Origin of the sequence: Mycolicibacterium setense (assembly GCF_000805385.1) — a bacterium.
GTDB lineage: Bacteria > Actinomycetota > Actinomycetes > Mycobacteriales > Mycobacteriaceae > Mycobacterium > Mycobacterium setense.
The window spans coordinates 394,573-508,520 of sequence record NZ_JTJW01000006.1; the positions used below are offsets into that span (position 1 = coordinate 394,573).

At 65.9% G+C, this 113,948-nt stretch carries 108 protein-coding genes and 2 pseudogenes (2 of these 110 only partly in view); 80 read left to right on the forward strand and 30 right to left on the reverse strand.

Annotated elements, in window-relative coordinates; translation table 11 throughout:
- A protein-coding gene (gene smc / locus QQ25_RS12565) for a chromosome segregation protein SMC (RefSeq protein ID WP_039378967.1) crosses the window boundary here: on the forward strand, positions 1-1,412 show its 3' portion. It extends 2,176 nt beyond the left edge of the window; 1,412 of the gene's 3,588 nt are visible here — the last part of the coding sequence; its start codon lies beyond the left edge, outside the window; its stop codon occupies positions 1,410-1,412.
- 10 nt (positions 1,413-1,422) lie between these two features.
- On the opposite strand, the gene QQ25_RS12570 is transcribed toward smc, so the two are convergent.
- Together QQ25_RS12570 and QQ25_RS12575 are read right to left on the reverse strand one after the other, a co-directional pair.
- Positions 1,423-2,058 (reverse strand): hypothetical protein, encoded by a 636-nt coding sequence (locus tag QQ25_RS12570; RefSeq protein WP_039378968.1) that lies wholly within the window; start codon positions 2,056-2,058, stop codon positions 1,423-1,425.
- Between the two features lie 355 nt (positions 2,059-2,413).
- Complete coding sequence (locus QQ25_RS12575; RefSeq protein ID WP_052235792.1) at positions 2,414-3,178, reverse strand: hypothetical protein; 765 nt, start codon at positions 3,176-3,178, stop codon at positions 2,414-2,416.
- Positions 3,179-3,581: 403 nt separating this feature from the next.
- Between QQ25_RS12575 and QQ25_RS12580 the strand changes: the two genes are divergently transcribed.
- On the forward strand, positions 3,582-3,932 hold the full coding sequence (locus tag QQ25_RS12580; protein ID WP_082017513.1) for an LppA family lipoprotein: 351 nt from the start codon (positions 3,582-3,584) through the stop codon (positions 3,930-3,932).
- Positions 3,933-4,023: 91 nt separating this feature from the next.
- Here the strand turns inward: QQ25_RS12580 and QQ25_RS31345 are convergent, their stop codons facing one another.
- Positions 4,024-4,623: a peptidoglycan recognition protein family protein gene (locus QQ25_RS31345; RefSeq protein WP_324607895.1), complete on the reverse strand. Its 600-nt coding sequence runs from the start codon at positions 4,621-4,623 to the stop codon at positions 4,024-4,026.
- 373 nt (positions 4,624-4,996) lie between these two features.
- On the opposite strand from QQ25_RS31345, the gene QQ25_RS12590 reads away from it, so the two are divergent.
- Positions 4,997-6,538 carry a serine/threonine-protein kinase gene (locus QQ25_RS12590; RefSeq protein ID WP_039378970.1) on the forward strand — a complete coding sequence of 514 codons (1,542 nt, stop codon included), beginning with the start codon at positions 4,997-4,999 and terminating at the stop codon, positions 6,536-6,538.
- 12 nt (positions 6,539-6,550) lie between these two features.
- On the opposite strand, the gene QQ25_RS12595 is transcribed toward QQ25_RS12590, so the two are convergent.
- The 4 genes and pseudogenes from QQ25_RS12595 to QQ25_RS29745 all read right to left on the reverse strand — a co-directional run bounded on the left by QQ25_RS12595 (position 6,551) and on the right by QQ25_RS29745 (position 10,814).
- On the reverse strand, positions 6,551-7,237 hold the full coding sequence (locus QQ25_RS12595; protein WP_052235793.1) for a M14 family zinc carboxypeptidase: 687 nt from the start codon (positions 7,235-7,237) through the stop codon (positions 6,551-6,553).
- A gap of 178 nt (positions 7,238-7,415) precedes the next feature.
- Complete coding sequence (locus QQ25_RS31350) at positions 7,416-8,084, reverse strand: DUF2510 domain-containing protein (RefSeq protein ID WP_234711925.1); 669 nt, start codon at positions 8,082-8,084, stop codon at positions 7,416-7,418.
- A 36-nt stretch (positions 8,085-8,120) separates the two neighbouring features.
- Positions 8,121-9,032, reverse strand: a pseudogene (locus tag QQ25_RS31355) (serine/threonine-protein kinase); the annotation flags it as partial.
- A gap of 240 nt (positions 9,033-9,272) precedes the next feature.
- Entirely contained in the window at positions 9,273-10,814 is a 1,542-nt protein-coding gene (locus QQ25_RS29745) for a PE-PPE domain-containing protein (RefSeq protein WP_052235794.1), read from the reverse strand.
- 400 nt (positions 10,815-11,214) lie between these two features.
- Here QQ25_RS29745 and ftsY point away from each other — a divergent pair, with 400 nt between their 5' ends.
- From ftsY to QQ25_RS12640, 7 genes are all read left to right on the forward strand, one after another.
- Complete coding sequence (gene ftsY, locus QQ25_RS12610) at positions 11,215-12,573, forward strand: signal recognition particle-docking protein FtsY (RefSeq protein WP_039378972.1); 1,359 nt, start codon at positions 11,215-11,217, stop codon at positions 12,571-12,573.
- Between the two features lie 226 nt (positions 12,574-12,799).
- Entirely contained in the window at positions 12,800-14,104 is a 1,305-nt protein-coding gene (locus QQ25_RS12615; protein WP_039379877.1) for an ammonium transporter, read from the forward strand.
- Between the two features lie 6 nt (positions 14,105-14,110).
- The gene (locus tag QQ25_RS12620) at positions 14,111-14,449 is read left to right on the forward strand and encodes a P-II family nitrogen regulator (RefSeq protein WP_003881099.1); all 339 of its coding nucleotides are present in this window, start codon (positions 14,111-14,113) and stop codon (positions 14,447-14,449) included.
- Between the two features lie 80 nt (positions 14,450-14,529).
- Complete coding sequence (locus QQ25_RS12625; RefSeq protein WP_039378973.1) at positions 14,530-17,019, forward strand: [protein-PII] uridylyltransferase; 2,490 nt, start codon at positions 14,530-14,532, stop codon at positions 17,017-17,019.
- Positions 17,020-17,041: 22 nt separating this feature from the next.
- Positions 17,042-17,842, forward strand: coding sequence for a sulfur globule family protein (locus QQ25_RS12630; protein ID WP_039378975.1), 801 nt, complete (start codon positions 17,042-17,044; stop codon positions 17,840-17,842).
- On the forward strand, positions 17,835-19,403 hold the full coding sequence (ffh, locus tag QQ25_RS12635; RefSeq protein ID WP_039318832.1) for a signal recognition particle protein: 1,569 nt from the start codon (positions 17,835-17,837) through the stop codon (positions 19,401-19,403). Before QQ25_RS12630 ends, ffh begins: the two co-directional genes overlap by 8 nt.
- 4 nt (positions 19,404-19,407) lie before the next feature.
- Positions 19,408-20,472, forward strand: a complete 1,065-nt coding sequence (locus QQ25_RS12640; RefSeq protein ID WP_039318833.1) for an amidohydrolase family protein — start codon at positions 19,408-19,410, stop codon at positions 20,470-20,472.
- A 62-nt stretch (positions 20,473-20,534) separates the two neighbouring features.
- Here QQ25_RS12640 and QQ25_RS12645 read toward each other — a convergent pair whose 3' ends face one another.
- Complete coding sequence (locus QQ25_RS12645; protein ID WP_101906198.1) at positions 20,535-20,990, reverse strand: MarR family winged helix-turn-helix transcriptional regulator; 456 nt, start codon at positions 20,988-20,990, stop codon at positions 20,535-20,537.
- A 315-nt stretch (positions 20,991-21,305) separates the two neighbouring features.
- Here QQ25_RS12645 and QQ25_RS12650 point away from each other — a divergent pair, with 315 nt between their 5' ends.
- A complete protein-coding gene (locus QQ25_RS12650) occupies positions 21,306-22,043 on the forward strand; it encodes an SDR family oxidoreductase (RefSeq protein ID WP_039378976.1) in 738 nt (245 codons plus the stop codon).
- 52 nt (positions 22,044-22,095) lie between these two features.
- Here QQ25_RS12650 and QQ25_RS12655 read toward each other — a convergent pair whose 3' ends face one another.
- The 3 genes from QQ25_RS12655 to QQ25_RS12665 all read right to left on the reverse strand — a co-directional run bounded on the left by QQ25_RS12655 (position 22,096) and on the right by QQ25_RS12665 (position 25,532).
- Positions 22,096-23,658: a diflavin oxidoreductase gene (locus QQ25_RS12655; RefSeq protein WP_039378978.1), complete on the reverse strand. Its 1,563-nt coding sequence runs from the start codon at positions 23,656-23,658 to the stop codon at positions 22,096-22,098.
- Positions 23,659-23,735: 77 nt separating this feature from the next.
- A complete protein-coding gene (locus QQ25_RS12660) occupies positions 23,736-24,551 on the reverse strand; it encodes a D-alanyl-D-alanine carboxypeptidase (RefSeq protein WP_039378980.1) in 816 nt (271 codons plus the stop codon).
- A gap of 84 nt (positions 24,552-24,635) precedes the next feature.
- Positions 24,636-25,532 (reverse strand): D-alanyl-D-alanine carboxypeptidase family protein, encoded by an 897-nt coding sequence (locus QQ25_RS12665; RefSeq protein ID WP_039378981.1) that lies wholly within the window; start codon positions 25,530-25,532, stop codon positions 24,636-24,638.
- Between the two features lie 96 nt (positions 25,533-25,628).
- Here QQ25_RS12665 and QQ25_RS12670 point away from each other — a divergent pair, with 96 nt between their 5' ends.
- The 6 genes from QQ25_RS12670 to trmD all read left to right on the forward strand — a co-directional run bounded on the left by QQ25_RS12670 (position 25,629) and on the right by trmD (position 29,559).
- Positions 25,629-26,846: an osmoprotectant NAGGN system M42 family peptidase gene (locus QQ25_RS12670; protein WP_276015892.1), complete on the forward strand. Its 1,218-nt coding sequence runs from the start codon at positions 25,629-25,631 to the stop codon at positions 26,844-26,846.
- 71 nt (positions 26,847-26,917) lie between these two features.
- Positions 26,918-27,349, forward strand: a complete 432-nt coding sequence (locus QQ25_RS12675; RefSeq protein WP_039379879.1) for a nuclear transport factor 2 family protein — start codon at positions 26,918-26,920, stop codon at positions 27,347-27,349.
- Positions 27,350-27,592: 243 nt separating this feature from the next.
- Positions 27,593-28,075 (forward strand): 30S ribosomal protein S16, encoded by a 483-nt coding sequence (rpsP, locus tag QQ25_RS12680; RefSeq protein ID WP_039318843.1) that lies wholly within the window; start codon positions 27,593-27,595, stop codon positions 28,073-28,075.
- An 8-nt stretch (positions 28,076-28,083) separates the two neighbouring features.
- Positions 28,084-28,326 carry an RNA-binding protein gene (locus QQ25_RS12685; RefSeq protein ID WP_003928628.1) on the forward strand — a complete coding sequence of 81 codons (243 nt, stop codon included), beginning with the start codon at positions 28,084-28,086 and terminating at the stop codon, positions 28,324-28,326.
- A gap of 10 nt (positions 28,327-28,336) precedes the next feature.
- A complete protein-coding gene (gene rimM / locus QQ25_RS12690; RefSeq protein WP_039318857.1) occupies positions 28,337-28,864 on the forward strand; it encodes a ribosome maturation factor RimM in 528 nt (175 codons plus the stop codon).
- 11 nt (positions 28,865-28,875) lie between these two features.
- A complete protein-coding gene (trmD, locus tag QQ25_RS12695) occupies positions 28,876-29,559 on the forward strand; it encodes a tRNA (guanosine(37)-N1)-methyltransferase TrmD (protein WP_039378984.1) in 684 nt (227 codons plus the stop codon).
- Here the strand turns inward: trmD and QQ25_RS12700 are convergent.
- Entirely contained in the window at positions 29,556-30,512 is a 957-nt protein-coding gene (locus tag QQ25_RS12700) for a serine hydrolase (protein ID WP_039318861.1), read from the reverse strand. The two genes, trmD and QQ25_RS12700, sit on opposite strands and share 4 nt — an antisense overlap.
- 324 nt (positions 30,513-30,836) lie before the next feature.
- Between QQ25_RS12700 and rplS the strand changes: the two genes are divergently transcribed.
- The 5 genes from rplS (at position 30,837) to QQ25_RS12725 (ending at position 34,506) form a co-directional block, all read left to right on the forward strand.
- Positions 30,837-31,178 (forward strand): 50S ribosomal protein L19, encoded by a 342-nt coding sequence (gene rplS, locus QQ25_RS12705; RefSeq protein WP_029111328.1) that lies wholly within the window; start codon positions 30,837-30,839, stop codon positions 31,176-31,178.
- Entirely contained in the window at positions 31,144-32,115 is a 972-nt protein-coding gene (gene lepB, locus QQ25_RS12710) for a signal peptidase I (RefSeq protein WP_407661795.1), read from the forward strand. Before rplS ends, lepB begins: the two co-directional genes overlap by 35 nt.
- A gap of 22 nt (positions 32,116-32,137) precedes the next feature.
- Positions 32,138-32,929, forward strand: a complete 792-nt coding sequence (locus QQ25_RS12715; RefSeq protein ID WP_052235869.1) for a ribonuclease HII — start codon at positions 32,138-32,140, stop codon at positions 32,927-32,929.
- Positions 32,926-33,231 carry a DUF2469 domain-containing protein gene (locus QQ25_RS12720; RefSeq protein ID WP_003881082.1) on the forward strand — a complete coding sequence of 102 codons (306 nt, stop codon included), beginning with the start codon at positions 32,926-32,928 and terminating at the stop codon, positions 33,229-33,231. The genes QQ25_RS12715 and QQ25_RS12720 overlap by 4 nt, the downstream gene beginning before the upstream one ends.
- A gap of 72 nt (positions 33,232-33,303) precedes the next feature.
- Complete coding sequence (locus QQ25_RS12725; RefSeq protein WP_039379883.1) at positions 33,304-34,506, forward strand: amidohydrolase; 1,203 nt, start codon at positions 33,304-33,306, stop codon at positions 34,504-34,506.
- Here QQ25_RS12725 and QQ25_RS12730 read toward each other — a convergent pair.
- The 4 genes from QQ25_RS12730 to QQ25_RS12745 are packed head-to-tail and all read right to left on the reverse strand — an operon-like array spanning position 34,493 to position 37,861.
- Positions 34,493-35,197 carry a dienelactone hydrolase family protein gene (locus QQ25_RS12730; protein WP_039318867.1) on the reverse strand — a complete coding sequence of 235 codons (705 nt, stop codon included), beginning with the start codon at positions 35,195-35,197 and terminating at the stop codon, positions 34,493-34,495. The two genes, QQ25_RS12725 and QQ25_RS12730, sit on opposite strands and share 14 nt — an antisense overlap.
- A gap of 24 nt (positions 35,198-35,221) precedes the next feature.
- Positions 35,222-36,676, reverse strand: a complete 1,455-nt coding sequence (locus QQ25_RS12735; RefSeq protein WP_039318869.1) for a protein adenylyltransferase SelO — start codon at positions 36,674-36,676, stop codon at positions 35,222-35,224.
- Between the two features lie 19 nt (positions 36,677-36,695).
- Positions 36,696-37,082, reverse strand: a complete 387-nt coding sequence (locus QQ25_RS12740; protein WP_039318871.1) for a DUF2237 family protein — start codon at positions 37,080-37,082, stop codon at positions 36,696-36,698.
- 38 nt (positions 37,083-37,120) lie between these two features.
- Positions 37,121-37,861, reverse strand: coding sequence for an IclR family transcriptional regulator (locus QQ25_RS12745; RefSeq protein WP_039378985.1), 741 nt, complete (start codon positions 37,859-37,861; stop codon positions 37,121-37,123).
- A gap of 159 nt (positions 37,862-38,020) precedes the next feature.
- Here QQ25_RS12745 and QQ25_RS12750 point away from each other — a divergent pair, with 159 nt between their 5' ends.
- Positions 38,021-39,385, forward strand: a complete 1,365-nt coding sequence (locus QQ25_RS12750; RefSeq protein WP_039378987.1) for an SLC13 family permease — start codon at positions 38,021-38,023, stop codon at positions 39,383-39,385.
- Between the two features lie 35 nt (positions 39,386-39,420).
- Positions 39,421-40,833, forward strand: a complete 1,413-nt coding sequence (locus QQ25_RS12755) for an acyl-CoA synthetase (RefSeq protein ID WP_039378988.1) — start codon at positions 39,421-39,423, stop codon at positions 40,831-40,833.
- Between the two features lie 9 nt (positions 40,834-40,842).
- On the opposite strand, the gene QQ25_RS12760 is transcribed toward QQ25_RS12755, so the two are convergent.
- Positions 40,843-42,444: a PucR family transcriptional regulator gene (locus QQ25_RS12760; protein ID WP_039378990.1), complete on the reverse strand. Its 1,602-nt coding sequence runs from the start codon at positions 42,442-42,444 to the stop codon at positions 40,843-40,845.
- 112 nt (positions 42,445-42,556) lie between these two features.
- Here QQ25_RS12760 and QQ25_RS12765 point away from each other — a divergent pair, with 112 nt between their 5' ends.
- Both QQ25_RS12765 and QQ25_RS12770 read left to right on the forward strand, forming a co-directional pair.
- Positions 42,557-44,065, forward strand: coding sequence for a CoA-acylating methylmalonate-semialdehyde dehydrogenase (locus QQ25_RS12765; protein ID WP_039378991.1), 1,509 nt, complete (start codon positions 42,557-42,559; stop codon positions 44,063-44,065).
- Positions 44,066-44,078: 13 nt separating this feature from the next.
- The gene (locus QQ25_RS12770) at positions 44,079-45,464 is read left to right on the forward strand and encodes an aspartate aminotransferase family protein (protein WP_039378992.1); all 1,386 of its coding nucleotides are present in this window, start codon (positions 44,079-44,081) and stop codon (positions 45,462-45,464) included.
- A gap of 87 nt (positions 45,465-45,551) precedes the next feature.
- Here QQ25_RS12770 and QQ25_RS12775 read toward each other — a convergent pair.
- Positions 45,552-46,326 (reverse strand): annotated as a pseudogene (locus QQ25_RS12775) (SDR family NAD(P)-dependent oxidoreductase).
- 112 nt (positions 46,327-46,438) lie between these two features.
- Positions 46,439-47,053, reverse strand: a complete 615-nt coding sequence (locus QQ25_RS12780) for a TetR/AcrR family transcriptional regulator (protein WP_039378993.1) — start codon at positions 47,051-47,053, stop codon at positions 46,439-46,441.
- Between the two features lie 163 nt (positions 47,054-47,216).
- Here QQ25_RS12780 and QQ25_RS12785 point away from each other — a divergent pair, with 163 nt between their 5' ends.
- From QQ25_RS12785 to QQ25_RS12810, 6 genes are read left to right on the forward strand one after another with little or no spacing between them, the layout of a single operon-like run.
- Positions 47,217-48,503, forward strand: coding sequence for a cytochrome P450 (locus QQ25_RS12785; RefSeq protein WP_039378994.1), 1,287 nt, complete (start codon positions 47,217-47,219; stop codon positions 48,501-48,503).
- Positions 48,504-48,505: 2 nt separating this feature from the next.
- Positions 48,506-49,336 (forward strand): TauD/TfdA dioxygenase family protein, encoded by an 831-nt coding sequence (locus tag QQ25_RS12790; RefSeq protein WP_039378995.1) that lies wholly within the window; start codon positions 48,506-48,508, stop codon positions 49,334-49,336.
- Positions 49,333-50,100, forward strand: coding sequence for an SDR family NAD(P)-dependent oxidoreductase (locus tag QQ25_RS12795; protein WP_039378996.1), 768 nt, complete (start codon positions 49,333-49,335; stop codon positions 50,098-50,100). Before QQ25_RS12790 ends, QQ25_RS12795 begins: the two co-directional genes overlap by 4 nt.
- A gap of 1 nt (position 50,101) precedes the next feature.
- Positions 50,102-50,701, forward strand: a complete 600-nt coding sequence (locus tag QQ25_RS12800) for a carboxymuconolactone decarboxylase family protein (RefSeq protein WP_039378997.1) — start codon at positions 50,102-50,104, stop codon at positions 50,699-50,701.
- A gap of 14 nt (positions 50,702-50,715) precedes the next feature.
- Positions 50,716-51,648 (forward strand): TIGR03564 family F420-dependent LLM class oxidoreductase, encoded by a 933-nt coding sequence (locus QQ25_RS12805; protein WP_039378998.1) that lies wholly within the window; start codon positions 50,716-50,718, stop codon positions 51,646-51,648.
- A gap of 29 nt (positions 51,649-51,677) precedes the next feature.
- Complete coding sequence (locus tag QQ25_RS12810) at positions 51,678-52,721, forward strand: NAD(P)H-dependent amine dehydrogenase family protein (RefSeq protein ID WP_039378999.1); 1,044 nt, start codon at positions 51,678-51,680, stop codon at positions 52,719-52,721.
- 29 nt (positions 52,722-52,750) lie between these two features.
- Here QQ25_RS12810 and QQ25_RS12815 read toward each other — a convergent pair whose 3' ends face one another.
- Positions 52,751-53,038, reverse strand: a complete 288-nt coding sequence (locus tag QQ25_RS12815) for a hypothetical protein (protein WP_039379000.1) — start codon at positions 53,036-53,038, stop codon at positions 52,751-52,753.
- A 105-nt stretch (positions 53,039-53,143) separates the two neighbouring features.
- Between QQ25_RS12815 and QQ25_RS12820 the strand changes: the two genes are divergently transcribed.
- The 5 genes from QQ25_RS12820 to QQ25_RS12840 are packed head-to-tail and all read left to right on the forward strand — an operon-like array spanning position 53,144 to position 59,016.
- Positions 53,144-53,917: an HAD-IIA family hydrolase gene (locus QQ25_RS12820; RefSeq protein ID WP_039318883.1), complete on the forward strand. Its 774-nt coding sequence runs from the start codon at positions 53,144-53,146 to the stop codon at positions 53,915-53,917.
- Positions 53,917-54,849 carry an arginase family protein gene (locus QQ25_RS12825; RefSeq protein WP_039379001.1) on the forward strand — a complete coding sequence of 311 codons (933 nt, stop codon included), beginning with the start codon at positions 53,917-53,919 and terminating at the stop codon, positions 54,847-54,849. Before QQ25_RS12820 ends, QQ25_RS12825 begins: the two co-directional genes overlap by 1 nt.
- Positions 54,830-56,974 (forward strand): thiamine pyrophosphate-dependent enzyme, encoded by a 2,145-nt coding sequence (locus QQ25_RS12830; RefSeq protein WP_039379002.1) that lies wholly within the window; start codon positions 54,830-54,832, stop codon positions 56,972-56,974. Before QQ25_RS12825 ends, QQ25_RS12830 begins: the two co-directional genes overlap by 20 nt.
- Positions 56,975-56,986: 12 nt before the next feature.
- Positions 56,987-58,213: a CoA transferase gene (locus QQ25_RS12835; RefSeq protein WP_039379004.1), complete on the forward strand. Its 1,227-nt coding sequence runs from the start codon at positions 56,987-56,989 to the stop codon at positions 58,211-58,213.
- Positions 58,210-59,016, forward strand: a complete 807-nt coding sequence (locus QQ25_RS12840) for an acyl-CoA thioesterase (RefSeq protein ID WP_039379005.1) — start codon at positions 58,210-58,212, stop codon at positions 59,014-59,016. Before QQ25_RS12835 ends, QQ25_RS12840 begins: the two co-directional genes overlap by 4 nt.
- A 6-nt stretch (positions 59,017-59,022) precedes the next feature.
- Here QQ25_RS12840 and QQ25_RS12845 read toward each other — a convergent pair whose 3' ends face one another.
- Entirely contained in the window at positions 59,023-60,039 is a 1,017-nt protein-coding gene (locus tag QQ25_RS12845; protein ID WP_039379006.1) for a hypothetical protein, read from the reverse strand.
- 257 nt (positions 60,040-60,296) lie between these two features.
- On the opposite strand from QQ25_RS12845, the gene QQ25_RS12855 reads away from it, so the two are divergent.
- The 10 genes from QQ25_RS12855 to QQ25_RS12900 all read left to right on the forward strand — a co-directional run bounded on the left by QQ25_RS12855 (position 60,297) and on the right by QQ25_RS12900 (position 72,501).
- Positions 60,297-61,073: a FadR/GntR family transcriptional regulator gene (locus QQ25_RS12855; protein WP_234711902.1), complete on the forward strand. Its 777-nt coding sequence runs from the start codon at positions 60,297-60,299 to the stop codon at positions 61,071-61,073.
- A gap of 143 nt (positions 61,074-61,216) precedes the next feature.
- Positions 61,217-62,332 carry an ABC transporter substrate-binding protein gene (locus tag QQ25_RS12860; RefSeq protein ID WP_039379886.1) on the forward strand — a complete coding sequence of 372 codons (1,116 nt, stop codon included), beginning with the start codon at positions 61,217-61,219 and terminating at the stop codon, positions 62,330-62,332.
- A gap of 281 nt (positions 62,333-62,613) precedes the next feature.
- Positions 62,614-63,819, forward strand: coding sequence for an MCE family protein (locus tag QQ25_RS12865; protein ID WP_409371011.1), 1,206 nt, complete (start codon positions 62,614-62,616; stop codon positions 63,817-63,819).
- The gene (locus QQ25_RS12870) at positions 63,816-64,841 is read left to right on the forward strand and encodes an MCE family protein (RefSeq protein ID WP_039379008.1); all 1,026 of its coding nucleotides are present in this window, start codon (positions 63,816-63,818) and stop codon (positions 64,839-64,841) included. The genes QQ25_RS12865 and QQ25_RS12870 overlap by 4 nt, the downstream gene beginning before the upstream one ends.
- Positions 64,841-65,938, forward strand: a complete 1,098-nt coding sequence (locus QQ25_RS12875; RefSeq protein ID WP_039379890.1) for an MCE family protein — start codon at positions 64,841-64,843, stop codon at positions 65,936-65,938. Before QQ25_RS12870 ends, QQ25_RS12875 begins: the two co-directional genes overlap by 1 nt.
- Positions 65,935-67,374: an MCE family protein gene (locus QQ25_RS12880; protein ID WP_039379009.1), complete on the forward strand. Its 1,440-nt coding sequence runs from the start codon at positions 65,935-65,937 to the stop codon at positions 67,372-67,374. Before QQ25_RS12875 ends, QQ25_RS12880 begins: the two co-directional genes overlap by 4 nt.
- The gene (locus tag QQ25_RS12885) at positions 67,374-68,612 is read left to right on the forward strand and encodes an MCE family protein (RefSeq protein WP_052235796.1); all 1,239 of its coding nucleotides are present in this window, start codon (positions 67,374-67,376) and stop codon (positions 68,610-68,612) included. Before QQ25_RS12880 ends, QQ25_RS12885 begins: the two co-directional genes overlap by 1 nt.
- The gene (locus tag QQ25_RS12890; RefSeq protein WP_039318900.1) at positions 68,613-70,187 is read left to right on the forward strand and encodes an MCE family protein; all 1,575 of its coding nucleotides are present in this window, start codon (positions 68,613-68,615) and stop codon (positions 70,185-70,187) included. It abuts the gene before it with no gap.
- On the forward strand, positions 70,184-70,696 hold the full coding sequence (locus QQ25_RS12895) for an Rv2253/PknI dimerization domain-containing protein (RefSeq protein ID WP_039379010.1): 513 nt from the start codon (positions 70,184-70,186) through the stop codon (positions 70,694-70,696). The genes QQ25_RS12890 and QQ25_RS12895 overlap by 4 nt, the downstream gene beginning before the upstream one ends.
- 158 nt (positions 70,697-70,854) lie before the next feature.
- A complete protein-coding gene (locus QQ25_RS12900) occupies positions 70,855-72,501 on the forward strand; it encodes a GMC family oxidoreductase (RefSeq protein WP_039318906.1) in 1,647 nt (548 codons plus the stop codon).
- Between the two features lie 73 nt (positions 72,502-72,574).
- Here the strand turns inward: QQ25_RS12900 and QQ25_RS12905 are convergent, their stop codons facing one another.
- Positions 72,575-73,696 (reverse strand): spirocyclase AveC family protein, encoded by a 1,122-nt coding sequence (locus tag QQ25_RS12905; RefSeq protein ID WP_039318908.1) that lies wholly within the window; start codon positions 73,694-73,696, stop codon positions 72,575-72,577.
- A gap of 149 nt (positions 73,697-73,845) precedes the next feature.
- Between QQ25_RS12905 and QQ25_RS12910 the strand changes: the two genes are divergently transcribed.
- The 14 genes from QQ25_RS12910 (at position 73,846) to QQ25_RS12975 (ending at position 87,382) form a co-directional block, all read left to right on the forward strand.
- Positions 73,846-74,331, forward strand: a complete 486-nt coding sequence (locus QQ25_RS12910; protein ID WP_039318911.1) for a MarR family winged helix-turn-helix transcriptional regulator — start codon at positions 73,846-73,848, stop codon at positions 74,329-74,331.
- Between the two features lie 145 nt (positions 74,332-74,476).
- Entirely contained in the window at positions 74,477-74,845 is a 369-nt protein-coding gene (locus tag QQ25_RS12915; protein WP_039318913.1) for a YraN family protein, read from the forward strand.
- A 1-nt stretch (position 74,846) separates the two neighbouring features.
- Complete coding sequence (locus QQ25_RS12920) at positions 74,847-76,358, forward strand: YifB family Mg chelatase-like AAA ATPase (protein WP_039379011.1); 1,512 nt, start codon at positions 74,847-74,849, stop codon at positions 76,356-76,358.
- Positions 76,355-77,497, forward strand: coding sequence for a DNA-processing protein DprA (gene dprA / locus QQ25_RS12925; RefSeq protein ID WP_039379012.1), 1,143 nt, complete (start codon positions 76,355-76,357; stop codon positions 77,495-77,497). The genes QQ25_RS12920 and dprA overlap by 4 nt, the downstream gene beginning before the upstream one ends.
- A gap of 147 nt (positions 77,498-77,644) precedes the next feature.
- On the forward strand, positions 77,645-78,484 hold the full coding sequence (locus QQ25_RS12930) for an SH3-like domain-containing protein (protein WP_039379013.1): 840 nt from the start codon (positions 77,645-77,647) through the stop codon (positions 78,482-78,484).
- 38 nt (positions 78,485-78,522) lie between these two features.
- A complete protein-coding gene (scnC, locus tag QQ25_RS12935; RefSeq protein WP_039379014.1) occupies positions 78,523-79,239 on the forward strand; it encodes a thiocyanate hydrolase subunit gamma in 717 nt (238 codons plus the stop codon).
- A gap of 100 nt (positions 79,240-79,339) precedes the next feature.
- Complete coding sequence (locus QQ25_RS12940; protein ID WP_234711928.1) at positions 79,340-79,621, forward strand: thiocyanate hydrolase; 282 nt, start codon at positions 79,340-79,342, stop codon at positions 79,619-79,621.
- A gap of 87 nt (positions 79,622-79,708) precedes the next feature.
- Positions 79,709-80,575, forward strand: coding sequence for a siderophore-interacting protein (locus QQ25_RS12945; protein ID WP_039379015.1), 867 nt, complete (start codon positions 79,709-79,711; stop codon positions 80,573-80,575).
- 46 nt (positions 80,576-80,621) lie between these two features.
- Positions 80,622-81,782, forward strand: a complete 1,161-nt coding sequence (locus QQ25_RS12950) for an alpha-hydroxy-acid oxidizing protein (protein WP_039318926.1) — start codon at positions 80,622-80,624, stop codon at positions 81,780-81,782.
- Positions 81,783-81,879: 97 nt separating this feature from the next.
- The gene (locus QQ25_RS12955; protein WP_039318928.1) at positions 81,880-82,503 is read left to right on the forward strand and encodes a TetR/AcrR family transcriptional regulator; all 624 of its coding nucleotides are present in this window, start codon (positions 81,880-81,882) and stop codon (positions 82,501-82,503) included.
- Between the two features lie 22 nt (positions 82,504-82,525).
- A complete protein-coding gene (locus tag QQ25_RS12960; protein ID WP_039379016.1) occupies positions 82,526-83,572 on the forward strand; it encodes an oxygenase MpaB family protein in 1,047 nt (348 codons plus the stop codon).
- Entirely contained in the window at positions 83,569-85,503 is a 1,935-nt protein-coding gene (locus QQ25_RS12965; protein WP_039379018.1) for an acyl-CoA dehydrogenase family protein, read from the forward strand. Before QQ25_RS12960 ends, QQ25_RS12965 begins: the two co-directional genes overlap by 4 nt.
- Before the next feature lie 68 nt (positions 85,504-85,571).
- On the forward strand, positions 85,572-86,468 hold the full coding sequence (locus QQ25_RS12970) for a tyrosine recombinase XerC (protein WP_039379019.1): 897 nt from the start codon (positions 85,572-85,574) through the stop codon (positions 86,466-86,468).
- 53 nt (positions 86,469-86,521) lie between these two features.
- Complete coding sequence (locus QQ25_RS12975; RefSeq protein ID WP_234711903.1) at positions 86,522-87,382, forward strand: alpha/beta fold hydrolase; 861 nt, start codon at positions 86,522-86,524, stop codon at positions 87,380-87,382.
- Here the strand turns inward: QQ25_RS12975 and QQ25_RS12980 are convergent.
- Both QQ25_RS12980 and QQ25_RS12985 read right to left on the reverse strand, forming a co-directional pair.
- Positions 87,366-88,331 (reverse strand): TIGR03621 family F420-dependent LLM class oxidoreductase, encoded by a 966-nt coding sequence (locus QQ25_RS12980; protein WP_052235798.1) that lies wholly within the window; start codon positions 88,329-88,331, stop codon positions 87,366-87,368. The genes QQ25_RS12975 and QQ25_RS12980 overlap by 17 nt on opposite strands.
- 32 nt (positions 88,332-88,363) lie before the next feature.
- On the reverse strand, positions 88,364-88,846 hold the full coding sequence (locus QQ25_RS12985) for a M23 family metallopeptidase (RefSeq protein ID WP_039379899.1): 483 nt from the start codon (positions 88,844-88,846) through the stop codon (positions 88,364-88,366).
- 325 nt (positions 88,847-89,171) lie between these two features.
- Here QQ25_RS12985 and rpsB point away from each other — a divergent pair, with 325 nt between their 5' ends.
- The 10 genes from rpsB (at position 89,172) to QQ25_RS13035 (ending at position 101,456) form a co-directional block, all read left to right on the forward strand.
- The gene (gene rpsB, locus QQ25_RS12990) at positions 89,172-90,008 is read left to right on the forward strand and encodes a 30S ribosomal protein S2 (protein ID WP_039379901.1); all 837 of its coding nucleotides are present in this window, start codon (positions 89,172-89,174) and stop codon (positions 90,006-90,008) included.
- A gap of 17 nt (positions 90,009-90,025) precedes the next feature.
- Positions 90,026-90,853, forward strand: coding sequence for a translation elongation factor Ts (gene tsf, locus QQ25_RS12995; protein ID WP_039318937.1), 828 nt, complete (start codon positions 90,026-90,028; stop codon positions 90,851-90,853).
- Positions 90,854-91,092: 239 nt separating this feature from the next.
- Positions 91,093-92,685 (forward strand): hypothetical protein, encoded by a 1,593-nt coding sequence (locus QQ25_RS13000; RefSeq protein WP_131546157.1) that lies wholly within the window; start codon positions 91,093-91,095, stop codon positions 92,683-92,685.
- A 196-nt stretch (positions 92,686-92,881) separates the two neighbouring features.
- Positions 92,882-93,736, forward strand: coding sequence for an LLM class F420-dependent oxidoreductase (locus QQ25_RS13005; protein WP_039318939.1), 855 nt, complete (start codon positions 92,882-92,884; stop codon positions 93,734-93,736).
- 23 nt (positions 93,737-93,759) lie between these two features.
- Positions 93,760-95,241, forward strand: a complete 1,482-nt coding sequence (locus tag QQ25_RS13010; RefSeq protein ID WP_052235800.1) for an amidase — start codon at positions 93,760-93,762, stop codon at positions 95,239-95,241.
- A gap of 163 nt (positions 95,242-95,404) precedes the next feature.
- Positions 95,405-96,580, forward strand: a complete 1,176-nt coding sequence (locus QQ25_RS13015) for an ABC transporter permease (RefSeq protein WP_409371010.1) — start codon at positions 95,405-95,407, stop codon at positions 96,578-96,580.
- 86 nt (positions 96,581-96,666) lie between these two features.
- On the forward strand, positions 96,667-97,176 hold the full coding sequence (locus QQ25_RS13020) for an ABC transporter permease (RefSeq protein ID WP_052235801.1): 510 nt from the start codon (positions 96,667-96,669) through the stop codon (positions 97,174-97,176).
- A 7-nt stretch (positions 97,177-97,183) separates the two neighbouring features.
- On the forward strand, positions 97,184-97,912 hold the full coding sequence (locus QQ25_RS13025; RefSeq protein ID WP_039379021.1) for an ABC transporter ATP-binding protein: 729 nt from the start codon (positions 97,184-97,186) through the stop codon (positions 97,910-97,912).
- 26 nt (positions 97,913-97,938) lie between these two features.
- A complete protein-coding gene (locus QQ25_RS13030; RefSeq protein ID WP_029111264.1) occupies positions 97,939-99,483 on the forward strand; it encodes an APC family permease in 1,545 nt (514 codons plus the stop codon).
- Positions 99,480-101,456 (forward strand): primary-amine oxidase, encoded by a 1,977-nt coding sequence (locus QQ25_RS13035; protein WP_029111263.1) that lies wholly within the window; start codon positions 99,480-99,482, stop codon positions 101,454-101,456. Before QQ25_RS13030 ends, QQ25_RS13035 begins: the two co-directional genes overlap by 4 nt.
- A 37-nt stretch (positions 101,457-101,493) precedes the next feature.
- Here QQ25_RS13035 and QQ25_RS13040 read toward each other — a convergent pair whose 3' ends face one another.
- The 3 genes from QQ25_RS13040 to QQ25_RS13050 form a co-directional block, all read right to left on the reverse strand.
- The gene (locus QQ25_RS13040; RefSeq protein WP_039320404.1) at positions 101,494-102,216 is read right to left on the reverse strand and encodes an SDR family NAD(P)-dependent oxidoreductase; all 723 of its coding nucleotides are present in this window, start codon (positions 102,214-102,216) and stop codon (positions 101,494-101,496) included.
- Positions 102,217-102,227: 11 nt separating this feature from the next.
- Positions 102,228-102,833, reverse strand: a complete 606-nt coding sequence (locus QQ25_RS13045; RefSeq protein ID WP_039379022.1) for a sigma-70 family RNA polymerase sigma factor — start codon at positions 102,831-102,833, stop codon at positions 102,228-102,230.
- Between the two features lie 287 nt (positions 102,834-103,120).
- Positions 103,121-104,035, reverse strand: coding sequence for an MBL fold metallo-hydrolase (locus QQ25_RS13050; RefSeq protein ID WP_039379023.1), 915 nt, complete (start codon positions 104,033-104,035; stop codon positions 103,121-103,123).
- A gap of 334 nt (positions 104,036-104,369) precedes the next feature.
- Here QQ25_RS13050 and QQ25_RS13055 point away from each other — a divergent pair, with 334 nt between their 5' ends.
- The 3 genes from QQ25_RS13055 to QQ25_RS13065 are packed head-to-tail and all read left to right on the forward strand — an operon-like array spanning position 104,370 to position 106,550.
- The gene (locus QQ25_RS13055) at positions 104,370-104,912 is read left to right on the forward strand and encodes a hypothetical protein (RefSeq protein ID WP_052235871.1); all 543 of its coding nucleotides are present in this window, start codon (positions 104,370-104,372) and stop codon (positions 104,910-104,912) included.
- Positions 104,913-106,076 carry a glutathionylspermidine synthase family protein gene (locus QQ25_RS13060; protein ID WP_039318947.1) on the forward strand — a complete coding sequence of 388 codons (1,164 nt, stop codon included), beginning with the start codon at positions 104,913-104,915 and terminating at the stop codon, positions 106,074-106,076.
- Positions 106,077-106,094: 18 nt separating this feature from the next.
- Positions 106,095-106,550 (forward strand): DUF350 domain-containing protein, encoded by a 456-nt coding sequence (locus QQ25_RS13065; RefSeq protein WP_039318950.1) that lies wholly within the window; start codon positions 106,095-106,097, stop codon positions 106,548-106,550.
- A 6-nt stretch (positions 106,551-106,556) separates the two neighbouring features.
- Here QQ25_RS13065 and QQ25_RS13070 read toward each other — a convergent pair whose 3' ends face one another.
- Complete coding sequence (locus QQ25_RS13070) at positions 106,557-107,678, reverse strand: glycerate kinase (RefSeq protein WP_039379024.1); 1,122 nt, start codon at positions 107,676-107,678, stop codon at positions 106,557-106,559.
- Positions 107,679-107,730: 52 nt separating this feature from the next.
- Positions 107,731-108,162: a MarR family winged helix-turn-helix transcriptional regulator gene (locus QQ25_RS13075; protein WP_039379026.1), complete on the reverse strand. Its 432-nt coding sequence runs from the start codon at positions 108,160-108,162 to the stop codon at positions 107,731-107,733.
- A 45-nt stretch (positions 108,163-108,207) separates the two neighbouring features.
- On the opposite strand from QQ25_RS13075, the gene QQ25_RS13080 reads away from it, so the two are divergent.
- The 4 genes from QQ25_RS13080 (at position 108,208) to QQ25_RS13095 (ending at position 111,254) form a co-directional block, all read left to right on the forward strand.
- A complete protein-coding gene (locus tag QQ25_RS13080; RefSeq protein WP_039379027.1) occupies positions 108,208-108,900 on the forward strand; it encodes a class I SAM-dependent methyltransferase in 693 nt (230 codons plus the stop codon).
- Between the two features lie 146 nt (positions 108,901-109,046).
- Positions 109,047-109,796 (forward strand): UMP kinase, encoded by a 750-nt coding sequence (gene pyrH / locus QQ25_RS13085; protein ID WP_039379029.1) that lies wholly within the window; start codon positions 109,047-109,049, stop codon positions 109,794-109,796.
- Positions 109,797-109,818: 22 nt separating this feature from the next.
- Positions 109,819-110,376, forward strand: a complete 558-nt coding sequence (gene frr / locus QQ25_RS13090; RefSeq protein WP_039318962.1) for a ribosome recycling factor — start codon at positions 109,819-109,821, stop codon at positions 110,374-110,376.
- A gap of 23 nt (positions 110,377-110,399) precedes the next feature.
- Positions 110,400-111,254, forward strand: a complete 855-nt coding sequence (locus tag QQ25_RS13095) for a phosphatidate cytidylyltransferase (RefSeq protein ID WP_234706087.1) — start codon at positions 110,400-110,402, stop codon at positions 111,252-111,254.
- Here the strand turns inward: QQ25_RS13095 and QQ25_RS13100 are convergent.
- The gene (locus tag QQ25_RS13100; protein WP_082017566.1) at positions 111,165-112,115 is read right to left on the reverse strand and encodes a DMT family transporter; all 951 of its coding nucleotides are present in this window, start codon (positions 112,113-112,115) and stop codon (positions 111,165-111,167) included. The genes QQ25_RS13095 and QQ25_RS13100 overlap by 90 nt on opposite strands.
- Before the next feature lie 197 nt (positions 112,116-112,312).
- On the opposite strand from QQ25_RS13100, the gene QQ25_RS13105 reads away from it, so the two are divergent.
- Both QQ25_RS13105 and rlmN read left to right on the forward strand, forming a co-directional pair.
- Positions 112,313-113,164: a LysR family transcriptional regulator gene (locus QQ25_RS13105; protein ID WP_039318967.1), complete on the forward strand. Its 852-nt coding sequence runs from the start codon at positions 112,313-112,315 to the stop codon at positions 113,162-113,164.
- 13 nt (positions 113,165-113,177) lie between these two features.
- Positions 113,178-113,948: the 5' portion of a dual-specificity RNA methyltransferase RlmN gene (gene rlmN, locus QQ25_RS13110; protein ID WP_039318969.1), read on the forward strand. 321 nt of this gene lie beyond the right edge of the window; 771 of the gene's 1,092 nt are visible here — the first part of the coding sequence; its start codon is at positions 113,178-113,180; its stop codon lies off the right edge, out of view.

Consider the following 113,948-nt stretch of genomic DNA (forward strand, 5'->3'; position numbering starts at 1 on the left):
GGGCCGGTGACGAATGGCAGCGCCTGATCCGCCAACGCGACGAGCTGGAAGCCGGACGTACCAAGACGGTTGAGGAACTCACCGAACTCGAGTCCCGGCTGCACAACGCCGAACAGCTTCCGACATTCGAGGCCGAGCCCGTCGACCGTCAGGCGTCAGTGGCTGCCGCCGAGGCGGCGCGTTCGGTCGAGGTCGAGGCCCGACTGGCGGTGCGCACTGCTGAGGAACGCGCGAATGCGGTTCGCGGACGGGCTGATTCACTGCGACGGGCCGCCGCGGCCGAGCGCGAGGCCCGGGTGCGGGCACAACGCGCCCGTGAGGCTCGTGAGCACGCGGCGCGGGTGGCGGCCGCGGTGTCCGAGTCCGGGCGCATCGTCGCCCAGCGATTGAGCGCCGTGGTGTCGGTGGCCTCGCGGATGCGTGATGAGCTGGCCACCGAGCGTCAGTTGCGCGGCACCGCGCTGTCGCAGGCGCGCGAGGCGGTCACCGAACTCAACGCGAGAATCACCGCGCTCACCGATGCCCTGCACCGCGACGAGATGGCCAAAGCGCAAGCGTCACTTCGTATCGAGCAGCTTGAGGCCCAGGTGCTCGATCAGTTCGGGATGCCTGCCGCCGATCTGGTCGCCGAGTACGGTCCACACGTTGAACTGCCACCCACGGAACTGGAGATGGCCGAATACGAGCAGGCACGAGAGCGTGGCGAGCAGGTCATGGCACCGGCGCCGATGCCGTTCGACCGGCCGACACAGGAGCGTCGGGCCAAGAAGGCCGAACGCGAACTCTCGGAGCTGGGACGGGTCAATCCGCTTGCGCTGGAAGAGTTTGCGGCGCTGGAGGAGCGCTACAACTTCCTGTCCACCCAACTCGAGGACGTCAAGGCCGCGCGGACCGATCTGCTCGATGTCATCGCCGATGTCGACAACCGGATCCTGCAGGTGTTCACCGAGGCCTACGTCGACGTGGAGCGCGAATTCGAGAAGGTGTTCGCCACCTTGTTCCCCGGCGGCGAGGGCCGGCTGCTGCTGACCAACCCTGCGGACATGCTGACCACCGGCATCGAGGTCGAGGCGAGGCCGCCCGGCAAGAAGATCAAACGACTGTCGCTGCTGTCCGGCGGTGAGAAGTCATTGACGGCAGTCGCCATGCTGGTGGCGATCTTCCGGGCGCGGCCGTCGCCGTTCTATGTGATGGACGAGGTTGAGGCAGCGCTCGACGATGTGAACCTGCGCCGACTGATCAGCCTGTTCGAGCAGCTGCGTGAGCGTTCTCAGCTGATCGTGATCACTCACCAGAAACCCACCATGGAGGTCGCCGACGCGCTCTACGGCGTGAGCATGCAAGGTGACGGCATCACCACGGTGATCTCGCAGCGGATGCGGGGGCAGGAACTGGCGGCAAGCTCGGGCTGAAAAAGGTTGGCTATGAACCTGTTCGATAGATCGACGGCGGTCCCCAGCCGGGCCCGGTAAAGCAACCTTCGGCCGTCTGAGCCGGGCAGTCGGTCACCTGTGCGGGGGCCGGCGGGGGTGCCGTCGATGTGGTCGAGGCTGACTGGAACGTCACGTACGACTTCATGACGGGCATGGCTGAGGCGGTGCGCTCCTTGTAATACGCCTTGATCTCGACATCCGATGGCATCTTCTGGTCGGCACTGACAACCACACTCCATTTGCCGTCGGAGACCTTCGTGCCCGCGGACCAGGTCGGGTCACCGGCGTCCGGCGGGCTGATCATCACGCCGACGGCCTCGACGCGAGGTACGGCCGAGCCCGACACGGTGACCTTGGTACCGGAATCGCTGAACTTCACCTTGTCGACCCAAACGTGGCCAGAGCCCTGGATCTCCGTGACGGGCGTGGACGGGACGTTGCCATCCCCGGGGCCGATTCTGTCGAGGATTGACGGCATGGCCGCGATCAGCGCCCCGCCGAGGGTGCCGATCAGCCCGATGATCGCCGCGTTCGCCGCTGTCGGTCTCTTGCTGGTGGTGTTGGTGCGTCGCCGCCTGGGGCGCGGCTGCGTCGTGGTGCTGACGGCTGGAGTGTTCGTAGTCATGGCAGTGTGCCTTGTGTCCGGTTGTCCCCGCCGACGGGTTGCCGGCCGTGATACCGAAATGATCACGCCATGATCATTCGCGGCGCATGCGTAGTGGACTACTCGAATGTGCAGGCGCACCGCGTTCTGAAATCACTTCGGCAACATTGTGGCGAGCGTGGGGGTTGTAGGTTCTCAGCACGCGTGTCATATTCTCAGCGCGCTTGTCACCCGCTTGTCACCCGCTTGTCACGCGCTTGTCGTGCGCGTCTCAAGCTTTCTAATGTGTCCCGTTAATCGGTAAAACCGGAGGGCTGCCTTTCGGGGCAGCCCTCCGGTCTGGGTCAATCGATAAGCACGCACTCGTCGTCGCGCGCTAGTTGGATCTCATGATTTCCCGGAACGCATTGGCTCGCATCATCACCGCATCGATGGCCGAATCCGTGGCCGTGGTGTTTGGCGCGGCCTCAATCGCATAGAGCATGCCGCTCAACTTGGCGTGCAGTTCCGCGCGTTGCTCCGCAGTCTTCGCGTCCTGGCGTTTGTCGCTTAGCGTTTTGTCGATGAGGCGTACCGCCCTAGCACACTTCACGATTGAATCTACTCGCTCGCTCGCAGTACGTTCCAGGTTGGCGATAGCGTTCTTCGCTTCCGCGAGAATTCGGCGGTCATCGTCGCTCGGCTTATCCAGAGCCGACAACGTGTTGACAACTTTTCGTAGGGCATGTGCTTTCTCGAAGTTGTCAGTGATTCCTCGGATGTCTGGCGCGAAATCGACGTCACCGAGCCACCCTGTTCGAGCGGCTTCCGACGCACTTAGTTGTTCTAAAGCTGAGAGTGCGGAGTCGATAAGTTGCGCGTTTCCTACGCCGAGGGTCTCAATGCGCTGTTTCCATGCCATTCGGACTCTCTCTTCGACGGCAGCAGCTTCGGCGGCTCGCCCGATGAACATCTGCTCTACCTGTACTGCGCGCATTTCCCTGCGATGCTCTACTGCCCGTATAGAGAGTGCAATCACACCCACAATGCCTGCGATCACGCCGAGCGTGATCCACACCGTTATCGGAAGCTGCACGAGGAAGGCGAATACCCCCACCAGAAATACGAGGTGACTGCCGCGAAGTGAGCCATTGCTACTCATCACACCCCCTTGGCATCGTCTCTACAGAGAGGACTCTGTCCCGTAGGAGCGGCGCAACCACCCACCACCGTACTCGGCGAGCAACTCGCCACCTACAACCGCGCAGCATAGTTTGCCTGAGGGATCGAAGCGTCGACACCGCAAGACCTACAGATGCAACCAGGCCACGTTTACGCGATGGAAGCCCCTGACGACACCGATCCCGGACAAATGAGCACAGCGCCTATGACCTTGAACCGCACCGTCCGCCACCAACTCAGCGCGATTACCTGCCCCGCCTCGGTTGCGCTACTAGGGACAGGATGTCACGTGAGCAATCCATACAAGCCCGCCGATGCCAGCCAAGCTAGCCAAGCAGCAGACGCGCTGAAAACCCTGCCGTCACTTGAAGACACACACACAAATGGAGTACGCGATCATCAAGCTCGGCGAGCAGATCACCGCCATCGCTCCGTCTGTGACCTGGGAATGGCGACGTACAGACAGCAGAGGCGGCTGCAATCCGCCGTATGAGCAATCAGACAGACAACTGATACTGCTACGAAACTACGTATCCGACAACCCAATTCCCGAACAGTACTGGAAGAAGGCTGTCGACCTGGCGCAACAAGCTGTCTCTTCGTTGGGCGCAACCGAGCCCACCGTATTCAAAGACCATCCCAACAATCACGACCTACAATTCACCAGCGACACCGGGACAACGCTGCGCTTTGGATCCCAAGCCGCAGCGCTGATCACTGGCAGCACCGGTTGAAGACTGCCAAGCAAGAACAGGTAGCGGCCTCAATATCGTCTGCAGTGCGCATGACGCTCACCAAATTGGTGCTGGCGCTCATCCCACTCTGTTACTGGCCTGCCTCGATAGCAGCGACCTTGGTAGCGGCCTCTTCTCCGCACAGGCGCAGTAGATCGACAGGCCCGGCGGCGAGGAGGGCATCGATACGTGTATGCAGGTCCCCTGAGGTGAGGTGGGAGTAAAGGTTGGCGCCGGGGCAGGCGGTGTCAGCGAAGTCTCGATGCCCGCCCAGGGTGCCGCTGGCCAAGCGGAACTGTTGGGCAGCCCAGGCGAACGCTGTTGCAGCACCATTGAGTTGGGCTTCGGAGACGGTTTCCTGGTCGAAGTCGCCCTCGCAGAGGACTAGGAAGTGTCCAGCTGGGTCGTAGTTGGTTGCGGTATCGCCAGCGAGCTCCGGGCTGCGCAATTCGTAGATGTTGCCGTTACGGTCAACGCCGACGTGGTAGGCGATGTCGATCCAACCCCGGTCGTTCTGGTGGTACTGCTGATGCTGGCGTAATCGGCTGGGGGCATTGCGGTTGTCTCCGAGGACAACGGCGGTGTGGTGCAGCGTCATTCGGGTAATGGTGTGCGGGCGTCCACCGGCCCTGGCCGGTGCCGCGCCCCAGGCTCGACGGCAGATCTCCACCATCGGCTGGCCGCCGGCCATCTTGGCGGTGGGTAGCCCAGGTTCCAGTGGCTGCGGACTGACCGCGATCGGTTCTGGCGGCAACGCTGGTGCGGTGCTGGCGGGTTGCGCGGTGGGCGTCGAAGTCGATTCGGTACCGCCAGCGCAAGCACCGAGTGTTGCGGCCAATCCGAGGCTGCCACTGAGCTGGAGCAGCCGCCGACGACTCAGAGCGTCAAGCCGCGCCCGGTATCCGCGACTGGGCTGCATCTCCATCGTCGTCACGATACGCAGCAACTCAGGTCGCCAGGCGCTCGTTGGAAAAACTGACCGGCATCCGGTGCGGACGGAATCACGCACGATGATGCGCCGTAAAAGGCCTGATCAACTCGGTACAGATGGGTAATATGCGCCCATGTCGATTGCCGAAGGGCAGGTGTTCGGTGGCTACCGGATCCTGCGCTTGCTGGGAACCGGGGGAATGGGCGAGGTCTATCTCGTGCAACACCCACGGCTGCCCCGTCAGGAGGCGCTGAAGATTTTGCCATCGGCAGTCAGCGCGGACCCGCAGTTTCGTGCTCGGTTCGCTCGCGAGGCTGACATCGCCGCGACGTTATGGCACCCGCACATCGTGGCCGTCCACGACCGCGGCGAGGACGACGGCCAACTGTGGATCACGATGGACTACGTCGACGGTAAAGACGCCGTCCAGCTTCTGCGGAACCGCTACCCACACGGCATGCCACCCATCGAGGTGTTCGAAATCGTTTCGGCAATCGCCGAGGCACTCGACTACGCCCACGAACGTTACCTGCTGCATCGCGACGTCAAACCCGCCAATATTCTGCTCACCGACAAGCGTCAAGAAGATCGTCGAATCCTGTTGGCCGACTTTGGCATTGCCCGTGACACCTTCGACAGCGGCGGATTGACGGCCACCAATGTGACGGTGGGCTCGGTCGCCTACGCTGCCCCCGAACAACTTACCGGTCAGCCGCTGGACGGCCATGCAGACCAATACGCCTTGGCTGCGACAGCGTTTCACCTGCTCACTGGCACCCCGCCGTTCTCCAACTCTAACCCCGCGGTGGTGATCGGCAATCATCTGTCCTCACCACCTCCGCGGTTGGCCTCCATTCGTGCCGACCTCGGCGATATCGACGACGTGCTCGGCAAAGCGATGGCTAAAGAACCACACCAACGGTTCGATACCTGCCGGGCTTTCGCCACTGCACTCACCCAGCGAGGGGCCCGTGTCGCCGGCTCGGGCGATGCCACCCAGCTCGGTGTTCCCGCATCTGCCGCTCCCACTATGTATGCGTTCCCGGCGTCTGCGGCTCCCGAACCAGTTGTGCGTCAGGAGCGTTCATCGCCGCGATGGCCGCTGATAGCGGCAGCCGTTGCTGCCGGATTGCTGGCCGTCGGCTTGGTAGCGTTCCTCGGTGCTCGACTCGGCCAGTCATCCCCGCCAGACCCACAACCTCAACCGACGGCCTCACCGTGGCCGGAATCCATGGACAGTCCAGACAGGCCGCCGACGATCACCTCGACCACTTCTACCAGTCCGCCAGATCACTCCCCTGAACCCAACCCCGTGCCGCCACCGGCCGACCCGCCTGCACGCTCCGGCGATTTGGGGCTGAGCCAGCCCATAAGCCGTCCAGCTTGCAACGGCCAATACATCGTCATCTTGGGCTCCGTCACCACCCCAGGCCTGTATGAGGCAGGGGTACAACGTCTTTTGGATGCACACCCGGGCGCTTTCTACCTGCGCACCGACCAAACCTGTCCTTCATTGCGTGCCGAGACGGAAGACGGAAACCCGATATACGCGGTGTTCGTGCCAGGCGGAACTACTCAAGGCCAGATGTGCGCCAAGGTGCGATCCTACGGTGGTGACGCTTATGGAAAAGTCCTGGATTACGTCACCGACCCCAGAGTTCCTTTCCGCTGCTGAATCCCAATCGGCTCAGGACGATTGGGCGCCGCGGATTGCTTCCAGCAGCGCTGGGCGTAGCTTGTCCCACACTTGAACAGGGTCAGAGCCCCGCAGTACTTCGATGGTCACGACGGCGATACCGCGGTCGCGACCCACATACGAGCCCAGCGACCCAGGTGTCGGGGCGAACGCACTGGACTCTTCGACCGGCATCCCGGCGGTCCTCGCGAACCGCTCGGCGATGGCGCGGGCAGGACCGTCGAAGTTCACGAACTCGCGGCCCAGCCAGGAATGGGCTACTAGTACAAGTTCTGGGGTTGTGCGGTCGATTGTCTCGACGAGGGCTCGGGATTCGGGCTGGCTCAGTGGTGTTCCTCCATTGGAAGGGGCAGCCGCATCGAAATTGGCGGCAGGAAAGTTGCGGTTGATGTCGACGCTGTGAGCGTTGCCGCGGGTGTTTGCCGCGCGGCCATCCGGGTTGGCGTCCTCGAGAATCGTCAAGGTGGCGATGTCAGCGAGCCCGGCCGCGGTGAAGGCACTTGGAAGTTCTCCGGTGGTGTAAGCGCCCTCTGGTTCGTCGCCGTGGATCCCGCCGACGAACAACACGCGGTGTGGGCCGTGGCCGACCGTGCGCGCCCGGATCGGCCGCGACTGCACCGATAGTCCGATCGCCTGCCAGCCGGTGTCGTCTACGGTTTGGCCCGTTTCAGTGGTCACTGGGTGGGGCTTAACTTGCATCGACGTGGACGGTGATCCGCTGAGTGTCCTGCCCGAGGTTTGCGATGGCGCTGCCGAGCTGGATTCATCAGCTTGACGGATGCACGAGGTTGCCACCATCGTGACCAAGACACTGGCGATACCTGCTGCCAGCAGGACGTTCCTCACCGAAGGGTCATCAACATGCTGGGGTTACTCCTTCTTGCAGGCTCAGGTACACCGCGTTGATGTAGGCGCCGTTGTACAGCCGGTACCAAACGTGGCTAGACCCTCGGCCCGCGTTGGAACGCGGGTCTCCGGTGGTCTGGCACACCACCGTCACAGCGGTACCGTCCTTGAGGTCGTTGGGGTAAAGCCGCACCGAATCCGTATACGGGGCAATCCGCTGCTTAACTCCGCACGAACCACCTTCGTCGCACGTTCCGACCACGAGCCCGTTGCGGAACATTGGTGCGGGCAGCGCCGACTGTGTGGCGGTGGGGGTCGGTGTAACGATGATCGTTGTTGTGGAATTCGTGGGCGACGGGGCGGGCGCTGTGGTTGTCCTAGGCTCTCCGACCGGCTCCGTCGGCACCCGGCTGGTGACCGTGACTGGGGCCGGCGCCGTCTGCGCTGTCCCGCCTCGCTGATTTGTGATTGTGCTGACCAACGCGAACGCGCCACCTGCCACCACGATGGCAAGCAATCCCAGAACCGCCACCACCGGGATGCTCCACCGAGCTGACTGCGCCGAAGTGGTTGCCGCCGGAACACTTTCAGGAATCGAGGCGGTCCGCCACTGTTGTCCGTCCCAATACAGCGTGCCTTGTCTTCCGCTGGGGTCGGGATACCAACCGGGCGCCAACATCGTCGCCGGCGTCGTCTCCACCTTTGTGTCCACACGTTTGGCAGGCTTCTTTGGTGTGGGCGCCAACTTCGTCGGCGCCAGACGCGTCTTCTCAGATCCGACGGCGGGTATTGCCGCTGCCAACGCTCGGGCGAAAGCACTACAGTTCGCGTACCGGTTATCCGGGGCCTTGGCTAATCCCGTGGCAAGGACGTCATCGAGTGCCGCGAGATCGGGGTGCATCCCCGATAACGCGGGTGCAGGGTTGTTGAGGTGGCGACTGATCACGACCGTGGGATTCGGATCGCGAAAAGGTGGTGCCCCGGTAAGTAGGTGGAAAGCGGTTGCCGCCAACGCGTATTGGTCGGTGCGACCGTCGAGATCATTGCCCATCAACTGTTCGGGCGCGGTGTAGTCGACCGTGCCGACGGTCATGTTCGTTTCGGTCAACCCACCGGGGTCATCGATAGTGCGCGCGATCCCGAAGTCGGTGAGCAGGATTCGCTGCTGTCCGTCATCGTCGACATCGTCGGTCAGCAGGATGTTGGCCGGCTTCACATCGCGGTGCAGCAGACCGCGCTTGTGGGCATGATCGAGGGCCGAAGCGACAGCAGTGACGATCGCGCTCACCAAATCAGCCGGCATACCTGCGGGGTAGCGCCGCGCCAGCAGGCTGGCGGCGTCCTCGCCGTCGACAAAGTCCATTGCGATCCAGAGCTTGCCGTCATGCTCACCGCGATCAAGTACTCCGACCACATGGGGATGCCACAGTGTCGAAGCGAGGTTCGCCTCGCGAAGAAAGCGCTCCCTGAATGTCGGATCCGCTGATATGTCCGCATTCAACAGCTTCAATGCATCGCGGCGTGGCAAACGGGGATGCTGGGCGAGGTACACCTCGCCCATCCCTCCGGCTCCTAGCCGTCTGACCACGGTATAACCAGCGAACTTCTGTCCAACGCCAAGCGGCATTGCAGGATCGTATACGCAGATAGCCGGCGGCCCTGGCGAATCTCGGCGACTGTGGGAGGAGCTGTGAATCTGGCAGCGGGCCGACGCCTATCGCGCAGACCGGTACCGGATTGAGATAACCAGCATCACCGCAGTTCAGAGTCGCGGCCGATGTTACGGAAACTGGGAACCTACTGGGGGTGAGGTCCGGATTCCCCCGCGAGTCCGGGTCTCACCCCCACGCTCGACGGAGCCGCGGGTCTATGCCGCGTCGGAGTGCGCGGCGCGACGGCTACCGCGCGGCTTGGCTTGCGGACCATCTTCTTTCGCTCCGGTGGTCGCGGATTTCGTTTGGGCCGACTCACTTTCGTTCCGGTGATGGGTTCTGTGGCTCGGACGCGGGCCGTCTGCCTCCTGCGGCTCGACACTGTCCACTTTGGGTGAGAGGGCCTGCCGTACTGACTGCCGGATTCGCTCGGCCGTCGATCTCGGTGGCCTAGTGGTCGCGGTCTTGGTGCGGGTCCCGGCTTTGACCGCGGTGTCGACGTCGGTATCGGGCTCAGGATCGTTCGCCTCGAGATCGGCCTCCGGGGTGTCGGCCTCAGCTCCGGGGAGGGCGTCGTCATCCGTCGTGGGGTCCGTGCCGGTGGCGTGCTGCCGGGTGGGTTCGGGCTGAGACTTCCGTGCCGTCGAAAGATCGGATGTCACCGTGTCGGGTGTCGACCTATTCAGTGTGGCAATGCTTTCCGTGTGGCGATCGGCGTCATCACCCGTGTCGATGCCCAAACCGGCGAGCGCATCGCGCACGCCCTGCTTGGCTGCGGCACTGAGGTCCGACGCCAACTTGTCGAGATCGATGCGGGGCATGAGCCCAGCTCGGGTCGGGACCCCCATGTTCTCCGGAGTGCGGTCATAGGCGAGGTCGATCAGGACCTTCAGGGTCGGCTCGACCAGATCGATCAGTGGAGCCGGAATTCCGATGTCGCGCAACGGCTGCAGCAGCGGGAGGTGTTCGGAGTGCACCAGATAGTAGGTGGTGTTGCCGGATGTGTGGGACTGGTACGTGCTCGGATCGTTCAGGTTGATCACCGAAGACCCGTAGTTCGGATGTAGATAGAAGTACCCGAACAATGCGTTGAGGTCCGCCAGCAGATTGAGTGGGTATTTGGGGAAGTCGGCGATCAGGTCGTACTCGCGGGCGATGTCGATCGTCTGGTACTCATCGTCGGGGGTGGCGCCGTCGAAGCTGACGCCGAGGATCGGGATGTAAAGACCCCCGAACCGGGCCAGGATGCCGCCATTGGGCCGGTTGGGGTTGGCCACGAGCACAAACGACAGCTCCTCGGCAGAGGGGACGGTGGCGCCCTGTGCTCGTAGATCAGCGAGATTGCGCTTCTCCCGGGTGGCGATGTTGGCGCTCTGCGAGTAGCCGACGACGATCTTCTCTCCCGGTGTGGCGAATACGGCGTTGTTCAAGTTGAGTACACCGCGGGCAACCGAGGTGTCGAAGCTGATGTCGGTGAGGCCCGTGGCGGGCCAGAAGTGTTCGGGTGTCGGCACCCAGTGCAGGTCGTCATCGTCGAGGTGCCGGTCGGACAGGTAGGTGTTGTTCACCTGGTCCACGTACGTCCCGGTACCCCATTGGTGTGGGTCGCCCAGCGCTTTCATCCCGGTCCCGCCCATGATGAGTGCCGTTGCCGCCAGTTGAACCAACGTGCTCATGCCTGCCGTCAGCACCAGCCCGACGGTGCCGATCAGGGCGACCAGCGTCAGTGCCGGCAGCCGAAGCACACGAATGCGCATCCTTGACCTCCCTTTCGCAAAACTCCCAAGGGAAGGCCCACACGCCGATCAAATGCCGAAGCCATTCCCGACCCAAATGGATGGTGGAGCATGTCAACGTCGAGTGAAGGCAAATTGAGAAAATTGCGTTGATAAAGGGAAAAATCGTGGTGAAAGACAGCATTTGCCATGGAATAGGGCACACGCAGTTAAGCCGTAGATGAAATCTACGGCGTGTGTCAGAGCGTGGGAGCGCTCGCGATATGGGTCGAACATACATCCGTGGTACGTGCATGTACCGCAGATTTCGGCAACTTGGTATGACGATGTACCGGCTGGGATCGGCGCGCGGTGGTCGTCGGCGTGACGGCGAGAAACGGGGCCGGTCGTTGGCGGGCGGCTGCCCTGAGACAATGGCGGCGTGTCAGAAAGTGCGTTGTTGGCCCTGTGGATCGCTGTCGCGGTCGTCGCCGTTCTCGTCGTCGTTGCACTCACCGTGGGGCTGGTGCGTTACCGGCGGCGGCGGATCAGCCTTTCCGAGCGGGACACGACGAAACCGCTCGACCGCTCCGGGGGCTACACGGCCTCTTCGGGGATCACGTTCAGCCAAGCGGGTTCTGCCACGGCAGAGCGCGTCGACACCGGTGGGCTGCCTGCGGTCGGCGACGACGCCACCATTCCGCGTGACGCACCGAGACGCACCATCTCCGATGTTCAGCTGCCGGAACCGCCGGCCGAGCCGGCTGCACCGGAGGAGCTGGCTGCACCGGAGAAGCCGGCCGAGCCTGAAGTGGCCGCCGAGCCGGAACCTGCCGCGACCGAGGCGCCCGATCCTGTCGCGGCCGCTGTGGAGGACATCGCCCCGGCCGAAGGGCGGATGGACCGGCTGCGGGGCCGCCTGTCCAAGTCCCAGAACGCGTTGGGCCGCAGCATGCTCGGATTGCTCGGCGGAGGCGATCTCGACGAGGACTCGTGGGAGGCCGTCGAGGACACCCTGCTGATCGCAGACCTCGGTCCGGTGGTCACGGAATCCGTTGTCGCGGCATTGCGTGAACGGATGGCCAGCAAGAGCGTGCGCAGTGAAGCGGATGCGCGGGCGGTGCTGCGCGAGGTACTGATGTCGGAGCTGCGGCCGGAACTGGACCGGTCGATCAAGGCGCTGCCGCACGCCGACAAGCCTTCTGTGTTGTTGGTGGTCGGGGTGAACGGCACCGGCAAGACGACCACCGTGGGCAAGCTGGCTCGTGTACTGGTCGCCGATGGCCGCCGCGTGGTGCTCGGCGCCGCCGACACGTTCCGCGCCGCGGCTGCCGATCAATTGCAGACCTGGGCCGCGCGCGTCGGCGCAGAGGTGGTGCGAGGGGCCGAGGGCGCGGACCCAGCATCGGTGGCGTTCGACGCCGTCGACGAAGGTGTCAGGGCCGGGGCTGATGTTGTCGTCATCGACACCGCAGGCCGCCTTCACACCAAGACCGGGCTGATGGATGAACTCGGCAAGGTCAAGCGGGTGGTGGAGAAGCGCGCTGCCGTCGACGAGGTGCTGTTGGTACTCGATGCCACCATCGGCCAGAACAGTCTCCCGCAGGCCAAGGTGTTCGCCGAGGTCGTCGACATCACCGGAGTGGTGTTGACCAAGCTCGACGGCACCGCCAAGGGCGGCATCGTGTTCCGTGTCCAGCAGGAACTCGGGGTTCCGGTCAAGCTTGTCGGACTCGGTGAAGGCCCCGACGACCTCGCTCCGTTCGAGCCGGCGGCGTTCGTCGACGCCTTGCTGGGATGACCAAAAACCCAGGCAAACGCACGGCGTAACACCGGCGAAACGCAGCCTGCCTATCCGTTCACACGAGCGAAACGCAACGGCGCCGTGGCTGAAACATCCACTCAGCATTGTCTTGGACCAGGTCAATGGTCGTAAATCCCTGCGACCGTGGCGTGGTTGAAGGAGGAAACTGCGAGTGGAGCAATTCCCGATATTGGGTGCGCCGGATACCGGTGACACAGCATGGATGCTGGCCAGTGCCGCACTTGTGCTGTTGATGACGCCGGGCCTGGCCTTCTTCTACGGCGGCATGGTCCGTGCCAAGGGCGTGCTCAACATGATCATGATGAGCGTCAGCGCCATGGGTGTGGTGACAGTGCTGTGGGCGCTGTACGGCTATTCGGTTGCGTTCGGTGACAACACCGCCGGCGTGATCGGTGATCCCGCACAGTTCTTCGGTCTCAAGGGCTTGATCGGGGGGAACGGGTCGGCCGATGCGCCCATCGCGCTGGTCGGGACGATCCCGGCGACCGTGTTCGTCGGCTTCCAGCTGATGTTCGCGATCATCACGGTCGCACTGATTTCCGGCGCGGTCGCCGACCGCATGAAGTTCGGTGGCTGGCTGCTGTTCGCCGGGCTGTGGGCGACTTTCATCTACTTCCCGGTCGCGCACTGGGTATTCGACTTCGACGTCAAGGGCTCCGACGGCGAGACCGTGATTCATCAGGGTGGCTGGATTGCCAACCAGCTCAAGGCAATCGACTTCGCCGGTGGCACTGCGGTGCACATCAACGCGGGCGCTGCCGGCCTGGTCCTGGCCATCATCCTGGGCAAGCGGCTCGGCTGGCCCGGTACACCGATGCGCCCGCACAACCTTCCGTTCGTGATGCTCGGTGCGGGCCTGCTCTGGTTCGGCTGGTACGGCTTCAACGCGGGTTCTGCCGTGTCGGCCAACGGAATTGCCGGTTCCACCTTTGTCACGACCACGGTGGCGACCGCGACGGCGATGCTGGCCTGGCTGCTCACCGAGCGAATTCGTGACGGACACGCCACTTCTCTGGGTGCGGCATCGGGCATCGTTGCCGGGCTGGTGGCCATCACGCCGTCCTGCTCGTCGGTGAACGTGCTGGGGGCGTTGGCGATCGGCGCCGTCGCAGGTGTGCTGTGCGCGCTGGCGGTGGGCCTGAAGTTCAAGTTCGGCTTCGACGATTCACTCGACGTCGTGGGTGTCCACCTGGTCGGCGGCATCGTCGGCACGTTGATGGTGGGTCTGGTGGCCACCACAGAGGCACCGGCCGCGGTCGCCGGCCTGTTCTACGGCGGCGGGTTCGACCAGCTGTGGCGACAGGCGGTCGGGGCCGGGGCGGTTCTGCTCTATTCAGCGGTGGGTACCGCTATCTTGGCGTTGATTGTGAAATACACCGTGGGCCTGCGCCTGGACAAAGAGGAGGAGGCATCCGGTATCGACGAGTCCGAGCACGCTGAGGGCGGCTACGACTTCGTCGCTGTCGGAACCGGTTCTGTTCTTGGTCGTCACGGCGGGGAGGAATAAGGAAATATGAAGCTGATCACTGCGATCGTCAAACCGTTCACGCTGGAGGATGTCAAGACCGGCCTGGAACAGACGGGCATTCTGGGAATGACCGTCAGCGAGGTACAGGGTTACGGTCGCCAGAAGGGGCACACCGAGGTCTACCGCGGCGCTGAGTACTCGGTCGATTTCGTGCCGAAGGTCCGGGTGGAGGTCGTTGTCGACGACTCCGCGGTCGACAAGGTCGTGGACGTCATCGTGCAGGCCGCGCGGACCGGCAAGATCGGCGACGGGAAGGTTTGGGTCAGCCCCGTCGACACCGTGGTCCGGGTGCGCACCGGTGAGCGGGGGGCTGACGCCCTGTAGTCGGAGCGTCCATCGAGGCGTCCTCTCCCGGCCGGCAATCGCGTGAGCACTACCCGGTGATCAGCCGGGGAGGAGTCGAAATGACAGAGAACAACCGAGAATTCACCGGAGCCTCCTCACAGGGGGCTCCGGTGGCTTCATCGCGTCCCGCCAACGATCTGGCGGCGGCCACCCAGCAGTTGCTCGGTGGGGGGTCGCGTCAACTGGATGCGGCGGCTCTGCGGGACGCACTGCTCGATCTGCACGAATTCTGGCTCGCGACAAAGGCCGCCGAGATCGGGATCACGGCCACCAGCGGATTCGCGATCGTGGCAACCGGCGGGCTTGGCCGCGGCGAGATGTTGCCGTACTCCGATCTGGACCTCACGTTGTTGCATGACAACATGCCGGTCGAGCTGGTCTCCGAGGTCGCCGAGAAGCTCTGGTATCCCTTGTGGGACGCCAATATTCGTATCGATCACAGTGTGCGCACCGTGCCCGAAGCGCTGAAGGTGGCCGGTGAGGACATCTCAGTGGGCCTGGCCATGCTCGACGCGCGTCACATCGCCGGTGACGCCGATCTGTCGGCACTGCTGGTCAGCGGGTCGCGCCGGCAGTGGCGGATCGGAATCGCCTCGCGGTTCGACGAGCTCGTCGAGCATGCGCGGGCGCGGTGGGAGCGCAGCGGCCAGATCGCGCACCGCGCCGAACCGGATCTCAAGTCGGGCCGGGGCGGCCTGCGTGATGTTCAGCTGCTCAATGCGCTCGCGATAGCGCAACTGGCCGACGTGTATCCGAGCCGGGCCCTGGCCTCGCCGACCGGAACCCTGGGCGATGCCCACCTGGCGCTGCTCAATGTGCGTACCGAGCTGCACCGGGCCTCCGGCCGTGGTCGGGAACTCCTGCTGGCCCAGCACGCCGACGAGATCGGCGCGGCCCTGCGAATCGGAGACCGGTTCGATCTGGCCCGCATGCTCTCCGATGCGGCCCGCACCGTGAGCTACTACGTCGACTCGGGTATTCGCACCGCGGCCAATGCGTTGCCGCGCCGTGGGTTTGCGGCACTGCGCCGCCCGGTGCGCCGGCCACTCGACGAGGGGGTGATCGAGTTCGCGGGTGAGGTGATCCTGGCCCGTGACGCACGCCCGGAACGCGATCCGGGTTTGATCCTGCGGGTCGCTGCGGCCTCGGCGGGCACCGGACTGCCGATGGCGGTGTCCACGTTGAGCAGGCTGGCCGAAACCGCTCCGGAACTGCGCACACCGTGGCCCCGCCAGGCGCTCAAGGACCTGCTGGTGCTGCTGGCGGCCGGTCCCGCCGCGGTGGCCACCATCGAGGCCCTGGACCGGACGGGGCTGTGGGGCCGGCTGTTCCCGGAGTGGGGCGCGGTGCGGGACCTACCGCCGCGCGACGTGGTGCACATCTGGACCGTCGACCGCCATCTGGTCGAAACCGTCTCGCGGGCAGGCGCTTTCACCACAAGGGTGTCACGGCCGGATCTGCTGTTGCTCGGTGCGCTGTGCCACGACATCGGCAAGGGTCGCGGTGGCGACCACAGCGTGATCGGCGCGGAGCTGGCCACCCAGATCGGGACCCGGCTGGGTCTGTGGCCGTCCGACATCGAGGTGCTGTCCAAGATCGTCCGGTACCACCTGCTGCTGCCCGATACCGCGACACGACGAGATCTGCAGGACCCCAAGACCATTGACGCGGTAACCGACGCGCTCGGTGGGGACATGGTGCTACTCGAGCTGCTGCACGTCTTGGCCGAGGCCGATTCGCTGGCGACGGGGCCCGGAGTGTGGGGCGACTGGAAGGCATCGCTGATCGGGGATCTGGTCCGACGGTGCCGACTGGTGATGGCCGGCGAGCCGCTGCCGCAGCCCGATCCCGTCGAACCTCGATTCATGGAGCTGGCCGCGGACGCCGGCATCCACGTCGAACTCACGCCGGGCGAGGGCCCGCACATCTATGACGTGACGATGATCGCCGCGGACCGGCGCGGCCTGCTGTCCAAGGCGGCCGGCGTGCTGGCACTGAATTCACTGCGCGTCCACTCGGCATCGGTCAACAGTCACGAGGGCTCGGCGATCAACACCTTCGTGGTGTCCCCGCACTTCGGCGCACCGCCGGCCGCCGAACTGCTTCGCCAGCAGTTCATCCTGGCGCTCGAGGGTGAACTGGACGTGATCGGTGCGCTGGAACGGCGCGATCAGGAGGCCGCTCAGCACCCGACCACCCGTGCCGGTGAGATCCTCGCGTCGGTGCCGGCCAACCACGTGCCCGCTCCGCCGCGCATCCTGTGGTCGCCCGGCGCCACGCCTTCAGACCTCATCGTCCAGATCCGCACCATCGATCGGGCAGGTCTGCTGGCGCGGCTGACCGCGGTGTTCGAGCGGGACGGTGTCGACGTCGCCTGGGCCAAGGTGACCACGTTGGGTTCCTCGGTGGTCGACGTGTTCTGCATCACCGCACCGGCATTGGCCGCCGACGAGTCAGGTCGGGCTGCGTTCCGGGCGGAACTGGAGCGCGACATGTTCGCGATCCTGCCCGCGCCGCCACCGGCGAAACCGGTGCAGCAGGCAGGGTGACGGGTACGCGAAGATTGGCCGCATGACGAATTTCGCGGGCCAGAACTTCGGGTACGGTCCGCCGCCCCAGTACGGCTATGGCTCGCCACCCCAATATGGCTATGGTGCGCCGACCCCGTACGGCTACGGACCCCCGGTTCATGGCCAGGAGCCCGAGCGGTTCTCACCCGCCGCGCAAACCATCGTCAGCGCCGTGCTGCTGTTGCCCACCATCCTGATCTTCTTCCTGGAATCCTGGCTGAGGCATGCGGAATGGCTCAAGAGCTCGTCGGAGCTGATGAGAAATGTCTGGGCCTTGGGTTCCAACGCCGTGCTTTGGCTGTACTTCCTGGTGGTCATCGCCTTCTGGGCGCGGCGTAACCGACGGGTTGCCGCGGTGACCGTCGTGATCGCGATGACGATGCTCGACACCGCGGTGTTGGCGGCGTACCTGTGGTACCCCTCCCTGTATCGGATGACGGGTGGTTCACCTGCGCTGATGTGGGTGCTCGATGCGTGTCCCGTGCTGATCGCGGTGGGTCAGGTAAGCGCCTGGGGCATAGCGCGTCGACGCAACAAGATCTGGGCCGTCGGCCTGATCGCGACTGTGGTGTTCGCAACCGTCGATCAGCTGGTGCGTCAATCGCTGATCCGGGACGCGGTTCACAATCACGAATCCTTCGACGGTGCGTGGTGGAGCCAGTGGTGGGGCGCGGCGGCCACGAGCATGGGCATCTTCGTGCTTTCCTGCCTGATCTGCTGGGCGGCGGACGCCATGAGTTCCGCCTCGCGGCGCACGACCACGCCACAATTCGGCGGCCCGCTAGGCTTACCACGTGTTTGAGAGCCTGTCTGACCGGTTGACCGGAGCCCTGCAGGGCCTACGCGGCAAAGGGCGGTTGACCGACGCCGATATCGACGCCACGGCGCGCGAGATCCGGTTGGCCCTGCTGGAGGCCGACGTCTCGCTGCCGGTGGTGCGTGCCTTCGTGTCGCGCATCAAGGATCGCGCCAAGGGTGCCGAGGTCTCGGCCGCGCTGAATCCGGCGCAGCAGGTGGTCAAGATCGTCAACGAGGAGCTGATCGGCATCCTCGGCGGCGAGACCCGTCAACTGGCCTTCGCCAAGAACCCGCCGACCGTGATCATGCTGGCCGGCCTGCAAGGCGCCGGCAAGACCACGCTGGCCGGCAAGCTGGCGAAATGGCTCAAGGGGCTGGGCCACACCCCGCTGCTGGTGGCGTGTGACCTGCAGCGGCCCGGCGCGGTCAACCAGCTGCAGATCGTCGGCGAACGCGCGGGCGTGGCAGTCTTCGCCCCGCACCCGGGCACCGCCCCCGGCGCGCACGAATCCGACGGCGCGGGGGACCCGGTGGCAGTGGCCGCGGCCGGCCTGGCCGAAGCCCGGGCCAAGCACTTCGACGTCGTCCTCGTCGATACCGCGGGCCGCCTCGGCATCGACGACGAACTGATGAGCCAGGCTGCCGCGATCCGTGACGCCGTGCGTCCGGACGAGACCCTGTTCGTCCTCGACGCCATGATCGGTCAGGATGCCGTCGCCACCGCCGAGGCGTTCCGTGAGGGTGTCGGATTCACCGGTGTGGTGCTGACCAAGCTCGACGGCGATGCGCGCGGTGGTGCCGCGCTGTCCGTGCGTGAGATCACCGGCATGCCGATCCTGTTCGCGTCCGCGGGGGAGAAGCTCGAAGACTTCGATGTCTTCCACCCCGACCGGATGGCCAGCCGCATCCTGGGGATGGGCGACGTGCTCACCCTCATCGAGCAGGCCGAGCAGGTATTCGACCAACAGAAGGCCGAGGAGGCCGCCGCCAAGATCGGCTCGGGCGAGCTGACGCTGGAGGACTTCCTCGAGCAGATGCTGGCGATCCGCAAGATGGGCCCGATCGGCAATCTGCTCGGCATGCTGCCCGGTGCCGGCCAGATGAAAGATGCGCTGGCCGCCGTGGACGACAAGCAGCTGGACCGCGTACAGGCGATCATCCGCGGCATGACCCCGGCCGAGCGGGCCGACCCCAAGATCATCAACGCGTCCCGGCGGCTACGTATCGCCAACGGCTCCGGGGTGACCGTGTCCGAGGTCAATTCGCTGGTCGACCGGTTCTTCGACGCGCGCAAGATGATGTCGTCGATGGCCGGCCAGATGGGCATGCCGTTCGGACGCAAGAACACGCCGCGCAAGGCCGCCAAGGGCAAGAACAAGCAGGCCGGCAAAAAGGGCCGCAAGGGTGCGGGCCCGACGCCACCGAAGGTGCGTAACCCGCTGGGTGCCGGCGGGCTTCCCGCCGGCTTCCCCGACCTGTCCAACATGCCCAAGGGGCTGGACGAGCTGCCGCCCGGCCTCGCCGATTTCGACCTGTCCAAGCTGAAGTTCCCGGGCCAGAAGTAGTTCGGTGCGCGCGCTCCACCTCCGGGGACGCGGCCTGCCCGACGGCGAAGCCGTCGAGTGGTGGGTGGCCGATGGAGTGCTGTCAGTGGAGCCGATTGCCAACGCGGACACCGTGTTTGACGGTGGCTGGATCATCCCCGGCCTGGTCGACGCCCACTGCCACGTAGGCCTGGGCCCGGGCGGTGCCGTCGACATCGACGAGGCGGTCACCCAGGCCGAAACCGAGCGTGACGCCGGTGCGCTGTTGCTGCGCGACGCCGGTTCGCCCGTGGACACCCGTAGCTTCGACGACCGTGAGGACCTGCCGCGCATCATCCGGGCCGGTCGGCATCTGGCCCGGCCCAAGCGCTATTCACCCGGTTTGCCGATCGACATCGAGGACGAGTCGCAACTGCCCGCGGCCGTGGCCGAGCAGGCCCGCTGGGGCGACGGCTGGGTGAAACTGGTCGGCGACTGGATCGACCGCGGTATCGGAGACCTGGCACCGCTGTGGTCCGACGGGATCCTCAAGGCCGCGATTGACGCGGCCCACGCCGAAGGGGCACGGGTCACCGCGCACGTGTTCGGCGAAGAGGCCCTACCCGGGCTGATCAACGCCGGCATCGACTGCATCGAGCACGGCACCGGGATCACCGACGACACCATCGAATTGATGCTCGCGCACGGGACGGCGTTGGTGCCCACCCTGATCAACATCGACAACTTCCCCGGGATCGCCGACGCGGCCGGCAAGTACCCGGCCTACGCGAAGCACATGCGCGATCTCTATGCCTCCTGCCGCCGCCGGGTCGGCGCGGCCCACGAGGCGGGGATTCCGATTTTCGCGGGTACCGATGCGGGCGGGATGATCGCCCACGGCCGTATCGCCGACGAGGTCGAGGCGCTCAAGGGCATCGGGATGAGCCCGACAGCCGCGCTCGGAGCGGCCAGTTGGGATGCTCGGGCCTGGCTGGGCCGGCCCGCGCTGGAGCACGGAGCGTCCGCAGACCTGGTGTGCTACGGCGACGATCCCCGCCACGGCGGCGTCAGCCACCCGGAACTGGTGATCCTGCGCGGTCGCGTCTACTGACAGTTGCGCCCGGTGATCTTGTGCACCTCCGGTAACGTCCGCCGTTACCCGAGGCGCACGAATCACGCGTTCTGCGCGGCTTCGGCGATCTTGTCCAGCAATGTGCGTAGGCGTTTGGTGTTTGCGGATCCCAGTTGAGTGCTGAGCTGTTCCTCGACTTCCGCGACCACGGCATCGGCGCGGCGCAGGGCGTCGCGGCCCACGTCGGTGAGGTGCAACTCCTGGACATGGCGATGGCGTGGGTGCGGTTTGCGCTCCAGTTGGCCGCGCTTTTCCAGGCGGTCCGCCAGCGACGCGACTGCCTGTGGGGTGACGTTGAGGCGCCTGGCCACCTCCGCGCCGGTCAAGCCCGGGTCGGCGTGCACCGACATCAGCAACGAGTAGTGCGCCACCGGGATGTCCAGCGAGCGCAGTCGCTGCTCCTTGAGTGTCTGCACGGCACCCTCGGCCTTGCGTAGCGCCCAGGTCACGCGGTCCAGTGCATCGGCACCGACCGGCCCCTGGTCAGTCTCCTTCACTGGTCGAGGGTACGACACGCGACGTCTGTTAGACGTTTGCTGTGCACCAAAGGTTTGAGACCAGCCGACCGGGGAGTCATCACAAGCGTCAAGGAGGCTGGTCACAGCCTGATTCGCTGTAGTCGACCTGACAGAACCAGCCACGGGATCAATGATAACAAGCCCTTGTGAACTATCAAGTGTTTGATAGTATGAAGGCGGTTTAGTCCGTTGCTCGGTGTGGGTTGACGTTTGCCGCTTGCCGCTTGCCGCTTGCCGCTTGCGATCGATGCAAGCGTCCGCGCACTGACGACACGGCTCACGAGAGGATTTGAGATGGAATTGACGGATCGGACGTGGCTTGTCACAGGTGGCGCGACGGGTATCGGGCTCGCGCTGGCGAAGGCGGTCGGTGCGCGTGGTAATCGCGTCATCATCTGTGGACGCAATCAGGCGAATCTGGACAGGGCGTGTAGCGAGGATCCCAATTTGATTGCCCGCCAATGCGATATTGCGGACGGTGCGAGCCGGGGAGCGCTGGTGAGTTGGCTCGCTGCCGAGTATCCCGACCTGAGCGTGCTGGTGAACAACGCGGGGATTCAGATTCCGCGGGATTTCCGCGCCGGTGATGCGGCCCGGGAGCTGGACGCCGAGATCGCGACCAACCTTGCCGCGCCGGTGCATTTGATCGACGAATTGTTGCCACAACTGCGGCGACAGCCCGCTGCGACGATCATCAATGTGACGTCAGGTCTCGCGTTCGCGCCGCTGGCCGTCTTCCCGGTCTATTGCGCGACGAAAGCCGCGTTGCACTCGTTCACCCTGAGCCTTCGCCATCAGCTTCGCGGCAGTCCCGTAGAGGTCATCGAGATGGCGCCGCCGATCGTTGCCTCGGGCCTCCGGTCGCAAGCCAGCGCCGAACGTAATCCGGCCGCGAGTGTGGCGGTGACGGCCGAGGAGTTCGTCGCGGATGCGTTGCCCCTGCTGGAGCGTGGCGACGCGGAAGTATTGGTCGGCCAGTCGGCAGGGACTCGCCGTGAGGGCGAAGCGTTGTTTGACCGGATGAACCCGTGAGGAGCGTGTGGTGAAGGTATTGACGGTGGGCGCGACCGGGCTGCACCGCGGCTCAGTACACGTCTCGCACGTAACGGTGGGTCTTGATCAGGTCGTTGACGTAGGCGTGTGCGGCCTCGGCGTCCATGCCACCGCTTTCGGCGACGATCTGGTGCAGGGCGGCGTCGACGTCCTTGGCCATGCGGTCGGCGTCACCACACACGTAGATGTGTGCGCCGTCCTGTAGCCAGTCGAACAGTTCCTTCGAGCTTTCCCGCATTCGTTGCTGCACATACAATTTCGCGGCCTGGTCGCGGGAGAACGCCAGGTCGAGCCGGCTCAGCGTGCCGGATTCGACGAACCCCGTCAACTCGTCGCCGTACAGAAAGTCGGTGGTCCGGCGCCGGTCCCCGAAGAACAGCCAGGACCGGCCGGACGCCCCGGCGGCCTGCCGCTCTTGCAGAAAGGCCCGGAACGGCGCGATGCCCGTGCCCGGGCCGATCATGATGATCGGCACGTCGCCGGCCGGAAGGCGGAAATGATGGTTGGGTCGCAGGTGGACCCGAACCGTCTGCGCGCGCTCGGCAAGATAGGTCGAGGCCACGCCGCCGTGCCGGCGGTCGGTTCCGTCGTAGCGCACGGTGGCCACGGTCAGGTGCACGTGATCGGCATGCACCAGCGGGCTTGACGCGATCGAGTAATCGCGGAACTGCAACGGGCGCAATGTATCGACGACCTCGTCGACGGTGAGGTCGGCCCGCCTGATCAGGTCGAGGACGTCTTCTCCGTAGGCGGCGGGACCCGTCAACTCCTGAAGTGCGCGTGAGGGCGTCCGGATCTCCAGCTTCTCGGTGAGCAGAACACCCAACGCCTCTTCGGCGTCTGCGACCCGGTGCTCGGGGCCCACCTTGAGTTCGGCCAGCATCGCCGCGACCAGATCGGGATCGTTGGTTGCGTGGACTGCCAGCGAATCGCCTGCTTCGTAGGTGATCCCGGATCCGCTGAGGTCCAGCTCGTAGTGGCGGACGTCTTTGTCGGATGCCGCTGTGGTGAGCAGCCGGTTGACCGTCACGGGTACCGCGATGGGGCGGTTGCGGTCCTGGTTACGAGGGGAGGGATCAGCCGCAGGGTTCTCGACGACGACGGCGGGCGCGGCGGTACCGGCCAGCGTCGCGGTCAGCTGCTTGACGAGGTCGGTGGTCCAGGCAGCAGCGGGTTCCTCGTAGCGGCCGTCGACGTCGACCCGGTCGGCCAGGCGGGTCGCGCCGAGCTCTTCGAGCCGCGCGTCCAGCAGTTTCCCTGCGTTGCAGAACAATTCGTAGGACGTGTCGCCGAGGGCGAGCACTGCGAAACTCATGTGTTCCAGCCGCTCGGTCGAGGCGCTGATCGCTTCCCAGAACAACGTGGCGGTGTCAGGGAATTCGCCGTCACCGAAGGTTGACGTCACCACGATGAAATGTGTTGTGCTACTGAGGAGGCCGAGTTCCACCTGGTTGAGTTCCACGGCCTCGGCGGGGATTCCGGCGGCCGTAGCGGCTTCGGCGAACGACATGGCGGCATCTTCGGCGTTGCCCATGTCGGTGCCATAGGCGACCACCAACGAGAACTCACGGTCGGACACATCGGCTCCCCTCATCGCGCGCGGGCACACCACACGAATTTAGGGTGACCTTACTTTCTCGCGAGTGCCGTTGGGGCCCTACCCCTCTAGGGTCACTGTGAGAAGCCGTAGTCGAACAAGTCGATCGCCTGACCGTACAGATCGCCGGTGCCGTACATCTGGACCACGACCAGGCGTCGGTTTCCGCGTTGGGCGGCACCCACATACGTCTTGCGGGCCAGATCGGTATATCCGGTCTTGCCTGCGATGTCACCGGGGTAGCGCGCGAGCAGTTCGTTCTGGTTGGTCAGGGTCTTACCAGGGAACTGCGCCGACGGTTGCCGCATGATCTGTGCGATCAGCGGGTACCTCAGCGCCGCTCGCAGGATCACCGCCAGGTCGTGTGGAGTGGTGACGGTTTCCCAACCGGGCCCGTCGAGGCCCGACGGCGAGGAGACCCGGGTGTTGCGGGCGCCGACGCTGGCCGCCTTGCGGGTCATCGCCGCCACCGTGGCGGGCTGACCACCGAGCATGTCGGCGAGCATGTTCGCCGCATCGTTGCCCGACACCATGAGCAGCGCTTCGAGCAGCTGCCGGGTGGTGTATGGCTGCCCAGGGACAAGCCTCACACACGAGCATTCGACCTTGGTGTGCGACTGGTTGGCTCGCGCGAAATTGTCGGGCCTCAGGTGATCGAGCACGACCATCGCCAACAGCGGCTTGATGGTGCTGGCCGGCGCGTACGAGCCGTTGGGGTCCTTGGACGCCAGCACCTGACCGGTGTCCAGATCGGCGACCAACCAGGCCTTGGCAGGTCCGTCGGGAATCTGGGCGCCGACGGGCTGCGCACTTGGCTGCGCGTTCGCGGCGGGCGTGACCGACAGCACCGCGCCGAGGGCGAGCGCGGTCGCCGCGAACAGTATTCGCACAGGGGGCGACGTTACGGAGCGCAGGACTCGCGCAGCGCGCGATCCGGTTTCCGATTGGTTGCGATGGTCGGGGCGCCGAAACCGCTACAGCGCGGCGATACCTGCCGAGCGGTCTTGCGCGAAACCCCAGTCCAACAGGCTGGCGGCCTGGTCCCAGTAGGTCGGCCCGCCTTCCTTGACCAGCCCGTACATCATCGCGATCACCAACCGGCGGCCGTCGCGTTGCGCTGCGCCGACAAACGTCTTGCGCGCCACATCTGTGAAACCGGTCTTACCGCCGAGCATCCCCGGATAGCGGCCCAGCATCTCGTCCTGGTTGGCCAACGTGACCGGGCCGCTGGGACCGGGGAACGACGCCGACGGCGACGACGTGATCGCGGCGAACACCGGATTGGCCAGTGCGGCGCGGAAGATCACGGCCAGGTCCCGTGGCGTGGTGGCCCCGTCGATGCCGGGCCCGTTCAGACCCGACGGTGATCCGGCATGGGTGGCGTTGGCGCCGAGCGCCGCGGCCTTGGCGTTCATCTTGGCCACAGCGGCGCCCTTGCCGCCGAGCATGTGCGCCAAGGTGTCGGCGGCGTCGTTGCCGGAGACCAGCAGCGCGGCGTCGAGCAGTTGTTGCATGGTGTAGGTGCGACCGGCTTTGATCCCGACGCAGGTGCACTCGACTTTCGCGTCGGCTCCGTCGGCGACGACGGTAGCGTCCAGGGGAAGTTCGTCGAGGGCCACCAGCGCCAGCAGTGTCTTGATGGTGCTGGCGGGTGCGTGCGGGACGTACTGGTCTCGACCGGCCAGGATCTGGCCGGTATCGATGTCGGCGACGATCCAGGCCGGCGCGGGACCGTCCGGGATGGGCGCCGAGCCCACCTGCTGCACAGCGGCGTCGGCCGAGGCGGTGGGGGAGCCGACCACAGCTCCGACTACAACTGTGGGGAGGAGTGCCGCGAGACAGAGCGAGATTGAGCCGACGAGCCTGACCATGTGCACTGACCCTAAAGCGTGCACGTTCCTCGCGCATAGGAGCCCGAGGAAGATTCGACGAATTCGAGGGGAGACACCGTGGCAGAACCCGCCACCATGCCCGAGGCGGAACGCAAGTGGATGGTCGACACGCTGCTGGCGTTGCTGCAGACCCCGAGCCCGTCGGGACGCACCGACGCCGTGATGCAGTTGATCGGCGACATTCTCAACGACCTCGGCGTGCCGTTCACTTTGACCCGGCGCGGCGCGTTGACTGCCGAACTGCCGGGTGAGTCGCCCACCATCGACCGGGCGCTGGTGGTGCACTCCGACACCATCGGATGCATGGTCCGGGATCTGAAGGACAACGGCCGCCTCGAATTGGTCCCGGTCGGCACGTTCTCCGCGCGGTTCGCTGCGGGCGCCCGGGTCCGGATCTTCTCCGACGACCCCGACGAGTTCTTCACGGGCACGATCATGCCGCTCAAGGCCAGCGGGCACGCCTACGGCGACGAGATCGACACCCAGCCCACCGACTGGGATCACGTGGAGGTCCGGGTGGACCGGAACGTGTCGACGCGTGCCGATCTGGAACGTCTGGGTCTGAACGTCGGCGACTTCGTCGCGCTGATCGCCAGCCCCGAACTCACCGAGGACGGATTCGTGGTGTCCCGGCACCTCGACGGGAAAGCGGGGGTGGCGGTCGCGTTGGCCCTGGCCAAGACGATCGCAGAGCAGAAGATCGTGCTGCCGCACCGCGCGACGCTCATGGTGACCATCACCGAGGAAGTGGGGCACGGCGCCAGTCACGGGCTGCCACCCGATGTGGCCGAGCTGGTCTCGGTGGACAACGCGGTCTGCGCCCCGGGCCAGCATTCGATCGAGCACGGTGTGACGATCCCGATGGCCGACCTGCACGGCCCGTTCGACTATCACCTGACCCGCAAGCTCTGCCGCCTGGCCGAGGGGCAGGGCATCCCGTTCGCGCGGGACGTGTTCCGTTACTACCGGTCCGACGCGGCGGCGGCCATCGAGGCGGGCGCAGGTACCCGGGCGGCGCTGGTGGGGTTCGGTCTGGACGGCAGCCACGGGTGGGAACGGACTCACCTGGACTCGTTGGAGGCGACCTATCTACTGCTGAACGCCTGGCTGCAGACACCGTTGACATTCGAGGCGTGGGATTCCAACCCGACCGGCGCGCTCCGCGACTTCCCGTCCTCGAAGCAGCCGGCGCCCAGTGAGCAGTGGGTGCCGTTGTCCCGCGGTGACTTCACCGAGCCGGGCGACGCCTCGCCGGGGGAGCATTGGCCGCCTTCGGAGGGCCCGCAATCCTGACGCGCACGTGAGGAGCAATCTGGGTCGGCGGACGTGAAGAGCAACAAGGATCGGTGGTGTTGAATCGAATGGTGCTGAGCCTGGAAGAGATTTCGGACCGCCTGGAGATCCAGCAGTTGCTGATCGACTACTCCACGGCGATCGACCGTCGACTGTTCGATGACCTGGATGCGGTGTTCACCGCCGACGCCTATATCGACTACCGGGCGATGGGTGGCATCGACGGTAAATACCCGGACGTCAAGGCCTGGTTGGCCGAAGTGCTGCCGAACTTTCCGGCCTATGCCCACATGCTCGGGAACTTCGATCTTCGCATCACGTACGACCCGGCCGGCGACACCGCATCCTCGCGCACCATCTGCTTCAACCCGATGGTGCTGCCGGGGCTGGAGCAACAGGTGTTGTTCTGCGGGCTGTGGTACGAGGACGAGTTCGTCCGCACGGCCGATGGTTGGCGGATGAGCCGCCGCGTCGAGACCAAGTGCTTCGACAAGATCGTCTGACGACGCCGGTCCCCGCGACGAGTGGCCAGTTGCGACACGCAACCATCGAAAACTTGTGCGATAACTGGCCATTCGGACCAGATTTGGGCTGGTCGGCATCGTTCTGGCACAATTGGCGGCTGTCTGCCGTGCGACTCGTTCAATGCGCTGCGCGGCGGTCACACACGTAAGGCAAAACCGGATCGGGCAATTCCGCCCGCATCGCCGAATTGCAGCGTGACACGCAAGGAGAAGTGCTTAACCATGGCTGTCAAGATCAAGCTCACCCGGCTTGGCAAGATCCGCAACCCCCAGTACCGCATCGCCGTCGCCGACGCGCGCACCCGCCGCGAAGGCCGCGCCATCGAGGTCATCGGCCGCTACCACCCCAAGGAAGAGCCGAGCCTGATCGAGATCGATTCGGAGCGCGCGCAGTACTGGCTGGGTGTCGGTGCTCAGCCCACCGAGCCGGTTCTGGCCCTGCTGAAGATCACCGGTGACTGGCAGAAGTTCAAGGGCCTGCCGGGTGCCGAGGGCACGCTGAAGGTCAAGGAGCCCAAGCCGTCCAAGCTGGACCTGTTCAATGCTGCGCTGGCCGAGGCCGAGAGCGGCGCCGGTGCCGCGGCGGTGACGCCGAAGAAGAAGAAGGCTCCGAAGAAGGATCAGCAGGACGAGGCCGCCGCCGAGGCGACCGGCACCGAAGCTGAGGCACCTGCGGCCGCCGACGAAGCCGCAAGCGAGAGCTGAGCATCGCAGTGAGTTCTGTCGTGGTCGACGCCGTCGAGCACCTGGTCCGCGGCATCGTGGACAATCCCGACGACGTACGTGTCGACATGGTCACCAACCGCCGTGGGCGGACCGTCGAGGTGCACGTGCACCCCGATGACCTGGGCAAGGTCATCGGACGCGGCGGCCGTACGGCCACTGCGCTGCGGACCTTGGTCGCGGGCATCGGTGGGCGCGGTATTCGCGTCGACGTGGTGGACACCGACCAGTAGCGTCGGATCCATGGACCTGGTTGTCGGGCGGGTTGTCAAAGCTCACGGCATTACCGGCGAGGTTGTCGTCGAGGTCCGCACCGACGACCCCGACGCCCGGTTCACCCCTGGCGTGGCCCTTCGGGGCCGCGCCAAAGGGGGTGGGGAGCGCACTTTCTCGGTGGAGTCCGTGCGTGAACACTCGGGTCGGCTGCTGGTTCGCCTGGCCGGTGTCAGCGACCGCAATGCCGCCGACGCGTTGCGTGGCACGGTGTTCGTCGTCGACACCGCCGAGCTGCCCGCGATCGATGATCCCGACGAGTTCTATGACCACGAACTCGAAGGGCTGCGGGTCGTCACGGTCGACGGCACCGCGGTCGGTGTGGTCCGCGAGGTACTGCACACCGCGGCCGGAGAATTGTTGTCGGTCAAGGCCGACGCCGACGGCCGCGAGATACTCGTCCCGTTCGTCAGCGCCATCGTCACATCGGTGTCCCGGGACACCGGAACCGTCGTCATCGATCCTCCGGACGGTCTGCTGAACCTGGACCTGGTCTGACGGGCCGCGCAGTGCGAATAGACGTCCTCACGATCTTCCCGGCCTATCTCGATCCGATCCGGCAGTCGTTGCCCGGCAAGGCGATCGACGCCGGGATCCTCTCCCTGGCCGTGCACGACCTCCGGAACTGGACCCATGACGTGCACCGATCGGTGGATGACTCGCCGTATGGTGGCGGTCCGGGAATGGTCATGAAGGCGCCGGTATGGGGCGAGGCGCTCGATGAAATCTGTTCTGAAGAAACACTTCTGGTCGTACCGACTCCTGCCGGACGCCCGTTCACCCAAGCCGTGGCCGAGCGTTGGAGCACAGAGTCGCATCTGGTGTTCGCCTGCGGCCGGTACGAGGGGATCGACCAGCGGGTGGCCGACGACGCCGCTCGCCGAATGCGGGTCGAAGAGGTTTCCATCGGCGACTACGTACTCAACGGTGGCGAGTCGGCGGCCTTGGTGATGATCGAGGCCGTGGTTCGGTTGATGCCCGATGTGTTGGGCAACCCCGCATCACACCAACAGGATTCGCACTCCGACGGCCTGCTCGAAGGGCCGAGCTACACCCGTCCGCAGAGCTGGCGTGGGCTCGAAGTGCCCGACGTGCTGCTGTCCGGGGATCACGCCAAGATCGCGGCATGGCGCCATGAGCAATCGCTGCAACGCACCCGCGAGCGCCGGCCGGATCTGCTCGACGAGTCCTAGATCCGGCCGCCGGGGAACATCGTCTTGACGGCGTCGGTGATGGTGTCGCGTGCCGTGGCGGCGTTCGTGGGCTGCAGCGCGCCGATCACCATGATGAAGCGACGGTCGGGCCCGATCACGCCGGTCGACAGGTGCATCCAATCCGAGCCGATGCAGCACATCCAACCCTGTTTGACCGCGACCGGTTCTGAGTAGAGGCCCTCGGGAATGCCGAATCGCTGGGGGTAGATGCCGCCCGGTTGGGTGCCGTCGATGGCGTTCGGGGTGGACTGGGCCAGGTTGGACAGGATGACGTTGGCCTGTTCGGCGGGCAGGCCGCCGCTGCCGTTCATCAACATGTCGTAGTAGCGCACCAGATCGGCGGCGGTGCTGATGGTGTTCCACCACCGGCCGTCGTTAGGTGGCCGCGTCGAGCCCAAGCCGTAGCGGGCGGCCACCCGGTTGATGATCGCGCTGCCGCCACTGCGGTTCCAGAAGACCTCGGCGGCACTGTCGTCGGAGGACCGCAGCATCACGTCGAGGTTGTTGCGGTCCTCGGGACTGAGGACGGTCTGCCGCTTGGCTTCCTGCAGCAGCAGATCGTCGGCGATGAACAACTTGACCACCGACGCGATGGCGATGGACGTGCCGTTCCCGTTGGACACCAGCTGGCCGGTGTTGCGGTCGAGCACCAGCACCGTGATCTCGGCGCCGTCACCGGCGGCGTCCTCGGTGGCCCGCTGGGTGCGGTCCTCGAGCCCGGTGAAGCTGGCCGCGGGTTCGCCCGGAGACGCCTCGGGTAATGGAGCCATGCTGCCCTGGGGGACGACGACCGTCAGCTGAGGTGCGTCGGGTGCGTCCGGGGGAGTTCCGTAGACCCGGGCTTCACAGCCGACCGAGATGACGGCCATCGCGACTATTGCCGTCATGCTGGCCGCGCTCGCCACCATCCGCTTCGACGGCCGCCGTGGCATGGTCCTCCTTGAACCGTCAACAAATCCGATGGGCTCTGCGGGACCGGCCCATCGGGTGGGTGAAGCCTAACTGTTGGCCGTGCGGCGCGCGCCCTTAGTCGTGCTCGAAGTATGCTGCCGGAGTCGATACGGATGGGTGCTGTGACTCGCCGGATTTCACGGTATGGGTACCCGTCTGGCACAATTGAGCAGTTGTCTGCGCAGGGCTGGGCCGGCTTGTCCGCGTTCCGCTGCGAGATACACCCCGATACACCCGAAAATAGCTTCGGCTGCGCACGATGTGCGCGCACGTCCGGAGCCGCGAACAACAAGGAAGTGTCACCGATGAACACGCTGGACTTCGTCGATCAGGCGTCGCTGCGCGACGACATCCCGACCTTCAGCCCCGGCGACACCGTCAATGTGCATGTGAAGGTGATCGAGGGCTCGAAGGAACGCATCCAGGTCTTCAAGGGTGTCGTGATCCGTCGCCAGGGTGGCGGCATCCGCGAGACCTTCACCGTGCGGAAGGAAAGCTACGGCGTCGGCGTCGAGCGGACCTTCCCGGTGCATTCGCCCAACATCGATCACCTCGATGTCGTGACCCGCGGTGACGTGCGTCGCGCCAAGCTCTACTACCTGCGCGAACTGCGTGGCAAGAAGGCGAAGATCAAGGAAAAGCGCTGAGCGCGCTGCTCCGCCTGACGAAGCTCTCGTCGCGGGACCGGTCACGACGCTCGCTACTGTGGTGCCTGTGACCGGACCCACCGACTCTGCCGACGCGCGCTCGGAGGGCAACCTCGAAGCCGACCCAGAATCAGATCCCGCGTCCGCGGTGACGGAGTCTGACACCGGCGATGCGCCGGACGAACCGGAGCGCAAGCATTCCACGGCGCGTGAGATCGCCATTCTGGCCACCATCGCCCTGGTGCTGTACTACGTCACGTTGACGTTCATCGCGCGGCCCTATCTGATTCCCTCGGAATCCATGGAGCCGACGCTGCACGGCTGTGCCGGCTGCGTCGGTGACCGCATCATGGTCGACAAGGTGACCTACCGTTTCTCGAAGCCGGAACCCGGCGATGTGGTGGTCTTCAAGGGCCCGCCGTCGTGGAACGTCGGCTACAAGTCGATCCGTTCGGACAACACCGCCATCCGCTGGGTGCAGAATGCGCTCTCTTTTGTCGGTTTTGTGCCGCCGGATGAGAATGACCTGGTCAAGCGTGTGATCGCGGTGGGCGGCCAGACGGTGCAATGCCGTGCTGACACCGGGCTGACGGTCGACGGCAAACAGCTCAACGAGCCGTATCTGGATCCGGCGACCATGATGGCCGACCCCGGTATCTATCCGTGCCTGGGCCCTGAGTTCGGGCCCGTCACCGTCCCGCAGGACCGGTTGTGGGTGTTGGGTGACAACCGGACCCATTCGGCCGACTCGCGGTTCCACTGCACGAATCTGACCGAAGACACCCGGCCCGATGCGCGGCAACGTGTGCTGTGCACAGGCGATCCGATGGCCGGCACTGTTCCGGTGGAGAATGTGATCGGAAAGGCACGGTTCATCGCCTGGCCACCGTCCCGATGGGGCGGTATCAATGGCGTGAACCCGCAGACCAACTCTTAGGAGCTGCCCTGTGCCGCCAGTGGTGAAGGCGTCGTGGCCGCCGCGAACGGTGATCCGGAGGTCCTCTGGGCTGCGCACCCTGGAATCCGCGCTCTATCGCAACGGTCTGGGCCCGGTCGCCGGGGTGGACGAGGTGGGCCGCGGGGCCTGCGCGGGTCCGCTGGTGGTGGCAGCCTGCGTGCTGGGCCCGAATCGCATGGACAGCCTGGCCGCGCTCGACGATTCGAAGAAGCTCGGGGAGCGTGAACGCGAGCGGTTGTTTCCCCTGATCCGCCGGTATGCCCTGGCGTATCACGTGGTATTCATTCCGTCCGATGAGGTGGACCGCCGCGGCGTCCACGTCGCCAATATCGAAGGCATGCGGCGGGCGGTGGCGGGGTTGTCGCTGCGGCCCGGTTACGTGCTGTGCGACGGCTTCCGGGTGCCCGGTCTGGCGGTGCCGTCCCTGCCGGTGATCGGCGGAGATGGCGCGGCCGCCTGCATCGCCGCGGCCAGCGTGCTGGCGAAGGTCAGCCGGGACCGGCTGATGGTCGATATGGAACGGGACCATCCGGGATATGGGTTCGCCGAGCACAAGGGCTACAGCACTCCTGCGCACTCCGCGGCGTTGGCGGAGTTGGGGCCGTGTGCGGAGCATCGCTACTCGTATGTGAACGTGCGGCGGGCCGCAGAGATGACGGACGTGCGGCGGGCCGCAGAGATGACGGACGTGCGGCGGGAAATGGCACCAATGCGGCATGCTGAAACGGCGTACGCAAAGATGGGCGACAAGGCATCAGCACAACGAGAACGAGAAGGACAGCACACCAGATGAGCGCCGAGGATCTCGAGAAGTATGAAACCGAGATGGAGCTCTCGCTGTACCGCGAATACAAGGACATCGTCGGGCAGTTCAGCTACGTCGTCGAGACCGAGCGCCGGTTCTACCTGGCCAACAGCGTGGAGCTGATTCCGCGAAACTCGGAGGGCGAGGTGTACTTCGAGTTGAGGCTCGCCGATGCGTGGGTGTGGGACATGTACCGCCCGGCCCGGTTCGTCAAGCAGGTGCGGGTCATCACGTTCAAGGACGTGAACATCGAAGAGGTCGAGAAGCCCGAGCTGCGGTTGCCGGAGTAACAGCGAACGGAGAGCGACGCGATGGCGAATGTCAGTAAGGGATCCGACGATGTTCGCCGCCGCGCCGATGCGGTGCTGGCGCACTTGCCCGAGGTGCGCACGTGGCAGGAGCCGCTCTACCGAGACCTGCACCAGCATCCCGAACTGTCGCATCAGGAGCGGCGCACCGCGGGTGTGGTGGCGGCACGGCTGCGGGATTCGGGATTGACCGTCCATGAAGGTGTCGGGGGCACCGGCGTGATCGGTGTGCTCGATAACGGTGACGGCCCCCGGGTGCTGATGCGTGCGGATATGGATGCGCTGCCGGTGACGGAGGCGACGGGTTTGCCGTATGCGAGTTCCGAGGCCGGAGTGATGCATGCGTGTGGGCATGACGCGCATGTGACCTGCCTGCTGGGTGCGGCCGAGCTGTTCGCTCGTGGGCCAGAGAGCTGGGCCGGTACGTTGATCACGCTGTTCCAGCCCGCCGAAGAGGTGGGCGACGGGGCTCGTGGAATGGTCGATGACGGCCTGGCCGAGCTGGTCGGCCCGCTGGATGTGGCGTTGGCGCAGCACGTTTTTCCCGTACCGGCCGGGCAGGTGCGTACCCGCAGCGGTCCGGTGTTGACCGCGGCCGACAGCATGCGCATCACGGTCTACGGCCGTGGCGGGCACGGCTCGATGCCGCAGGCCACAGTGGACCCGGTGGTGTTGGCGTCGATGATCGTCATCCGGCTGCAGACGATCGTGTCGCGTGAGGTCGATCCGAGCCAGATGGTGGTGCTGACCGTCGGCAGTATCCGGTCGGGGACCAAGAGCAATGTCATCGGCGATCACGCGGTACTCGAACTCAACCTGCGCACCTTCGACGAATCGGTGCGCGCCGCGGTGCTGGCCGCGATCCGGCGCGTGGTCGTTGCGGAGTGTCAGGCATCCGACTCGCCGCGAGAGCCGGAGTTCGAGTTGTACGCCAGCTTTCCGCTGACCGTCAACGATGCCGAGGTGACGGCCCGGGTCGAGGCCGCCTTCGGCGAGTACTTCGGTGACCGCGCGCAGACCATGCCGGCCGCCTCCGCCAGTGAGGATTTCAGTGAGATCCCCGTGGCTTTGGGGGTGCCGTACACCTTTTGGGGGTTCGGCGGCGCCGACGAGCAGGCCTTCCGCGACGCGGTGGCCGCCGATCGGGTGAGCGCGGACATCCCGGTGAACCACTCACCGCGGTTCGCCCCGGTGCTCCAGCCGACGCTGGACACCGGGACCGAGGCGCTGGTGGTGGCGGGGCTCAGTTGGCTTTAGCCGTGAGGTGCTGGTCGAAGAAGGCGAACACCCGCGTCCAGGCGTCGGCGGTGGCGGCCTCGTTGTAGCCGAAGCCGGCGATCCGCAGAAACGACTGTCCGGGTAGCTGGTTGGCGAAGCTGTGGCCGGCCTCGGGGTAGACCTTGATGTCGGCGGGGATGTTCTTGGCGTCGGTGATGCGCCGTAACCGGTCCGGTGCACCGATACCCATCGGGTCGCGACGTCCGAAGCTGGCGACGATGGGGCAGGACGCGTCGAGGGTATCGTCCAGGTGGCGCGGCAGTGGGGTGCCGTAGAAGGGCGCCGAGGCGCCAAAACCTTTGGGGCCCAGGACAAGTGCGAACTGCCCGCCCATGCAGAAACCCGCGATACCGATGGCCCCGGTGCACTGTGGATGCGTGCGGAGGTGGTCGCGGGCGGCCAGAATGTCGTCGAGTGCCCGTCCCCGCTGAGTCAGCAGGTCACGCATCACCCGGGTGATGCACCGGGCCCGGCCCCCGCGGGAGTAGAGATTCGGCGTGAGTGCGAGATAGCCTGCCGCCGCGACGCGTTCGGAGATCGCCTCGTTGTCCGGGCCATAGCCGATCGCGTCGTGGATGATCACCACCCCGGGCCACGGCCCTTCGCCATTGGGGACGGCGAGCAGAGCATCGATCGGACCGGCCGGGGTTTCCACGGTGAGAGTCGTCACCTCACCGAGGGTAGCGGGCGACCGTCAGGTTCCGCAGAACGTGCGGTAGGCGCCGAAGCTCGCAGGCGCGGGCTCGGCATACCGCTCGAGCCCGGGACGCTCGTCGTAGGGCGCCGTGAGGGCATGCATGAGGTGTCGAACGGGTTCCAGGTCACCGTCGGTGGCGGCGGTCAGCGCCTCCTCGACCAGATGATTGCGGGGGATGTAAACGGGATTCACCCGGTCCATGGCCTCGGCGTCGGGTCCCAGGGCGCGCCACCGTGCGAGCCACTCGTCGAATCCGTCGGCGATGGCGGACTCTCCGCGCGCGGCACGGCCGAGGGTCCGGAAGAAGGTCGTGTAGTCAGTTCGGTGCTGTTGCAGCAGCGCAAGCAGGTCGTTCACCAGAGTGCGGGCCGCCCCGTCGTCGACACCGATGCGCAACCCGAGCTTGGCGTGCATCCCGGCCGACCACGCCGCGTCGAACTGCCCCCCGAAGCCGTGCAGCGCTTGGGTGGCGAGTTCGACGGCTTCGTCACCGTCGTCGGCGAGCAGGGGGAGCAGGGTTTCGGCGAATCGGGCGAGGTTCCACGCGGCCACCGTGGGCTGGTTGCCGTAGGCGTAGCGGCCGCCATGATCGATCGAGCTGAATACTGTTGCGGGGTCGAAGGTTTCCATGAAGGCGCACGGACCGTAGTCGATCGTCTCACCGGAGATGGTCATGTTGTCGGTGTTCATCACGCCGTGCACGAATCCGACCAGCATCCACTGCGCGAGCAGCTTGGCCTGTGCGGAGATCACCGCCTCGTAGAGCGCCAGGTAAGGGTTGGCGGCGCCGGCCGCGTCGGGGTGGTGGCGGGCGATGGCGTGGTCGGCGAGACGGCGCAGCAGCCCGAGGTCTCCGGCCGACTGGGTGTACGCGACGGCGTACTGGAAACTGCCGACCCGCAGGTGGCTCGCGGCGATCCGGGCGAGCACTGCCCCGGGCAGCAGGGTCTCGCGCCGCACTTGCCGTCCGGTGGCCACCACGGCCAGCGATCGGGTGGTGGGAATGCCCATGGCGTGCATCGCCTCGCTGACGATGTACTCGCGCAGCATGGGCCCGACGACGGCCAGACCGTCGCCGCCCCGGGCGAACGGGGTGCGTCCCGATCCCTTGAGGTGCAGGTCGCGGGGACGGTCGCCGGCATCGACGAATTCACCGATCAGCAGGGCGCGCCCGTCACCGAGGCGCGGGACGTACCCGCCGAACTGGTGCCCGGCGTAGGCCTGTGCGACGGGGGTGGCGCCCTCGGGGACGACGGTGCCCGACAGCAGGCCGAGCCCGTCGGGCGTGCGTAGCCAGGACGCGTCGAGCCCGAGCTCGGCGGCCAGCGGCTCGTTGAGCACGAGCAACCGTGGCGCCGGGGTGGCCTCGGCCTGCCACGCGACCGCCATCTCGGGCAGTGCGCGGGCGAAGCGGTTGTCGAGCACAACGGTCGGTTCGGGTGCGATGCTCACGTCTTGAGCCTACGGAGGGTCAGAGGCTGCCCAGGTCGTCCGGCACGTCGACGGCGTACTGCTGTAGAACGTCGAGGGGCACCAGCTCGAGGGTCCGTTCATGGGTGGCGGCCAGCACCACCGGGGCAGCCTTGCCGTCATCGTGCGCACGCAGCCAGTTGACCGCGGTGACGCACCAGCGGTCTCCCGGTGTCAGGCCGGGAAATCGGTACTGCGGTGCCGGTGTCGACAGGTCGTTGCCGATGGACCGTTGGTGTTCGAGGAACTCGGTTGTCACCACCGCGCAGATGGTGTGCCGGCCCGCGTCGGCGTCGCCGGTCGAGCAGCACCCGTCGCGGTAGAACCCGGTGAGCGGGTCCGTGCCGCACTCGTCGAGCGGGCCACCGAGCACGTTGCGATCGGCCATCGCGTCACCGCCTTTTCCTGAAGCTCTGTCCCGTGCCTTCACAATGCCGCATGGATGCGCTGTGCGGTGTCGCGCACCGCACAGCCGAACGTGTCGAACTTGTCGGGCGTGATCCTGCTGCTGGGGCCCGATATCGAAACCGACCCGATGGGTTCGCGTTGCGCGTTGAGGATGCTGGCGCCGATGGCGGTGATCCCGGTGTTGAGCCCCTGTTCGTTCACCGAGTACCCCCGCGCCCGTACCAATTCGATCGTCGCGCTCAGCCGGTCCGGATCGGTGATCGTGTGTTCGGTCTGCGGCAACAGGCGCTGTGACAGGTAATCGGCGACATAGTCGTCGGTACTGGCGGCGAGAAAGGCGATTCCGGTCGCGGAGGCGTGCAACGGAATTCGTGACCCCAACGGCATGAAGGCGCGGAGTGGATGCGGTGTGTCCAAGCGCTCGATGAGGACCAACTCCGGGCCGTCGGGCGCGGCGAGGTGGATGGTCTCGGTGGTGTCGAGCTGCAACTGGTTGAGATAGGGGAGCGCGGTCTCGCGCATCAGCTGGTGGTCACCGGCCCGGCTGCCGACGGAGAACGCGCGGTAGGTCAGGTTCCACCGGGTGGGTTGTGACGAGGTTGACCGCAACCAGCCGATTTCGTGCAGGGTGAGCAGGCAGCGCTGCACGGTGCTCTTGGGTAACCCGACGGCGCGGGTGAGCTCGGACAGGCCCACGGGTTGCAGCCGGGCAACCGTCTCGAGCACTTGAAACGCGGACACCACGCTGTTCGTCGACATGCGCCCTCCCTCGGCTACACATATTGACCCGCTACGCGACATATTGACCCGCTACGCGGATGTGAGCTAGCTTACCCGCACTGGTTCATTCTGTAGACCAGTGTGCCACACAGTGGACCAGTCGGGGAAGCGTAGTACAACGTTTCGAAAGGCGATGGAATGACAGTTCAGCTGCTGGCGCTGGCGATATTCGTCGGCGTCTTCGCGGTTTCGGCATGGCGCAACGCGCATCTCGGCGTGTTGATGTTCGCCGCGGCGTGCGGGGTCGGGCTCGGATTGGCCGGGATGCCGATCGACGACATCATCGACGGCTTCCCGGTCAGCATCCTGGTCCTGCTGGTCGGGGTGACGTACTTCTTCGGCATCGCCCACGCCAACGGCACCATCGACCGGATCATCGAAGTCACCCTGGCCAAGGTCGGCCACCGGACGGTGCTGCTGCCCTTGGTGTTCTTCCTGCTGACCGCCGGCATCTCGGCAATGGGCTCGCCACTGGGCGGCCTGGTGATGGCGCCGATCGGCATGATGGTGGCCGACAAACGCGCGATCGATCCCATGCTGATGGCGCTCTCGATCGGCACCGGTCTCAGCGCCGGGGCATTCGCGCCCACCAGCCTGTTCGGCATCGTCACCTACGGCACCGCACACGAGGCCGGCATCGATCTCAGCCCGTTCCTGTTGTTCGGCGTGGCACTCGTGGTCAACCTCGTATTGCTGGCAGCCGCATACGTCCTGTTCGGCGGAATGAAACTGCGGCACGTGAACCCCGTTGACGCGCAGGCGATTTCCTTGCCCGCCGACGATCGGCTGGTGACGGTCGGTGGCGGTACGCGCGGCGCGGCACGCGGCGGATCCACCGGCGGTACGTCGGACACGGACCTGGCACCGGGTAGCGATCGAACGCCGTTCACTGCCCATCAGATTGCCACCGTGGTGGCCATGGTCGGATTGATCGGTGCCGTGATCGGCCTGTCGCTGGCGGGCACCGACCCCGACATCGGTGTGCTGGCCTTCGCGCTCGGCGCGGTACTGACCCTCATCGACCCGGCGTCCGGCAACAAGGCGATTCCCCGAATCGACTGGTCGACGGTTCTGCTGGTCGGCGGCATCATCACGTTCGTCGGCGTGCTCGACAAGCTGGGCGCGGTCGATCTGCTCGGTGAGTTCGCCGGTCACATCGGCGTGCCGCTGCTGGCCGCACTGTTCATTTGCCTTGTGGCAGGGCTTGTCTCGGCCTTCGCCTCAACCACCGGAATGCTGGCCGCACTGGTTCCGCTCGCGCTTCCACTGGTCGCCGCGGGCGGCATCCCCGGATGGGCGCTGATGTGCGCGCTCGGCGTGTGCGCGTCGATCGTCGACGTATCGCCGTTCTCCACCGTCGGCGCGACATTGGTGGCCACCACTGTCGACGAGGCGCAGCGGCCCCGCATGACCCGCATGTTGATGCGCTGGGGGCTGTCGATGGTGGTCATCGGCCCGGTCCTGCTGGTGGGCGCCCTGGTTGTTCCGGGCACGGTGTTCTGAGTGCCGTTACCAGTGATGAAAGGATTTGCCCTGAAATGCTTTTGACGTCCCTTGATCCTTCCGGTGCCGACTCCGTCGATCGCGCCGCCGCGATCACGGTGGGTGAGCAGCGAATGTCGCGGGACGAGCTGTTCGGCGCGGCGTGCACGCTTGCCGGCGCATTGCCGGACAGCGGACCGGTTGCGGTGTACGCCCAGCCGACGATCGACACCGTCGTCGCCGTGGTCGGCGGCCTGCTCGCCGGAGTCCCGGTGGTGCCCGTCCCGCCCGACTCCGGGCCCGCCGAACTGCGGCACATGCTCACCGACGCCGGCGTCACCTCCTGGGCCGGGCCGCCGCACCCCGAGTCGGAGCTGCCGGCGATACCGGTGGCCGCCCGGGGTCTCGGGTCCGCCGATTTGCGCGTAGCGCCGTCACCCGATGCGGTGGCGATGATCCTGTACACCTCGGGAACCACCGGAGCACCCAAGGGCGTCAACCTGACTCACCGGGCGCTGGCGGCCGGTATCGACGCGGTCGCCGATGCGTGGCAATGGACACCCGACGACACGGTGGCCCATGGTCTGCCGCTGTTCCACCTGCACGGGTTGATGCTCGGTGTGCTCGCCTCGCTGCGGATCGGTTCCCGCGTAGTCCACACCGTCAAACCGCGACCGGAGCGCTATGCCGCCGCGGCGGGCACGATGTACTTCGGCGTCCCGACGGTCTGGTCGCGCATCGCCGCCGACGAGGCATCGGCCCGTGCGTTGCGCGGTGCCCGCCTGCTGGTCTCGGGCAGCGCGCCGTTGGTCACTCCGGTGTTCCACCGCATCGCCGAGCTCACCGGCTGCACCCCGATCGAGCGCTACGGCATGAGCGAAACCATGATCACCCTCTCCACCCGCGCCGACGGGGAGCGCCGGCCGGGCTCGGTGGGGCAGCCGGTACTCGGGGTCGCAACCCGGTTGCGCACCGAGGACGGCCAGGACGTGCCCGATGACGGCACCAGCATCGGGCGGCTCCAGGTTCGCGGCCCGATGCTGTTCGACGGGTATCTCAATCGGCCCGAGGCCACCGCGGCCGCGTGGACCGAGGACGGCTGGTTCATGACCGGCGACGTCGCCACCCGCGACGCGTCGGGATTTCACCGGATAGTCGGCCGGGAATCGGTGGATTTGATCAAGTCGGGCGGCTACCGAATCGGAGCCGGCGAGGTCGAAACCGCTCTGCTCGGCCATCCTGCGGTGCGCGAGGCCGCCGTCGTCGGACAACCCGACGCCGATCTGGGGCAGCGACTCGTCGCGTACGTGGTCACCGACGAACAGGACCGGGCCCAATTGGCCGACACCCTCATCGATTTCGTCGCGCAGACGCTGTCACAGCACAAGCGGCCTCGTGAGGTCGTCTTTCTCGGCGAGTTGCCGAGAAACGCCATGGGCAAGGTGCAGAAGAAACTCCTCACCGGCTGAACAGATTCGCTACCGTGCGGCCGGATCGGTGCTGCGTTGCGCGTCGTGTACCAGTAGGGCGACGTGCAGCGAGGTCATGGATTCGCCATCGTCGAGGTTGACGCCGAGCCGCCGTTCGATCGAGGCCAGCCGGCTGTACAGCGCGGGGCGGCTCATGTGCAGGCGTTTGGCGAGCGCGGACTTGTTGCCTGCGAGTTCCAGGTAACCCCGCAGCACCTCCACATCGTCGGTGCCCTGCTCTGCGTCGTGGATCAGCAGGTTCTTGAGTTCGGTCTCGGCGAACATCTGGACTCGCGGATCATCGAGCAGGAGCGTGATCAGGCCCCGTAGCCGGACATCGGAAGCCCGTACGAACGGACGGGTCAGATCCGGCATCGACGCGGCGACCTCGGCGACGTGTGCGGATTCCCGCAAGCCGTGGACGGCGTCGGCGAAGGCGCCGGCGCCAGTGCCGGCAGCGACGACGACCTTGTCGGTGTCGCCGCCGCGGGCGATGGCCTCGCGCCAGCCTTCTGCGAGACGGCTGAGCGCGGCGTCGGCGCTGAGCCCGCGGCGGGTGCTCAGCGCGAGTACCAGGCCGATCTCGCCGTCCCGCCGGATCGAGCAGATCGCGCTGTGCCCTTGAGCTTTCACGCTGTGCACCACCGCATCGAGGATCCGGATGTTGCGGCGTTGGGTACCCACCGGGTCGAGCCGGTCCGGCGGCGCGCCGACCCGGATGGTGGTCGGCAGGTAGGGCCCGGCGGCACGCAGGCCGAGCGCCAGGGCGCGGGCGTCGGCCTCACGGTCGTCGGCGATCCGTCCACCCAGGACATCGTCGATCAACCCGCTCTGAGCTTGATGTTCGAGACCGGACCGGCCGCGCTCGGCCATCCGGTGCAGGGCCAGGGCCTGCGCGGCGCGTTCCAGCACCATCGTCGTCTTGGCCGGTGCGGACGGAGTGTGCGGCACGATCAGCCGGCCCCACTCCTCGGTGCGCGGGCCGACGGCCGTGGTCACCCACGGTTCGGCCATCGTGCGGGACCGGCGCTGCCAGTCGGCGAGCACGGTGGTGGCAGGCTCATTGCGGGGTGAGATGGCCAGCACCTGGCGGGAGAGGTCCTCCAGTACCACCGACTCGTCGATCATCTCGGCGGCTGCGCTCACGATGTCGGCCATCGTCGGGCGCTTCATGCTCAGCTCGGTGAAGGTTTTGTGGGTCCGGTGGGCGAACTCGAGTTCTTCGTATTGGTCGGCGACGATGAGCCGGTGCACCGCTTCGGTGACTTCGACGAACTTGGTCTCCCGGTGCAGCACCACGAGTGCCAGACCGAGAGTTTGGGCCATGCCGCCGACGCTGTCGGGCAGCGATTCGATGCGGGTGCCCAATTCGACCACCACGCCGACGACGCCGGCGCGCTGCATGCGTCGTAGGTAGTCCCGGGGCGCGTCACGCAACGCGGCTCCGGTGGTGAGCACCAGCTCGCCGCCCTGCAGCAGGCCGGCAAGGTCGGGCATGTCGCTGACGTGGACCCAGCGCACCGGTCGATCGAGCTGTTGGGCACTGAGTACCTCGGGCTCCCCGGCCTGCACCACCGGGAGGGTGATGATGTCGCGCACTGTCGGGATCATTTACAAAGTGTAAAGAACATGTCTATCGGGCTTACAGGATGACGGTTCTGGTGCATCCGATGTTGGCTCAGAGTAATACCCGTACCCCAAGCCACAGAGAGGTTCGGACCCCATGAGCAATGTCATCCAGCACTGGCGTGACGGCAAGATCTTCGCCGGCACCTCGACCGCCACCGCCCCCGTCACCAATCCGGCCACGGGCGCGGTCAGCGGTGAGGTCGCCTTGGCCAGTGTGGATGACGCCCGCGCAGTGATCGACGCCGCCGTGGCCGCGTTCCCGGCCTGGCGTGACACGTCGCTCACCAAGCGCACCTCGGTGCTGTTCGCGTTCCGCGAATTGCTCAACGCCCGCAAGGAGGAGCTGGCGGCGCTCATCACCGCCGAGCACGGCAAGGTGCTCTCCGACGCCCTCGGTGAGGTCAGCCGCGGCCTCGAGGTCGTCGAGTTCGCCTGCGGCATCCCGAATCTGCTCAAGGGTGGATTCACCGAGAACGCCTCGACCAACGTGGATGTGCACTCGGTGCTGCAGCCGCTGGGGCCCGTCGGCATCATCTCGCCGTTCAACTTCCCGGCCATGGTGCCCATGTGGTTCTTCCCGATCGCGATCGCCGCGGGCAACACCGTGGTGCTCAAGCCGTCGGAGAAGGATCCGTCATCGGCGCTGTGGATGGCCCGGTTGTGGGCCGAGGCCGGCCTGCCCGACGGCGTGTTCAACGTGCTGCAGGGCGACAAGACTGCTGTCGACGAGTTGCTGACCAACCCGAAGGTCAAGGCCATCTCGTTCGTCGGCTCGACCCCCATCGCCCAGTACGTGTACGCCACCGCCACCGCCACCGCGGCAGGCAAGCGTGTGCAGGCCCTCGGCGGCGCCAAGAACCACGCGGTGATCCTGCCCGACGCCGATCTGGACCTCGCTGCCGATGCGATGGTCAACGCCGGTTTCGGTTCCGCCGGTGAGCGCTGCATGGCCATCTCGGCCGCGGTGGCCGTCGGCCCGATCGCCGACGAGCTGGTCGCCAAGATCGCCGAGCGCGCCGCGACCATCAAAACCGGTGACGGAACCAAGGATTCGGACATGGGTCCGCTGGTTACCAAGGCCCACCGCGACAAGGTCGCCTCGTACATCGATGCCGGTGAGGCAGACGGCGCCAAGGTCGTGCTCGACGGCCGCACCGTGCTGGACGGGGCGGGCCAACGGGATCCGGCCGGCTTCTGGCTGGGCCCGACGCTGCTCGACAACGTCACTCCCGAGATGAGCGTCTACACCGACGAGATCTTCGGCCCGGTGTTGTCGGTACTGCGCGTCGAGACCTACGACGAGGCCATGGAACTGATCAACAACAACCCCTACGGCAACGGCACCGCGATCTTCACCAACGACGGTGGCGCGGCCCGGCGCTTCCAGAACGAGGTCGAGGTCGGCATGGTCGGCATCAACGTACCGATCCCGGTCCCCATGTCCTACTACAGCTTTGGCGGCTGGAAGGCGTCGCTGTTCGGTGACAGCCACGCGCACGGCGCCGAAGGTGTGCACTTCTTCACCCGGACCAAGGCCATCACCACCCGCTGGCTGGACCCCAGCCACGGTGGCATCAACCTCGGCTTCCCCGAGAACAAGTGAGAGAATTCCACCCATGACTGTGACTCAAGAGTCCTCCGTGCTGCCCAACGGGCTGACCGTCGAGGCGGCAAAGGCCGAGGCCGCGCGGGCCTACGAACTCGACCGCGCACACGTGTTCCACTCCTGGTCGGCGCAGGAGGAGCTCTCGCCGATGACGATCACCGCCGCGCAGGGCTCGTACGTGTGGGACGGCGACGGCAACCGGTTGCTGGACTTCTCCTGCCAGCTGGTCAACACCAACATCGGCCACCAGCACCCGAAAGTTGTTGCCGCCATTGCCGAACAGGCCGCCAAGCTGTGCACGGTGGCTCCGCAGTACGCCAACGCGGCGCGCTCGGAGGCGGCCCGGCTGATCGCCGAGCGCACTCCCGGTGAGCTCAACAAGGTGTTCTTCACCAACGGCGGTGCCGACGCGGTCGAGCATGCGGTCCGCATGGCCCGCCTACACACCGGCCGCTACAAGGTGCTGTCCCGCTACCGCGCGTACCACGGCGGTACCGACACGGCGATCAACCTGACCGGTGACCCGCGGCGCTGGCCCAACGACCGCGGCAACGCCGGCATCGTGCATTTCAACGGACCGTTTCTGTATCGCTCGTCGTTCTACGCCGAGACCGAGGAACAAGAATCCCAGCGCGCGCTGGAGTACCTCGACAAGCTGATCCAGATGGAGGGCCCGTCGACCATCGCCGCGATCATCCTGGAGTCGATTCCGGGCACCGCCGGCATCATGGTGCCCCCGCCCGGATACATGGCCGGGGTGCGGGAGATCTGCGACCGTTACGGCATCGTGTTCATCGCCGACGAGGTGATGGCGGGATTCGGGCGCAGCGGAAAGTGGTTCTCCATCGACCATTTCGACGTGGTGCCCGATCTGCTCACCTTCGCCAAGGGCGTCAACTCCGGTTACGTGCCGCTCGGTGGTGTGGCGATCAGCCCGGCCATCTACGAGACGTTCGCACACCGCGCCTACCCGGGCGGGCTGACGTACTCCGGCCATCCGCTGGCCACCGCGGCCGCCGTCGCCACCATCAATGCGATGGCCGACGAGGGCATGGTCGACAACGCGGCCAAGATCGGTGCCGAGGTCATCGGGCCCGGCCTGGCCGAGTTGGCCGCCAAGCACCGCAGCATCGGTGAGGTCCGTGGTGCCGGCGTGTTCTGGGCCGTCGAACTCGTCGCCGACCAGCAGACCCGGGAGCCGCTGGCACCTTACGGCGGCTCGAGCCCGGCGATGAACGCCGTGGTCGGCGCCTGCAAGGCCAACGGTCTGCTGCCGTTCGCCAACTTCAACCGCATCCACGTCGTGCCGCCGTGCAACGTGACCGCGGAAGAGGCGCGCGAAGGTCTGGCGATCTTGGACAAGGCACTCGACGTCGCCGATCAGCACGCCGTTTAGCGTTCGTCTTCACCGAGATCGCGCTCAGGGACAGATTTCTCGCGATTTTGTCCCTGAGCGCAGTTTCGGTTTCGGTCTTGACCGGTCTCAGATGTACATACCGCCGTTGACCCCGATGACCTGCCCGGTTATGTAGCTCGCGGCGTCGGTGCACAAGAAGGCGGTGGCGGCGGCAATGTCATCAGGGGTGCCGCTGCGGCGCACCGGAACCATGGTGGCCAGGATGTCGAGCGGGGGAAACGGTTCCGGCTTCCACGCCGGCCTGCGCCATGGGAGTGTCCACTATCGACGGCGGAATGGTGTTGACCGTGATGCCGTGGGGCGCCAGTTCGTATGCCAGGGCTTTGGTCAACGCGATGACGCCCCCTTTCGATGCGACGTAGTGGGCGCGTTCGGGCGCACCGGATTGGGCACTGGACGACGAGATCGTCACGACGCGGCCCCAACCGCCGGCTTGCATGTCCGCCACGACGGCCTGGATGCAGTTGAACGTTCCCGTGAGGTTGATCGCGATGAGGCGGTCCCACTGTTCGGGGGTGATCTCGGTGACCGGAACCGGTACGCCGACGTCGACACCGGCGCTGGTCACCATGATCCCGATGGGTCCGAATGCGTCGCGCACCCCTTCAAGCGCCGAGCGCACGGCATCGCGATCGGTGACATCCGCTTCTGCGGCGAATGTCCGAATGCCCTCTGCCGCAAGCTGTTCAACTACACGGCGCAGGAGCTCGCCTTGCCGGTCCAGCAGCGCCACGGAGTGCCCGGCCTGTGCCAGATGCCGCGCCACGGCGGGTCCGATGCCGGAGGCGCCGCCGGTGATGACGGCGGTTCGCGGCTGCGAGGTGGGCGGGGCCTGGGTCATGGCGCTCCTAGGGCGGTCACACGCTGGCTACGGCACAGCGCATTGATGTCGATCCGCATCAAGGTAACGCACCTGCGTCGAAAAAACTAGGCGACTGCCTAGTCAGTCATCGCTACGTGCTTTGTGCGACTGATTCGTCACCATTCGAAACCGGAACCTCGATGCGCGCGAGGTAGTCGCTGACGAGTTGCAGGGTCCGCTCATGTCCGGTGGTGATCCCCAGGCCGGCTTCGATGGTGATGAGGCGTCCGATGCTGGCGATGAGAACCGAGACGACCTCGGGGTCAGGTGCAGCCCCGGACGAGTGATTGCGGAGAATCACCGTCAAGGCCGCGACCTGCGCCTCCCGGAAGCGCTCGGCCCCCGCGGCCAACTCGGCACGAATCTCTTTGCGGTGGTTTCCCAATGCCATGAATTCCATGGTCAGGCGCGACCCTTTCGGGTCGATTGTCATGTCCCACAACGCATGCAGCGGTGTGCCCGAGTTCAGCGCCTCCCGCTGGGTCTCCAGGCTGCGCTGGGCTCCCCTCCGGAGAACTGCCAGGTACAGGTCGTCCATGGTGGGGAAGTAGTAGTAGACCACTGCGCGCTGCACGCCGACCTTCTCGGCCACACGGCGCGATGTTGCCGCGGCATAGCCCTCCTCGAGCATTATCTCGGCTGTCGCATCAAGCAGTTTGTCTCGGGTGCCGGTATCTCGTTTGCCGGTTCCGCGTGATGTGGCCATCGCAGTCGTCCTGTTCCCGTCGCCCAGCTGGCGGCGAACTTCCATGATCCCTTGACCCATGACCCGCCCAGGTGTTAGGCATGTGCCTGAACAGGTTACTAGGCGATCGCCTAATCGCATAGGTCCGCCCGGCGGTAAGCAACCGATGACAGGGGAATGTGTAATGACCGACCACGTGACCGGGGTGGATATCTTCACCGACCAAGACGTGATCATGAACCCCTACCCGTACTTCGATGAACTGAGGCAGCGATGCCCGGTCCACCCGATCGCGCAACCTGGGGTGCTGGCGGTCACCGGCTACGACGAAGCGGTCGCGGTCTATCGGGATGACTCAGCCTTTTCCTCGTGCAACGCGATGGGCGGCCCGTTCCCGCCGTTTCCCGTAGAGCCGGGTGTCGACGACATCACCGACGCAGTTCAGAACAACCGTGAACACTGGGTGTTCAACGAGTTCATGGTCACCAAGGACGGCGCCGCCCACGACGACGAGCGCAGTCTGCTTCGGAGGTTGATGACGCCGAAGCGACTGAAGGACAACGAGTCCCAGATGGCGGGCATGGCTGACCAGTGCATCGACACGTTCATCGAGAACGGACGCTTCGAGCTGGTTGCCGAATACGGCAAGCCGTTCACCACCATGGTGATCGCCGACCTGCTCGGAGTCCCGCAGCAGGATCGTGAGCATTTCCGCAAGATCTTCACGGGTCAGCACGTCGCGGCCGTGGGAGGAAATTCTCCACTGCCCGAGAATCCGTTGGAGTACATGTACGACACCTTCAGCGGATACATCGAGGAGCGTCGCGAGCAACCTCGCGATGACGTACTCACCGCACTTGCCACCTCGACCTATCCCGACGGATCGCTACCCGAGGTGCAGGCACTCGTCCGCTTGGCGACGTTCCTGTTCGGCGCGGGCCAGGACACATCCTCACGACTGCTGGCATCCGCGCTGCGGTTCCTGGCCGAAGATCAGGACCTACAAGCCGATCTGCGCGCACATCGCGACAAGATCGGTGACTTCATAGAGGAAGTACTTCGTCTGGAGAGCCCGACGATGAGCGACTTCCGCATGACGCAGAAGACCACCCGACTCGGTGGTGTCGTCGTTCCCGCAGGAACGACGATCATGCTGCACCCCGGGGCATCCAACCGGGATCCGCGCAAGTTCGCCCAGCCGGAAAAACTTCAGCTCGATCGGCCGAATGTGCGCGAGCACATCGCATTCGGGCGCGGTGCGCACTCCTGCCCCGGCGGGCCTCTGGCCCGCGCGGAAGGGCGAGTGACGCTGGGGCGCTTTCTGGACCGCACGGCGACCCTGACGATCTCGGAAGACCATCACGGGGCCGCCGGGCAGCGCCGCTACAACTACGACCCGACCTACATCATCCGCGGCCTGACTGACCTCCACCTCGAGTTCACCCCTGCCGCCGGCACGACCAAGGACTGACAATGACCACCTTCACTCTGATCTCCGAGGCAATTGGTGTCACGGTATCCGGCCTGTCCACCGAGGACTTCCGTACTCCCGGGGTCGCCGAACAATGCCGAGAACTCCTGAATCGCCACGGTGTCGTCGTCTATCGCGAAGCGCACATCTCCGACGCTGATCTGGTGACGTTCAGCCGAGCGCTCGGTGAGGTGGTGGTTGCCAAAGCGGGTGCGCACCCGGACTACCCGGAGATCTCGCCGGTGAGCCTGGATCCGACCAAGAGCCATTTGGCCGGACTGCGGCGCAGCACCATCTTCTGGCACGCCGACGGTTTGATGGACGTTCTTCCGCAGAAGGCGACGCTGCTCACCGCACGCGACGTCGCTGACGACGGCGGTGACACCGAATTCGCCAACACCTATGCCGCCTACGACGCACTGACCGAGGCGAGAAAGGCCGAATTGGCCGCCTACCGGGTGGTCCACAGCGTGGCCGCCTCACAACTACTGCTCAATCCCAACCCCTCACCCGAGGAGCTGACGGCCTGGAATCGCGCGCCGTCGCGCGAGCATCCGCTGGTATGGCGCCACCGCGACGGGCGCCACTCCCTGCTGATCGGTGCGACGGCCGGCGAGATCGTCGGCATGACACCCGACGACAGCCGCGCACTCCTCGACGAGCTGCTGGCCTGGACGACCCAACCGCAGTTCGTGTTGCGGCACCAATGGACCGTGGGTGATCTGGTCGTGTGGGACAACACCGGAATGCTGCACCGCGCAATCCCTTACGAGCCGACTTCGCCGCGGCTGATGCACCGCACCACGCTTGTCGGTGAAGAGGAGATTGCATGAGTGCGCTGGCCGCCTGGACTCAGGCGCCCACCGCGATCGTCACCGGTGGTGCCTCGGGGATCGGACGTGCGATAGCCGAACGTCTGGCGGTCGACGGTGCCACGGTGGCGGTGTTCGACCTGAATGAGCCTGCGGCCACCGCCCGCGAGATCCTCGCCAAGGGTGGACGCGCGGCAGCGTTCGAGGTCGACGTCACCGACCGGCCCTGCATCGATTCCGCTGTCCAACAGGTCGTCGGCGAACTCGGACGGCCGACCATCCTGATCAACAGCGCAGGCGTCGACGGTTTCGAACCCTTCCTGAAGATCACGGCCGAGAGTTGGCGAAAGATCCTGGCGGTCAACCTCACCGGCACCTTCGATTGCTGCCAGGCGGTGGTGCCCCACATGGTCGCCGCAGGCTGGGGGCGAATCGTCAACATTTCCTCGTCGAGCGCGCAGACCGGCAACCCTCTCATGGTGCACTACTCGGCGGCCAAGGCCGGCGTCGTCGGCCTCACGAAGGCCTTGGCGCAGGAGCTCGGGCCCCGCGGGATCACCGTCAACACCGTCCCGCCCGGGTTCGTCGACACCCCGATGCTGCGACGCACCGAGGAACGTGGCTTCCTCGGACCGGGAGTTGAAGCCGCTGAAGCAACCACCCCGGTGCGCCGCGTCGGCCGCCCGGACGACATCGCGGCCGCATGTGCTTACCTCGTCCGAGAAGAGGCCGGATACATCACCGGCCAGGTTATCGGCGTCAACGGCGGAAGGACCATCAGCTGACATGGCACCACGTATCGAACCCCTCCGGCCACACGACTTTCCGCCCGAAATGCGCACGGCCCTGGCCGCATTGCGGCCGCCCAACCCGCGGCACGAACCCCTCCCGACCACCGACCGGCCCAAGGCGCTGAAGGTGCTCGGAACCCTGGCCCACCACCCTGCACTGGCACAGGCGTACTTCACCTTCAATGGCCACCTGCTGCTGGCCACCACACTGAGCGAGCGCCATCGGGAACTGCTCATCATGCGCATTGCCGCGGTACGCAAATGCGGTTACGAATGGGCACAACATCTGTTCGTCGCGCGCGACGCCGGACTGACCGACGAAGAGATCGGCCGTATCGCCTACGGGCCGGACGCGCCGTTCTGGAGCGAGGTGGAATCCGCAATGCTGCGGGCCGTCGACGAACTCGTCATCGACGGCACCATCGGTGAAGCCACCTGGGGTGTGTTGGCTGCCGAGTTCGACAAGCAACAGCTGCTCGACCTGATCTTCACCGTCGGCGGATACGACACGCTCGCAAGGATGTTCAGCGCCCTCGATCTCGGGATCGACGACGACATCTACGAGCTGATGCAGAAGTACGACGAACTCTTCTAAGGCGGCAGCACACCATGCGTATCGGACTCACCGGCGGAGGCTCGACACTGGACAAACTTGTTCAGCAGGCCCGCGACGCAGAGGAACGTGGCTTCACGGCGCTGTGGTACGCCAGCAGCGTCTTGCGTGACCCGCTCACCGCCATGGCCATCGCGGGCCGCGAAACCACTCGTATCGAACTGGGGACCGCGGTACTGCAGACCTATCCTTGCCACCCCATCCTGCAGGCCAACCGGGCCGCTGCTGCGGCCGAAGCAATGGGACGACCGGGATTGACCCTCGGTCTGGGTCCGTCGCACGCGCCGCTCATCCGCGACGTCTTCGGTCTGTCCTACGACCGGCCCGGCCTCAACACCGAGGAGTACCTCCGCATTCTCACCGACCTGCTACGCGGCAACGCGGTCGATTTCACGGGATGCGACTGGAGCGCCCACATCTCCGAGCCGCCGCCCGCCGTTCCCGTACCCGTACTGCTGTCGGCGCTGTCGCCTCGGTTGCTGCGCGTCGCCGGGCAGTACGCCGATGGGACCATCCTGTGGATGGCGTCAGCGGAGGCGATCGAAAAGCTCGTTGCACCACGCATTCTCGCCGCTGCGTCGGCGGCCGGCCGCGCCGGGCCGCGCATCATCGCCGGACTTCCGGTCGCCGTGCACGACGACGAGGGCGAGGCGCGTTCCGCCGTCGCGGCGACAGCCGGAATCTACGCGGCGATGCCCAACTACCGGCGGATCATCGAAGTCGGAGGGGGATCGAGCCCCGCCGACGTGGCCGTCGTCGGCGATGAACGTTCCGTCCAGCGTCAGCTGGAACAACTCGTCGAGGCCGGGGCCACCGACATCTGGGCCCAACCGGTTGCCGTCGGCATGGACCGTCCCGGACGGGCCGCGTCGCGGGAACGCACCCTGAACCTTCTCAGCCAACTCACCACCGCACGACGCCCCGAATGATCGAGTGTCGTCGAAACCGAAAGGAACCAATGAGCAAGCTTCGCGTAATCCAATGGACCACAGGCAAAGTGGGCAAGCTCAGCATGCGGGGGATTCTCGACGATCCTCGCCTCGAACTGGTCGGCGTCTACGCCTATTCAGAGGAGAAGGCGGGCACCGACGCCGGACCGCTGTGCGGGCGGCCGGACACCGGTGTGCTCGCCACTACCGACATCGATGCCCTCATCGCCCTGGGCGCCGACACCGTCCTCTACACGCCGTTCATGGCCGATCTCGACCACGCCGTCCGCCTGCTCGAAAGCGGCCTCGACGTGATCAGCACCAACCTGTTCCTCAACGTGGGCGGAATCCAGGGGGAGACCAGGGAAAAGCTCGCGGCTGCGTGCGAACGCGGCAACAGTTCGCTGTACATCACGGGCGTCAACCCCGGCTGGATCAACACCATGGTGACGGCGATGACGGCCGTTTGCCGTGACGTGCAAAAGATTTCGATCATCGAATCCGCAGACGTCTCCGTCTACGAGTCGGCTGAAACGTGGCAGGCGCTGGGTTTTGGTCTCCCGGAGGCAACTGCGGATGTCATCGGCATGGCGAAGTTCGGGTTCGGGACCTTCGCCGACTCCGTTCAACGCATGGCGGTGGAACTCGGATTCGACATCGATGACCTGGAGTTCGTCGTCGAGTACCAGACCGCCTCGGAGAAGATCGATCTCGGCTGGTTCTGCATGGAGAAGGACACCATCGCCGCGATCCGTGGTGGCTGGAACGCCAAGGTGAAGGGCAAGACCGTCATCGAGTCACGCGTTGCCTGGTATCTCACCGACAAACTCAACGGGGACTGGGTTTTCGACGACGACCATTACCACGTCACGATCGAGGGCGAACCCGATGTGCAGACCCGCATCCGCTTCATCCCGTCAGAGCACTGGGGCAATCACGAATGGGACACCATGACTGCCATGCCCGCGGTGAACGCCGCGTTCAACGTGGCAGCCGCACAGGCCGGCATTGTGACTCTCAGCGACGTGGGATTGCCATGTGCGCCAGCAGGGGCGTGGTTGGACGCGCACTGACCCGCCGGTGACAGTGCGCGGTAACGGTCTCAGCGCCCGTTGTTGCGATCGGTGATCAGGTCTTTGATTTCGGCGAGGTGCTCGTCGACGGAGCTGAAGCGAGCGCGCGTCTCCTGACGGAAGTCGGACAGTTCGGTTTCCACCGCGGTGAGTCGACCTTCGACCGACGTGAGCCGTGTCCCGTGGTCGCGTTGATTGGCGGCCAACTCACGCTGATTGGCACCCAACGCGTTGACTGCCGCGAGCACAGCGCGGTAGTCGAAGCGGTCAGCCTCCAGGGCAGCGACTCGTGCCTCGAGGTCTTCCAGCGTTGCCATCGCCCTATCGTAGGGACGTCCGGGCGGGGCCGCCATGCCATCGCGACACCCTGTGGATAACTTGGTTGCCGCATGATCCGTACGCCGAGTTGCGACACTGGACCTGTGCGTTCACCTGCCCAGTGCTGGCTAACCGACATGGACGGCGTCTTGGTGCGCGAAGAACACGCGCTCCCGGGTGCCGCGGAATTCCTGCAGACCCTGGCCGACAAGCAACGGCCGTTCCTGGTGCTGACCAACAACTCGATCTTCACCCCGCGCGATCTGGCCGCCCGGCTGGCGCGTTCGGGGTTGCTCGTACCCGAGGCTTCGATCTGGACGTCGGCCCTGGCCACGGCGGCGTTCCTCAACGATCAGCAACCCGGCGGTTCGGCCTATGTGATCGGTGAGGCCGGGCTGACCACCGCGCTGCACGAGGCCGGCTACACCCTGACCGACATCGATCCGGACTACGTGGTGCTGGGGGAGACCCGCACCTACTCGTTCGAGGCGATTACCAAGGCGGTCCGGCTGATCCTCGGCGGTGCCCGGTTCATCGCCACCAACCCCGACGTCTCGGGACCGTCGGCGGAGGGACCGCTACCCGCGACCGGGTCGGTGGCCGCGATGATCACCAAGGCCACCGGACGCGACCCCTACTTCGTCGGCAAGCCCAATCCGATGATGTTCCGCAGCGCGCTCAACCGGATCGAGGCGCACTCGGAGAACACCGTGATGGTGGGGGACCGGATGGACACCGATGTGGTGGCCGGGATCGAGGCGGGGCTGGACACCATCCTGGTGCTCACCGGGTCGACGTCGGTCGAGGACATCGAGCGATATCCGTTCCGGCCCAGCCGGGTGCTGCCGTCGATCGCCGAAGCCATCGAATTGATCTGATGACCTCCGTCGAGCTGATCGGGGTGCCGTTCGACGGTTATGGCCGCCGCGGCAACCAGGCGCGGGCCGCGCAGGCACTGCGGGATGCCGGATTGCTCAGTGTTTTTGGTGACGAACGTGTGGTTCAGGCCGACGATCTTGACCTGCCTGCCCCCGATCCCCGGCGTGGACCGTCGACCGGCTTGATCAACGAGCCCGCATTGCTCGCGATGACGTCGTCACTCTATGACAGAGTTCGCAATGCATTGGTGGCCGAACGGTTCCCGGTTGTGTACGGCGGTGACTGTTCGGTTCTGCTGGGCATCGCCGCCGGGCTGCGCGACCACGCCGAGGACGTCGGTTTGGTCTTCATCGACGGCCACGAGGACACCATGCCGCTGGACGTATCCGAGGACGGGGAGGCGGCGAACACCGAGATCGGGTTGCTCCTCGGACTGACGGGACGGACGCTCACCGGGCCGCTGGCCCGACAGCTGCCTGCGCTGCGGCGCGAGCTGCTGGTGGTGCTGGGCCCCCGCGACGACAGCTGGCGGCGGCAGTTCAACGTCGGCACCCTCGCCGACTGCGGCGTGTGGCTGGCGCCGCTGGCCGAGGTGGCGCGCAATCCGGCCGCCGTCGGTCGTCGGGCCATGGAGCACCTGACGCGTGAGGCGGATTGCTGGTGGCTGCACATCGACCTCGACGTGCTGGACCCGGCCGAGTTTGCGGCCCAGGGACTGCCCGACGTGCCCGACGAGCCGGGCGGCCTGACCTGGAGCCAGCTCACCGAACTCGTCCTGAGCCTGCGCAATACCGCCGGGCAGTGCATCGGGTGCAGCATTGCGATCTACGACCCCGACCAGGATCCGTCACTGGCAGGCGCCGGTCAGGTCGTCGAATTTGCCAGGGCCGCGCTGGCGGACTGGAGGCCCGGTGATCGAATCCATCGATGAATACTTCACCAGCACTGTTTCCACGCTGACCGGTTCCGGGCCGGCAGGCGGCTGGACACTGACCGAGCGCCAGGCGCTGGACCTGTTTGACGCCCAAATCGGCAGCCGTCACCTTGATTTGGCCGCGCGCTGGCTGCGTGCCCACGGCAAGGGCTTCTACACCATCGGATCGTCCGGGCACGAGGGCAACGCCGCGGTGGCCACGGCGCTGCGCCCGTCTGATCCTGCGCTGCTGCACTATCGGTCGGGCGGTTTCTATCTGGCTCGCGCCGCGCAGGTCGACGGCTCCGACCCGCTGCGCGACGTGCTGCTCGGGTTGGTGGCGGCCACCGCCGAACCGATCTCGGGTGGGCGGCACAAGGTGTTCGGCCGTCACGACCTGAGCATCATTCCGCAGACCTCCACCATCGCCTCGCATCTTCCACGAGCCGTCGGGGTGGCCTTCTCGATCGCCAGGACCCGCAAGCTCGGTGTGTCCTGCCCGTGGCCGGACGACGCGGTGACGGTGTGCAGCTTCGGTGACGCCTCGGCCAATCATTCGACCGCTGTCGGTGCCGTCAACGCGGCCCTGCACGCCGCGTACCAACGTCTGCCGATGCCGCTGCTGTTCGTTTGTGAGGACAACGGTATCGGGATCAGCACGCCGACGCCGCGCGGCTGGATCGCCCGTGCTTACGGCGATCGGGAGGGGCTGCGGTACTTCGCGGCCGACGGCTGCGACCTCGTCGACGCGTTCGATACCGCACGGGCCGCGGCTGATTGGGTCCGTCGTGAGCGCAAACCCGCCTTCCTGCATCTGCGTACCGTGCGGCTGATGGGCCACGCCGGGTCCGACTATGAGCCGGCCTATCGCCGGCCCGCCGACATCCTCGGCGACTATGACCGCGATCCGGTGCTGAACACCGCGAGAACACTTGTGGCCCAAGGCATCGTGACCCCAAAGCAGGCTATCCAACGCTACGAGGCCAAACGTACCGAGGTGATCGAGTTGGCCCGCCGGCTCAGCGACTGTCCGCAGCTGGACAGCGCGGTCGCGGTCATGCAGCCGCTGCGCGAGATGCTCGACGAAGCCACGGCGGTCTCCGTCGTCCCCCCTGGCGAGCCTGACGGTGCGCCGCTGACCCTGGCCCTGGCCGTCAACCGGGCGCTGCAGGAGATCCTGAAAGTGCACCCGGACGCGATCGTGTTCGGCGAGGACATCGCCCGCAAGGGTGGGGTCTATGGGGTGACGCGCGGTCTGCAGGCTGCGGCCGGGCAGGCGCGGGTGTTCGACACGCTGCTCGACGAACAGACCATCCTGGGACTGGCCCTGGGAGCCGGTGTCTCGGGCCTGCTACCGATCCCGGAGATTCAGTATCTGGCCTACCTGCACAATGCTGCCGACCAGATCCGGGGCGAGGGAGCCACCCTGCAGTTCTTCGCCAACCGGCAGTACCGCAACCCGATGGTGGTGCGGATCGCGGGCTACGGCTACCAGAAGGGATTCGGCGGGCATTTCCACAACGACAACTCAATCGCGGCGATCCGCGATATTCCGGGAGTGGTGATCGCCTCACCGGCCCGTCCCGACGATGCCGCGGCCATGCTGCACACCTGTGTCGCCGCCGCGAAAACGGCTGGTGCGGTGTGTATTTACCTCGAGCCGATCGCGTTGTACCACACCAAGGACCTGTACGACGACGGCGACCAGCAGTGGTTGGCGAGCTATCCGGCCCAACCTGTGCGGATCGGTGCGGCCCGCACCTACGGCGACGGTGCCGACCTGACCATCCTCACCTTCGGCAACGGACTGTGGATGAGCCTGCGGGTGGCTCGTCGCCTCGAGGGAGCCGGGATCGCGGCCCGCGTGGTCGACCTGCGTTGGCTGTCGCCGTTGCCGGTCGAGGACATGCTGCGGGAGGCGGATGCGACCGGCCGGGTGCTCATCGTGGACGAGACCCGCCGCACCGGGGGTGTGGGGGAAGGTGTGCTGGCCGAACTCACCGAGCACGGTTTCTCCGGCCTGGTACGGCGGGTGGCCAGTGCCGACAGCTTCATCCCGCTGGGCGATGCCGCGCTGCAGGTGCTGCTCTCGGAAGACACCATCGAGGCCGCCGCAGTGAAACTGGTCGGAGACCGGCCTTGATAGCTTGACCTGATGGCAGAACCTGCAGTGCCGGATCAGACCCGTCCGCTGGCCGGGGTGCGCATCATCGAGATCTCGAGCTTCGTCGCGGTGCCGCTGGCCGGCATGACCCTGGCACAGCTCGGTGCCGAAGTGGTGCGGGTGGACCCCATCGGGGGTGCGGCCGACTACCACCGCTGGCCGCTCACCGACGGTGGCGACAGCATCTACTGGGCCGGGCTGAACAAGGGCAAACGCTCGGTGGCTGCCGATATGCGCTCACCCGAGGGACAGCAGCTTGTACAGCGTCTGATCGCCGAAGCCGGCGTGATCATCACGAATGTGGCTGGACGGCAATGGCATTCGTACGACGTGCTGTCCGCGCTCCGGCCCGACCTGATCCACGTCGAAGTGGCGGGGCGCGCCGACGGCGGCACGGGGGTGGATTACACGGTCAACGCCGGGCTGGGCTTCCCGTTGGTCACCGGGCCCGCGCAGTTGGCCGCCCCGGTTAACCACGTGCTTCCGGCCTGGGATGTCAGCTGCGGGCTGTACGTGGCGCTGGCGGTCAGCGCCGCGCTACGCCACCGCGATTCCACCGGTGAGGGCGCACGGATCAGCATTCCCTTGGAGAACGTCGCACTGGCCACGGCGGGCAATCTCGGATTTTTGACCGAGGTGATGATCAACGGCACGGGCCGCGAGCGGCTCGGGAACACCCTGTACGGCACCTACGGGCAGAATTTCACCAGCAGCGATGGCGTCGGGTTCATGCTCGTGGCTCTGACCGGCCGCCATTTCCGGGACCTCACCGAAGTTACCGGGACCACCAAAGCCGTTGCCGCCCTTGCTGAAGCGTTCGGTGCTGACTTCAGCGACGAAGGTCAGCGTTACACCCACCGCGACGCCCTCACGGGGCTTTTCACGTTGTGGTTCAGCGAGCACACCGCCGAGGAGATCAACGCGGCGCTCTCGGGTACCTCGGTGCTGTGGGAGCGCTATCGCAGCTTCGCCGAGGTCGCCGTCGACGAGCGGGTGGTCGCCAACCCATTGTTCACCCCGCTGGAGCAACCGCGCATCGGCACCTACCTGGCGCCGGGCCTGCCGGTGTCGATCGGCGGCACGTATCCGCCCGCCGTCGCTGCCCCCGCACTCGGTGACGACACCGCCGCCGTGCTCGAAGAACATCTCGGACTCGGCGCCGACGAGATCGTGGCGCTGACCGAATCCGGCACCGTCGCAACGGGTGCCGCTCAGTGAGCACCCTGCTCAAGCTGTTGGACGTGCGTGCGCACGTGGATGGTGACGCGTTCACGGGCCACGCCAGCGGCCCGGACGGCAAACGGGCCTACGGCGGCCTACTGGCCGCCCAAAGCCTGGCAGCTGCCTGCCGCACCGTGGGCGAGGACCGAGCGCCGACCAACATGCACCTGCAGTTCCTGCGCGGAGGGGACGCCGGGGCAGCGGTCGAGCACCGCGTGCACCGGGTGTACGACGGGCGCACCGCTTCGGCCCGGCGCGTCGAATCGTATGAGCACGGCCGCATGCTCACCACGGCCACGGTGTCGTTCGCGGCGGCGCTCGACGGACCCGAACACGGGCTGGGCGCGATGCCGCACGATCCGGAGGTGCTGCCCTGCACCGGCCCGCCCGGCCCGGCCCCGTCGCTGCCGCTCGACGAGTTCGACATCCGCATCGCCGACGACGGGTCAGGTGAGGGGTTCGTGCGCAGGATGTGGTGGCGGGTCACCACCGAATTGCCCGAGGATCCGTTGGTGCACATGCTCATCGCCGTGTACATCACCGACCTGTACGGAACCGACCCGGCTTTGGCTGTACACGGGCACAGCATGCGGTCGCGCAGTCACCGCAGTGGCACCACCGATTCGTCGATCTGGTTTCACCGTCCGGTGCGCGCCGGAGAGTGGAACCTGTTGGAGTCGCGGTCGCCGGCCGCCGCGCGGGGCCGCGGCTTGATCACGTCGAGCCTGCTGCGCGCGGACGGAGCAGTCGCGGCCTCCCTGGTGCAGGAGGGTCTGGTCGCGGAGCGCCCGGTGGGCTGACCGGGATCAGCGCCCACGGGCCAAGCGGAACGGCGCCATCGCCATGTCGAGAATCTCCGGTGTGAGCAGGCTTTCGGCGTATTCCACCCAGCACCAGCTGCGAGCCGGGGTGTTCCCGGACGAGCTCGCGGTGAGACGGCCGAAATAGTGTATGAAGCTTCCGGACCTGTCGAACGTGAAAGTGTATGACTGCGAGCCTATCCGGGCTTCCAGCCGGATCAGCTTGCCCGCGCCGTCGAAGGTCGGCGTTGCCGTGACGTCATCGTGGGCCGTCGTGACGCCATCGATCACGTGGTAACCGGGGCCGAAGGTGACTCCGTCGCGCCCTTGCCAGAAGCAGCCGCCGCCCCACTGCCCGTTGGGGTCTTCGTGAAGCCAAGACACCCACATCCCTTGCAGGCCACGGGCGATCGGCAGCTCCGGATACACCGCTCCGCCAGGCCCGTACGCGTAGTCCTGATGCAGATAGCCAGAGACCGGGACACCGTGGATGTTCCCCGTGGCGGCCATCAACTCGTGCCGGTAGTAGACCTGCTCGACACCGCTGTCGGGGGCCGAGACGTGAACCGTGAACACGTCGGTGACATTGGTGCCGTGCATCTCCCAGCGCCCGGTGGCGTCATACCAGTGGAGCCCGCCGGTGTCGCGTTCGATACGACCGCTCGGGTAGCTCAGTGTGACCTTCTCGTCGATATCGGTGTAGGTCATGGGTTCGAACCAGTCGATCGCGGAGTATTCGGCGAACAGATGGGGCGGGTCGGGGTCGAATGACGGACGCAGCTGCTTGAAACCGGTGATCGGCGACACCACGTGCGTCATGCCCGTGACGAAGTCGTCGGCACCGCGCAACCCCCAGTACGTGTGCCCCGCGGTATCGCTGACCACCGCGCCGATCCACATGCCGGCCAGCCCGACACCCGGCCCCGGTATCCACTCCCGACGGTAGTGCCCCAGCGTGGGAGCCTGCGTTGCCACGGTGAATCCGACGTTGTCCTGCCGTTGGATACCCGATGCGTCGGTCATGGCCAAGCCCCCCAAGCGAAGTCGATGACGCCCCGGATTGAGCTGTACTCGCGCAGACCCTCTGTGGCAGTGAAGCTTCTCGGATACCTTCGGCTGACGGTCGTGCTGATCGGTTCGAGAACAGACTCGGCGTCCAGGATCACATTTAAATCTCTAGAGATATCCTTGTAAAGGATGTGCTTGCGCCACTGACCATCGGATAGCTTCGTCTTCTGGTTGAGGTGGTTGCCCAGATTGATCGGACGGTAGGGAGACAAGTGGCCAAGCCGACTGCGGACAAGGGCGGGGTGCCTGGTGGCACTGCGGCTGGGAAACCCAAGCAGATCGCCGACGAACTGCGCGACTTGATCATCTCCGGTGCCCTCGATGAGGGCGATCTGCTCGGCACCGAGGCCGAGTTGCTGGAACGCTTCAAGGTGTCGCGGCCGTCGCTGCGCGAGTCATTGCGCATTCTCGAGGCCGAAGGCCTGATCTCGGTGATGCGGGGCGCCCTGGGTGGCGTGGTCGTACACCGGCCCGATCAACGGATGACCGCCCGGGCCGCGGCCCTCGTGATGCAGGCTCGCAGCATTTCGCTGCTCGACGTGTTCGAGGCGAGTGCCGTGATCGAACCCGCAATGGCGCGGATGGTGGCCATGTCCCGCGGACGGGAACGTGGTGCTGCGCGATTGCGCGAGTTCGTGATCGAGATGAAGCGCAGTGTGCAGGACCCGGTGGGGTGCACCACCGCGATGGTCGGATTCCACAGCGAGATGGTGCAGCTGGCGGGAAACCAGACGCTGATCGTCATCTGCGAGATGATCAATGAGGTCATCACCCGCGCCGCGGTCGCCGACATCTTGACGCGAAGCCAGGGAGAGCCGGTGGCGTCGCGGCGCCGCACGATCCGCGAGTTCGAACAACTCGTCGACCTCATCGCTGCCGGGGACGGGGACGCTGCGCAGGCCCACTGTGCCGCGCACATGGCCCGGCTGCGGCGGGGCCTGCTCGGAGAACACGGTAGTTCGACGATCGCGGTGAACCACCACCGGTGACGCTTGCGGTCAGGTCCTGCTCGCGACCTGACGAGGCGCCCCTCTGGACTCCGGCCCCGGTGCTGGGTTAGCTTTGGGCGATTCGAATTGTCAGATGTTTCGCCGGGGGTCTTCGGTCGGCGTTCGACATGCTGGAGGCGCAGATGGCTGACGTCACCCCGGCGCGCATCGGATTGCTCATCGATTACCTGGATGAGGATGGTGGCTTCGACGAGAACATCCTTCCGGCACTGCAACTGGTTGCCGACGAGTATCTGGAACGCGGAATTCTGGAACGGCCAATTGAATTCGTCGTCCGTGCGGTTCAGGGCCTGCCGAAAGGATCGTTCCGCGCCGTCCGCGCGGCCTTCGACGAGTTGGTCGAACAGGATGCGCTGGTGATCTTCGGGCCGTGGGTCTCGGAGAACGGTGTCGCATTGCGTCGCTACGTGGAGGAGCTCGCCCAGGTCCCGATCATCACGATGGCTGCTTCCGAAAGCATGCTCGGTGAATGGGTTTTCGGGCTCCCGGCAGGCTCGATGGAGGAGGAGCCCATCATCATGGCCGCGGTCGCCGCGCTCGATGGTTGCCGCAGCGTGGGACTGGCCTTCGAGGACAGCCTCATCGGCCGAGAATACTTGCGCACCACGCGGGGGGCCTGCCGCGACGCCGGGTTGACGATCACGGCCGAGGTGGCCATTCCCCAGCTTGAGCGCGACAAGCGAACGACCGTGTCGGTGCTGGCCGCCGAAAAGCCCGACGCCATCATGCACGTCGGCTTCGGGCTCGGGCTCATCGGCATGAATGCGGCCTTGGCCGACGTGGGCTGGCTGCCGCCGCGCTACACCACGACGGCGTTTGAGTTCGCCGCGACCGCGCCGTGGTGGCGTGACCAACTCGCAGGGTGGATCGGGCTCGATCAGTACGACGAACGCAACCCGACCGGACAAGCGTTTCTCGACCGATTCGAGCAGTCCTACGGGCGCCGCCCGGAGTACTTCTTCCCGCTGTACGGCTACGACGTGGGTCGGCTGATGATGACCGCAATTGCGACCGCCCGGCCGTTGACGGGTCCGGCGGTCAAGGAGGCGCTGGAACGCGTCAAGATGATGCCCGCGGCGACCGGTGCTCCCGGAACACGTATGAGGTTCGGAAAATTCATCCGCCACGGTTGGGTGGGCAGTGAGTTTCTCGTCGCGCGGCGCGTGCTTCCGGATGCCAGCGCCACGGTACTGCACGCGACGATCGAAGGTCGGATCGTCAGGTCGACCGCGCCCTGACTGCTCGGTAAATATCTATAGATCTATCAACCTCGATGTCGGCTGCCGCCGTCGGTCCTGGTGATCGGGATGTCTGGTTGTGCTGGGCGAATATTGACGGCGCACTGCAAATACTTCAGACCACAAACCCCTCGTCATCTGAACGATCGTGCGGTATACATCTAGATGTATCGCTGATCGTCGCCAGTTGGCGCACCGGTAGCTGTCGCCGGTGCCGGCCCTGGCCTGTGTCAGGCGCTGCAACGTTCGGCTTGGGGAGGATCGTGGGGCGACACAACGGTATTGGGCACAGCGGCACGCCCGCACCAGCACTGAGACCGCTTGCCGGGCTGTTCACAGTGATGGTGATCGGATTGATCGTTGCGCTGGTGGCCGTCCTCTTCCAGGGCGGATTGACCCCGACCGTGCCGGTGACGGTGCTCGCCTCGCGCGCCGGCCTGGTGATGAACCCAGACGCTAAAGTCCAGCTGCGGGGTGTGCAGGTCGGTACCGTCTCCTCGTTGGAAACGCTGCCCGACGGCAGGGCGGCGTTACACCTCGCGATGGATCCGGCCCAGCTGCCGTCCATTCCCGACAACGTGACCGTCGCCATCGCGTCGACCACCGTGTTCGGTGCCAAGTACGTTCAACTCCTCGATCCGGCAACTCCGTCGGCGCAGGCGCTGCATCCCGGGCAGGTCATCGACACCCGGCAGGTCACCGTCGAGATCAACACCGTGTTCGAACAACTGACCCAGGTGTTGTCCGCCATCGAGCCGGCGAAGCTGAACGAAACCCTCGGTGCCATCGCAGCGGCGATAAATGGTCGAGGCCGCGAGATCGGCCAGATGTTCGTCGATCTGGACGCCTACCTGGCCGCGCTCGAACCGAGTCTGCCCGCGCTGACTCACGTGCTTGCCGCCATGCCGACCGTCGCCGGCGCCTACGCCGACTCCGCGCCCGACCTGTCATCGGTGGCAGGACATGCCGGCAAGATCAGTCAGAGCATCGTCGACGAGCAGAACAACCTGGACACGCTGTTGCTGAGCGTGATCGGGCTGGCAGACATCGGAAATGAGGTGTTGTCGGACAACCGAGCTCCGCTGACCGAGGTGGTGCATCTGTTGGCACCCACCACCGACCTGACCAATGAATATCATCAGGCCCTGTACTGCCTGATGGGCGGATTCGTGCAAGGCGCCTATCTCAAGCAACCGCAGGTCCCCGGGGCGCTGGTGAACGCGGGCTTCACGATGGGGCGTGAACGTTACCGGTACCCAACCGATCTGCCCAAGGTGGCCGCGACAGGTGGGCCCCAGTGTGTCGCGGGGCTGCCGAACATACCCTTCGAAGCCAGACCGCCGTATGTGGTGGCCGATGTCGGCATCAACCCGTCCCGCTATGGCAACCAGGGGATCCTGCTCAATACCGATGCCCTCAAACAATGGTTGTTCGGACCGCTCGCCGGCCCGCCGCGCAACACCGCCCAGATTGGCCAACCGGGATGAGGGCCACCCGAGCACCCTTGTTCAAATTCGGCGCGTTCGCCGTGGTGATGGTCATGGTGACGGCACTGCTGTTCGCGATCTTCGGCCAGTACCGGCCGGGACCGGCCAACGGATATTCGGCGGTCTTCGCTGATGCCTCACGGCTCAAAGTGGGAGATTCCGTGCGGGTGGCCGGTATTCGGGTCGGCACCGTCAACAGCGTCGCCCTGCAACCGGACATGACCGTGCTGGTGGGATTCGACACCGACCGCGCCGCGGTGTTGACGTCCGGGACGAAGGCGGTCGTGCGCTACCTCAATCTGGTGGGGGACCGCTACCTCGAACTCGCCACCGGACCTGGAGAGGCCAGAATTCTCAAGGCGGGATCCCGGATTCCCGTCGAACGCACTGTGCCGGCGCTGGACCTCGACCTGTTGCTCGGTGGGTTGCGACCGGTCACCCAGGGGCTGAATCCGCGTGATGTCAACGCGTTGACCCAGTCACTGCTGCAGGTGCTGCAAGGCCAGAGCGGTGCCATGCAATCCCTGTTCTCGCACACTTCGTCCTTCACCAACGAGTTGGCGAACAACGATCAGGTGGTTCAACAGTTGATCGACAATCTCAACTCGGCGGTCGCCACACTCAGCGCCAACGGCGATCAATTCGGGGCAACGATCGACCGTCTGCACCAGTTCATCGGGCAGTTGGCATCCCATCGCGATCCGGTCGGTGAGGCGATAGAGGCGCTCGACAAGGGCACCGCGACACTTGCCGACCTGCTGACCCGGGCACGTCCCCCGCTGGCAGGCGCTGTCAACGAACTGAATCGGTTGGCCCCCAACATCGAAGCGCTCAATGACCACCTCGATGTCGGCCTGCAGAAGGCGCCCGGGAACTACCGCAAGCTCAAGCGACTGGGCGCGTACGGCAGCTTCTTCAACTACTACCTGTGCGGGATCTCTGTCCGAGTCACCGACCTACAAGGTCGGACGGCGGTATTCCCCTGGGTCCGGCAGGAAACGGGGAGGTGCTCGGACAACTGATGCTGAAATACCGTGGATCCCAACTCATCCGCCGTGGAATCGTCGGCGTCGTCCTGGTGGTGCTGGCCGTGGCGGTCGGGCTGCAACCCCAGCAATTGCTTGCCCGGGCCACACACCTGCACTACCAGGCACTGTTCGACCAGGCCGGCGGCCTGACCAAGGGAAACGATGTCACCATCTCTGGCATGAACGTCGGGTCCGTGTCCGATGTCGAGTTGCTCGACGGTCAGGCACTGGTCAGCTTCGCCGTGGAATCACGCATTCCGCTGGGCACCCAGACCCGTGCCCACATTCGTACCGGCTCGCTGCTGGGACAGCGGGTGCTCACCGTCGAACCCGTGGGGCCGGGCAGATTGCGACAGACCGACGTCGTCCCGTCCAGCCGAACCTCGTCTCCCTATTCGCTGACCGAAGCAGTCGGGGACCTCACCACCGATCTGGCCGGCACCGACACCGCCGCTCTCAATCAATCGCTGGATGCCCTGTCGACGACCATCGACGCAGTCGCTCCCGAGTTGGGGTCTACGTTCGACGGCGTGACGCGTCTGTCACGAGCGCTCAACGCCCGCAACCAGACTCTGGGCGAACTGTTCGAGAATGTCAGTGATGTGAGTGCCATCGTGTCGGCCCGCAGTCAGCAGGTGAACGCGCTGATCCTCAATGCCAACGATCTCCTGGATGTGCTGGTCCGGCAGCGGCGGGCGATCGTCGACCTGCTGGCGAACACCTCGGCGGTCGCTCAGCAGCTGTCGGGGATGGTGCACGAGAACCAGGCCAAACTCGCCCCGACCCTCGACAAGCTCAATGCGGTGACAGCCGTACTGCAGAAGAACCGCGACAACATCGCCAAGGCGATTCCCGGGCTGGCGCAGTACGAGCTGACCACCGGTGAACTGGTCGCCAGCGGGCCGTACTACCAGGCCATGATCGCCAACCTGGCAGTTCCGCAGATGCTGCAACCGTTCCTCGACTATGCGTTCGGCTTCCGCAGGGGCACCGACGCCGGACAGCCCCCGGACAATGCCGGTCCGCGGGCGGAATTCCCCATACCGCGCAACGGTATTCCACAGACGCCAGAAGGGTCCGGGCCGCCATGACCCACCACCGGGCAACCGCGCTTCTCGCGAGCGTGCTGATCACACTGATCGGTGCCGCCACGTTTCTGATCCAGCAGGGGATCCCACGGACGATCATCGCGTATTTCACGTCTGCGACGTCCATCTACCCCAAGGACGAGGTGCGGGTGGTGGGAGTAAAAGTCGGCACCATCAATGCGATTACACCGGAAGGTGGTCGCGTGAAGCTGGAACTGCGGGTTGACCCCGGTGTGCCGATTCCGGCCAATGCCAAGGCGGTCATCGTCGCGCCCAACCTGATATCGGCACGGTACGTCGAGCTCACCCCCGCCTATCGATCCGCGGACCCCGACGCCAACGGCCCCACGATGGCCGATGACGCAGTGATACCCATCGACCGCACCGCGGTACCGGTCGAGTGGGACGAGGTCAAGGATCAGCTCATGCGATTGGCCACCGAACTGGGGCCCAACAGCCAAGTTTCGACGCCGGCGATCGCGCGCTTCATCGAAACCACCGCCAATGCACTCGACGGCAACGGTCAGAAGTTGCGCAAGACCCTGTCCCAATTATCGGGCGTGGGTCGTGTCTTGGCCGAGGGCAGCGGAGACGTTGCCACCACGATCAAGAATCTGCAGACCCTCGTCACGGCCCTGCGTGACAGCGGCCCGCAAATCGTGGAGTTCCAAGGGCGGTTCGCGACCCTCACCAGCGTGCTCGACGACAACCGGTCGGATCTCGACGCCGCCTTGAAAAATCTCTCCTCGGCCATCGACGACGTCCGAGGATTCCTGACCGAGACCCGCGACCGCACCAGCGAACAGGTGCAACGGCTCAGCGAAGTGACCAGCAATCTCGCCGAGCATCGTAAGGATCTCGAACAACTGCTGCATGTCGCCGGCAACGCCATCGCCAACGGGTATGCCGATTACAACCCCGATACCGGCACGATTTTGGGCTCGGTGTCATTCAACAACTTCTCCAACCCACTCCAGTTCATCTGCGGGGCAATCGGTGCCGTCAAGAACACCACCTCGGCGGAGACCGCCAAGCTGTGCGCCCAGTATCTGGGGCCGGCGCTCGAGTCGTTGAATTTCAACAACGTGCCGTTCCCGGTCAACCCGATCCTCGCTCCCGCGCCGTCGAATGTCATCTACACCGACCCCAGCCTGGCGCCCGGCGGAACGCCGGCCCCGAGCGCACCCGAACCGGCCCCGGCGATTTCGGCGTTCACGGGCGCCGGCGGCGATGTGGTACCACCGCCGGGCTGGAATCAGCCCACCGCTCCTCCCGGCATACTCGGCCCGTTGCCGGCCGCACCGTCTCCGGCGATCTACCCGGGGGCGCCCGCACCCATCCCGCCGAGCACGGAGAACCTGCTGTTGCCACCGGACCACGCACCGGCACCAGCACCAGCACCGGCATCGGCACCGGGAGAAGGGATACCGCCATCGTGATGCGACGCCGCCTGTTTCACACTTTCCTCGTTCTTCCTGTCGTGGCGACTCTGAGCGGCTGCGCATTCGGCGGACTGAACTCGCTTGCGCTGCCGGGCACCGAGGGACGCGGGTCCGGCGCTACGGTGTATCACGTCGAGATCGCCAACGTCGGTACTCTGGAATCCAATTCACCGGTCATGGTGGACGACGTCGTGGTCGGCAGTGTCGGCAAGATGACCCTGCGGGGGCAGCATGCCGACGTCGAGGTGCACGTCAAGAAGGGCACTGTTGTCCCTTCGAATGTCGTTGCGACCATTGGTCAGACGAGCTTGCTGGGGTCGATGCATCTCGCGCTCGACCCGCCTCCCGGGCAACCGCCGCTCGGCCGCATGGAGGCCGGTGCCACCATCGGGCTCAACAAATCGTCGACCTATCCGTCGACCGAGCAAACCCTCGCGTCGTTGTCGGCGGTCGTCAACTCCGGCGGTCTGGGCCAGATCGGCGACATCATCCACAACTTCAACGCCGCATTCTCCGGTCGTGAGGACACGGTCCGTGACCTCCTCGCGAGGCTGGACACCTTCGTCGGCGTCCTCGATCAGCAGCGCGGCGACATGGTCGCCTCGATCCAGCAACTGAACCGGTTGACGGGCACCCTGGCCGGCCAGCGCGAAGTCATCGCACAGACGATGCGTGCCCTGCCACCGGCACTCGACGTGCTCATCGCCGAGGAACCCCGATTCGTCACCGCGCTGACGAAGCTGCGGGCCTTCAGTGAAACCGCGACCGGACTCGTCAACGACACACAGGACGATCTGGTACGCAATCTGCAGAATCTGGAACCCACGCTTCGCGCCCTGGCCGATGTCGGTCCCGGTCTCGTCGACGGGCTGATGTTCGCGACGGTGTTCCCGTACGGGCAGAACATCGTCGATCGAGGCCTCAAGGGTGATTATCTGAACCTGTTCGCCGTCGCGGACATCACCGTCCCGCGCCTGAAACGGACCGCCTTCCTCGGTACCCGATGGGGGATGCCCGGCGCCGAACTCGTCCCTGCACCAGGAGATCCCGGCTACGACTGGTACTACACCAAGAACCCGCTCGGGCTGCCGGTATCAGTGCCGCCCGGCGGCAGCGAGGTTCCGGCCCCGGCTCCACCCGTGGGTCCGCCGGTCATGCTTCCGGGGGGCCTGCCGCAGTCGGCGCCCCCACCGGCGACAACGCCGTTGCCGGTCGCAGGCGAGGGTGGGCGCTGAATGCTGACCCGATTCGTCCGCGTGCAACTGACGATCTTCGCCATCGCCTCACTCATCGGACTGGTTGCCATGGCCGTGGTCTACATGCGTGCGCCCACGATGCTGGGCATCGGCCGCATCACCGTCACCGTGGAACTGCCCGCCACCGGCGGTCTCTACCGATTCTCCAACGTCACCTACCGGGGTGTGCAGGTCGGCAAGGTGACCGGCATCGGGCTGCACGGTCGCGGCGCCAAAGCGACATTGTCGCTGGATAACTCACCGAAGATCCCGCAGGATCTGACGGCGCAGGTGCGTAGCGTCTCGGCGGTCGGCGAGCAGTACCTCGACCTTCTCCCGCGCACCGACGCTCCGCCCTATCTTCGAGACGGTTCGGTCATCGCGAGGGCCGACACCACCGTCCCCCAACAGGTCGGTCCACTGCTCGACCAGACCAGCGCACTGATCACGAGCATCCCCAAGGACAAGCTCGCCGCGCTGCTCGACGAGTCGTTCCAGGCGTTCAACGGTGCCGGTTACGATCTCGCCTCACTGATCGATTCATCGGCGAAACTGTCCGGGAGTCTCAACGGAGTGCGCGACCAAAACCGTGCTCTGGTGGAAGATGCTGTGCCCCTGATGGATTCACAGGTCGCCGGCGTCGACGACTTGCGCACCTGGGCTCATGCTCTGGCAGGAGTGACCGGCCAACTGGCCGATTCCGATCACGATGTGCGTTCGTTGTTGAGAAACGGACCCTCCACCGCCGACGAGGCGTCACGGCTGCTGCAGCAGCTCAAACCCACCCTTCCGGTGCTACTCGCCAACATGACATCGCTCGGCCAGGTGGCTCTCACCTACCGGCCGAGCCTCGAACAGATCCTGGTGTTGTTGCCGCCGTTCATGGCCAATCTCCTGTCGGAGGGTCCCGACCACAATCCGACCGGCTTGGGCCAGGGCGACTTCACCCTCACGGTCGGCGACCCACCGACGTGCACGGTGGGGTTTCTCCCGCCGAGCGCGTGGCGTTCACCTGAGGACACCACAGAGGTGGACACCCCCGACGGTATGTACTGCAAACTGCCGCAGGACTCTCCGTTGGCGGTACGGGGTGCTCGTAACTACCCGTGTATGGGCAAGCCCGGTAAGCGGGCACCGACCGTTGAGATCTGCGACAGCGACCAGCCGTTTCAGCCGCTTGCGATGCGCGAGCACATGCTGGGCCCCTATCCGCTGGACCCGAACCTGATCTCGCAGGGGATCCCGCCCGACGATCGCGTTGAGCGGGAACGACATCTCCAGGGCCCGATCGAAGGCACCCCGCCCGCAGCTCCGGTTCCGGGGGACGCCGAATCACCAGTGCCGCCAGGGCAATCCATGCCCGCGCCGCCACCCGCCGAACCAGGGGCCACCCCCGTTGCCCCGAGTGCCTACGGCGGGGCCGGCGAAACCGGGCCGTCTGTCGCATTCGCCCGCTATGACCCGGCAACCGGCCGCTACGTGGATCCTGACGGCCGGACCTTCACTCAGACCAACCTGGTGGCCTCTGCCAGGGCCGGGACATGGAAGGACCTCATCATGGCGGTACCCGCATGAGATCGATGACCGCGGTATTGACCTGTGCCGCAGCGGTCGTCGTCTCCCTCGCGTCGGCTCCGCAGGCCGGCGCGGCCTTCTGCGATCCCTTGCCGAATGGGCGCTTCACCGCGACTTCGGACGGCGTGTGGGCCAAGACCAACGATGTCTTTCACGATGAGACGACGGTGACGAGCACGTGGACCATCACCTCGTCATGCACCGGCGAGCCGCTTGATTGCGCCGGGCATGTCGTCAGCAGCCAGGGATGGGACGCCCCGATCCATTGTGAATCCGCCGGCCTCTGGAATGTGCGACGCCAACATGACAATTGGCAAGCCTGCGCCGACGGCACCGCGGTCCCCGGCCGTCAGCTGCTGTATTTCTCGGCCGACCTGACCGGTTCACCGAGCTTCTCCGCCGTGCGGACGTACTCCGGTTGGGATCGCACCGTCGGTGTCAGCGGTGGGTGTGGCGTCAATCAGCCCTTGGTCATCGAGCTGCCGTTCCGGTTGGAAGCGGCTGCATAGTGGTGGCCCGAGCGCCGCAGCCACTCATCGAAATCCCTCTGCCGCAACGGCGGTGAACGAGTTCGCACGCCCATCGACGCGGCAGTCGATGGCCACTGTGTTAGCGTCGGTAAATACTTCAGAATATGAAATAAGCCTGGTGTCAACGGAGGTCTGGGATGGGGCGAGCACGGGTGACCAAGGATTCGGCAGGCCTGGAGACGGCGGACTATGTCGTGGTGGGTTCGGGTAGCTCCGGCGCGATCGTGGCCAGAAGGTTGGCTGACACTGGCGCCACGGTCACATTGATCGAGTCGGGGCGCCGCCGCCGAGGCCCGCTGGTCACCGTTCCCGGCATGTGCGGGGCAATCCACGCGGCCACCGCCCTGCAGCGGTACGTCACCTGGCCGGCGTACAGCGTCCCGCAACGGCATATGAACGGCCGCAGGCTTCCTCAGTCGCACGGCCGCGTACTGGGTGGTGGCAGCGTGATCAACGGGATGGCGTTTGTCCGTGGGAACCGGCAGAACTACGACGACTGGGAGGCCGGCGGTGCCGCGGGCTGGGGGTTCGCCGATGTGCTGCCGTCCTTCCGCCGGTTGGAGAGTTTCGAGGATGGACCGAGCGAATTGCGCGGCGGTGACGGACCGATCGCGGTGGAACGGGCCACCGGCCTGGCGACGATCACCGAGCGCTACATGGTGGCGCTGGGGGAGACTGCCGGAGTCGGGCAGAACGACGACTACAACGGTGCGCAGCAGGCCGGGGTGGCGCCACTGCAGCAGAGCGTGGGCGGCGGCCGGAGGGCGGGCACCGATCGTGGTTATCTGGGGGATGCGCCGCCGAATCTGCGGGTGCTCACCGGGGTCACCGCAACACGGGTGATGGTGCGCAACGGCCGCGCCGTGGGGGTGGAGCTGGTCGCGGACCGTAACCGGCGCGGGATCGGTTGTGCGCGCGCGAGTCGCGAGGTGATCATCAGCGCGGGCGCGCTCGGTTCGCCACGCCTACTGATGCTCTCCGGCATCGGTCCCGCGGCGCACTTGCGCGAGCATGGCATCGAGGTGGCAGCCGACCTGCCGGTCGGTGACAATCTGCACGATCATCTGTTTGTTCCGATGTCCTACAAGGCAACTGGCGGACGGAGCGCATCACCGTCGAGTTTTGCCCGGGCGGCGGTTCGTGAATGTGTACGGCCACGCTCGACCTACTTGGCGCATACCTTGTTCGAGGCGGTGGCGTTCGTGGACAGCGGAACCGGAACGGGCACCGACGTTCCGGACTTGCAGATGTTCATCCTTCCGATGAGTTATCCGGCGAATCAGGATGCGCCGGGGCTGCACTTGGCGGCCGACTCGGCACCGTCGTTGACCCTGATGCCGACGATGATCTACCCGCAGAGCCGGGGCACCGTACGACTGGCCTCGACAGATCCGTTCACCGCTCCTCTCATCGATCCCAACTACCTGGCCGAGCCCCGCGATCTGGATACCCTGGTGGCGGGAATGGAATTGGTCAGACAGACGCTGGCGCACCCGGAAATCGCAGGGGTCGTCGGTCGCGAGGTATTGCCCGGTTCCGATCACAACGGCGCTGAGCTCGCGGAGTTCGTCCGGCGCAACGCCTCTGGTGTCTACCACCCCGTCGGCACCTGCCGGATGGGTACGGACGAACACGCGGTCGTCGACCCGGCGCTGCGGGTCCGGGGAGTATCGGGATTGCGCGTCGCCGATGCGTCGATCATGCCGAACATCGTCGGCGGCAACACGAATGCCGCGGCGATGATGATCGGAGAGCGCGCCGCCGAACTGATAACAGGTGGCTGAGCATCGCACGTTTGCGCCGGCCGGCAGCGCACGTGCGCTGCCGGCCGGCGTCAATGGCCAGGCGACCCTGAGGTCACCGAGGCTCGCAGCGGTCGGACTCCACGACGATTTCTACCGGGCGGCCTCCGGGTTGTCCGATCTGCCACGTGCTGGCCTTGCCTGCGGTGAACGGTCCTGGGGCGCCTTGCGATTCGTAGTATCCGCGCGGGTCCCAGGTCTTCGCCTGTGGGTAGGGCCACGGGCAGGCGACGCTGGACGCCGCGCCGGTCGCACGTACCAGCCAGAACGCCGAGCTGAAGCTGATCATCGCAATATTCAGGACGATCGCCATGACCAGGAAACTCGCCAACTTGGGGCGGCGCGCGGCGAAGGGTATTCGCAGGGCGATCTTGTCTGCCTGAGATCTTCCGTTGTCGTCGCGGTAGATCAGGACCGACGCCGGGATCATGATGATGGTGATGAGCACGCTGGCCATCAGCAGCGGGAACTGACTGTTCTTACCCACATCCATCGAGCCGAATTCGACCACATGCGTATAGGTGAGGAACTGGGTGCGGGTGAGCAGGATTTCCTGGGCCGCATCCCAAATGACGCCGATGACGAACGTCAGCACGGCGATGGAGATCAGCGGATGGCGCCAGACGAAGGCATCGGCGCCGCGGCGTCGTTGGACGGCCTGCAGGATCGGCATCGCCAGGAAGTAGGGGAGCAGGACGTAGGGTGCGTAGATGACCGAGGTCAGCGGTTCGATGACCGGAGAGATGTTGAGCCACGGCCATTCCCGGGGGAAGTGCCAGAGGTTCGGGTTGTAGACCAGGCCGATGGCCCAATTGTTGATCGGGTCCCACCAGAACAGCGTGGTGGAAGCCAGGATCATGAGGATCACCGGATGCCCGGGATTGCGTCTCCAGACCAGAACCGAGACGACGATGGTGACCACGAGCAGCAGAGCGCCCAGTATCTGTCCCCACAGGACGAAATCGATGGCCGGCCACAGGGGCTCTACCGGTGGCGGTTTGCCGATGCCGTCCGGGTTCACGTTCTCGGGGGAGGCGGCTCCGTGCTTTTCCGCGGTGAGCAGAACGAAGACCGCCAGTGCGGCGACGACAGCCCAACAGCCGAGGGCCTTCCAGGGCAATGTGGTGCGTGGGTTGTCGGCGACCTTCGACGGCTCGACACGAACTGATGGCTTCATGGCACTCCGCGCGCTGTTTTCTCCGCGCCTCTTAGGTGGCGCGTCAGGCGAATCTCACCCTGCGCCCGAGGGTAACGCATATTGTTCAGATTCTGAACTATTGTGTGGAAGCCGCTGGCAGAGCGGATGGCCGGGTATCCTGTGGCATCGTGACCGACACCATTGGGGCCGCCGACGACGGGGACATCATCGACTTCCTCGGCGCGGCCACCGATGTCCGGCGGATGATCTCGATGCTGACGTTGCCTGTGGCGCGCGAGTACGGCATTTCCGAACGCGCACTGGGCATCGTCTTTCTGGTGTACGCAGGGCTCGATCGGCCCGGCCTACTGATCGACTATCTCAACGTGCTGCCGAGCACCATCACCTCCGACATCGACAAACTGGTCGCCGCGGGCATGCTGCGACGTATGTCGTCGACCGATGACAGGCGGGTCACCAGGATCGAGGTGACGCCGCGAGGCCTTGCCGCGCAACAGGAGTCGTTGCGTCAGCTGCACGAGTTCTTCCGCGCCAAGGCTGCCGGCGTTGGCCTCGAAGAGCTTCAGGCGTGCATCGCCACGCTGCGCAAGCTGAGCGGGTTTGCGCAGTCGGCGGTTCCCAATCCACTGCGCAAGGCCGACGACTCCCGCTGAGCGGGTTCGCTGAGCGGTAGAGCCTCACGCTTCGGCCCGCCCGGGGGTCACGCTGGACAGCCCTGGCCTGTGGATGAAATCCGGGCTGGGGATAACCAGCCGTGACCGGGCCGGTTCTGTCAGACCTGCTCTGCACGGTGGGGTCATGAGTTCTTTGACACGGGCCGAGATCGGCGCACTGGGTGAACAACTGGCGTCCGAGTACCTGGCGGCACAGGGGCTGCGGACGTTGGCCCGGAACTGGCGGTGCCGCTACGGCGAGCTCGACGTGATCGCGGAGGAGGTGGCCACCAACACGGTGGTCTTCGTCGAGGTGAAGACCCGCACCGGGGAAGGCTTCGGCGGCCTGGCCGAGGCGGTCACGGCGCAAAAGCTGCGCCGCATCCGGCGATTGGCCGCGCTGTGGCTCGTCGAGCAGACGAGCCGGTACGCCGCGCTGCGCATCGATGTGATCCGGGTGCGCCTCGGCCACCGCCGGGAACCGGAGCTGACGCATATCAAAGGGGTGGGCTGAAATGGGTTTGGGTAGAGCATATTCGGTGGCCGTGCGGGCCGTGGACGGCGTCATCGTGGAGATCGAGGCAGACATCACCTCGGGGTTGCCCAGTGTGAACCTTGTGGGCCTGCCGGACACCGCACTGCAGGAATCACGAGATCGCGTACGGGCGGCGATCACCAACTGCGGCAACGAATGGCCGATGTCGCGCCTGACGTTGGCATTGTCGCCGGCCACGTTGCGCAAGGTCGGTTCGGTGTACGACCTCGCACTGGCGGCGGCGGTGCTCTCGGCGCACACCAAGACGGCCTGGGCACGGTTGGAGAAGTCGGTGCTGCTCGGTGAGCTCGCCCTCGACGGCCGGGTCCGTCCGGTGCACGGTGTGTTGCCCGCGGTACTGGCCGCCAAGCAGGAGGGCTGGCCCCTGGTGGTGGTACCGGTCGACAACCTGGCCGAAGCCAGCCTGGTCGACGGGATCGAGGTCTGCGGTGTGCGCACGCTGCGGCACCTGCAGGCCTGGCTCGACGGCAAAGCGGATCTGCAGGCCCGGGTAGCGGCGCCGGGATGCGCACCGGAGCCCGTGGCGGACCTCGCCGATGTGGTGGGGCAGGCTCAAGCCCGCTACGCCGTCGAGGTGGCCGCCGCGGGCGCCCACCACCTGTTGCTCACCGGACCGCCGGGCATCGGGAAAACAATGCTGGCGCAACGGCTTCCTGGGCTGTTGCCGTCGTTGTCGCCCGCTGAATCGCTCGAGGTGACCGCCATACATTCCGTGGCGGGATTGTTGGCGGGGGACACACCGCTGATCACCCGGCCACCGTTCGTGGCGCCGCATCACACTTCGAGCGTTGCGGCCCTGGTCGGCGGCGGAAGTGGGTTCGCTCGTCCCGGAGCGGTCAGTCGGGCCCACCGCGGCGTCTTGTTTCTCGACGAGTTCGCCGAAATGGGTTCAAGCGCCCTGGAAGCGCTGCGAACTCCGTTGGAGGACGGCGAGATCCGGTTGGCGCGCCGTGACGGGGTGGCATGTTATCCGGCACGGTTCCAACTGGTTCTGGCGGCGAACCCGTGCCCGTGCGCCCCACCCAATTCGGCCGACTGCGTCTGTTCGGCCCAGGCCAAGCTGCGGTATCGCGGCAAGTTGTCTGGGCCGCTGGTGGACCGCGTCGACTTGCGGGTGGAGCTGTATCCGGTGACCGCGGGGGCGTTCATGCCGCAGTCGGGCGAGTCCAGTGCGGTGGTGCGTGAGCGTGTCGCCGCGGCGCGCCTCGCCGCCCAGGAACGGTGGAAACCCTATGGGATCGGTACCAATGCCGAAGTCAGCGGCCCGTTGCTGCGGCGCGAATTCCGATTGCCGAAATCCGCGATGGAGCCGTTGCGGTCGGTGCTCGACCGTGGCGTGATCAGCATGCGCGGTGCCGACCGGTGTTTGAGAGTCGCATGGACCCTGGCGGACCTGGCGGGGCGCAACATGCCCACCCAGGACGATGTCGCCACAGCATTGAGCTTCCGCTGGGCCGGGGGTATGTCATGACCGACGACGTGCGGCGGGCATGGGCCTATCTGTCGCGGGTGGCCGAGTCGCCGTGTCCGGAGCTGACGGCCTTGGTCGAGCGGGTGGGTCCGGTAGACGCGGCCGGCCGCGTCAAGGCCGGCGATGTCGATCGCGAGCTGCTGCGCCGGGTCGAGGCGCGGCGGGAATTCGATTGTGCGGCCGATGATCTGGTCGTGCTCGACAGAATGGGCGGGCGGTTGATCACGCCGGACGACGATGAGTGGCCGCTGCTGCGATTCCGGGCATTCTGCGGTAGTGAGGTGACCAAGCGCTCGAACGGTCATCCGCCGCTGGTGTTGTGGGCGGTCGGGCCCGCGCGCCTGGATGAGGTCACCGAGCGCGCTGCGGCCATCGTCGGCACCCGTGCGGCCACGGCCTACGGCGAGCACGTGGCTGCCGAGTTGTCCGCCGGACTGGTCGAACGGAATGTGACGGTGGTGTCCGGCGGGGCCTATGGCATCGACGGCGCAGCGCATCGTGCCGCGCTGGCCTGTGAAGGGATGACGATCGCGATAGTGGCCGGCGGCATCGACAAACCGTACCCGGCCGGGCACAGTGCACTGTTCCACCGGATCCGCCAGGAATGCCTGCTGGTCAGCGAGTATCCGCCGGGGACAGCGCCGGGCCGGCTTCGATTCCTGACCCGCAACCGGCTGGTGGCGGCCCTGTCCGGGGCGACGGTGGTGGTGGAGGCGGGGCTGCGCAGCGGCGCGGCCAGTACCGCGTCGTGGGCCCGAGTGCTGGGCCGCTCGGTGTGCGCAGTGCCGGGACCGGTGACCTCGGCCGCATCGGCCGGTTGTCATGCGCTCCTGCGGGAGCGCGCCGTCCTGGTGGACCGGGCCGAGCAGATCGTCGAAATCGTCGGCCGGATAGGGGAACTGGCCCCGCAAGAGGCACATCCGTCCGGGCCGCTGGATGGGCTCACACCGGCCGAGAAGCAGGTCTATGACGCACTGCCGGCGCGCGGTGCGCACACGGTCGACGACATCGCGATGCTCGCCGCTCTCGCCCCGCACCAGGTACTCGGGCCGTTGACGCTGCTGGAGTTCGCCGGGTTGGTCGAAAGTGTCGACGGATGCTGGCGGATCGTGCGTCGGCGTCGGCGGGTGCGGGCATAAATAACGCATGCGTAGACGTCGATGGATCGGCGCCGATTTGCTGCAACGGGTGCCGACCCGGTGTTAATTTGCCTTCATCGAGTGAGCTCACAACCCAGGCGTACTGCCATTACGCCGGCCGTACGCCGGGCCTGGGGAGGGTGCGACATGAGCACAGCCGCAGAACGCGCTGCCCAGTTGGCCTTGGTCGCTCGCCTCAGATCGGCCTATCCCGAATTGCCCGATGCGCCGACCCCGGATCTACTGGATCATGATCGCTTCACCGCATATATGAAGCCGGTGCACGATGTCGGCGGGGAGCCGGATGCGCCCATCAAGTACGAGAACAAGGACTACGAGTACTGGGAGCACATGACTTACGTCATCTGCGAAGTCCTTGCCTGGCGCGGCATCTGGCTGTCGGAGGAACGGCGGCGGATGGGCAACGTCGACGTCGGGCGCGCGGTTTATCTCGGCTTCCCCTACTACGGCCGCTGGCTCTTGTCCGTTGCGCGTGTCCTCGTCGAGAAGCACCACATCGGACTGACCGAACTGTCCGAACGCATGGCCGAAGTGCAGGAACGCTACGCCGGCGGGCTGGCCGGCAGGCGTCTGGAGGCCCGGCCGAGATTCGAAGGCGACGGGTCGAACGTCAAGCGCAACAGCCATATCGTGCACGCGAGGGGCAAGGGTGACCCTCAGGTGTACGCGGGCCGCGCGGGGGAGCCGAAGTTCAAGGTCGGCGACGCCGTGCTGGTGCGTGAGCTGCCGGTGCTGTTCTACACCCGCACACCCGAGTACGTCCGCGGTGCCCGCGGTGAGATCGCCGCGGTGGCCTACGAAAGCCCGGCGGCAGAGGACGAAACCTGGGACCGCACCGACGCCACCCCTGAGTGGTTCTACGTCGTGAGCTTCACCATGGCTCAGTTGTGGGACGGCTACACCGGAACAGCTTCCGACACGTTGAGAACCGAGATCCCCGAGCACTGGCTGCAGGCGGCCGGCTGACCTCCACCGCCGATCAGCCTCCTCACGAAGGGCGCACCATGGCAGAGCATGATCATGACCACGATCACGATCACGAGCGCACCGTCAAGCCGATGGTCGACGAGATCACCGATTTCGAGGTACTCGAGATCGCGTTGCGTGAATTGTGTATCGAGAAGGGCATTTTCACCGCGGATGAGCACCGGCTGTTCACCGAGTTCGCCGAACAGATCGGACCGACTCCGGCCGCCCGGCTGGTCGCCCGGGCCTGGCTCGACCCGGACTTCAAACGCCTGGCGGCGGCCGAACCGATGACCGCCAGCAAGGAGGTGGGGGTCGACTGGCTGGAGCCCACCGGATTCGGTACCCCGAGCGACTTCACCGCATTTCAGATTCTCGAAGACACCCCGACCGTGCATCACGTGATCGTCTGTGCGCTGTGTTCCTGCTACCCGCGCCCGATTCTGGGCAACTCGCCCGAGTGGTACCGGACACCCAACTACCGGCGCCGTCTGGTGCGCTGGCCCCGGCAGGTGCTGTCCGAGTTCGGGCTGTCTCTGCCCGACACGGTCGAAGTGCGCGTGCAGGACTCGAATCAGAAACACCGCTTCATGGTCATGCCGATGCGTCCCGAGGGTACCGACGGCTGGACCGAGGATCAGCTCACCGAGATCATCACCCGCGACTGCCTCATCGGTGTAGCACTGCCCAAGCCCGGGGTGACCACCAATGTCGTCACCGACACCCGGCCCGCGATGCACCCCGCCGGTGAATGAGGAGGACACGGTGAGTGCGCCGAACGAACAGGTACCGCTCGGGGACGCCCCGGTACCCACTCTCGCGCGGATCGTGGAACGCAATCAGGTTTGGCCGCTGATGGCTGCCAAATACGGTGTCGAGAATCTGGTTCCGCCGTGGAAGACGAGCCTCGACGGCTTCTGCGATGCCCTCGACCAGGCCTCGTGTGCCACCAACGTGCCCGACTTCAAACAGCGTCGCGATGAGGAAGACCTGCTGTCGGCGACCGTCTATGCCGAGCTGCCCTATCCCGAGAACCAGCTCGTCGCCCTTGCCCATTCGCTGTTGGCCCGCGGGGTGATCACCGAAGCCGAGCTGCAAGAACGGCTCGATCTGGTCCGCAGGAGACTCGAGGCCTGATTCACGTAGCCCCCGGGCCGGCCGGCGATCTCCGTATAGTCGATGAGGTCGGCTAACAACCGAGCAGCGGATGATTTTGGAGGCGTCATGGCAGGACGGCCCGTGCACACGTTTCAGGTGGTGCATCGCGAGCAGTTGACCGACCACATGGTCAGACTGGTGCTGGGCGGATCGGGTGAGGGCACAGGCTTCGACACCTTCTCGCCCAACGACTTCAGCGATGCATACGTCAAACTCGTCGTCGTTCCCGAGAATGTGGACGTATCGGCGTTGCCGAAACCGTTGACGCTGGACAGTTTTCAGGAGTTGCCCGCCGAACTGAGGCCGGCCGTGCGTACCTACACGGTGCGCAAGTTCGACACGGAGCGCGGCGAGATCGCCATCGACTTCGTCGTGCACGGTGAGCAGGGGGTCGCCGCACCCTGGGCGGCGGCAGCGGTGCCGGGCCAACCCGCCTATGTGATGGGGCCCAGCGGTGCCTACGCCCCGGACTCGTCCGCCGACTGGCACCTGCTGGCCGGCGACGAAGCTGCGCTGCCGGCCATCGGCGCTGCGCTGGAAGCCCTGCCCGACAACGCGATCGGCAAGGTATTCATCGAGGTGGCCGGCCCCGATGACGAGGTTGAGCTCACCGCCCCCGCCGGTGTCGAAGTCAACTGGGTCTACCGAGGCGGGCGCGCCGACCTCGTCGGTGAGGACCGGGCGGGGGACAACGCACCGCTGATCGCCGCGGTCAAGGAGGCGGCCTGGCTGCCCGGCCAGGTGCAGGTGTTCATCCACGGCGAGGCGCAGGCCGTCATGCACAACCTGCGTCCCTACATCCGCAAGGAGCGCGGGGTCCCCGCGAAGTGGGCTGCGTCGATCTCGGGATACTGGCGCCGCGGACGCACTGAAGAAACCTTCCGGCAGTGGAAGGCCGAGCTGGCAAAAGTCGAGGCGGACACCGCCGGCTGAGCCGGGCTGCCATCCCGGACGACTTCGGGGTGGCAAGGTAGCCGTCATGGCATACGGCGATTACCAACTCGAGATCTACCTGCAGGGGCTGTCCGGCGTGCTGCCGACCATGCCGATGGACCATGCCGCGCTGGAGGCCAAGGCTCAAGCCGCCATGCCGGCCTCGATCTGGTCCTACGTGGCCGGCGGCGCCGGCGACGAACGCACTCAGCAGGTCAACCGCACCGCCTTCGATCGGTGGGGGCTGATGCCGCGCATGTTCAACGCCCACCGTGAACGAGATCTGTCCATCGACCTGTTCGGCCTGACGCTGCCCTCGCCGTTGTTCATGGCGCCGATCGGGGTGCTGGGCATCTGCGGGCAGGACGGCCACGGCGATCTGGCCGGTGCACGCGCCGCCGCCCGTACCGGAGTCCCCATGGTGCTGTCCACCCTGACCGAAGACCCGATGGAAGACGTCGCCGCCGAATTCGGTGACACCCCGGGCTTTTTCCAGCTGTACACGCCGACGGACAAAGATCTTGCGGCCAGCCTGGTGCAGCGCGCGGAGAAGGCAGGGTTCAAGGGCATCGTCGTCACGCTCGACACCTGGGTGCCCGGCTGGCGCCCCAGGGACCTGACCACCTCGAACTTTCCGCAACTACGGGGCAAGTGCCTGGCCAACTACACCAGCGACCCGGTGTTCCGGGCCAGTCTGCCGCAGCCGCCCGAGGAGAACCCGCAGGCGACGGTGCTGCGCTGGGTGAGCTTGTTCGGCAACCCACTCACCTGGGACGATCTGCCGTGGTTGCGGTCGCTGACCGAGTTGCCGCTCATTCTCAAGGGCATCTGCCATCCCGACGACGTCCGGCGCGCGAGGGACGGCGGCGTCGACGGCATCTATTGCTCCAATCACGGTGGGCGCCAAGCCAATGGCGGGCTGCCCGCGATCGACTGTCTGCCCGGGGTGGTCGAGGCCGCCGATGGGCTGCCGGTGTTGTTCGACTCGGGGATCCGCAACGGAGCCGACGTCGTCAAAGCGCTCGCGCTGGGCGCCACCGCCGTCGGTGTCGGCCGCCCGTACGCCTACGGACTGGCCTTGGGAGGGGTCGACGGCATCGTGCACGTACTGCGCTCGATGCTCGCCGAGGCCGACCTGATCATGGGGGTCGATGGGTATCCGACGCTGCGCGACCTCACGCCCGAGGCGCTGCGCCGGGTGGACTGACCTTCCAGCGCTCTAAAAGCCGCAGGTAAAGCTGCATTTGCCAACGCAGCGCACGATTGCTGGCCAATGATTATTCATGGGTGTAGCATTTTCCTGCATGAGTGTAGAAACCGTCCGCGAACGGGCCGCCCACCTGGGGCCCGAGCGGCGGCGCCCGCAGGTGCTGGATGCGGCCCTGGCAATTGCGGTGACCGAGGGGGTCGCGGCGGTCACCATCGGCGCGGTGGCTCAGCGCCTCAAGGTCACCCGCCCGGTGGTGTACTCGTGTTTTCCCGACCGGGTCGAACTGCTCAGGGCATTGCTTGAGCGGGAGCTGGCGCTGCTGGTCCAGGGAGCGATCGATGCGCTGCCCTACGGCCGGGCCGACGCCGACGAAACCGTGTTCGTCGAGGGCTTCCAGGCACTGCTTGAGACAGTCGCCGGCCGGCCCGATTCCTGGCGGCTCGTGATGAGCGCCGACCCTGACCCGGCCGTGGCGAAGCACTTCCGCGACGGTCGGGCCCTGATGGTGGGCAAGGTCTCCCGACGGCTGGCGCCCACTCTGGAACGTTGGGGCACCACCGACGCCGACAAAAAGCTGCCGGTTCTGGTCGAGCAGTTCGTGTCCACCTGTGAAGGGGCGGTGCGGACGCTGTTGCAGGACGACGGAAAAGACTGGACCCCAACCACGTTGGGTGAATTCATCGGATCGGCCACCTACCGCGCGTTTCGCGCTGCCTGATCCAGAACAGAGGAGTTGTCACATGTCTGATCTCCAGCCGATGGCTGACTACGGGTTCTTCGGACCGGATTCGGTGACCTGGAAGGTCTGGGGCCATGCCACCACGCCGATCATCGGGCTGCAACGCGCCGTGGTGGTCGAGGAACTCGACCCCGCCCTGATCGCCGCGGTCGACACCACCGGCGCCAATTACGACCGACCGCGCACCCGTTACGACCGGACGGTACGTTACTTCGCGATGGTCGCCTTCGCCGACACCGAGTCGGTGCTCAAGGCCGCCGATGTCCTGGTCAAGGTCCACTCGAAAGCCATTGGTACCGAACCCGTGAGCGGCAACAGGTACGACGCCAACGACCCGCAGTCGCAGCTGTGGATCCTGCTCACCGGCTGGCATTCGGTGCTCAAGGCCTACGAAATGTACGGCGGCGGAAAGCTGACGGTCGAGGAGGAGGCGCGCTACTGGCAGGACTGTGCCCGGGCCGCCGAGTTCCAGACCTGCGATCCGGCCGACGTCCCGCGGACCCGTGACGGCATCAACGACTACTTCGAGCAGATGCGGCCGCACCTCGCCGTCAGTGAGGCCGCCCGCGCGATGATGGACCACCTGCTCAACGCCAAGGTGGTGTTACCGCCCGCGCCCCGTATCGCGAGGCCGGCCGTCGAGGTGCTCAATTGGTTCCTACGTGCGGGCACCATCGCCACCATGCCGCGGTGGATGCGCCGACTCAGTGGATTCGACCAGCCACGGATCGTCGATTGGGCCGTGCGGCCGGTGCTCAAGCTCGGATTCGGCGTGGTCGACCGTGTTCCGCGGCTGAAGCTGTTGGTGGCCAAGGTCATTGCGCCGTCGGTGGTGCCGATCGCAGGCCCCTACATCATGGGGATCCCGCCACGGTCGGCCGAAGTGCTCAGTCCCGAGGAGGGCCGCAAGCGTTACGGCTACGTCAAACCCGCCGACGCGCACAAGGAACTGCGGGCCCGGCAGCACGAGCGGGTGTTCGGACAGGGACAGCTGCCCAGCGACGAAGGCCTCATCGAATCTCAGTCCTACCTGGGGAGTTTGGCGTGACCGCACGATCCGATGTCCTCTTCGACCCGAACCGGACCGACTTCGACCAGTTCGACACCAGGACTCGGGAACTCTTCCGGGCCACCATCGATTTCTTCGAGTCCCACGGCAAGCGGTGGCTCAAGCAGCAGGACCGGGACCGGGTCTGGTACAGCGATTTTCTCGACCTGGTCAAGCGGGAGGGCATCTTCGCAACGTTCCTGACGCCGACGTCGGAGGCCGGCGGCGACCCCGACAAACGCTGGGACACCGCCCGCAATGCCATGTACAGCCAGATCCTCGGGTTCTACGGCATGCAGTACTGGTACGTCTGGCAGGTCACGATCCTCGGACTCGGCCCGATCTGGCAGTCGGCGAACACCGTCGCACGCAAGAAGGCTGCCGCCCTGCTGGATTCGGGCGAGATCTTCGCGTTCGGACTGTCCGAGCAGGCCCACGGTGCCGACGTCTATTCGACTGACATGGTGCTGACGCCCGACGCAGACAACGCGGCAGACGGGTCCTACACCGCGACCGGCGGCAAGTACTACATCGGCAACGGAAACCTGGCCGGCATGGTCTCGGTGTTCGGCCGTCGCTCCGACAAGCCCATCATCGACAGTTCCGATCTCGACCGGCGCCGTCCCGAGCAGGATTTCGAGGGATACCTGTTCTTCGCCGCCGACAGCCAACATTCGAACTACCACCTCCGCAAGAACGTGGTCGACGGCCAGATGTACGTCGCCGCATTCGATCTGGAGGAGTACCCGGTCAGCGCCGACGACATCCTGCATGAGGGCAAGGCCGCCTTCAACGCCGCGATCAACACCGTCAACATCGGCAAGTTCAACCTCGGGTTCGGGGCGATCGGGGCCTGTGAACACGCCATGTACGAAGCCGTCACCCACGCGGAGAACCGCGTGCTGTTCGGCCGGCGGGTCACCGAGTTTCCACAGATCCGACGGATGCTCGCCGACGGCTGCGCCCGGCTGGTCGGGATGAAGCTCTATAGCGAGCGAGCCATCGACTACATGCGCAGCGCCGGCCCGGATGACCGGCGTTACCTGTTGTTCAACGCGATCGAGAAGATGAACGTCACCCGCGAGGGAGAGAAGATCGTCACGCTGCTCGCCGACACCATCGCGGCCCGCGCCTTCGAATCCGACATGTACTTCACCATGGCGCTGCTGGGACTCACCGGCTTGCCGCGGCTGGAGGGCACGGTGCACGTGAACATGGCACTGTCGCTGAAGTTCATGCAGAACTACATGTTCGGGGCAGCGGATGCCGCGCTCGCCGCGCTGAACGTGCTGCCTGTCGGCCGTGCCCCGGCGCCGCTGGTGAGCGCGCTGGCCGGCGGTCTACGCTTCGCCGGCGGTGCGATCGCAAGTTCGCCTGTGGTGCAACGTATTCCGCAACTCAAGCCGCTGCTGGCCGACGTGCCGCAGATTCCGACGCGCAGAGATGCGGCCAACGACGACTTCTTGTTCCGGCAGGGGCCGAGCAGCGGGTTGGCGAAGATCCGGTTCGGGGACTGGCAGTCGGTGCTGCGCCGATTCTCGTCGACGCCGAATGTCACGGTCTTTCTCGGGCAGGCCCTGGCGCTGCAGACCCTGCTGGCGGTGGCGGCCCCCACCGCCGATCAGCAACGCAACGTCGACTTCCTGTTCGCGATCGGTGAGATGTTCACTCTCATTCCGTATGCCCAGCTGATCCTGGAGCAGGCGGAGATCGAAACGATCAACAACGATCTGATCGACCAACTGTTCGAGGTGCTCGTCACCGACATGTCCACGCACGCGACCAAGCTGCATTGCCATCCGGATGCCACCGCCGTGCAACAGCAGCGCGCCCTCGACATCGTCAAGCAGCCCGTCGCCGACGCCGGACGCCGCGATCGCGTGATGAAAGGTGTGCGCGGACTGGCCGGCCGCTACGAGATGAACCCGTGATGGTCACGCGACGGTAGCGGTCCGGCGCGTCGGATGCAGGGCGGGCGTACTTCTGCGACCGTGTCACGGTGGCCGCAGTCGGATACGTACTTGCCGAGTTCGACGAGTATCTCGCGCTGCAATGCGGCAGGTCTGAGCACACCCGCCGGGCGTACCGGGGTGACCTGAGAGCGTTGTTCGACCACACCGGCGGTGGTCTGGATAGCGTGACCCTGCCGGCGCTGCGGTCATGGTTGGCCACGCAGGCGGCAGCTGGAGCAGCACGGACCACACTGGCGCGGCGCACCTCGGCGGTCAAGACCTTCTGCACGTGGGCGGCCCGGCGGGGCCTTCTCGCCGAAGACGTCGCAGCCCGGTTGCAGGTCCCCAAGGCCCACCGCACCCTGCCTTCGGTGCTTCGTCGGGACCAGGCGATCGACGCCATGGATGCCATGAATTCCGCTGTGCAGGAAGGCGATCCGCTGGCCCTGCGGGATCGGCTGATCGTGGAGATGCTGTACGCCACCGGGATCCGGGTCAGCGAGTTGTGCGGGCTGGACATCGACGACATCGACACCGGGCGTCGGGTGTTGCGGGTGCTGGGCAAGGGCAACAAGCAGCGCACAGTCCCGTTCGGCGAGCCCGCACACCACGCGCTCACAACCTGGCTCACCGAAGGGCGCCCTGCCGTGGCCACTGCCGATTCCGGCCCCGCACTTTTGCTCGGGGCACGTGGCAAACGGCTCGATCCGCGTCAGGCCCGCACCGTGGTGCACCAGACCGTCTCAGCCGTCGACGGTGCCCCCGACATCGGCCCCCACGGACTGCGGCACAGCGCGGCCACCCACCTGCTCGAAGGGGGCGCCGATCTGCGCATCGTGCAGGAGCTGCTGGGCCACACCTCGTTGGCCACCACACAGCTCTATACCCATGTCACCGTCGAACGACTGCGAGCCGTACACGACCAAGCCCACCCGCGAGCCTGAACAGGGGGACAGTGCGCCACTCGATCATCGAGCCGACCCGAAGAACAGTCGAGTTGCCTTCAGCGGCAGTGTCCTACCTCACCTGGGCTCCCGAACGGCCAGCGTCCACGGTCGTGTTGCTGCACGGCGGCGGGGTGGACAACGCATCCTTGTCATGGGGTGGTATCGGTGCCCGGTTGACCGAAGCGGGTTACCGCGTCATCGCCCCGGACCACCCCGGCTACGGTCACAGTCCGCCGGCGCGGCACCCGATGACGCAGGACCGGCTTGTCGCCTACGTGGGGCAGTTCGTCGAGGCGATGCAATTGGACCGCTACGTGATCGGCGGTCTGTCGCTGGGCGGTGGGATGACCATCGGCCATCTGCTGGACCGCCCGCGCGGAGCGACCGGAGCGGTTCTGCTGGGCGCCTACGGCATCATGCCCCGGCTGTCGGACGGACCGCTGTCGGGCGTGCGTCAACTCATCACCTGGGCGGCGGTGCGCACAGGTGTGCTCGGTGCGGTGACCCGCCGGTTCGGCGCCAGTCGAGCCGCGATGACCCGCAGCATGCACGCCCTGATCCGGGACCCCGGGCAGCTGACCGACGCCTTGATGGACGAGATCATGGCCGCGGCAGGACAACCCGGTGGTTTCGACGCATTCGAACAATGGCAACGCGATCAGGTGCGGTGGAATTCACTTCGCACCGACTACACATCGCGGCTGGGCGAGGTGCGGTGCCCTGCACTCGTCATCCACGGCGAGCGTGACTCCGGCGTGCCCCTGGCGCGGGCCCGCGCCGCTGCTCATCGCATTCCGGATGCGCAGCTGAAAGTCGTTGCTGGTGCCGGCCACTGGGTCCAGCGTGATCAGCCGGACGTCGTCAGTGATGCCATCATCGGATTCCTGCAGGGCATCAACGCAGAAGCTTGAGCACCTCGGACATGTGCGGCAGCGCTGATTCACGGCCGGGCCATTCGTCGAACACCGTCCAGTAGCTGATACCGAACCGGTCTTGCCGGTCGGCCAACGCCTCGGCCATCTGCGGATACGTGCCGAGCAGTACGAACGGGGAGTCGAGCAGCAGCTCTGGATCTGCTCCGAGCGGCGCGGCGATCTCCGCGGCGGCCTCGGCACGATTCTCGGTGTGCACCACGAACTGCAGGAGTGCGTTCAGTTCGATGTGCTCAAAGCGATCGCCTGCCGCCTCCCGCACAACCGAGATGCGGTCCTGCAGACCTGCTGCGTCGAAATGGGACAACCTGACTTCGGTGGCGTCGTGGTTGTGACTGAAACCTGCCAAGCCCGCGATATCGGCAACCTGCCCCGCCAACCGCAACACCCGGGTGCCGTTGCCGCCGACGAGCAGTGGAACGGCCACCTCTGGCGCCGCGACCAGTTCGCCGGCAGCGGCGCGCACGCAGTAGTGCGCACCGTCGACGTTGATCGCCTCGCCTGCCAGGAGCGAGCGGATCACCCCGACCGACTCGATCAGGCGGTCCACGCGGGTGCCCGCGGAATCGAACCTGAGGCCTGCGGCGTCGTACTCGGCTTTCATATGGCCCGCGCCCAACCCCAACTCGAACCGACCGCCCGACAATGCGGCTGCTGTGGCGGCTTCACGCGCGACGTCCACGGGGTGACGAAGATCGTTGTTGAGCACCAGAGTTCCCGTGTGCAGTCGCGTGGTCACCGCGCACGCCGTGGCCGCGCCGGCGAACGGTGACAGCGACGCCATCAGATGGTCGGGAATCGTGAGTACGTCGAAACCGGATTCTTCGACACTGACGGCGAATTCGGCGAAGTCACCACCGCGGGGCAGTGCGGTGTGCAGGCCGAATCGCATGGGGCGATTGCGGTGGGATCGTGAGGCCACGGTCATGCTTTCGACAGTAAGCCGCTCTGGGTGAGGGGTCAGGCGTGATGGGGCGAGAGCGGCTTGAGCCGGATCGGGGTTTCGGCGAGCAGCCCCAGCGGGTTTACGTAATCCGCCCGGGCAGCCGCGCCCCACATGGCTCCCCAGTGCAGGCAAGCCTTGGCCGGACAACCGAGGTGCCCTTCCAATAGCGTGCCGAGCAGCTGGCCGGCCGTCACCGTCTGACCGGGGCGTACCGCGGCCTGGACCGGCTCGTAGCTCGTCCTCAGCCCACCCGGATGGGCGAGTGAGACCACCGGACGCCCGGCCAGCACGCCGGCGAACACCACCGTGGCGGGGCCGGCGGCATAGACGGGTTGATGGGGTGCGGCCGCCAGATCGACGCCCCGGTGGCCGCGGTTCCAATTGGGGGAGGGGGCGTCGAAACCCCTGGTCACCGGGGGTCGGGGAGTCACCGGCCAGTGCAGTCGCGGGCCGTCGGCATGGGCGTGGGCCGGCCAGAGCGATGCCGCACCCAGCATCAGCGCCGCCACCGCAAACCTCACCGCCTCAGTTCAGTGCCGATACGCGCCGTGCGAAAGCCCCAAAATGCAGGGCTGTGGATGAATCCGTCCGGCTTCGCCGCGTGGTAAAAGCACCCCTGTTCAGCGTGTAAACTTCTACCCGCAGCTCGCTAGCGGGCTGACTTCGCGTGTCTGCGCATATCGATCGCCTCAACGGGGTCGTACACGGATGCCGACGGTCCTGACCTGGGATTTCCAGATCGGGTTCGGCAACCAGCGGGCACCAGGGCCTGGCATCACCCGACGCCGGGCGACAACCGACATACAAAGGAACCATCTACTCATGGCTGTTGTAACCATGAAGCAGCTGCTTGACAGCGGCGCTCACTTCGGGCATCAGACCCGTCGCTGGAATCCCAAGATGAAGCGGTTCATCTTCACCGACCGCAACGGCATCTACATCATCGATCTGCAGCAGACGCTGACCTACATCGACAAGGCCTACGAGTTCGTCAAGGAGACGGTCGCCCACGGCGGCACCGTCCTGTTCGTCGGCACCAAGAAGCAAGCGCAGGAGTCCATCGCCGAAGAGGCCACCCGCGTCGGCATGCCCTACGTGAACCAGCGCTGGCTGGGCGGCATGCTCACCAACTTCTCCACCGTGCACAAGCGCCTTCAGCGTATGAAGGAGCTCGAGGCCATGGAGCAGACCGGTGGCTTCGAGGGTCGCACCAAGAAGGAAATCCTCATGCTGACGCGTGAGAAGAACAAGCTTGAGCGCAGCCTCGGCGGTATCCGGGACATGCAGAAGGTGCCTTCGGCCATCTGGGTCGTCGACACCAACAAGGAGCATTTGGCGGTCAACGAGGCCATCAAGCTCGGCATCCCGGTCATCGCGATCCTGGACACTAACTGCGACCCCGATCAGGTCAACTACCCGATCCCGGGTAACGACGACGCGATCCGTTCGGCTGCGCTGCTGACCAAGGTCGTGGCCTCCGCGGTCGCCGAGGGCCTGCAGGCCCGCGCCGGCCAGGGCGCCGGTGAGAAGCAGGCCACCGAGGGTGTCGAGCCGCTCGCCGAGTGGGAGCAGGAGCTGCTGGCCGGTGCGACCGCCGGCACCGCCGGCACCGCCGAGGGCGAGGCTGCTGCACCCGAAACATCCACTGACGCTTCGTAATTCAGGAGAAGTCTTAAATGGCTAACTACACCGCTGCCGACGTCAAGCGACTGCGGGAGCTGACCGGCGCCGGCATGCTCGCCTCGAAGAACGCTCTGGTCGAGGCCGGCGGCGACTTCGACAAGGCAGTCGAGCTGCTTCGTATCAAGGGCGCCAAGGACGTCGGCAAGCGTGCTGAGCGCGCAACCGCCGAAGGTCTGGTCGCGGCCAAGGACGGCGCGCTGATCGAGCTGAACTCCGAGACCGACTTCGTCGCCAAGAACGCCGAATTCCAGGAGCTGGCCGACCAGGTCGTCGCGGCTGCCGCCGCTTCGAAGGCCGGCGACGTGGATGCCCTCAAGGCTTCACAGATTGGCGATACCACGGTCGAGCAGGCCATCGCCGACCTGAGCGCCAAGATCGGCGAGAAGCTCGAGCTCCGTCGCGCCGCGTACTTCGACGGCACGGTCGAGACCTACCTGCACAAGCGTGCCGCGGACTTGCCGCCGGCCGTCGGTGTGCTGGTCGAGTACCAGGCCGGCGACGCGGCGAAGGGCAAGGAGGCCGCGCACGCGGTCGCCCTGCAGATCGCCGCGCTCAAGGCCAAGTACCTCACCCGTGAGGACGTGCCGGAGGACATCGTCGCCAACGAGCGTCGTATCGCCGAGCAGACCGCGAAGGAAGAGGGCAAGCCCGAGCAGGCGCTGCCCAAGATCGTCGAAGGTCGCGTGACGGGCTACTACAAAGACGTCGTGCTGCTGGACCAGCCGTCGGTGTCGGACAACAAGAAGACCGTCAAGGCGCTGCTGGACGAGGCCGGGGTCACCGTGACCCGCTTCGAGCGGTTCGAGGTCGGTCAGGCCTAACACCAGAAGACCCGGGCGGCACATTCACACCCGATTGACGGCTCGGCCGCACATCCGATTGACGGCTCGGCCCTCAGCCGCCCGCCGCAAAACCCCGCGCTCATTCCGGCGATCCCGGAAAGTGCGGGGTTTTGTTTGTTTGTCGTTTGGTGAGCAGTAGTGATCGATACTGATTGTCAGTGGCCAGGGTCGGCACGACGATCAGTTTGCTTGTCGGTGGTGGCTGCGAGTATGCAGGTGTGGCTGGGCATCGGCCGTTGCGTCGGATCGCTGATCCGGTAGTGGCCGCCGCCCCGGCGGGGGCGCGGGTTCGGACGCGGATCCATCCGAGTGCCGATGAGGCCGTGGCGTTGACCGCGATCGGGGATTTGTTGGGGTCGATGTATCGCAGCGAGTTGGCGGCGCGGATCGGGCTGGGACGGTTGGATCCTCAGGGCCGTGTGAGGTGGCGGGCCAAGCGCAAGCAGGCGTTGACGGCGGTGTCGTCGTCGCGGTGGGCCGGGGCGATCACTCGGGCCGTCGACGATCAAATCCTGTTGGGGATGCGGGGGCTGGTGGCCCAAGTCGCTGATCTGCGGGCCGCGATCGAGGTGCTCGAGGTGCGGTGTGCGCTACGCCCTGGGCAACTCGTACCCGCCGCTGACGGCGACGAAGAACCTGCTGGGCGGGGGCGGTCGCGGCGGGTGCGCGGGTATCGCAGCGCCGCGGAACGGTTCGCCAAGACCCGGCGTTTGGCGGTGCTGAAGGCTCGGCTTGCCGCGGCCGAGGCGGCGTTGGCGGCGGGGCGGCCGTCGATCACTGTGGGTGGGAAGCGGTTGTGGCGTACACGCAACCACCTCGACGCTGCCGACATGACCGAACCCCAGTGGCGAGCGAGGTGGAATGCCGCACGGATGTTTCTGACCGCCGACGGGGAGTCGGGAAAACCGGGTGGCAATGAGACGATCCGCGTCGACGAGCACGGACACCTGCGGGTGAAAGTGCCCGCGGCCCTGGCCGAGCGTTTCGGAACCCACCTCACCGTCGCTGCGCCAGTGGCATTTCACCATCGCGGCACCGAATGGGCGGGCCGGGTTCAGCATCGGCGGGCGGTGCGCTACGACATCAGCCATGACCCGGACCGCGACCGCTGGTATCTGGATGCCTCCTGGAGAACCGCTCCCGAAACCGTCTCCGGCATCGACCAATTGCGGGACGGGCCGGTGCTGGGGGTCGACCTCAACGCCGCCCATCTGGCGTGTTGTGTGCTCGACGCGTCAGGGAATCCGATCGGTGAACCTGTCACCGTCGCGGTCCAGACGTCGGGGTTGCGCGCCTCGCGGCGGGACGGGCGGATCCGTATGGCCATCACCGCCCTGCTGGATCTGGCCGCCCAGCACAACTGCACTGCGGTCGTGGTGGAGAATCTGGATTTCGCCGACGCCCGGGCCACCGGACGCGAAACTCTTGGGCGTGGTGGCCGGGGGAAACGGTTGCGGAGCATCGTGGCCGGGATCCCCACCGCCAGATTCCGCAACCGTCTGGTGGGCATGGCCACCCGGCGGGGCATTGGGGTGATCGGGGTGGACCCGGCCTACACCTCCCGCTGGGGTACTCAGCACTGGCGCACACCCTTGCAGCAGCAGACTTCCGATCCGGCCACCGTGACTGGTCATCATGGTGCGGCGGTCGCGATCGGCAGACGTGGACTCGGCGTGGCGATCAGGCGTCGGCCGGTAGGACCCCGCACCCGACAGCGGACGGGTGTGGGCACTCCACCGGCCAGGCCTGAGCACCCACCGAGAACCACACGACGATGCCGTAGTTCTGGCTCACCGCCCCGCCCACCATGAGGCGTGGCGGTCCACCGGACAACACCCACCGTCAGCGGCCAACACCGTTCGGGACGCACAGGACACACTCCTGCTCAGTAATCAGGAACGGTTTTGTTCATTCGTGACGTGGTCGGTGCCGGGTAGTTGCTCACGCCGGGGCGGAGAGCTTTGCCGATATGGGAGTGTGGCAGGTACCAATGGTGTTGGAGGTGACATGCGCATAGGTGTGGTGTTTCCGCAGACGGAACTCGGCGGAGATCCGGGAGCTGTGCGCGCATACGGCCAGCGTGTCGAGGAATTGGGCTTCACCCACATCGTGGCCTACGACCACGTCGTCGGGGCCGATCCGGCCGTCCACCGTGACTGGGCAGGGCCGTACGACCTGTACACCACATTCCACGAGCCCATGGTGATGTTCGGTTACCTGGCCGCCGTGACGTCGCTGGAGCTGGTGACCGGGGTGGTGATCCTGCCGCAGCGCCAGGCGGTGCTGGTGGCCAAACAGGCGGCCGAGGTCGACCTGCTCACCGGCGGGCGGCTGCGGCTCGGGGTCGGCCTCGGCTGGAACGCGGTCGAGTACGAGGCGCTCGGCCAGGACTTCGGGAACCGCGGCAAACGCTCCGAGGAGCAGGTCGAGCTGATGCGCCGGCTGTGGACCGAATCGTCGGTCACCTTCGAGGGCCGCTACCACCGGGTGACGGGCGCCGGCCTGGCGCCGTTGCCCGTGCAGCGCCCGATCCCGGTGTGGTTCGGAGCGGCCTCCGCGCGGGCGTTCGAGCGTGCCGGACGTCTGGGGGACGGCTGGTTCCCCATGGTCAGCCCCGGCCCCGAGCTGGAGGATGCCCGGGCCCGGGTGGAACGTGCCGCCGTCGCCGCCGAACGCGATCCGGCGACCATCGGGATGGAGGGGCGCGTGTCCTGGACCGGCGATCCGGACCAGACGGCCGCCGACATCGCGGCCTGGGCCGATGCCGGGGCGACCCACGTCGCCGTGAACACGATGGGGGCCGGCCTGCGGACCGTCGACGAGCATCTGGCTGCGCTGCAGAGCGTGGCTCGAACCCTTTGATGTCGGCTTGCTAGCGTCGCAACGTGACTAGCGGTCCGCGTCCAGCGCGAAAAGCAGCGACCCGGTGTAACGCCTTCGGCGACGACGCCCTCGGCGAGCACGATGCCGTCGGCCTCGTCGAGGAACTGCGGGCAGGCCGCGTATCGGCAGCCGACCTGATCGAGGCCGCCGTCGCCCGGGTCGAGGCGGTCAATCCCGCCCTCAACGGTCTGGCGTTCGAAGCCTTCGACCGGGCCCATGCCCGCGGAGCCGCACCGAGCCCGTACGGCGGGTACTTCGACGGCATACCGACCTTCGTCAAGGACAACACGGCGGTCGAGGGCATGCCGACCATGCGCGGCACCGACGCCTGGGAACCCCGGCCCGAGACGTCCAACGGTGACTTCGCCCGCGCCTACCTCGCCACGGGTCTGGTGCCACTGGGCAAGACCCGGCTTTCGGAGTTCGGCTTCAGCGCATCGTGCGAGCACCCGCGACTCGGGCCGGTCCGCAACCCGTGGAACCCTGCCTATACCGCGGGCGCGTCCTCGTCGGGTTCGGGTGCGTTCGTCGCGGCCGGGGCGGTACCCATCGCGCATGCCAACGACGGCGGCGGGTCGATCCGGATTCCGGCAGCGTGCAACGGGCTGGTCGGACTCAAGCCGACCCGGGGCCGGCTGCCGCAGGACAAGGATCTGCGGATCATGCCGCTGCGGATCGTGTCCGACGGTGTGCTGACCCGGTCGGTGCGTGACACGGCGGCACTGCTGCGCGAAATGGAGCGCGTCTATCGCAACCCCAAACTGCCTCCGATCGGCGATGTGAGCCGCCCGGGCAAGCAACGCCTGCGCATCGCGGTGTGCACCCAGTCCGTCGTGCACGACGCCGGTGTCGAGATGACCGAGCTGACCCACAAGACCGCCGCGTTGCTCGAGGAACTCGGGCATCAGATCACGATGATCGGCAACCCGGTTCCGGCCAGGTTCAAGGATGACTTCCTGCTGTACTGGTCATTTCTGGCGTACGCGTCGGTGCGCGGCGGGAAGCGCTCGTTCGGGCCGAGTTTCGACCGCGACAAGCTCGACAACCTCACCCTCGGGCTGGAGCGCCTCGCCTCGCGCAATCTGCACCGGGTCCCGGCCGCGATCGCCCGGCTGGCCCGATCGCGGCGGATCACCGAACGGCTGTCCAACAGCTACGACGCGGTGCTCATGCCGACTCTGGCCGAGCCCACCCTGGAGATCGGCCGGCTCGACCCGACCGCCGACTACGAGCAGATCATCGACCGGCTGCTGGGCTGGGTGGCGTTCACACCCCTTCAGAACGCCACGGGAGATCCGGCGATCTCACTGCCGCTGGCCCAGACCGAGACGGGCCTGCCCGCCGGGATGATGCTGTCGGCCACCCGCGGTCGCGAAGCACTGCTGCTCGAGCTGGCCTACGAGCTCGAGGAGGCCAGGCCCTGGGCGCGGATTCAGGATCCGGTCCAAGCGCCACGTAAGCGGGCGCGAAAAGCAGTGAAATAGACCCGTTTTGAGCTCGACGCCGTAGGTTGACGACGAAATCCGTTGTGTCGGCGACATCATGACGTAACGCCGATCAGTGGGTGTTAACTCGCGTGACACCGCGATCTGCTCCAGGTGAAACACGCGGCTCGCAGCATTCCCCACTGTGGAGACCGTAGCTTCGATACCGTCGTCTCAAGCATCCACAGCCCGTCGATCGCCGGAGATCGCGACGACTGTGGGGCGGACCGGGGGTACCTTCGGGTGCCTGATTCGATTCGCACTGGCGAACATTCGTCGCCGGCCCGAACGGTTCGTGCTGTCGGTGCTCGGGATCGCACTGGCGATCGCCTGCGTCACCGTGGTGCGCACCATCTCATCGAGTTTTGCGATCACGGGAGCTGATTCGGTCACCGACGTGCTCGGCGGCGCCCAGCTGTGGGTGGTGCCGGCCGCCGGTGTGCACTACGACAACGAGGCCCGCGCCCTGGTGGCCGATGGGCCGCCGCCGGCGCTCGACCTGCCCGACGGCTGGCACGGCCGAATGACGATCTCCGGGGTGACGATGATCGAGGGTGCTGCGGTGTCGCTGCGCGGCGGTGACGAAATACCTTCTGGACAAGCGGTTTTGGGCTCCGGTTTGGCTGATCGTTTGGGTGCAGCGTCGGGAGACGTGATCGATGTGGGCGCACTGCCGCTGACCGCGAAGGTCTCAGGCCCGGGGGAGTCGATGATCGTGGCACCCGCGTTGGCGCGGCTGCTGGTCGGCGACAACGGCTGGTGGACGATCAACGCGCCGCCGGGCGACGAACATCGCCGGGACCTGGCCGAAACCTTCGGCGTCGCCATCGGATTGCCGTCCACGGAGGATCCGTCGGTGCGGCCGGAACCCGGTGGGAGCGGCCTGATCTACGACACGGTCGGCGGATCGGGTCCACTGAGCTTCGAACAGAAGTTCTCGGCGTTGTTCTCGGGGCAGGTGACCGGCTCGACCCTCGGCCTGATCTCGACCATCGGACTGGCTCTGGGCTTCGTCATCGCGGTCTCTTCGTTTCTCGCCGCGGTCGCCGAACGCAAGCGCGAATTCGGCATCATGAGCAGTATCGGACTGGCCGACGAAGTGCTCTATTTCTTCCTGGTCGAATCGGCGATCGTCTTCGTGGTGGCCTATGTTGCCGGTGTGCTCGGCGCGGGAGTCGCTGTGGCACTGGTTATCCCAGAAATCGCCACACCGACCGCGTGGGCACAGGCGGCCGGCATGGTGGCCGCGTTCCTGCCTGCCATGGCCATCGTCGGCGCCCTGGTGCCTGTGCACCGGCTTCTGCAGCAACGTCCGGTCGATCTTCTGGGGGCAAGGTGACGAACGCTCGCGTGAGGAACAGACGGCAGGGGATCGGAAAGGGTCTGGCCTACGGCTGGTTGGCGGCACTTCGGCGTATCCGCGAAATGGTCCTGCCCGTGGTGACCACCGCCACCGGCTCCTTCTTGGTGGTGCTGGTGTTCGGGATGTCGGCCGGAATCCGCGCGCAGTCAGCGACACTCGGACACGCCGAGGAGATCGACCGGGCGGTGATCCTGATCGCGGTCACCGTGCTGCTCGTCGGGGTGGTCGAAGTTGCGGTGGCCACCACCCGAACCGTGGCGCACCGGACCCGTGAGCTCGGGGTGCTCGGAGCCAACGGCATACCCCGCGCCCCCGTGATCGCCGCTCTTCTCGTCGAACCGGTGGTGGCCGCGGTCCTGGGCGCGCTGCTGGGTGCGGTCTCCGCAGGTGTCACCGGCATCGTGGTGGAGCTGGTGGATCTGGCGCCGACCGGGGTGTCCTACGCCGGGTTGGCAGTCGGCGCGGCGATCGCCCTCGGGGTCAGCGTCGCTGCCGCGGTCGCAACGAGTTTCGTGCCGACCTTCAACGCCGCATCACGTCCGCCCATTCGATCCCTTACCGCGGGAGGTTAACCCGATCATGACCGCACTCGACGATGCCGTAACCACCGCTGCACCTGACACCGGGCCTGTCACCAAGCCTGTCATCGAGGTCAGCAATGTATGGAAACTGCACAAGCTCGGCGACGAGGTGGTCAAGGCCCTCGTCGCCGCTGAACTCCAGGTGATGCCGGGGGAGTTCGTCTGCCTGATGGGACCGAGCGGCAGCGGAAAATCCACACTGCTCAATATCATCGGCGGGCTGGATCGTCCGACGAAGGGCACTGTCACGATCAGCGGTCAGGACACCGCGCAACTGACCGAGAGCCAGTTCGCGGCATTGCGTCACGACACCATCGGGTTCATCTTTCAGAGTTACAACCTGATCCCGTTCCTGTCGGCGGTCGAGAACGTCGAACTTCCCCTGATGTTCGAACCCTATGACCGGAAGTCGTTGCGCAAGCGTGCAACCGAACTGCTGGAGCTGGTGGGGCTGGGGCATCGCATCCACCATCAGCCCACCAAGATGTCTGGTGGTGAACAGCAGCGCACCGCGATAGCCCGGTCGCTGATCAGTAACCCGACGCTGGTACTGGCCGACGAGCCAACAGCCAACCTCGACCACCGCACGGGGGAGACGGTGGTGCGCATGCTGCGCGACCTGTGCTCGACATTGGGCGTCACGGTCGTCGCAAGCACCCACGATCCCACGGTGGCCGATGAAGCGAGCCGTGTCGTCCGGATGCGAGACGGACAAATCGTCAGCTGAATCAACGGTATTGGGAGACGACACACATGACACAAGAACTGACCGCGCACGCGAGGAGCAATCCAACCGAGGCCGCGGCGCCGTCAGAGCGTGACAAGCTGATGACGACCGAGCTGGTCCCTGAACAGATCCTGCCCAAGGTGATGAGCACGTTCGGCCTCACTGCGGCCTACGTGTTCATCATCTGCTGGGTGACCGGCTCCTCGGTGATGGCCGCAGGAGGATGGACTGCGATCCCGATGTGGGTGCTGGGCATCCTGACGTTCCTGATCCCTGCCGGAATGGCCGTGGTGGAGCTGGGCAACCTCTGGCCGGGGCAGGGCGGGGTCTACATCTGGGCCACCCGCACGATGGGGGAGACCTGGGGATTCATCGGCGGGTACCTGTCGTGGGTGCCGGTGATCCTCAACGCCGCATCATCGCCCGCGGTGGTGTTGCAATTTCTGCTACTGGCTTTCCACACCGAACTCGGCCTGACCACCAGCATCATCCTGCAATTGGTGATTCTGTGGACGGTCATCGGGCTGGCGCTGGCGAAGCTCGCCGCCAATCAACGGATCATGAACGTCGTCTTCGTGGTCTACGCGATCTTGACGCTCACGATCTTCATCTGCGGCGTGCTCTTCGCCACCAAGAACGGCTCGGCCACCCCGTTCAGCTGGTCCGACGCGACGATTCCGAACTTCGCAGTCGCGGGCTTCCTGTACGGCACGGTGCTGCTGTATCTGCTCGGTGTCGAGACCCCGTACAACATGGGCGCGGAGTTCCTGTCGGTGCGCAAGAGCGGGCCGAAGATGATCTTGTGGGGTTCGGCCGCGCTGGTGGCGATCTACCTGATGACCACGCTCGGCACGATGATGGCTCTTCCCGGCGACCAGATCAATCCGGTGACCGGTGTCATCGGCATGCTGGATGTCGCCGGCTTCCCGGGTCTGATGGAGATCTGCGCCGTCGTGTTGGCCTTCATCATCATCGTGGCGCTGATGACCTACCAGGTCGCGTACTCGCGGTTGATCTTTGTCTCCGGGCTGGAACGTCACCTGCCGCGCATCTTCACCCACCTCAATCCGCGCACCCGCAATCCGGTGACCGCGATTCTGATCCAGGGCGTCATCTCGTCGCTGATACTGGTCGGGCTCTACTCGCAGTCCAGCATGGCCAACGTCACCATCTACCTGCAGGGCGGCCTGTCCACGGTGTGGCTGTTGTCCGGGTTCTTCTTCTTGATCCCGGTGCTGGTGGCGCGCAAGAAGTACGCCGATCGCTATGAGACCGAACAGTTCTGGCGTATCCCCGGCGGAATGGTCGGGGTATGGATCACCGTCGTGGTGGGCACGCTGGCCACCATCGGTGGCGTCTACTACTCGTTCGTGACGCCGTGGATCAAGGGAGTCTCCACCGCCAACTGGATGACCTGGGTGGGCAGCATCAGCCTGGGCATGTTCGCCCTCGGTCTGGTGGTGTACGTCTTCGGCCGCCGCTCGGCACACAAGGTATCGCAGGAAGATGCCCTGGCCCATCTCGCCGTATTCGACCTCGACAAGACTGAAGCGGAGGACACACCCAAATGACCATGGACAGCACCCTGGTGCCGACCGAATCGACCGACGCCGCCGGCCGCTATCCGCTCGATCCGCTGACCGGCGCCGAGATCGAGGCGGCCGCGGCCGTCATCACCGAATCGGACTACGCCACACCGACCTTGAAGTTCGTCATGATCCAACTGGCCGAGCCGGCCAAGACTGCCGCGCTGTCCTTCACAGCGGTGACCGAGGTTCCGCGTCAGGCGTTCGTGACGATGTATGACGGTGCCGCCAAGCTGATCTACGAGGCCGTCGTCGACCTCGATGCGCGGGTGATCGATTCGTGGACCCCGATTCCCGGCCGGTTCCCGTCCTATCTCGTCGAACACATGACGGGGGTGGAGGAGAAGGTGCGGGAGGACCCGCGATGGCAGGAGGCCATGCGCAAACGGGGTGTCACCGATTTCAGCCTGGCGATGATCGACCCGTGGCCTGCCGGCTATTACGGCGCACAGGACCACTACGAGAACTCGCCGCTGATCTGTCGGCCGCTGACCTTCATGCGCGCGGCACCGTCGGAGAACGGCTACGCGCGGCCCGTCGAAGGCCTGATCGTCACGTTCGACCTCGACAATATGGAGATCGTCGACATCGAGGACCACGGTGCGGTCCCACTACCGTCCAAGAGCGGCAACTACTCCGGGCAGTTCATGTTCACGCCCGACAACCGGCCCGCATTCACGCAGTTTCGTGACGACGTCAAGACGATCGACATCGCCCAACCCCACGGGCCCAGCTTCACCGTCGACGGATGGAACGTCACCTGGCAGAAATGGTCATTGCGGGTGGGGTTCAACCCCCGTGAGGGCCTGGTGCTGCATGAGGTGACCTACACCGACCGTGGCGAGGTCCGGCCCATCATGTATCGCGCCGCACTGTCGGAAATGGTGGTGCCATACGGCGATTCGTCGCCGACACACTGGAACAAGAACGTCTTCGACATGGGTGAGGTGGGGATGGGCTTCTCAGCCAATCCGTTGACCCTGGGTTGTGACTGTCTCGGTGAGATCTTCTACTTCGACGGTACGGTCAACGACTCCAGCGGCAACGCCGTCACCATCCCCAACGCGATCTGTATGCACGAGGAGGACTACGGGATCTCCTGGAAGCACACCGATTTCCGAACCGGCGAGGTTGAGGTGCGGCGGTCCCGGCGGTTGGTGATCTCGATGATCTGCACGGTGGGCAACTATGAGTACGGATTCTTCTGGTACTTCTACAACGATGCCTCCATCGAGATGGAAGTCAAACTCACCGGCGTGCTGACCACCGGCGCGATTCCCGACGGCGAGACCCCGCGCTGGGGCAAGATGGTGGCACCCGGGATGTACGGACCCAACCACCAGCACTTCTTCAACTTCCGCATGGATATGAGCATCGACGGCCCGGGAAACAGTGTGTACGAGGTGGATTCGATCCCCGAGCCGAACCCGGAACTGAACCCGCACCACAACGCCTGGATAACCCGGGACACCCTGGTGGCCTCGGAGTCCGAGGGCGCCCGCGACTGGGAGCATTCGACCGGTCGGTACTGGAAAGTGGTCAACCCGTCCAAGCTCAACGAATTCGGCGCACCGGTCGGCTACAAGCTGATGCCCAAGGACATCGTCCCGGTGATGGTGCAGGAAGGCTCGGTGATCTATGACCGGGCTCGATTTGTCCAGCACAATTTGTGGGTCACCCGTTATGACGCGAGGGAACTCTACGCCGCGGGGGACTACATGTATCAGAGCGCCGAGGCCCAGGGGCTACCGCAGTATGTGGCCGACGACGCGCCGCTCGCGGACACCGACGTCGTGCTCTGGTACACCGTGGGTGCCCACCATGTGGTGTGCCCGGAGGACTGGCCGGTGATGCCGTGCCACTACACCGGCTTCAAGCTCAAACCGGTGGGATTCTTCGATGGCAACCCGGCACTGGATGTTCCACCCTCACCGCCGGCGGCCTGCCATCACCACTGAGATGGCGTCAACCGATGGGGCTCACGCGCGTTCGATCTCAGATTGCGCTGCCGCCGCCATCGGCGTGCAGCGTCGAACCGGTGATGAAACTCGAGCGTGGTGAGGCGAGGAACAGCACTGCGTGGGCGATTTCCTCAGGATCGGCGGTGCGCCCCAACGGCAGTGAGCGGCCGAGCTCTTCGTTGGTCTCGCCCCACTCCGCCGCCACGCCTTCGGTTCTGGTCGGACCGGGCGCGACGCTGTTGACCCGGACACCACCTGCGCCGAACTCGGCGGCCCAGGTGCGGGTGAGGGATTCCACGGCTGCCTTCGAGGCGCTATAGACCGACGCACCGGGGACGCCCTTCGATGCGACCATGGTGGTGACGTTGATGATGCTGCCGCGTCCCCGCTCGAGCATCCCCGGCACGAGGCCGGCGGCGAGGAAGTAGACGCCGCGGACATTGGTGTCGAAGGTCTTCTCGAATGCGCCGATTCCCTGGTCGACCGTCAGCGCGGCCGGGAAGCTGGCTGCGTTGTTGACCAGGATGTCGACGTTACCAACTTGCTGTACAAGCGATTTCACGGAATCGATGTCGGCCAGGTCGGCTTGCACAAAGCGAACATTCCCCTTGACATCGGCAGCGGCGGCTTTCCCGCGGCCGGCGTCCCTTCCGGTGATGATCACCGACGCGCCGGCGCCGGCCAGCAATCGGGCGGACGCGAGGCCGATGCCCGCGGTGCCGCCGGTGACCAATGCGGTCTGCTCTGACAGTTCCACTGTCCACTCCTTCATGCGATGTGTTGTGAGACTTCGGAGTCGGAGTACCGACTGCGGGCGAGGGGTGCCAATGAGGCGCGCAGCCGTTGCCGACTCCGCGACACCCGGGACGTCACCGTGCCGACGGGGACGTTCATGATCGATGCGGTTTCTGCGTAGGTGTATCCCTGGACCTCGGCGTAGTACAGCGCCGTGGTGAAGCCTTCGGGCAACGCGGCAAGTGCCTGTCGAACCTCGTTGTGCGGCAGGTCGTTCAACACCTGCGCCTCGGCTGACTGCAAACCGATCGCGGAATGCGCCGCCGCATGGATCAGGTCGCGGTCGGTGATCTCGTCGACCGCGACTTCGGCGGGCCGCCGTTGAGCGCGGCGATGGGCGCTCACCCAGCGGTTGTAGAGAATTCGGAACAACCACGCTTTGAGGTTGGTCCCCTCCTTGAATGTCCGAAATCCCGTGTACGCATGCAGCAGCGTGTCCTGCAGCAAGTCTTCGGCGTCGGCTTCGGTGCGGGCCAGTCGACGCGCGCCGCGCGCCAGTGCGTCGAACAGCGGCACCACCTCTTCGGCGAACCGTGCCGCAAGCTCTGGGTCGGGATCCGACCCGCCGGCGACCTTCATGATGGACCTCCAGGTGCTGCGATGTGTGGTGAAAGCCCGCTCGGACTGTCGAATTCAGACTGCTGGTTTCGCGAGCGGAGCGGACCCCTGGAAGTCCGTAGTCGATGGTCAGTAGTGGCGGCGGTCTCGGTTGTCGATGAACCCCTCCGATACGGCGCGGACGGGTACCTCCGGCGTCAGAACATTTGCGTCCTGACGCCGGAGAACCCGTCCCAGGCGCCTCAACCCGTGTGGTGGTCCACCCGGGCGTGATGCGAGTTATGCCGTTCGTCCCTCACCTCACGAGGTCAGTAATCCCAGACCGCCGGGACGCACCGGAAGACGTCGCCGGCGACTGCCACTCGGCAGACGGACGGGAACGGGAGGTGCGTCGCCACCAGCGACTCACCCGTGGCCGCAAGCTCTCGCAGCAGACGGACGCGGACGCGGGCCGCTTCCTCGGGGTCGTGTTCGAATCCGTTCTGCCACTCGGGGTTGTCGAACCCGGGGGCGAACACGGCGTCGCCGGCGAACGTCAGCTTCTCGCCGCGGGACTCCAGGCGGACGACGCTGTGCCCTGGGGTGTGACCACCGGTTCGGGTGATGAGCACCCCCGGTGCGACCTCATACTCCGTCTCGAACGTCCGCAGTTGTCCGCGGTACTCGTCCAAGAACTGCGTGGCGACCCTCCGAAGCACGTCCGGTATCGGCTGCGGCATGACGGTGCGCGAGAAATCGGGCGCCTCCCAGAACTCGGCCTCTGCGGTCGCTGCGTGGACCCGCAGATCCGGCCGCAGTCGCGCCTTCAGCCCCTCGGTGAGCAGCCCGCCCACATGGTCCATGTGCATGTGGGTGAGCACCACGTCGGTCACCGATGCGAGATCGACACCGGCGGCCTCCAACCGCTGGACGGTCTGACCGGCCCGGGGGAAGTCCGGGAACTCCAGCCCGAGGCCGGCGTCGACCAGGATGGTCTGATCGCCGCTGCGCACGACGACCACGTTGAGCGGCCAGTCGACGACCTCGGGAGGCAGGAAATTGTCGTCCAACCAGCTCGCCAACTCGGCCGGCTCGGTCGTGGTTGCCAAGGTCGAGGCAGTAATCGGCAACACCCCGTCGCTGATGACCAGCACCTCGATGTCGCCGACCGGCTGCGCGTAGCGCGACGGAACCAACTCGTCGAGACCCGAATTACCAAGGCGCGAAATATTGTCCAAGCTCATGTTTCTCCTCCTGAGGGCGTGACCGAAGAAATCTTCGAAATGGGTGTTCGGTCTGTGAAACGCCCTTCGGTGGCGGGAACGATCCAGCGATCGGGCAGACGTCGTCCCTGGGCAGTCGCGTCGGTGAGCGCTTCGAGAACCTGTCCGCGGTGGGCGAATGTGAAGTGGAGGTTCGAGGCCGTGGATAACTGACGGCCGGCGCTGCGATGATTGCGCCTTATGCTTTCCACCAACTGGAGGAACCGCATGCGGATCGTCCTCCTATGATGACCGGCAGGTATCACTGTTGCGGGGGGTGTGAATGACGTCAGGGCCGAACGACCCGAACCACTCGATGAGCTATGACCCGCTGGGGCCAGATCGAGGATCGATTCGCTGGCAGGATCCGGCCACCGCCACGCCGCGGCCTCCGACCGTCGCCGAGGCACGTCAGCGGGACAAAGCGCAGAAGGCCCGTGAGGCGGCCGAGCAGTTCGCGGCCCTGCAGGAGCAGAAGGCGCAGGAGCGCAAGGCCCGCAACGGCAAGATCCTGATGGGCTCGGTGGCCGTGGTCGGTGTGGTGGGGGTGGTCGCGTTGGGCTACCACCTGCTGCACAAAGAGGAAATCGCAGCGTCGTGCGTCAAGGACGGCACCAACGAGGTGGTGCCCGATTCGTATTGCTCCAGTGGCCACAGCAGCTCCGGGGGCACCTTCATCTACCTTGGCTCGCCGTACCGGTACTACTACGGCGGCAACAACGGGGGAGTGGGCACCATCGCCCGAGGCGGAACGCTGGAGATGCCCAAGGGCACCACCGCCAAGACGAAGTCGGGGACCTCGATCTCCCGGGGCGGATTCGGCTCGTCGTCCAGCTATGGCGGAAGCTCGGGCAGCTGAATGCGGCGTCAACGCAGTTCCCCGCGGGCCGGCTGGGAACAGATCGTCGCCGACCAGGGCATGTGTTTCGGGACTCCGGCGCGTGACGCGACCGGTGCCGACCGGCCGTACTGGGACGAATCGGTGCATTACGTCTTCGACATGGACGAGGTGCTGTCGATCGAGGCCTCCGTGGAAGTGCTGCACTCGATGTGCCTGGAGGCCGTCGAGCACGTGGTGCTGACCGGGCGCTACCGCGACTTCGGGCTGCCCGAATGGAGCTGGGAACACATCGAGAAGTCCTGGCGGCGCAGTGATCCGCACCTGTACGGCCGGTTCGACCTGCGTTACGACGGCCGCAGGCCCCCGGTACTGCTGGAGTACAACGCCGACACCCCGACCACGTTGCTGGAAGCAGCGATCCTGCAATGGCACTGGAAGACCGACGTGTACCCGGCAGACGATCAGTGGAACTCGTTGCACGAGAAGCTGGTTGAGCGCTGGGGTGAGATCCGGGACCGCCTGCCCGGGCCGGAGACCTACTTCACCTGGTCGGGTGCCGAGGTCAGCGGTGAGGATCACGTGACCGTTGCCTATCTGCAGGAGTGTGCGGCCGAGGCAGGGCTGCGCACCGTGGGGCTGGCCATCGAGGACATCGGCTTCGACGCCGACCTCGACAGGTTCGTCGACCTGGAGGAAGCTCCCATGTCGTCGATCTTCAAGCTCTACCCCTGGGAGTGGATGCTCGACGACGATTTCGGCCGCCGGGCAGTCGAACAGATGCCCTCCACCATGTGGGTGGAACCGCTGTGGAAGACGCTGCTGAGCAACAAGGCGATCCTGGCGGTGCTGTGGGAGATGTACCCCGGGCATCCGAACCTGTTGCCCGCCTATGTGGATGACCCGCACGAGCTCACCGACTATGTGCGCAAGCCCAAGCTGGGGCGGGAGGGCGCCAACATCACCATCGTCGGCGCCGGCTACGAGACCGAGACGGGTGGCGTCTACGGCGAAGAGGGCTATGTGTACCAGTTGCTGGATCCACTACCGCAATTCGACGACATGCGCCCGGCGTTGGGTGCATGGATCGTCGGCGACGAATCTGCCGGCCTCGGCATCCGCGAGACCTCCGGTCTCGTCACCGACAACGGCGCTGCCTTTGTGCCACACCGCATCCCGCTGTGACCTGGAAGGAATAATCCTATGACAACCACTCTGGTTGCGCTCGACTCCGATTACTGGTCGGTTCTGGGCCACGGGGTCTCGGCGATCGTGTTGTACACGATTGTCGGTGTGGCACTGATGATCCTGGGTTTCTACGTGATCGACTGGACCACGCCCGGGCCGTTGCGGACCTTGGTGCGAGCCGGCCGGCCCAATGCCGCCGCGGTAGCGGCCTCCGGGGTGGTGTCGATGGCATTCATCATCGTTCTCGCCATCTATTCCTCGTCGGGCGACCTCATCCACGGTCTCATCATGACGTTGGTGTTCGGGCTCTTGGGCATTGCGGCCCAGGCGTTTTCCGTCCGGCTGATCGGCGCGATCAAAGGCATCGACATCGGCATGGTGCTGGCCTCCGAGCGGTTCACGCCGCAGGTCCTGGTCGTGACGGCCTCTTACCTGGCGTTCGGGCTGATCGTCGCCGCAGCGATCCTCTAGGTCGCGCTACAAGGCGCGGCAGACTTCGGCGGTCGCACGCGTCAACGCGGCCGCGCCGTCACGCAAAGCCTGTTCCAGTGGGACGCCCGGTGCGGTGATGGGCACCAATTTCTCGACACCGTTGGCCAGCAACACATCGGCATCCGCTGCCACGCGGCCGGCGAAAATCACCACCCGGGCACCGGTGCGCGCAGCCATCTGGGCGACACCGAACGGTGTCTTGCCCAGCATGGTCTGGGCGTCGACACTGCCTTCACCGGTGAACACCCAGTCCGCACCGGTCAGCGACTGCTCCAAGCCAACGGTCTGGGCGACCACTTCGACACCCGGAGCGCATTCGGCGGCAAGGAATTCCATCAGGCCGAAGCCGAGACCGCCGGCAGCTCCGGCCCCCGGGCGGTCTGGTCGGGCGTGGCCGAGCGCAGCCCGCGTCACGTCCACCAGCTGCGCCAGGGCGGCGTCGAGCACCGCGACATCGGCCGGGGTGGCGCCCTTCTGTGGCCCGAAAACCGCACTGGCACCGTCGGTTCCGAGCAGCGGCGCGGTGACGTCGGACGCCACCCGGACGGTGACATCGGCCAGCCGGGGGTCCAGACCCGAGACATCGATGTGCTGCAGCCGCGCCAGCGCCGCGCCGCCGGGCGGCAGTACGGCGCCGTCGCCGTCGGTGAAGACGACACCGAGAGCGGCGAGCATGCCGACCCCGCCGTCGTTGGTCGCCGATCCGCCGATCCCGATCAGCAGCTCGGTCGCACCGTGATCCAGGGCCGAGGTGATCAGCTGGCCGACTCCGAAGGTGCTGGCGCTCAGGACATCCCGGTCCGAAGGTGCCACCAGTTCCAGACCTGAGGCGCCGGCCATCTCGATCACTGCGAGGCGGCGTGCGGCGATGGAACCGTACGTGGCGCGCGTGGGCCGGCCCAGTGGATCGCTGACCTCGACCGTGATGCGGTCGCCACCGAGCGCGTCGACGACGGCGTCCACCGTCCCCTCGCCGCCGTCGGCCATCGGCACCCCGATGCATTCGGCGTCGGGCAGTACCGACCGGACACCTTCGCGCATCGCCGCCACCGCTCGCGACGCGGTCATCGACTCCTTGAAAGAGTCCGGGGCCAGAACGATCTTCATCCGAACCGGGACATTACCGACTGCGAGGCCGCTCGGCGCGGTGGAGCGCCCGTCAGAACACCGCTTGGGCCAGGAGTCGTTTGAGTTCGCGTCGCTGGCCGGAATCGAGTCGCTCGAGGACCTCGTCCTCGGCGGCAAGTACCGCCGCTTCGGCCTGTTTGAGCAACTCGGTGCCCTCGGTGGTCAGTTCGGCCGGCAGCGCCCGTCCTGAATCGACCGTGGCAGGTCGGCGCACCGCACCGCGCTGCTGTAATCCGCGCACCACGTTGTTCATCGCCTGTGGTGAGACGTTGGTGTGGCGGGCGAGTTCGGCGTTGGACTGACCGGGGGCCATGGACAGCACGCGCAGGCAGACGAATTCCGGCAGCGTGAGTCCGAGCGGTTGCAGCTGCGTGGCGACCTTCGGTTGCAGCACTGCGACCACGCGGTACATCAGGTATCCGAGAGGCTGCTCCTCAAGGACGCCCCCCACATCGGCGTTCATATCAAGCATATTGACACATATCAACCAGGTTGATATACCGGACGTATGACCACGCCGAGCGAAATGTCAGATGCCATGTTCGAATCCGCTTACCGCGGTGAAGCTCCCGAGTTCGCCGGGGTCCGTCCGCCGTGGAGCATCGGCGAACCCCAGCCCGAGATCGCGGCACTGATCGCCGAAGGGAAGTTCCACGGCGACGTGCTCGACGCCGGCTGTGGAGAAGCGGCCACGGCCCTCTACCTTGCCGAGCAGGGGTTCACCACGGTCGGGCTGGACCAGTCGGCCACCGCCATCGAGCTGGCCAGGGCCGAGGCCGCCAAGCGGGGGATTACCAACGCCAGCTTCGAGGTTGCCGACATCAGTGTGTTCACCGGCTATGACGGCCGCTTCGGCACCATCGTCGACTCAACGTTGTTCCACTCCATGCCGGTGGAACTCCGTGACGGCTACCAGCAGTCGATCGTGCGGGCCGCCGCGCCCGGCGCGTCCTACTTCGTGCTGGTGTTCGACAAGGGGGCGATGGGCGACACCGGGCCCGCCAACCCGGTCAGCGAGGATGAATTGCGGGAGGTCGTCGGCAAGTACTGGGTGATCGATGACGTTCGCCCGGCCCGCATCCACGCCCACGTGCCACCGGAATTCGCCAACTTTGCCGATTTCGCCGGAGCGGACCTCCGCGACGAGGCCAACGGCCGCAAGTCGATGGCGGCCTGGCTGCTTCAGGCGCACCTGGGGTAGTTGCGGGCTGACCTGCGCCCGCCGGCGACACTCGGTCCGCGAAAGCTCCCCGAGCTAGGTGTGCTGCCCGGCATAGGGCAGGATAGAGAGGCCGTCCAGGGTGAACCCGGGTGGCTCTCTACATGCGAGGAGTGCCGAGGAGACCGATGGCGGATCCGAATATCGCCGACGAGGGCGCAGCACCCATTCGTCCCTTTTACACGAGGGTTCTGCTGAAGCTTGGCGGAGAGATGTTCGGCGGTGGCCAGGTCGGCCTCGACCCCGATGTCGTGCACCAGGTGGCCCGCCAGATCGCCGCAGTGGTGCGCAGCGGCGTCCAGGTCGCCGTCGTGATCGGCGGCGGCAACTTCTTCCGCGGCGCCCAACTGCAACAGCGCGGCATGGAGCGCACGCGAAGCGACTACATGGGCATGCTCGGAACTGTGATGAACAGCCTTGCGCTGCAAGACTTCCTGCAGAAGGAGGGCATCGACACCCGCGTGCAGACCGCCATCACCATGGGCCAGGTGGCCGAGCCGTACATCCCTTTGCGCGCAGTGCGCCACCTGGAAAAGGGTCGCGTCGTCATCTTCGGTGCAGGCATGGGCCTGCCCTACTTCTCCACCGACACCACCGCCGCGCAGCGGGCCCTGGAAATCGGGGCCGACGTTGTGCTGATGGCCAAGGCCGTCGACGGCGTCTACACCGCCGACCCGCGGGAAGACCCGAACGCCGAGCTGCTCACCGAGGTAAGCCATCGCGAGGTCATCGATCGCGGCCTGCGGGTCGCCGATGCCACCGCCTTCAGTTTGTGTATGGACAACCGGATGCCGATGCTGGTGTTCAACCTGCTCACCGAAGGCAATATCGCCCGCGCGGTGGCGGGTGAGAAGATCGGAACACTGGTCACCACCTGAACGGGAAACGGGAGAAGCCGACGTGATCGACGAAACTCTCTTCGACGCTGAAGAGAAGATGGAAAAGGCCGTAAGTGTGGCCCGTGACGACCTGGCCACCATTCGGACCGGCCGGGCCAATCCGGGCATGTTTTCCCGCATCAACATCGACTACTACGGGGCGACGACGCCGATCACGCAGATGGCGAGCATCAACGTCCCCGAGGCGCGCATGGTCGTGATCAAGCCCTACGAGGCGGCCCAGCTCAAGCCGATCGAGGATGCGATCCGCCACTCCGACCTCGGGGTCAACCCGACCAACGACGGCAGCATCATCCGGATCTCCATTCCGCAGCTCACTGAGGAACGCCGCCGCGAGCTGGTCAAACAGGCCAAGTCCAAGGGCGAGGACGCCAAGGTCTCGGTACGCAACATCCGCCGCAAGGCGATGGAAGAGCTCAGCCGCATCAAGAAGGACGGCGAGGCGGGCGAGGACGAGGTCGGGCGCGCGGAGAAGGACCTCGACAAGTCCACCCACACCTACACCAGCCAGATCGACGAGCTGGTCAAGCACAAGGAAGGCGAACTGCTGGAGGTCTAGTGGCCGATCAGCAAGTACCTTTCGTGACAAACACACCGGTCGGAGAACCGAAGAAGAAGCAGTCCCGGGCCGGCCGTAACCTTCCGGCCGCCATCGCCGTCGGCGTCGTCCTCGGCGCCATGGCGATCGGCACCCTCCTGTTCGCGCCGATATGGTGGCTGCCGTTGCTCGCGGTGGCCATCGCCATCGCCACCCACGAGGTGATCCGGCGGCTGCGCGAGCACGGTTATGCGCTGCCCACCATCCCGCTGCTGCTCGGTGGCCAGGCGATGATCTGGCTGACCTGGCCGTTCGGAGCGGTCGGGCTACTGGGCGCCTACGGCGGGACGATCGTCGTCTGCATGGTGTGGCGTCTGGTCGGCCAGGGTCTCAATCAGCAACCGGTCAATTACCTGCGCGATATCGCCGCCACAGTGCTGCTCGCCACGTGGGTGCCGATGTTCGCGGCGTTCACCGCCCTGCTCATCTTCGCCGACCACGGCGGTGCCCGGGTTTTCACCATCATCGTGACGGTCGTCTTCGCCGACATCGGCGGTTATGTCGCGGGCGTCCTGTTCGGCAAGCATCTGCTGGCGCCGGCGATCAGCCCCAAGAAGTCCTGGGAGGGCCTCGGCGGTTCGCTGGTGTTCGGCATCGCCGCGGCCGTTCTGTCGGTCGCGTTCCTGCTGGACAAACCCGCGTGGGTGGGTGTGCCGCTCGGCCTGCTGCTGGTCATCACCGGCGTGCTCGGCGACCTCGTCGAATCGCAGATCAAGCGCGACCTCGCCATCAAGGACATGGGCACGCTGCTACCCGGTCACGGCGGGATCATGGACCGTATCGACGCCATGCTGCCGTCCGCGGTCGTCGGCTGGATCGTGCTGACGCTGCTGGCGTGAGCCGCCTTCGCTGCGCGCCCCCGATGCGTTCAGCCAGCACGCTGCCGCGCCCAGGACCAGTCCCGCGGCGATGCCGATGTCGACGCGTTCCCCGAGCATCAGCCAGGACAGCACCCCCGCGACCGCGGGGATCACGCAGAACAGCATCGCGACCGCCGAAGCGCCGTGCAGATTGATGGCCCGCACGTACAGCGACACCCCGAGTATCGCGTTGAGCAGTACCACGCCGGTCACCGCCAGCACCGCTTTGGCGGCGTCATGCACCTCGACCGGCGTGCTGAGCGCCAGCGCCAACGCCGGCACGAGTGCGACCGTGTTCTGCACAGACGTCGAAGCCCGAAAGTCGACATCGGAGCAGAACCGTTGTTGGTAAACGCCGCCGGCGGCCAGACCGAGCAACGCCACAAGTAGCAATCCGACCACCGGGTCGATCCCACCCGAGCTGACCAGTCGCGTCGCGCATGCCGCCAGTACGGCGGCCACCCCGAGCGCCAAGGCGATCACACGACGTGGCGTCAACCGGTCTCGCAAGAACATCGCGGCCAGCAGCGCGGTCGCTACCGGGTTCATCGCGATGACCACCGCGCACAGCACCGCCGGTGCCCCATGCTGAATCGCGAGGTAGAGCGCGCAGAACTGCACCGCCTGCATGAGCAGGCCCGCCACTGCGACATGGAAAAGCTTGCGGCCGGTGGGGAAGCCGACCCGGGCCACGCCTGCCCAGGCGCCCAGGACCAGCCCCGCGAGCCCGAACCGAACAGCCAGTACCGCCATCGGGGAGAGGGCGTGCACGGCCAGGTTCCCGATCGGATAGCCCAGGGCGTAGAAGAACGTCACGGCCGTCGCCGTGCGCGCCGGCATCGGCTGAATTGCTCCTCGCGTTTGCAGCGCAGTGGTCGCCATGATTCCCATCGTGGGTGAGCCCCGCACCGCCGGTCCAACGATTATCGGCAATCGCGATCGATCGTAAATGCTGATCAATCACGTGGAATAACACGGAGAATAGAGCGAACACGCTGGTTTTTGATCGTATGCACTGATCGGAGTACGTTGACCGCATGGGACAGGTGCTGGACATCGCACCGCTGCGCAGCCTGGTGGCGGTGGCGGACTGTGGCGGGTTTCACCGCGCCGCGGCGGTGTTGCACATGACGCAGTCCGCCGTCAGTCAGCACGTGCGGCGCATCGAGGCCGTCGTCGGCGGTCCCGTCGTCGAACGGTCCGGCCGCGGTGTCGCCTTCACCGAACTGGGTCATCGCGTGCTCGGTCACGCCAGGGGGATTCTGGCCGCCCACGACGCTGCGCTGGCCGATCTCGGTGCGGCCGAGGAACAGGTTCTGCTGATCGGCGCCACCGAGCACGGTGCCGATGTCATGTTGCCCGCTCTCACCGCGGCGCTGGGCGAGCGGTTACCCAATTGGCGTCTGCGGTTTCGTCTCGACCGCAATGTCACGCTCGCCGAGGCCATCGAACACGGTCTGGTCGATCTCGCCGTGATGCTCGACGGCTCCGGAATGGATCCCGCTCACGCTTCTGGAACGCTTGCGCTGCAGTGGGTTTCGGGCCGCAATTTCGCAACTGCGGCGAACCAGCCGTTGCCGGTGGTGCTCTTCTCCGAACCTTGCACGCTGCGTGAACCCACATTCGCAACCCTTGACCGGTGCGGGATCGACTACCGCATCGTCGCCGAATCCGCGAACCTGGCCGGCTTGTTCGCGGCGGTGCGCTCCGGCCTGGGCGTCGCGCTGCTGCCGATGATCGGCCGACTTCCCGACGGGCTGTGTCTGGCCGAGGGGCTGCCCCCGGCCAGCCGCGCATCGGTGTTCGTCCGCGGTCGCGCCGGCGTGGACGCCGATGTCCTGACCACTGTCGAGCGGACAGTTCACGACGTTCTCGCCGGACAAGCCTGATACTGGAGAGAACATGAAGCAGGAATTGGTCTTCGAAGCACCCCGACGCGGCATGCCGCCGCGGCATCTTGCCGACCTCGACGAGGACGGCCGTTCCGCGGCGGTCGCTGAGCTGGGCCTACCGAAGTTCCGGGCCAAACAGCTGGCCAACCAGTACTACGGCAGGCTCATCGCCGACCCGCAGCAGATGACCGACCTGCCCGCGGCCGTGCGCGATCAGGTGGCCGAGGCGCTGTTCCCGACACTGCTCGATCCGGTGAAGCAGATCCAGTGCGACGCGGGGGAAACTCGCAAGACGCTGTGGCGCGCGGGCGATGGCACCACGTTCGAGTCCGTCCTGATGCGTTACCCGCAGCGCAACACGGTCTGCATCTCGTCACAGGCCGGCTGTGGCATGGCGTGTCCGTTCTGCGCGACCGGGCAGGGAGGCCTGCAACGCAACCTGTCCACCGCCGAGATCCTCGAGCAGGTGCGGGCAGCCTCGTCGGCCATGCGTTCGGAACATGACGGCAGGCTGTCCAACATCGTGTTCATGGGGATGGGCGAGCCGCTGGCCAACTACAACCGAGTGCTGGCCGCCGTGAAGCGGATCATCGCGCCACCGCCGAACGGTTTCGGGATCAGTGCGCGTTCGGTGACGGTGTCGACGGTGGGTCTGGCCCCTGCGATCCGCAAACTGGCCGACGAGCGCCTCGGTGTCACCCTGGCCGTGTCGTTGCACACTCCCGACGATGAACTGCGCGACACGCTGGTGCCGGTGAACAACCGGTGGAGTGTCGACGAA

What these genes read in the sequence shown, in the direction of transcription:
- QQ25_RS12790 (WP_039378995.1), top strand. Translation starts at nt 48,506, where the DNA reads ATGACCACCTTCACTCTGATCTCCGAGGCAATTGGTGTCACGGTATCC.
- QQ25_RS31345 (WP_324607895.1), bottom strand. Translation starts at nt 4,623, where the DNA reads ATGGCCGGCGGCCAGCCGATGGTGGAGATCTGCCGTCGAGCCTGGGGC.
- QQ25_RS29745 (WP_052235794.1), bottom strand. Translation starts at nt 10,814, where the DNA reads ATGCGCATTCGTGTGCTTCGGCTGCCGGCACTGACGCTGGTCGCCCTG.
- QQ25_RS12755 (WP_039378988.1), top strand. Translation starts at nt 39,421, where the DNA reads ATGCTTTTGACGTCCCTTGATCCTTCCGGTGCCGACTCCGTCGATCGC.
- QQ25_RS12825 (WP_039379001.1), top strand. Translation starts at nt 53,917, where the DNA reads ATGACCTCCGTCGAGCTGATCGGGGTGCCGTTCGACGGTTATGGCCGC.
- QQ25_RS13105 (WP_039318967.1), top strand. Translation starts at nt 112,313, where the DNA reads ATGGGACAGGTGCTGGACATCGCACCGCTGCGCAGCCTGGTGGCGGTG.
- QQ25_RS12845 (WP_039379006.1), bottom strand. Translation starts at nt 60,039, where the DNA reads ATGACCGACGCATCGGGTATCCAACGGCAGGACAACGTCGGATTCACC.
- QQ25_RS12580 (WP_082017513.1), top strand. Translation starts at nt 3,582, where the DNA reads ATGGAGTACGCGATCATCAAGCTCGGCGAGCAGATCACCGCCATCGCT.
- QQ25_RS12570 (WP_039378968.1), bottom strand. Translation starts at nt 2,058, where the DNA reads ATGACTACGAACACTCCAGCCGTCAGCACCACGACGCAGCCGCGCCCC.
- QQ25_RS12815 (WP_039379000.1), bottom strand. Translation starts at nt 53,038, where the DNA reads ATGGCAACGCTGGAAGACCTCGAGGCACGAGTCGCTGCCCTGGAGGCT.
- tsf (WP_039318937.1), top strand. Translation starts at nt 90,026, where the DNA reads ATGGCTAACTACACCGCTGCCGACGTCAAGCGACTGCGGGAGCTGACC.
- QQ25_RS13020 (WP_052235801.1), top strand. Translation starts at nt 96,667, where the DNA reads ATGGTCCTGCCCGTGGTGACCACCGCCACCGGCTCCTTCTTGGTGGTG.
- QQ25_RS12915 (WP_039318913.1), top strand. Translation starts at nt 74,477, where the DNA reads ATGAGTTCTTTGACACGGGCCGAGATCGGCGCACTGGGTGAACAACTG.
- QQ25_RS12630 (WP_039378975.1), top strand. Translation starts at nt 17,042, where the DNA reads ATGACGAATTTCGCGGGCCAGAACTTCGGGTACGGTCCGCCGCCCCAG.
- QQ25_RS12620 (WP_003881099.1), top strand. Translation starts at nt 14,111, where the DNA reads ATGAAGCTGATCACTGCGATCGTCAAACCGTTCACGCTGGAGGATGTC.
- QQ25_RS12650 (WP_039378976.1), top strand. Translation starts at nt 21,306, where the DNA reads ATGGAATTGACGGATCGGACGTGGCTTGTCACAGGTGGCGCGACGGGT.
- QQ25_RS13075 (WP_039379026.1), bottom strand. Translation starts at nt 108,162, where the DNA reads ATGAACGCCGATGTGGGGGGCGTCCTTGAGGAGCAGCCTCTCGGATAC.
- rimM (WP_039318857.1), top strand. Translation starts at nt 28,337, where the DNA reads ATGGACCTGGTTGTCGGGCGGGTTGTCAAAGCTCACGGCATTACCGGC.
- QQ25_RS12590 (WP_039378970.1), top strand. Translation starts at nt 4,997, where the DNA reads ATGTCGATTGCCGAAGGGCAGGTGTTCGGTGGCTACCGGATCCTGCGC.
- QQ25_RS12700 (WP_039318861.1), bottom strand. Translation starts at nt 30,512, where the DNA reads ATGCCACGGCGGCCGTCGAAGCGGATGGTGGCGAGCGCGGCCAGCATG.
- QQ25_RS12745 (WP_039378985.1), bottom strand. Translation starts at nt 37,861, where the DNA reads ATGTCGACGAACAGCGTGGTGTCCGCGTTTCAAGTGCTCGAGACGGTT.
- QQ25_RS13035 (WP_029111263.1), top strand. Translation starts at nt 99,480, where the DNA reads ATGACCATGGACAGCACCCTGGTGCCGACCGAATCGACCGACGCCGCC.
- QQ25_RS12940 (WP_234711928.1), top strand. Translation starts at nt 79,340, where the DNA reads ATGGCTGCCAAATACGGTGTCGAGAATCTGGTTCCGCCGTGGAAGACG.
- QQ25_RS12980 (WP_052235798.1), bottom strand. Translation starts at nt 88,331, where the DNA reads ATGACCGTGGCCTCACGATCCCACCGCAATCGCCCCATGCGATTCGGC.
- QQ25_RS12795 (WP_039378996.1), top strand. Translation starts at nt 49,333, where the DNA reads ATGAGTGCGCTGGCCGCCTGGACTCAGGCGCCCACCGCGATCGTCACC.
- QQ25_RS12770 (WP_039378992.1), top strand. Translation starts at nt 44,079, where the DNA reads ATGACTGTGACTCAAGAGTCCTCCGTGCTGCCCAACGGGCTGACCGTC.
- QQ25_RS12720 (WP_003881082.1), top strand. Translation starts at nt 32,926, where the DNA reads ATGAGCGCCGAGGATCTCGAGAAGTATGAAACCGAGATGGAGCTCTCG.
- QQ25_RS12780 (WP_039378993.1), bottom strand. Translation starts at nt 47,053, where the DNA reads ATGGCCACATCACGCGGAACCGGCAAACGAGATACCGGCACCCGAGAC.
- QQ25_RS13080 (WP_039379027.1), top strand. Translation starts at nt 108,208, where the DNA reads ATGACCACGCCGAGCGAAATGTCAGATGCCATGTTCGAATCCGCTTAC.
- QQ25_RS12615 (WP_039379877.1), top strand. Translation starts at nt 12,800, where the DNA reads ATGCTGGCCAGTGCCGCACTTGTGCTGTTGATGACGCCGGGCCTGGCC.
- QQ25_RS12800 (WP_039378997.1), top strand. Translation starts at nt 50,102, where the DNA reads ATGGCACCACGTATCGAACCCCTCCGGCCACACGACTTTCCGCCCGAA.
- QQ25_RS12575 (WP_052235792.1), bottom strand. Translation starts at nt 3,178, where the DNA reads ATGAGTAGCAATGGCTCACTTCGCGGCAGTCACCTCGTATTTCTGGTG.
- QQ25_RS12895 (WP_039379010.1), top strand. Translation starts at nt 70,184, where the DNA reads ATGAGATCGATGACCGCGGTATTGACCTGTGCCGCAGCGGTCGTCGTC.
- QQ25_RS12955 (WP_039318928.1), top strand. Translation starts at nt 81,880, where the DNA reads ATGAGTGTAGAAACCGTCCGCGAACGGGCCGCCCACCTGGGGCCCGAG.
- QQ25_RS31350 (WP_234711925.1), bottom strand. Translation starts at nt 8,084, where the DNA reads ATGTTGGCGCCCGGTTGGTATCCCGACCCCAGCGGAAGACAAGGCACG.
- QQ25_RS12805 (WP_039378998.1), top strand. Translation starts at nt 50,716, where the DNA reads ATGCGTATCGGACTCACCGGCGGAGGCTCGACACTGGACAAACTTGTT.
- QQ25_RS12900 (WP_039318906.1), top strand. Translation starts at nt 70,855, where the DNA reads ATGGGGCGAGCACGGGTGACCAAGGATTCGGCAGGCCTGGAGACGGCG.
- QQ25_RS12740 (WP_039318871.1), bottom strand. Translation starts at nt 37,082, where the DNA reads ATGGCCGATCGCAACGTGCTCGGTGGCCCGCTCGACGAGTGCGGCACG.
- rplS (WP_029111328.1), top strand. Translation starts at nt 30,837, where the DNA reads ATGAACACGCTGGACTTCGTCGATCAGGCGTCGCTGCGCGACGACATC.
- QQ25_RS12870 (WP_039379008.1), top strand. Translation starts at nt 63,816, where the DNA reads ATGAGGGCCACCCGAGCACCCTTGTTCAAATTCGGCGCGTTCGCCGTG.
- QQ25_RS12890 (WP_039318900.1), top strand. Translation starts at nt 68,613, where the DNA reads ATGCTGACCCGATTCGTCCGCGTGCAACTGACGATCTTCGCCATCGCC.
- QQ25_RS12860 (WP_039379886.1), top strand. Translation starts at nt 61,217, where the DNA reads ATGGCTGACGTCACCCCGGCGCGCATCGGATTGCTCATCGATTACCTG.
- QQ25_RS12920 (WP_039379011.1), top strand. Translation starts at nt 74,847, where the DNA reads ATGGGTTTGGGTAGAGCATATTCGGTGGCCGTGCGGGCCGTGGACGGC.
- QQ25_RS13045 (WP_039379022.1), bottom strand. Translation starts at nt 102,833, where the DNA reads ATGAAGGTCGCCGGCGGGTCGGATCCCGACCCAGAGCTTGCGGCACGG.
- QQ25_RS12930 (WP_039379013.1), top strand. Translation starts at nt 77,645, where the DNA reads ATGAGCACAGCCGCAGAACGCGCTGCCCAGTTGGCCTTGGTCGCTCGC.
- QQ25_RS12670 (WP_276015892.1), top strand. Translation starts at nt 25,629, where the DNA reads ATGCCCGAGGCGGAACGCAAGTGGATGGTCGACACGCTGCTGGCGTTG.
- rpsP (WP_039318843.1), top strand. Translation starts at nt 27,593, where the DNA reads ATGGCTGTCAAGATCAAGCTCACCCGGCTTGGCAAGATCCGCAACCCC.
- QQ25_RS12985 (WP_039379899.1), bottom strand. Translation starts at nt 88,846, where the DNA reads ATGCTGGGTGCGGCATCGCTCTGGCCGGCCCACGCCCATGCCGACGGC.
- QQ25_RS13070 (WP_039379024.1), bottom strand. Translation starts at nt 107,678, where the DNA reads ATGAAGATCGTTCTGGCCCCGGACTCTTTCAAGGAGTCGATGACCGCG.
- QQ25_RS12760 (WP_039378990.1), bottom strand. Translation starts at nt 42,444, where the DNA reads ATGATCCCGACAGTGCGCGACATCATCACCCTCCCGGTGGTGCAGGCC.
- QQ25_RS12750 (WP_039378987.1), top strand. Translation starts at nt 38,021, where the DNA reads ATGACAGTTCAGCTGCTGGCGCTGGCGATATTCGTCGGCGTCTTCGCG.
- QQ25_RS13055 (WP_052235871.1), top strand. Translation starts at nt 104,370, where the DNA reads ATGAGCTATGACCCGCTGGGGCCAGATCGAGGATCGATTCGCTGGCAG.
- QQ25_RS12950 (WP_039318926.1), top strand. Translation starts at nt 80,622, where the DNA reads ATGGCATACGGCGATTACCAACTCGAGATCTACCTGCAGGGGCTGTCC.
- QQ25_RS13030 (WP_029111264.1), top strand. Translation starts at nt 97,939, where the DNA reads ATGACACAAGAACTGACCGCGCACGCGAGGAGCAATCCAACCGAGGCC.
- QQ25_RS12885 (WP_052235796.1), top strand. Translation starts at nt 67,374, where the DNA reads ATGCGACGCCGCCTGTTTCACACTTTCCTCGTTCTTCCTGTCGTGGCG.
- QQ25_RS12875 (WP_039379890.1), top strand. Translation starts at nt 64,841, where the DNA reads ATGCTGAAATACCGTGGATCCCAACTCATCCGCCGTGGAATCGTCGGC.
- QQ25_RS12960 (WP_039379016.1), top strand. Translation starts at nt 82,526, where the DNA reads ATGTCTGATCTCCAGCCGATGGCTGACTACGGGTTCTTCGGACCGGAT.
- QQ25_RS12785 (WP_039378994.1), top strand. Translation starts at nt 47,217, where the DNA reads ATGACCGACCACGTGACCGGGGTGGATATCTTCACCGACCAAGACGTG.
- rpsB (WP_039379901.1), top strand. Translation starts at nt 89,172, where the DNA reads ATGGCTGTTGTAACCATGAAGCAGCTGCTTGACAGCGGCGCTCACTTC.
- QQ25_RS12905 (WP_039318908.1), bottom strand. Translation starts at nt 73,696, where the DNA reads ATGAAGCCATCAGTTCGTGTCGAGCCGTCGAAGGTCGCCGACAACCCA.
- pyrH (WP_039379029.1), top strand. Translation starts at nt 109,047, where the DNA reads ATGGCGGATCCGAATATCGCCGACGAGGGCGCAGCACCCATTCGTCCC.
- QQ25_RS13050 (WP_039379023.1), bottom strand. Translation starts at nt 104,035, where the DNA reads ATGAGCTTGGACAATATTTCGCGCCTTGGTAATTCGGGTCTCGACGAG.
- QQ25_RS12880 (WP_039379009.1), top strand. Translation starts at nt 65,935, where the DNA reads ATGACCCACCACCGGGCAACCGCGCTTCTCGCGAGCGTGCTGATCACA.
- QQ25_RS13060 (WP_039318947.1), top strand. Translation starts at nt 104,913, where the DNA reads ATGCGGCGTCAACGCAGTTCCCCGCGGGCCGGCTGGGAACAGATCGTC.
- QQ25_RS12655 (WP_039378978.1), bottom strand. Translation starts at nt 23,658, where the DNA reads ATGAGGGGAGCCGATGTGTCCGACCGTGAGTTCTCGTTGGTGGTCGCC.
- QQ25_RS13005 (WP_039318939.1), top strand. Translation starts at nt 92,882, where the DNA reads ATGCGCATAGGTGTGGTGTTTCCGCAGACGGAACTCGGCGGAGATCCG.
- QQ25_RS12765 (WP_039378991.1), top strand. Translation starts at nt 42,557, where the DNA reads ATGAGCAATGTCATCCAGCACTGGCGTGACGGCAAGATCTTCGCCGGC.
- scnC (WP_039379014.1), top strand. Translation starts at nt 78,523, where the DNA reads ATGGCAGAGCATGATCATGACCACGATCACGATCACGAGCGCACCGTC.
- QQ25_RS13025 (WP_039379021.1), top strand. Translation starts at nt 97,184, where the DNA reads ATGACCGCACTCGACGATGCCGTAACCACCGCTGCACCTGACACCGGG.
- QQ25_RS12945 (WP_039379015.1), top strand. Translation starts at nt 79,709, where the DNA reads ATGGCAGGACGGCCCGTGCACACGTTTCAGGTGGTGCATCGCGAGCAG.
- QQ25_RS12810 (WP_039378999.1), top strand. Translation starts at nt 51,678, where the DNA reads ATGAGCAAGCTTCGCGTAATCCAATGGACCACAGGCAAAGTGGGCAAG.
- QQ25_RS13100 (WP_082017566.1), bottom strand. Translation starts at nt 112,115, where the DNA reads ATGCCGGCGCGCACGGCGACGGCCGTGACGTTCTTCTACGCCCTGGGC.
- QQ25_RS13065 (WP_039318950.1), top strand. Translation starts at nt 106,095, where the DNA reads ATGACAACCACTCTGGTTGCGCTCGACTCCGATTACTGGTCGGTTCTG.
- QQ25_RS12665 (WP_039378981.1), bottom strand. Translation starts at nt 25,532, where the DNA reads ATGGTCAGGCTCGTCGGCTCAATCTCGCTCTGTCTCGCGGCACTCCTC.
- QQ25_RS12625 (WP_039378973.1), top strand. Translation starts at nt 14,530, where the DNA reads ATGACAGAGAACAACCGAGAATTCACCGGAGCCTCCTCACAGGGGGCT.
- dprA (WP_039379012.1), top strand. Translation starts at nt 76,355, where the DNA reads ATGACCGACGACGTGCGGCGGGCATGGGCCTATCTGTCGCGGGTGGCC.
- QQ25_RS12835 (WP_039379004.1), top strand. Translation starts at nt 56,987, where the DNA reads ATGGCAGAACCTGCAGTGCCGGATCAGACCCGTCCGCTGGCCGGGGTG.